Annotated in this window: 109 protein-coding genes, 5 tRNA genes and 1 riboswitch (2 of these 115 running past the window's edge); of the genes, 109 read left to right on the plus strand and 5 right to left on the minus strand. The window is 36.9% G+C overall.

Annotated features, from left to right (window positions below; translation table 11 throughout):
• The 5 genes from E7K77_RS00795 to E7K77_RS00815 all read left to right on the plus strand — a co-directional run.
• A protein-coding gene (locus tag E7K77_RS00795; protein WP_008600752.1) for a polyribonucleotide nucleotidyltransferase crosses the window boundary here: on the plus strand, window positions 1-1,686 show its 3' portion. The gene continues 384 nt to the left of window position 1, outside the view; 1,686 of the gene's 2,070 nt are visible here — the last part of the coding sequence; its start codon lies off the left edge, out of view; it ends in the stop codon at window positions 1,684-1,686.
• Between the two features lie 10 nt (window positions 1,687-1,696).
• A complete protein-coding gene (gene dut / locus E7K77_RS00800; protein ID WP_004692993.1) occupies window positions 1,697-2,146 on the plus strand; it encodes a dUTP diphosphatase in 450 nt (149 codons plus the stop codon).
• A gap of 146 nt (window positions 2,147-2,292) precedes the next feature.
• Window positions 2,293-3,918 (plus strand): class I SAM-dependent methyltransferase, encoded by a 1,626-nt coding sequence (locus E7K77_RS00805; RefSeq protein WP_325305861.1) that lies wholly within the window; start codon window positions 2,293-2,295, stop codon window positions 3,916-3,918.
• A gap of 8 nt (window positions 3,919-3,926) precedes the next feature.
• Complete coding sequence (locus E7K77_RS00810; protein WP_325305862.1) at window positions 3,927-4,460, plus strand: NUDIX hydrolase; 534 nt, start codon at window positions 3,927-3,929, stop codon at window positions 4,458-4,460.
• A 130-nt stretch (window positions 4,461-4,590) separates the two neighbouring features.
• Window positions 4,591-5,763, plus strand: a complete 1,173-nt coding sequence (locus tag E7K77_RS00815) for a phosphopentomutase (RefSeq protein WP_004697085.1) — start codon at window positions 4,591-4,593, stop codon at window positions 5,761-5,763.
• A gap of 294 nt (window positions 5,764-6,057) precedes the next feature.
• On the opposite strand, the gene E7K77_RS00820 is transcribed toward E7K77_RS00815, so the two are convergent.
• Both E7K77_RS00820 and rpsT read right to left on the minus strand, forming a co-directional pair.
• Entirely contained in the window at window positions 6,058-8,262 is a 2,205-nt protein-coding gene (locus E7K77_RS00820) for an RNA ligase (RefSeq protein ID WP_325305864.1), read from the minus strand.
• Between the two features lie 141 nt (window positions 8,263-8,403).
• Window positions 8,404-8,664 carry a 30S ribosomal protein S20 gene (rpsT, locus tag E7K77_RS00825; RefSeq protein ID WP_004692998.1) on the minus strand — a complete coding sequence of 87 codons (261 nt, stop codon included), beginning with the start codon at window positions 8,662-8,664 and terminating at the stop codon, window positions 8,404-8,406.
• Between the two features lie 267 nt (window positions 8,665-8,931).
• Between rpsT and polA the strand changes: the two genes are divergently transcribed.
• The 16 genes from polA to E7K77_RS00905 all read left to right on the plus strand — a co-directional run bounded on the left by polA (window position 8,932) and on the right by E7K77_RS00905 (window position 25,301).
• A complete protein-coding gene (gene polA, locus E7K77_RS00830) occupies window positions 8,932-11,553 on the plus strand; it encodes a DNA polymerase I (protein ID WP_325305866.1) in 2,622 nt (873 codons plus the stop codon).
• 29 nt (window positions 11,554-11,582) lie between these two features.
• Window positions 11,583-12,185, plus strand: coding sequence for a dephospho-CoA kinase (coaE, locus tag E7K77_RS00835; protein WP_325305867.1), 603 nt, complete (start codon window positions 11,583-11,585; stop codon window positions 12,183-12,185).
• Window positions 12,186-12,346: 161 nt separating this feature from the next.
• Entirely contained in the window at window positions 12,347-12,901 is a 555-nt protein-coding gene (locus E7K77_RS00840; RefSeq protein ID WP_004693001.1) for a lytic transglycosylase domain-containing protein, read from the plus strand.
• Window positions 12,885-13,580 (plus strand): hypothetical protein, encoded by a 696-nt coding sequence (locus tag E7K77_RS00845; RefSeq protein ID WP_325305868.1) that lies wholly within the window; start codon window positions 12,885-12,887, stop codon window positions 13,578-13,580. The genes E7K77_RS00840 and E7K77_RS00845 overlap by 17 nt, the downstream gene beginning before the upstream one ends.
• A gap of 264 nt (window positions 13,581-13,844) precedes the next feature.
• Window positions 13,845-14,303, plus strand: coding sequence for a ribosome maturation factor RimP (gene rimP, locus E7K77_RS00850; protein WP_012864255.1), 459 nt, complete (start codon window positions 13,845-13,847; stop codon window positions 14,301-14,303).
• 17 nt (window positions 14,304-14,320) lie between these two features.
• Complete coding sequence (nusA, locus tag E7K77_RS00855) at window positions 14,321-15,397, plus strand: transcription termination factor NusA (protein WP_118091522.1); 1,077 nt, start codon at window positions 14,321-14,323, stop codon at window positions 15,395-15,397.
• A 2-nt stretch (window positions 15,398-15,399) separates the two neighbouring features.
• Entirely contained in the window at window positions 15,400-15,669 is a 270-nt protein-coding gene (gene rnpM / locus E7K77_RS00860) for an RNase P modulator RnpM (protein ID WP_287541495.1), read from the plus strand.
• 12 nt (window positions 15,670-15,681) lie between these two features.
• On the plus strand, window positions 15,682-15,987 hold the full coding sequence (locus E7K77_RS00865) for a L7Ae/L30e/S12e/Gadd45 family ribosomal protein (RefSeq protein ID WP_287541496.1): 306 nt from the start codon (window positions 15,682-15,684) through the stop codon (window positions 15,985-15,987).
• Between the two features lie 15 nt (window positions 15,988-16,002).
• Window positions 16,003-18,471: a translation initiation factor IF-2 gene (gene infB / locus E7K77_RS00870; protein WP_325305872.1), complete on the plus strand. Its 2,469-nt coding sequence runs from the start codon at window positions 16,003-16,005 to the stop codon at window positions 18,469-18,471.
• Between the two features lie 9 nt (window positions 18,472-18,480).
• Window positions 18,481-18,837, plus strand: coding sequence for a 30S ribosome-binding factor RbfA (rbfA, locus tag E7K77_RS00875; RefSeq protein ID WP_012864260.1), 357 nt, complete (start codon window positions 18,481-18,483; stop codon window positions 18,835-18,837).
• Between the two features lie 17 nt (window positions 18,838-18,854).
• Window positions 18,855-19,796 carry a DHH family phosphoesterase gene (locus E7K77_RS00880; RefSeq protein ID WP_012864261.1) on the plus strand — a complete coding sequence of 314 codons (942 nt, stop codon included), beginning with the start codon at window positions 18,855-18,857 and terminating at the stop codon, window positions 19,794-19,796.
• A gap of 2 nt (window positions 19,797-19,798) precedes the next feature.
• Window positions 19,799-20,740: a tRNA pseudouridine synthase B gene (locus E7K77_RS00885; protein WP_325305876.1), complete on the plus strand. Its 942-nt coding sequence runs from the start codon at window positions 19,799-19,801 to the stop codon at window positions 20,738-20,740.
• A gap of 2 nt (window positions 20,741-20,742) precedes the next feature.
• Window positions 20,743-21,675: a bifunctional riboflavin kinase/FAD synthetase gene (locus tag E7K77_RS00890; protein ID WP_021148068.1), complete on the plus strand. Its 933-nt coding sequence runs from the start codon at window positions 20,743-20,745 to the stop codon at window positions 21,673-21,675.
• Window positions 21,676-21,688: 13 nt separating this feature from the next.
• A complete protein-coding gene (locus E7K77_RS00895) occupies window positions 21,689-22,453 on the plus strand; it encodes a shikimate kinase (protein WP_012864264.1) in 765 nt (254 codons plus the stop codon).
• The gene (gene recD2, locus E7K77_RS00900) at window positions 22,453-24,606 is read left to right on the plus strand and encodes an SF1B family DNA helicase RecD2 (RefSeq protein WP_325305877.1); all 2,154 of its coding nucleotides are present in this window, start codon (window positions 22,453-22,455) and stop codon (window positions 24,604-24,606) included. The genes E7K77_RS00895 and recD2 overlap by 1 nt, the downstream gene beginning before the upstream one ends.
• The gene (locus E7K77_RS00905) at window positions 24,606-25,301 is read left to right on the plus strand and encodes a ComF family protein (protein WP_325305879.1); all 696 of its coding nucleotides are present in this window, start codon (window positions 24,606-24,608) and stop codon (window positions 25,299-25,301) included. The genes recD2 and E7K77_RS00905 overlap by 1 nt, the downstream gene beginning before the upstream one ends.
• A 154-nt stretch (window positions 25,302-25,455) precedes the next feature.
• Here E7K77_RS00905 and E7K77_RS00910 read toward each other — a convergent pair whose 3' ends face one another.
• Entirely contained in the window at window positions 25,456-26,058 is a 603-nt protein-coding gene (locus E7K77_RS00910) for an HD-GYP domain-containing protein (protein ID WP_004693025.1), read from the minus strand.
• A gap of 901 nt (window positions 26,059-26,959) precedes the next feature.
• On the opposite strand from E7K77_RS00910, the gene E7K77_RS00915 reads away from it, so the two are divergent.
• The 34 genes from E7K77_RS00915 to E7K77_RS01080 all read left to right on the plus strand — a co-directional run bounded on the left by E7K77_RS00915 (window position 26,960) and on the right by E7K77_RS01080 (window position 56,362).
• Window positions 26,960-27,766: a basic amino acid ABC transporter substrate-binding protein gene (locus E7K77_RS00915; protein ID WP_024061785.1), complete on the plus strand. Its 807-nt coding sequence runs from the start codon at window positions 26,960-26,962 to the stop codon at window positions 27,764-27,766.
• Window positions 27,767-27,777: 11 nt separating this feature from the next.
• Window positions 27,778-28,434 carry an amino acid ABC transporter permease gene (locus tag E7K77_RS00920; protein WP_004693053.1) on the plus strand — a complete coding sequence of 219 codons (657 nt, stop codon included), beginning with the start codon at window positions 27,778-27,780 and terminating at the stop codon, window positions 28,432-28,434.
• Window positions 28,431-29,156 (plus strand): amino acid ABC transporter ATP-binding protein, encoded by a 726-nt coding sequence (locus tag E7K77_RS00925; protein ID WP_012864269.1) that lies wholly within the window; start codon window positions 28,431-28,433, stop codon window positions 29,154-29,156. The genes E7K77_RS00920 and E7K77_RS00925 overlap by 4 nt, the downstream gene beginning before the upstream one ends.
• 506 nt (window positions 29,157-29,662) lie before the next feature.
• Window positions 29,663-29,860: a cold shock domain-containing protein gene (locus E7K77_RS00930; protein ID WP_004693056.1), complete on the plus strand. Its 198-nt coding sequence runs from the start codon at window positions 29,663-29,665 to the stop codon at window positions 29,858-29,860.
• A gap of 242 nt (window positions 29,861-30,102) precedes the next feature.
• Complete coding sequence (hpf, locus tag E7K77_RS00935) at window positions 30,103-30,630, plus strand: ribosome hibernation-promoting factor, HPF/YfiA family (RefSeq protein ID WP_101928219.1); 528 nt, start codon at window positions 30,103-30,105, stop codon at window positions 30,628-30,630.
• Between the two features lie 218 nt (window positions 30,631-30,848).
• Window positions 30,849-33,284: a preprotein translocase subunit SecA gene (gene secA / locus E7K77_RS00940; RefSeq protein ID WP_012864271.1), complete on the plus strand. Its 2,436-nt coding sequence runs from the start codon at window positions 30,849-30,851 to the stop codon at window positions 33,282-33,284.
• Window positions 33,285-33,404: 120 nt separating this feature from the next.
• Window positions 33,405-34,512, plus strand: a protein-coding gene (gene prfB, locus E7K77_RS00945) for a peptide chain release factor 2 (protein ID WP_012864272.1) whose coding sequence is annotated in 2 segments (ribosomal slippage) — window positions 33,405-33,461 and window positions 33,463-34,512 — 1,107 coding nt in all. Because the reading frame shifts where the segments join, the coding sequence is not laid out codon by codon here.
• A gap of 8 nt (window positions 34,513-34,520) precedes the next feature.
• A complete protein-coding gene (locus E7K77_RS00950) occupies window positions 34,521-35,216 on the plus strand; it encodes an LmeA family phospholipid-binding protein (protein ID WP_012864273.1) in 696 nt (231 codons plus the stop codon).
• A 12-nt stretch (window positions 35,217-35,228) separates the two neighbouring features.
• Window positions 35,229-37,271 (plus strand): DUF5693 family protein, encoded by a 2,043-nt coding sequence (locus tag E7K77_RS00955; RefSeq protein WP_278471463.1) that lies wholly within the window; start codon window positions 35,229-35,231, stop codon window positions 37,269-37,271.
• Window positions 37,264-38,364: a polysaccharide pyruvyl transferase CsaB gene (csaB, locus tag E7K77_RS00960; protein ID WP_325305886.1), complete on the plus strand. Its 1,101-nt coding sequence runs from the start codon at window positions 37,264-37,266 to the stop codon at window positions 38,362-38,364. Before E7K77_RS00955 ends, csaB begins: the two co-directional genes overlap by 8 nt.
• A 33-nt stretch (window positions 38,365-38,397) precedes the next feature.
• A complete protein-coding gene (locus E7K77_RS00965; RefSeq protein ID WP_325305888.1) occupies window positions 38,398-39,234 on the plus strand; it encodes a transketolase in 837 nt (278 codons plus the stop codon).
• Complete coding sequence (locus E7K77_RS00970) at window positions 39,234-40,166, plus strand: transketolase family protein (protein ID WP_325305889.1); 933 nt, start codon at window positions 39,234-39,236, stop codon at window positions 40,164-40,166. The genes E7K77_RS00965 and E7K77_RS00970 overlap by 1 nt, the downstream gene beginning before the upstream one ends.
• A 14-nt stretch (window positions 40,167-40,180) precedes the next feature.
• On the plus strand, window positions 40,181-40,867 hold the full coding sequence (ftsE, locus tag E7K77_RS00975; protein ID WP_012864278.1) for a cell division ATP-binding protein FtsE: 687 nt from the start codon (window positions 40,181-40,183) through the stop codon (window positions 40,865-40,867).
• Complete coding sequence (ftsX, locus tag E7K77_RS00980; protein WP_012864279.1) at window positions 40,857-41,744, plus strand: permease-like cell division protein FtsX; 888 nt, start codon at window positions 40,857-40,859, stop codon at window positions 41,742-41,744. Before ftsE ends, ftsX begins: the two co-directional genes overlap by 11 nt.
• Before the next feature lie 5 nt (window positions 41,745-41,749).
• Entirely contained in the window at window positions 41,750-42,931 is a 1,182-nt protein-coding gene (locus tag E7K77_RS00985) for a murein hydrolase activator EnvC family protein (protein ID WP_391595538.1), read from the plus strand.
• A gap of 1 nt (window position 42,932) precedes the next feature.
• Complete coding sequence (locus tag E7K77_RS00990) at window positions 42,933-44,072, plus strand: S41 family peptidase (RefSeq protein WP_012864281.1); 1,140 nt, start codon at window positions 42,933-42,935, stop codon at window positions 44,070-44,072.
• A gap of 17 nt (window positions 44,073-44,089) precedes the next feature.
• Window positions 44,090-45,361 carry a GTPase ObgE gene (gene obgE / locus E7K77_RS00995; protein WP_004693173.1) on the plus strand — a complete coding sequence of 424 codons (1,272 nt, stop codon included), beginning with the start codon at window positions 44,090-44,092 and terminating at the stop codon, window positions 45,359-45,361.
• A gap of 8 nt (window positions 45,362-45,369) precedes the next feature.
• Window positions 45,370-45,654 (plus strand): ribosome assembly RNA-binding protein YhbY, encoded by a 285-nt coding sequence (gene yhbY / locus E7K77_RS01000; protein WP_004693176.1) that lies wholly within the window; start codon window positions 45,370-45,372, stop codon window positions 45,652-45,654.
• Window positions 45,655-45,726: 72 nt separating this feature from the next.
• Window positions 45,727-46,848: a glutamate 5-kinase gene (gene proB / locus E7K77_RS01005; RefSeq protein WP_325305895.1), complete on the plus strand. Its 1,122-nt coding sequence runs from the start codon at window positions 45,727-45,729 to the stop codon at window positions 46,846-46,848.
• A 9-nt stretch (window positions 46,849-46,857) separates the two neighbouring features.
• Entirely contained in the window at window positions 46,858-48,117 is a 1,260-nt protein-coding gene (locus tag E7K77_RS01010; protein WP_325305897.1) for a glutamate-5-semialdehyde dehydrogenase, read from the plus strand.
• A 139-nt stretch (window positions 48,118-48,256) separates the two neighbouring features.
• Entirely contained in the window at window positions 48,257-48,871 is a 615-nt protein-coding gene (gene nadD, locus E7K77_RS01015) for a nicotinate-nucleotide adenylyltransferase (RefSeq protein ID WP_325305898.1), read from the plus strand.
• Window positions 48,872-48,874: 3 nt separating this feature from the next.
• Window positions 48,875-49,444, plus strand: a complete 570-nt coding sequence (gene yqeK / locus E7K77_RS01020; protein ID WP_325306058.1) for a bis(5'-nucleosyl)-tetraphosphatase (symmetrical) YqeK — start codon at window positions 48,875-48,877, stop codon at window positions 49,442-49,444.
• Window positions 49,445-49,455: 11 nt separating this feature from the next.
• On the plus strand, window positions 49,456-50,577 hold the full coding sequence (locus E7K77_RS01025; protein ID WP_325305899.1) for an LCP family protein: 1,122 nt from the start codon (window positions 49,456-49,458) through the stop codon (window positions 50,575-50,577).
• A gap of 16 nt (window positions 50,578-50,593) precedes the next feature.
• Window positions 50,594-50,956 (plus strand): ribosome silencing factor, encoded by a 363-nt coding sequence (gene rsfS, locus E7K77_RS01030; RefSeq protein WP_039964929.1) that lies wholly within the window; start codon window positions 50,594-50,596, stop codon window positions 50,954-50,956.
• A 1-nt stretch (window position 50,957) separates the two neighbouring features.
• Window positions 50,958-51,866 (plus strand): CvfB family protein, encoded by a 909-nt coding sequence (locus E7K77_RS01035; protein ID WP_004697457.1) that lies wholly within the window; start codon window positions 50,958-50,960, stop codon window positions 51,864-51,866.
• Between the two features lie 5 nt (window positions 51,867-51,871).
• Window positions 51,872-53,212, plus strand: coding sequence for a Trk system potassium transporter TrkA (gene trkA, locus E7K77_RS01040; protein WP_008600796.1), 1,341 nt, complete (start codon window positions 51,872-51,874; stop codon window positions 53,210-53,212).
• Between the two features lie 12 nt (window positions 53,213-53,224).
• A complete protein-coding gene (locus E7K77_RS01045; RefSeq protein WP_101928227.1) occupies window positions 53,225-54,712 on the plus strand; it encodes a TrkH family potassium uptake protein in 1,488 nt (495 codons plus the stop codon).
• Window positions 54,713-54,727: 15 nt separating this feature from the next.
• The gene (locus tag E7K77_RS01050) at window positions 54,728-55,324 is read left to right on the plus strand and encodes an MBL fold metallo-hydrolase (RefSeq protein ID WP_101928228.1); all 597 of its coding nucleotides are present in this window, start codon (window positions 54,728-54,730) and stop codon (window positions 55,322-55,324) included.
• A 50-nt stretch (window positions 55,325-55,374) separates the two neighbouring features.
• Window positions 55,375-55,450, plus strand: a tRNA-Asp gene (locus tag E7K77_RS01055).
• 5 nt (window positions 55,451-55,455) lie between these two features.
• Window positions 55,456-55,531, plus strand: a tRNA-Phe gene (locus tag E7K77_RS01060).
• A gap of 7 nt (window positions 55,532-55,538) precedes the next feature.
• Window positions 55,539-55,613, plus strand: a tRNA-Gly gene (locus E7K77_RS01065).
• 9 nt (window positions 55,614-55,622) lie between these two features.
• Window positions 55,623-55,697: transfer RNA gene (locus E7K77_RS01070), tRNA-Cys, on the plus strand.
• A 14-nt stretch (window positions 55,698-55,711) separates the two neighbouring features.
• Window positions 55,712-55,800, plus strand: a tRNA-Leu gene (locus tag E7K77_RS01075).
• Between the two features lie 106 nt (window positions 55,801-55,906).
• Window positions 55,907-56,362 carry a DUF523 domain-containing protein gene (locus E7K77_RS01080; RefSeq protein WP_004697220.1) on the plus strand — a complete coding sequence of 152 codons (456 nt, stop codon included), beginning with the start codon at window positions 55,907-55,909 and terminating at the stop codon, window positions 56,360-56,362.
• A 94-nt stretch (window positions 56,363-56,456) separates the two neighbouring features.
• Here the strand turns inward: E7K77_RS01080 and E7K77_RS01085 are convergent, their stop codons facing one another.
• Window positions 56,457-58,289, minus strand: coding sequence for a phosphoethanolamine transferase (locus tag E7K77_RS01085; RefSeq protein ID WP_008600803.1), 1,833 nt, complete (start codon window positions 58,287-58,289; stop codon window positions 56,457-56,459).
• A gap of 169 nt (window positions 58,290-58,458) precedes the next feature.
• On the opposite strand from E7K77_RS01085, the gene E7K77_RS01090 reads away from it, so the two are divergent.
• The 13 genes from E7K77_RS01090 to E7K77_RS01150 all read left to right on the plus strand — a co-directional run bounded on the left by E7K77_RS01090 (window position 58,459) and on the right by E7K77_RS01150 (window position 69,514).
• Complete coding sequence (locus tag E7K77_RS01090) at window positions 58,459-59,184, plus strand: segregation and condensation protein A (protein ID WP_287525397.1); 726 nt, start codon at window positions 58,459-58,461, stop codon at window positions 59,182-59,184.
• Window positions 59,185-59,196: 12 nt separating this feature from the next.
• Entirely contained in the window at window positions 59,197-59,706 is a 510-nt protein-coding gene (gene scpB, locus E7K77_RS01095; RefSeq protein WP_012864293.1) for an SMC-Scp complex subunit ScpB, read from the plus strand.
• A gap of 1 nt (window position 59,707) precedes the next feature.
• Window positions 59,708-60,436 carry a pseudouridine synthase gene (locus E7K77_RS01100; RefSeq protein WP_004697430.1) on the plus strand — a complete coding sequence of 243 codons (729 nt, stop codon included), beginning with the start codon at window positions 59,708-59,710 and terminating at the stop codon, window positions 60,434-60,436.
• The gene (locus E7K77_RS01105; RefSeq protein WP_287525399.1) at window positions 60,433-61,680 is read left to right on the plus strand and encodes an NAD(P)/FAD-dependent oxidoreductase; all 1,248 of its coding nucleotides are present in this window, start codon (window positions 60,433-60,435) and stop codon (window positions 61,678-61,680) included. Before E7K77_RS01100 ends, E7K77_RS01105 begins: the two co-directional genes overlap by 4 nt.
• Before the next feature lie 8 nt (window positions 61,681-61,688).
• Entirely contained in the window at window positions 61,689-62,372 is a 684-nt protein-coding gene (gene cmk / locus E7K77_RS01110) for a (d)CMP kinase (RefSeq protein WP_325305909.1), read from the plus strand.
• Entirely contained in the window at window positions 62,365-62,985 is a 621-nt protein-coding gene (locus E7K77_RS01115; protein WP_004697382.1) for a lysophospholipid acyltransferase family protein, read from the plus strand. The genes cmk and E7K77_RS01115 overlap by 8 nt, the downstream gene beginning before the upstream one ends.
• A complete protein-coding gene (locus E7K77_RS01120; RefSeq protein WP_004697305.1) occupies window positions 62,976-64,874 on the plus strand; it encodes a bifunctional 4-hydroxy-3-methylbut-2-enyl diphosphate reductase/30S ribosomal protein S1 in 1,899 nt (632 codons plus the stop codon). Before E7K77_RS01115 ends, E7K77_RS01120 begins: the two co-directional genes overlap by 10 nt.
• A gap of 113 nt (window positions 64,875-64,987) precedes the next feature.
• Entirely contained in the window at window positions 64,988-66,322 is a 1,335-nt protein-coding gene (gene der, locus E7K77_RS01125) for a ribosome biogenesis GTPase Der (protein ID WP_325305911.1), read from the plus strand.
• A complete protein-coding gene (gene plsY, locus E7K77_RS01130) occupies window positions 66,322-66,918 on the plus strand; it encodes a glycerol-3-phosphate 1-O-acyltransferase PlsY (protein ID WP_195394762.1) in 597 nt (198 codons plus the stop codon). The genes der and plsY overlap by 1 nt, the downstream gene beginning before the upstream one ends.
• A 3-nt stretch (window positions 66,919-66,921) precedes the next feature.
• Window positions 66,922-67,920 (plus strand): NAD(P)H-dependent glycerol-3-phosphate dehydrogenase, encoded by a 999-nt coding sequence (locus tag E7K77_RS01135; protein ID WP_302145819.1) that lies wholly within the window; start codon window positions 66,922-66,924, stop codon window positions 67,918-67,920.
• A 67-nt stretch (window positions 67,921-67,987) separates the two neighbouring features.
• Window positions 67,988-68,539 carry a 16S rRNA (guanine(966)-N(2))-methyltransferase RsmD gene (gene rsmD, locus E7K77_RS01140; protein ID WP_278471499.1) on the plus strand — a complete coding sequence of 184 codons (552 nt, stop codon included), beginning with the start codon at window positions 67,988-67,990 and terminating at the stop codon, window positions 68,537-68,539.
• A gap of 4 nt (window positions 68,540-68,543) precedes the next feature.
• Window positions 68,544-69,035: a pantetheine-phosphate adenylyltransferase gene (gene coaD, locus E7K77_RS01145; protein WP_004693226.1), complete on the plus strand. Its 492-nt coding sequence runs from the start codon at window positions 68,544-68,546 to the stop codon at window positions 69,033-69,035.
• 11 nt (window positions 69,036-69,046) lie between these two features.
• On the plus strand, window positions 69,047-69,514 hold the full coding sequence (locus E7K77_RS01150; RefSeq protein WP_004693228.1) for a hypothetical protein: 468 nt from the start codon (window positions 69,047-69,049) through the stop codon (window positions 69,512-69,514).
• 164 nt (window positions 69,515-69,678) lie between these two features.
• Here E7K77_RS01150 and E7K77_RS01155 read toward each other — a convergent pair whose 3' ends face one another.
• Window positions 69,679-71,394, minus strand: coding sequence for an Rqc2 family fibronectin-binding protein (locus E7K77_RS01155; protein WP_325305916.1), 1,716 nt, complete (start codon window positions 71,392-71,394; stop codon window positions 69,679-69,681).
• Window positions 71,395-71,520: 126 nt separating this feature from the next.
• Here E7K77_RS01155 and E7K77_RS01160 point away from each other — a divergent pair, with 126 nt between their 5' ends.
• The 41 genes from E7K77_RS01160 to E7K77_RS01360 form a co-directional block, all read left to right on the plus strand.
• On the plus strand, window positions 71,521-72,402 hold the full coding sequence (locus E7K77_RS01160; RefSeq protein WP_287525411.1) for a YicC/YloC family endoribonuclease: 882 nt from the start codon (window positions 71,521-71,523) through the stop codon (window positions 72,400-72,402).
• A 14-nt stretch (window positions 72,403-72,416) separates the two neighbouring features.
• Window positions 72,417-72,686, plus strand: a complete 270-nt coding sequence (gene remA / locus E7K77_RS01165; protein ID WP_004695657.1) for an extracellular matrix/biofilm regulator RemA — start codon at window positions 72,417-72,419, stop codon at window positions 72,684-72,686.
• Between the two features lie 8 nt (window positions 72,687-72,694).
• On the plus strand, window positions 72,695-73,324 hold the full coding sequence (gene gmk / locus E7K77_RS01170; RefSeq protein WP_101928236.1) for a guanylate kinase: 630 nt from the start codon (window positions 72,695-72,697) through the stop codon (window positions 73,322-73,324).
• A 4-nt stretch (window positions 73,325-73,328) separates the two neighbouring features.
• Entirely contained in the window at window positions 73,329-73,544 is a 216-nt protein-coding gene (gene rpoZ, locus E7K77_RS01175; RefSeq protein WP_004695660.1) for a DNA-directed RNA polymerase subunit omega, read from the plus strand.
• Between the two features lie 52 nt (window positions 73,545-73,596).
• On the plus strand, window positions 73,597-74,802 hold the full coding sequence (gene coaBC, locus E7K77_RS01180; protein WP_004697207.1) for a bifunctional phosphopantothenoylcysteine decarboxylase/phosphopantothenate--cysteine ligase CoaBC: 1,206 nt from the start codon (window positions 73,597-73,599) through the stop codon (window positions 74,800-74,802).
• 41 nt (window positions 74,803-74,843) lie between these two features.
• Complete coding sequence (locus tag E7K77_RS01185) at window positions 74,844-76,508, plus strand: SulP family inorganic anion transporter (protein WP_325305919.1); 1,665 nt, start codon at window positions 74,844-74,846, stop codon at window positions 76,506-76,508.
• Between the two features lie 44 nt (window positions 76,509-76,552).
• Window positions 76,553-76,653: riboswitch (SAM riboswitch) on the plus strand.
• A 49-nt stretch (window positions 76,654-76,702) separates the two neighbouring features.
• Window positions 76,703-77,893 (plus strand): methionine adenosyltransferase, encoded by a 1,191-nt coding sequence (gene metK, locus E7K77_RS01190; protein WP_004695665.1) that lies wholly within the window; start codon window positions 76,703-76,705, stop codon window positions 77,891-77,893.
• Window positions 77,894-77,955: 62 nt separating this feature from the next.
• On the plus strand, window positions 77,956-80,139 hold the full coding sequence (gene priA / locus E7K77_RS01195) for a replication restart helicase PriA (RefSeq protein WP_325305921.1): 2,184 nt from the start codon (window positions 77,956-77,958) through the stop codon (window positions 80,137-80,139).
• A 13-nt stretch (window positions 80,140-80,152) separates the two neighbouring features.
• Complete coding sequence (def, locus tag E7K77_RS01200; protein ID WP_012864309.1) at window positions 80,153-80,641, plus strand: peptide deformylase; 489 nt, start codon at window positions 80,153-80,155, stop codon at window positions 80,639-80,641.
• Complete coding sequence (gene fmt, locus E7K77_RS01205; RefSeq protein WP_012864310.1) at window positions 80,634-81,644, plus strand: methionyl-tRNA formyltransferase; 1,011 nt, start codon at window positions 80,634-80,636, stop codon at window positions 81,642-81,644. The genes def and fmt overlap by 8 nt, the downstream gene beginning before the upstream one ends.
• Window positions 81,628-82,422: a DUF116 domain-containing protein gene (locus tag E7K77_RS01210; RefSeq protein WP_004695673.1), complete on the plus strand. Its 795-nt coding sequence runs from the start codon at window positions 81,628-81,630 to the stop codon at window positions 82,420-82,422. The genes fmt and E7K77_RS01210 overlap by 17 nt, the downstream gene beginning before the upstream one ends.
• A complete protein-coding gene (rsmB, locus tag E7K77_RS01215; protein ID WP_287501403.1) occupies window positions 82,403-83,758 on the plus strand; it encodes a 16S rRNA (cytosine(967)-C(5))-methyltransferase RsmB in 1,356 nt (451 codons plus the stop codon). Before E7K77_RS01210 ends, rsmB begins: the two co-directional genes overlap by 20 nt.
• 18 nt (window positions 83,759-83,776) lie before the next feature.
• Window positions 83,777-84,823 (plus strand): 23S rRNA (adenine(2503)-C(2))-methyltransferase RlmN, encoded by a 1,047-nt coding sequence (rlmN, locus tag E7K77_RS01220; RefSeq protein ID WP_287501404.1) that lies wholly within the window; start codon window positions 83,777-83,779, stop codon window positions 84,821-84,823.
• A complete protein-coding gene (locus tag E7K77_RS01225; protein WP_325305926.1) occupies window positions 84,816-85,517 on the plus strand; it encodes a Stp1/IreP family PP2C-type Ser/Thr phosphatase in 702 nt (233 codons plus the stop codon). The genes rlmN and E7K77_RS01225 overlap by 8 nt, the downstream gene beginning before the upstream one ends.
• Window positions 85,518-85,544: 27 nt before the next feature.
• Window positions 85,545-87,470, plus strand: coding sequence for a Stk1 family PASTA domain-containing Ser/Thr kinase (gene pknB / locus E7K77_RS01230; RefSeq protein WP_042466902.1), 1,926 nt, complete (start codon window positions 85,545-85,547; stop codon window positions 87,468-87,470).
• 8 nt (window positions 87,471-87,478) lie between these two features.
• Window positions 87,479-88,342 (plus strand): ribosome small subunit-dependent GTPase A, encoded by an 864-nt coding sequence (rsgA, locus tag E7K77_RS01235; protein ID WP_012864314.1) that lies wholly within the window; start codon window positions 87,479-87,481, stop codon window positions 88,340-88,342.
• A gap of 1 nt (window position 88,343) precedes the next feature.
• Complete coding sequence (gene rpe / locus E7K77_RS01240; protein ID WP_101928244.1) at window positions 88,344-88,994, plus strand: ribulose-phosphate 3-epimerase; 651 nt, start codon at window positions 88,344-88,346, stop codon at window positions 88,992-88,994.
• A gap of 253 nt (window positions 88,995-89,247) precedes the next feature.
• Entirely contained in the window at window positions 89,248-90,000 is a 753-nt protein-coding gene (gene rpsB / locus E7K77_RS01245; RefSeq protein WP_004695687.1) for a 30S ribosomal protein S2, read from the plus strand.
• Between the two features lie 98 nt (window positions 90,001-90,098).
• A complete protein-coding gene (gene tsf / locus E7K77_RS01250; RefSeq protein WP_004695689.1) occupies window positions 90,099-90,779 on the plus strand; it encodes a translation elongation factor Ts in 681 nt (226 codons plus the stop codon).
• A 62-nt stretch (window positions 90,780-90,841) separates the two neighbouring features.
• Window positions 90,842-91,567, plus strand: coding sequence for a UMP kinase (gene pyrH, locus E7K77_RS01255; protein WP_008713845.1), 726 nt, complete (start codon window positions 90,842-90,844; stop codon window positions 91,565-91,567).
• Window positions 91,568-91,572: 5 nt separating this feature from the next.
• Complete coding sequence (gene frr / locus E7K77_RS01260) at window positions 91,573-92,133, plus strand: ribosome recycling factor (protein ID WP_008713847.1); 561 nt, start codon at window positions 91,573-91,575, stop codon at window positions 92,131-92,133.
• Entirely contained in the window at window positions 92,133-92,384 is a 252-nt protein-coding gene (locus tag E7K77_RS01265) for a hypothetical protein (protein ID WP_004697100.1), read from the plus strand. Before frr ends, E7K77_RS01265 begins: the two co-directional genes overlap by 1 nt.
• On the plus strand, window positions 92,365-93,129 hold the full coding sequence (locus E7K77_RS01270) for an isoprenyl transferase (protein WP_004697327.1): 765 nt from the start codon (window positions 92,365-92,367) through the stop codon (window positions 93,127-93,129). Before E7K77_RS01265 ends, E7K77_RS01270 begins: the two co-directional genes overlap by 20 nt.
• A 3-nt stretch (window positions 93,130-93,132) precedes the next feature.
• Complete coding sequence (locus tag E7K77_RS01275) at window positions 93,133-93,957, plus strand: phosphatidate cytidylyltransferase (protein WP_004695698.1); 825 nt, start codon at window positions 93,133-93,135, stop codon at window positions 93,955-93,957.
• Between the two features lie 18 nt (window positions 93,958-93,975).
• Complete coding sequence (locus E7K77_RS01280) at window positions 93,976-95,121, plus strand: 1-deoxy-D-xylulose-5-phosphate reductoisomerase (protein WP_004697114.1); 1,146 nt, start codon at window positions 93,976-93,978, stop codon at window positions 95,119-95,121.
• Between the two features lie 8 nt (window positions 95,122-95,129).
• Window positions 95,130-96,146 carry an RIP metalloprotease RseP gene (gene rseP, locus E7K77_RS01285; RefSeq protein WP_325305934.1) on the plus strand — a complete coding sequence of 339 codons (1,017 nt, stop codon included), beginning with the start codon at window positions 95,130-95,132 and terminating at the stop codon, window positions 96,144-96,146.
• 18 nt (window positions 96,147-96,164) lie between these two features.
• Complete coding sequence (gene ispG, locus E7K77_RS01290; protein ID WP_325305936.1) at window positions 96,165-97,250, plus strand: flavodoxin-dependent (E)-4-hydroxy-3-methylbut-2-enyl-diphosphate synthase; 1,086 nt, start codon at window positions 96,165-96,167, stop codon at window positions 97,248-97,250.
• Window positions 97,244-98,962 carry a proline--tRNA ligase gene (locus E7K77_RS01295; protein ID WP_278457557.1) on the plus strand — a complete coding sequence of 573 codons (1,719 nt, stop codon included), beginning with the start codon at window positions 97,244-97,246 and terminating at the stop codon, window positions 98,960-98,962. The genes ispG and E7K77_RS01295 overlap by 7 nt, the downstream gene beginning before the upstream one ends.
• Window positions 98,963-99,078: 116 nt before the next feature.
• A complete protein-coding gene (locus tag E7K77_RS01300) occupies window positions 99,079-99,906 on the plus strand; it encodes a PHP domain-containing protein (protein ID WP_060919771.1) in 828 nt (275 codons plus the stop codon).
• Window positions 99,907-99,921: 15 nt separating this feature from the next.
• Window positions 99,922-100,797 (plus strand): Asp23/Gls24 family envelope stress response protein, encoded by an 876-nt coding sequence (locus tag E7K77_RS01305; RefSeq protein WP_004695710.1) that lies wholly within the window; start codon window positions 99,922-99,924, stop codon window positions 100,795-100,797.
• A gap of 8 nt (window positions 100,798-100,805) precedes the next feature.
• Window positions 100,806-102,119, plus strand: a complete 1,314-nt coding sequence (gene miaB / locus E7K77_RS01310) for a tRNA (N6-isopentenyl adenosine(37)-C2)-methylthiotransferase MiaB (protein ID WP_060919772.1) — start codon at window positions 100,806-100,808, stop codon at window positions 102,117-102,119.
• A 228-nt stretch (window positions 102,120-102,347) separates the two neighbouring features.
• The gene (locus E7K77_RS01315) at window positions 102,348-103,148 is read left to right on the plus strand and encodes a class I SAM-dependent methyltransferase (protein WP_060919773.1); all 801 of its coding nucleotides are present in this window, start codon (window positions 102,348-102,350) and stop codon (window positions 103,146-103,148) included.
• 26 nt (window positions 103,149-103,174) lie between these two features.
• The gene (gene mutS, locus E7K77_RS01320; protein WP_278457560.1) at window positions 103,175-105,808 is read left to right on the plus strand and encodes a DNA mismatch repair protein MutS; all 2,634 of its coding nucleotides are present in this window, start codon (window positions 103,175-103,177) and stop codon (window positions 105,806-105,808) included.
• Window positions 105,808-107,853 carry a DNA mismatch repair endonuclease MutL gene (gene mutL, locus E7K77_RS01325; protein WP_215675683.1) on the plus strand — a complete coding sequence of 682 codons (2,046 nt, stop codon included), beginning with the start codon at window positions 105,808-105,810 and terminating at the stop codon, window positions 107,851-107,853. Before mutS ends, mutL begins: the two co-directional genes overlap by 1 nt.
• 1 nt (window position 107,854) lies before the next feature.
• Window positions 107,855-108,667 (plus strand): class I SAM-dependent methyltransferase, encoded by an 813-nt coding sequence (locus E7K77_RS01330; protein WP_024061694.1) that lies wholly within the window; start codon window positions 107,855-107,857, stop codon window positions 108,665-108,667.
• Window positions 108,664-109,593 (plus strand): tRNA (adenosine(37)-N6)-dimethylallyltransferase MiaA, encoded by a 930-nt coding sequence (miaA, locus tag E7K77_RS01335; RefSeq protein WP_278457562.1) that lies wholly within the window; start codon window positions 108,664-108,666, stop codon window positions 109,591-109,593. The genes E7K77_RS01330 and miaA overlap by 4 nt, the downstream gene beginning before the upstream one ends.
• On the plus strand, window positions 109,590-110,828 hold the full coding sequence (locus E7K77_RS01340) for a methionine gamma-lyase family protein (RefSeq protein ID WP_060919777.1): 1,239 nt from the start codon (window positions 109,590-109,592) through the stop codon (window positions 110,826-110,828). The genes miaA and E7K77_RS01340 overlap by 4 nt, the downstream gene beginning before the upstream one ends.
• 198 nt (window positions 110,829-111,026) lie before the next feature.
• Window positions 111,027-112,088, plus strand: coding sequence for a tRNA 2-thiouridine(34) synthase MnmA (gene mnmA / locus E7K77_RS01345; protein ID WP_004695727.1), 1,062 nt, complete (start codon window positions 111,027-111,029; stop codon window positions 112,086-112,088).
• A 38-nt stretch (window positions 112,089-112,126) separates the two neighbouring features.
• Window positions 112,127-113,926, plus strand: coding sequence for a translation elongation factor 4 (gene lepA / locus E7K77_RS01350; RefSeq protein ID WP_004695729.1), 1,800 nt, complete (start codon window positions 112,127-112,129; stop codon window positions 113,924-113,926).
• 4 nt (window positions 113,927-113,930) lie between these two features.
• Window positions 113,931-115,115, plus strand: a complete 1,185-nt coding sequence (hemW, locus tag E7K77_RS01355) for a radical SAM family heme chaperone HemW (RefSeq protein WP_325305947.1) — start codon at window positions 113,931-113,933, stop codon at window positions 115,113-115,115.
• An 81-nt stretch (window positions 115,116-115,196) separates the two neighbouring features.
• Window positions 115,197-115,343, plus strand: the beginning of a protein-coding gene (locus E7K77_RS01360) for a nitrite and sulphite reductase 4Fe-4S domain protein (RefSeq protein WP_004697060.1). It continues 456 nt past the right edge of the window; 147 of the gene's 603 nt are visible here — the first part of the coding sequence; the start codon lies at window positions 115,197-115,199; the stop codon falls past the right edge of the window.

Consider the following 115,343-nt stretch of genomic DNA (forward strand, 5'->3'; position numbering starts at 1 on the left):
GGCGCCTCTGCGGCATTGTCTATTTCTGATGTTCCTTGGAATGGCCCTATTGCAGGCGTTCGTATGGGACGTATCAATGGTGAGTTTGTTGTAAATCCAACGAAATCACAATTAGAAGAAACAGATCTTAATATCGTTGTAGCTGGTACTAAAGATGCTATTCTCATGGTTGAAGGTGGCGCTGAAGAAGTACCGGAAGATATCATTCTTGAAGTTATCATGGCAGCTCACGAAGAAATCAAAAAAATCGTAGCATTCCAAGAAGATATGACTGCAAAAGTAGGTAAGGAAAAACGCGTATTTGAATGTAAAGATGTTCCTGCTGAAATTAGTGATGCAGTTCGTGCCTATGGTCATGATAAACTTGATGCTGCAGTTCGTTGTGCAGATAAACAACAACGTGATGCACAAGAAAATGAAGTACGTGCAGATGTATTAGCTCACTTTGAAGAAATCTACCCAGATAACTTGGCTGATGTAAATAAAGCATTTGATGCAATGACAAAAGAAATTGTGCGTCATATGATTACTGTTGAAAAAATCCGTCCAGATGGTCGCCAACTTGATGAAGTTCGTCCAATCTCTTGCCGTACAGGCGTATTACCTCGTACACATGGCTCTGGCTTGTTTACACGTGGTCAAACTCAAGTGTTGAATGTCACAACAGTGGCGCCTTTATCTGAAAAACAAACCATCGATGGTCTTGGTGTTGAAACTGAAAAACGTTATATCCATCATTATAATTTCCCATCCTTCTCTGTAGGGGAAACTCGTTCTTCCCGTGGCCCTGGGCGTCGTGAAATTGGTCATGGTGCGTTGGCCGAACGCGCATTGGTACCTGTGATTCCAAGTGAAGAAGATTTCCCATATGCTTTGCGTTTAGTATCTGAAGTATTGGAATCTAATGGTTCTAGCTCCATGGCTTCCGTATGTGGTTCTACATTATCTTTGATGGATGCTGGTGTACCTATTAAAGCACCTGTAGCTGGTATCGCTATGGGTCTTGTAACTCAAGGGGAACACTATACAATTTTAACAGATATTCAAGGCATGGAAGATGCTCTTGGAGATATGGACTTTAAAGTTGCTGGTACAGCTAAAGGCGTAACAGCAATTCAAATGGATATCAAGATTTCCGGATTATCACGAGAAATCCTTCAAGAAGCATTAGAACAAGCTCACAAAGGCCGTATGCATATCATGGGCATCATGCTTGATACAATTGCTGAACCACGTCAACAAATGTCCCAATACGCTCCACGTATTATTACAATGAAAATTGATTCCGATAAGATTCGTGACGTAATCGGTTCTGGCGGTAAAGTAATTCGCAGTATTATCGAAGAAACAGGCGCTAAAATTGACATCGAAGATGATGGTACAGTATTTATCGCTTCTGTAGAACAAGAAGGTGCTGCAAAAGCTCAAGAAATTATCACAAACCTTACTAAAGAGGTTGAAGTAGGGGAAGTATACCTTGGTAAAGTAACTCGTCTAATGGCTTTTGGCGCATTTGTAGAGGTATTACCAGGTAAGGAAGGTCTTGTACATATTTCCAAACTTGCGAAAGAACGCGTTGAAAATGTAGAAGACGTAGTAAGTGTAGGGGATGAAATCATGGTAAAAGTTATCGAAATCGATAAACAGGGCCGTGTAAACTTGTCCCGTAAAGATTGTTTAAAATAAGAGGTGTTACATGGATATTCGTGGCTTTGAAGTAGTTTCTGCTTTTGAAGAACAAGATATCAACTTACCAACACGTAAAACAACTGAAAGCGCAGGCTATGATATTGAATGTGCTGAAGCTGTTACATTAGAACCAGGCCAAGTAGTGCTCGTTCCGACAGGTATTAAAGCTTTCATGGCGTACGACGAATACCTTGCCATTCACATCCGATCTAGCATGGCTATTAAACGCCATTTAGCACTTGTGAATAGCACAGGTATCATTGATAGTGATTACTACAACAATGAGGACAACGAAGGTCATATTATGATCGCTCTCTATAATTTTGGCAAAGAACCAGTTACCCTTGAAAAAGGCGAACGCGTTGCTCAAGGTATATTCTCTAAATACCTTATTACAAATGATGATGATGCTACTGGTGTAAGAACTGGTGGCATTGGAAGCACTGGGACTATGTAAATAATATATGGTTTTGTATAAACTAGTAAAAACCGCTCAACTTTGTTGGGCGGTTTTTGTGTGTTTATTTCTCTCTTCAGCTGTAATTATTATCAATAATACTATATAATATTTATTATAGTTAGTAGAACAATTCGGGAGGCTTTATGAAACAGGAGTCAAAACAAAAAAAGAATGTAGGTACATCAGTTATGGGGAATGACATTGAGACTACACAAAATACCATGCACGTTTTGGATGAGAATAAGGTTCTTAAAAAAAGTTATGAAGATGTAGTATATATTTCTCAACCTTTTGGGGCGACCTCGTTAAATACATTAGCAGCGCGAGCTTTGTTATTTGGACTAAATCCTGTATCTTTAAAAAAGGCGCGTGTCCTTGAGCTTGGATGTTCTTTTGGCGGGAACATTATTTCTCAAGCTTTATACTATCCTGAAGCGTCTTTTACGGGTATTGATTTATCGTCTTCCCAGATTAAGATGGGAAATGAACTGATTGCGTCGATGGGACTATCTAATATACATTTGCTTGAGAAGGATATTCTAGATATTGATGATTCATTCGGTACCTTTGACTATATTATTGTACATGGTATTTGGTCCTGGGTTCCGGATGTGGTAAAAGATAAAATTCTATCTATCTGTAATAAGAATTTATCCGACAATGGTGTAGCTTATGTATCGTATAATACGTATCCTGGATGGAAACGATTAGAGCAGTATCGAGAAATCATGCAATATGCAGAGCAAAAAGAGTTAGAGCTACCGTTGATGGAGCGGACTTTATATACGAAGAATATATTGAAGCTCGTAGCGGATACAATGGGATTAGATAATCGGATAAGTCAAAAAGCGAGTTATAAAATTGATAACATCCAAAATGTGTTGAGCTCTAACGATTATTATGTGGCTCATGAATATTTAGAGCCTTTTAATGATCCTGTATATGTACATGAATTTATAAAACGTGCCAATGACCAAGGTTGTGCCTATATAGGGGATGTATTTCTTTCACGATCTTTCATAAGTTGGTTACCGGAGGATATTCACGATAATATAGTTCAATTGGCAAATGATGATTATATTGCAAAAGAGCAATATTATGATTACATTTATGATACGCAGTTTAGAATGTCCCTGTTAACGAAAAATAAACATAGTAAAAAGATTGTTCGTAATGAACGAGTTAGTATAGATGTATTATCAAAATTATATTATTGCAGCGTTGTCAATACTGGTATTCCTTCTAATATGACGGATAGTATCCATATTGCTATTAAAGAGGTTATGGATCGAGGGGATATATTTACTGTTCAGGATATAGTTGATCATATACATAGAAAGTTGCCTGGTTATACTATCGAAATGGACAGAGTTTATTCTCGTTTACTATATTTGATTATTGTAGATAATCTCGATATGTATGCCGAACCATATGAAAGAGTTGCTTTCGAAGATAATAAGGTGTATATACCTCAACGTTTTATAGATTTTATTTCTACTATAGTAGAAAAAGAAGGCAGCTCCTATATTGGTATAGGCGACATGTACAATAAAGTACAACAAGATATAGATAATGGATTTCTCTTTGTAATAAAGCAAATGGTGGAGCCTACAACAAAAGAAAAGATTCTTGCTATTATGGATGACAATATTACAGTTCAGCGTCATACGCGGGATAATATTGATTTTATTGTTCCTAATAAAGTGTACTTAGAGGAAATTTTACAATGTATAAGGATGCTCGGGTTTTTACATAAAATAAAAGATTAGAGGTATATATGGCAATTAGTAAGGAAATTCAGAAATCCAGTGAAATGAAATTTAACGGTAAGTTGATTCAAGTTACTTATGATATAGCCGATGTGAACGGAAAGGATGCATGGCGTGAGGTTGTGCATCATCCGGGTGCTACAGCGATTGTGGCAGTAACAGAGGATAATAAGATTGTTATGGAACGTCAATTTAGATATGCTTTGCAACAGACGCTACTGGAGGTACCAGCAGGAAAATTAGATCCAAATGAAGAATCGATTGTTTGTGCTAAACGGGAGCTTGCTGAGGAAACCGGCTATCGTGCAGCTCAATGGATTTCGTTAGGTACAATTGCTACGAGTCCTGGTTTCTGCAATGAAGTATTACATTTATATCTTGCGAAGGACCTTACCATGGGGGAAACCAATTGGGATCCTGATGAATATGTGGAGCTAGAATACTACACATTGACAGAACTATTGGAAGCTATCAAGAATGAGGCTATTAAGGATAGCAAATCTTTGGCGGCCCTCATGCTTGCTATGCCATATCTTAAGTAATTTTTAGAAATATTATCTCTCAATATAATATGTATTTTATTAATTCATATTGATGATTTTAACTGTAATATGTTATAAAGTATTTTTACATTATATGAGTAACTAATCTCATATAGATTTAGGAGTACATATGTATAATCGAATTATTCTACTAGTAATGGATAGTGTCGGTGTAGGGCATGCAGCCGATGCGATTAAATTTGGCGATGAAGGTTCGAATACATTAGGACATATCGAAGCGGTAGCAGGACCTATTCGCTGTCCAAATTTAAAATCTCTAGGTTTAGCTAATATTGCTGATATATCAGCGTTTGATGAGCCTGTTATTGGCGCTTATGGTCGTATGGCTGAAACGAGTACTGGCAAAGATACGACAAGTGGTCATTGGGAGATGATGGGGCATCCTGTAACGGTGCCATTTCCGACATTTTATGATGGATTTCCGAAGGAACTGATGGATGCTTTCATAAAAGAAACGGGTTATGGATTTCTTGGTAATGAGGTAGCCTCTGGAACGGAAATTATTGAACGCCTCGGAGAAGAACATATAAGAACTGGTAAGCCAATCGTATATACATCGGCGGATTCGGTTTTTCAAATTGCAGCGCATGAGGATATCATTCCCTTAGAAGATTTGTATCGCATGTGTCAAATTACACGCGATAAAGTATGTGTCGGTGATTATTATGTGGGGCGTATTATAGCTCGACCTTTTGTTGGTACACCAGGTCATTTTGTACGCACCTCAAATCGTCATGATTACAGTCGTATGCCTGAAAAGAAAATGGTGCAACAAGAGTTACAAGACGCAAACATTCCAACAGTGGCAGTTGGCAAAATCGGCGATATTTATGCTCATGTTGGCTGGGATGCATCATATCCGACAAAGTCTAACGCGCATGGTATGAACGTAGTTCCTTATCTGTTGGGCCAAAGCTTTACACGGGGGTTCATGATGGTCAACCTTGTTGAATTTGATAGTCTGTACGGTCATCGGCGCAATGTAGAAGGGTATAAGCGTGCTATTGAAGACTTTGATTACCAATTAGGCGGTTTGTTGGACTTGCTTAAAGATGATGATTTACTTCTCATCACTGCAGATCATGGGAATGATCCGACTTGGAAAGGTACAGATCATACGAGAGAAATGGTGCCTTTGCTAGCTTATAGTCCAAGTATGAGTCATTCCGTAGCTTTGGGTGATAGACATAGTTTTGCGGATATAGGCGAAACAGTATTACAAAACTTTGGATTGAAACAATGGGGGATTGGCTCTTCATTTCTTAATTCTTTGAAAGTGTAGCTTTGTATAGAAACTATTTCTTATATATAATTGAATATAATCTTATAATACTGTTATCAAAAAATTGTATGGATAATTTGTTATAATTAAATTCATTTATTTTGTTCTTTTTCATACCTACTAAATCATATACTAATGGAATGTGTACTTTGGGCCATTTTCCTTAAAAAAATACAGAAAAAATAGCTATTAGTTGATTATATATAATCAACTAATAGCTATTTTTAGTAGCAAGGGACTATTTGGTTATAGTCCCTTTTGCTTTTATCCTTGAAACAGGATGAGTTTATTTAATTATAGCAAGCCTTGATTTTCCATCATATCTTTAATATCAAGTATGGTAGATTTACATACTACATCATAATCTAATGAACCAAGGAAGTCTGCAAATTTAGTGTCATCTTCATTTTTACAGTTTCCATATGGAATTTTACCAAATTTTTGATATGGCTCTAGAATGCGATTTCGTCTGTGCTTCCACGTATTATAATAAGGACCTTTAAATTTAGTCATAAAACCATTGCTATCGACTAATACAAAGCCTTCAGATTCATGGAATGAATTTAGTTCCTCATTTATGATGGCTTGAAGCTCATCCATGGTAGAAACTTGTTGAACTGTTTTAACAATGGAAATCAAGTCAGTGTCATATTTTTGTAAAATTGTATAAAGTTCAGCTAATTTTTCTCTAGAGAAGGGTACATCTATATGCTTACCATTTACGTCTAGAGTATTTTGAATCATATCGAGTACATAGAGATGGTCTTGGTCGTATTTAATGATATGAGTATCCTCTTGGCTGATGACCTCAAATATCATAGAGCAGCTATTGCGTATTAATAAATCTTTGATTTCTTCTTGTAAGCCTTCAGGTAATCTATGGAATAGGTTTTTAAATAAATCTACATGTACACCATCTGTTGTAGATTTAGAGGCAAATACTAATTCTTCGTTGATAACGCCAAGAATAGCAAGGTAACCATTTTCTTTAGTTCTAATTTCAACTGGGAAAGAAAGGGTATTAGCTAGATTATCTAACTCTGTTTCTGGGCGTTCACCAAGATTAAAGAATTTATTATAACTACGTAATTTCACATCTCCTGTAATTCGATCCACAAATAATCCACGAGCTTGTACTGTACTTTCATTCCATAATCGTTTATGAAATACACGAGATGTAAAGTTCAAGGAATATAGGTTAGGGGAACATTGTTTTACTTTTACTAATTTTGAATTACCAATAATATTAATATCTTCATTTTGTGTGAAAATAACATGTTTTGTCATATTTTGAAATTCATGGCGCATATAATCTTTATCATATACATCGTTTTTTATTCCATTTTTTGTGAAAGTATTAGCTGTGATATCGATGTATTTTAGTTCTCCACCAAACTCAACTTCTCCTTCTAAACAGAAGGAGTATTTTCCATCTGGAACGCCACGATGACCGTGAATTTGAATGAAGTCTTGACACATGCCTTTTTCGTAATTAGTATCGTAGATATTAGCGATATTTGTTTCGTAAGCGCCAAACCCATTAATAAAGGTTGAGGTAGCTATGAAGGTCATATTAGGCACATAGGAGAGACCACCATGAGAAACTAAATATTTTTTGCCATGAAAGCTAAATGGATAACATTGACGAAGTGATTTATAAAAGAGTCGCAGTTCTCGTTGGAGCGATTCTACTTCATTTTTCGTCATATCCTTTACGATAGGTGCTACCACATCTTTCATAAAGCGTTTGGAACGGTCTAAACTTGTATTAAATGCAAAGTTTGCAATGTGTCGCTCGTGATTGCCTTCTAACATAATTGTATTGGGTAATGTGCTGAGATGCATCATTTCGTACATCATTTCTTTGTTTTCAATACCGCGTTCTAAATAGTCACCGCAGAAGATGTATAATGTCTTTTCATCCCATGGTGTAATAGCTTGTTGTAATGCGGTGTAGCAACCGTGAATATCACCAATAACACGTACTCGATCATATCTATTTGTTAGATTAACCGTGAAGTAATTGTTAATTTCATCAATAGAGTTAATTTTTTTACAAAACTTTGGTAATGTATTTGTTTTAATCGTTTTATACATACGATGAATAACTTGCTCTGGCACGCGTTTGTAATCGGCGCGAGCTGCATTACGGGCTAAGCAATCTTCTAAGGATGTATCTGGTTCATAGTAATATACAGTATATTTATATTTGTTAAGCAATTCTTTGTAAGCATTAACAGCTTTAGATGTAGTGTGGGTAGCATCTAAGACGACAAAGTCGCCATTGCTCATTCGTTTTTCTAAACAATCTAGTAGGAGCTTCCATGCTGGACCATTATCCTCTTGTGAAATATACCAGCCGTTCTCACCAAGGGAAGGGCTACGTAAAATCATACGGAAATGATCGGCTTCAAGGGTGTAAGCCTCAAGATTGTTATCACGAATCCACTGAGACTTACCACTAGCAGGAGCACCGCGCATTAATAATAGTGTTCTCATAGTAATAGTCCTCTAATCTGCCCATAGGGCGTAATAATATATCTGTATAACAAACGAAAAATATTTTATGATTAAATAGAAAAGGCCATAAAAAAACAGTCTCAACGGATATCCGAGAGACTGTCTTGCTTGCTTTTAAAATTATAAAGCGTTTACTTTAGCTGCAAGGTTAGATTTTTTGCGAGCTGCAGTGTTTTTATGAAGTACACCTTTGGAGGCTGCTTTATCAATTACGCTAGTAGCATGAACAAGTGCTTGTTTTGCTTCTTCTACTGCGCCTGCTTGAACAGCTTCAACGGTTTTACGAGCTGCTGTACGAATTTGAGATTTTACAGCGGCGTTTTTCGCACGACGTTCAGCATCCGTTTTTACGCTTCTAATACTGGATTTAATGTTTGGCAATTGAGTCACCTCCTTAAAAATCGTTTCTTATACCTGAATGATTATATCATACCAAATATTGATACGCAAGGACTTTTCAGCCCAATATTTTCCTTAATGACATGATTTGTAAAACATTTTCTACTGTTTATTAAGTAAAGCATATATGTGGTTTTTAAAATCAAATTACTTACTCATTTTCTAGTGTAACAATATATTAATTTTTATTTATGAAAGTTAAAAGGGTCCTTATGTTATAATGAAGAATAGAATTAAGTGAGGTGTATTATGAAAAAATTAATGATTATAGATGGCAGCAGTTTGTTATTCCGTGCATTTTTTGCATTACCACCATTAAAATCCGCTTTGGGAACACCAACCAATGCAGTATATGGTTTCTTGACAATGCTCATTAAATTGTATGAAGAAATTAATCCTGACTATATTGCCGTAGCTTTTGATAAAGGTCGTCAAACATTCCGTACTGAAATGTATAGTGAATACAAAGGAAATCGTCCAGATGCACCTGAGGATTTGCGTCCACAATTTAGTTTAATTCAAGATGTATTAAAAGCATTGGGTATTTGTGTCATCGAAGAAGAAGGCTTTGAAGGGGATGATATTCTTGGATCTTTAAGTAAAAAGTTTGGAGCCTCTGAAATGGCTGTCCAAATTATTACAGGTGACCGCGATAATTTACAGCTTGTAACAGAACATAGTCATGTGTTCTTAACTAAAAAAGGTATTTCTGATATGTTAGAAGTCACTCTAGATAATATGGAGGAGCTTTATGGTTATGGTCCTGATAAGGTTATCGAAATGAAGGCGCTTATGGGTGACTCTTCCGATAATATTCCAGGTGTACCAGGCGTAGGTGAGAAAACAGCGCTTAAATTAATTACCGAATATGGCAATCTTGAATCTGTATACGAACATATTGAAGACATTTCGGGTAAGAAATTAAAAGAGCGTCTCGTAGAGAATAAAGAGTTAGCCTTTTTATCTCGTGAGTTGGCAACAATAAAAACAGATATGGAGTTGTCTTATAAAGTAGAAGATTTTGTACAAAACTTCCATACCTTTGAAGTACAGCCTTTATTTGAAACTTTAGGCTTCACTAAATTAACACCTCGCATTGTTCAAGTAATGGGGGGCGAGGAAGCAGCTTTTGGAGATCCAGGCTCTTTATTTGCACCGCAAGAGGAGATTTCCTTAGATGAATTAGCGGGTGCTAAAGCATTAACAGCCGATTTCTATAAAGACAAAACGGTAGCAGTGCATGTCATATTAGATGGTAAGACTCCATTTAGAACGGTAACGAATACTTATCTATCTAATGGTGATACTATTGTAAAAACAGACGATACTAAAGCTGTTTTAGCTGTATTACAAGGTGCTAAAGTCATCGTTACAACTCAGACCAAGGAGATTATCGAAGCCTTTGGTGCAGATGTGCCAGCTGAGATTTCTTTATTTAATGCTGATAAAACTGCTCGTATTCATGATATGTCTCTCATTGCGTATTTATTAGATCCTACACGTACTAATTATGGATATCTATATCTAACTGAGCGCTTCTCTTTACCTAGCATTGCTAGCGGTAGTGTAGACGTAGAATGCGTATCCATGGTGAAAGCATTACTCGCCATGAACGAAGCAGCTTGTGAATCTGCACGTCGTGAAGAGTTATGGTCTTTATATGAAACGATTGAGTTACCTTTGATTCATACTTTAGTAGTGATGGAGAAGAATGGTATCTATATCGATACAGAGAAGTTAGCGGAAACAACAACTCGTTTTAAAGAGGAACTAGCCCAAGTACAACAAGAGATTTATGAATTAGCTGGAGAAAATTTCAATATCAATTCACCTAAACAATTGGGTGTAATCTTGTTTGAAAAGATGAACTTACCAATCATCAAGAAAACTAAAACCGGTTATTCTACAGATGCGGAAGTATTGGATATGCTTCGTCACGAAAGTCCGATTGTTGAAAAAATCTTGGCATACCGTTCTGTTGCTAAATTAGTATCTACCTATTGTGAAGGTTTGGCAGTTCTTATCAATGATAAGACTCGTCGTATTCATACGACTTTCAATCAAATGGTTACGGCTACAGGTCGACTTAGCTCATCTGATCCGAACTTGCAAAATATCCCTGTTCGTACCGAAAAAGGCCGTGAAATTCGTGCCTTATTCTATCCGGGTGCTGGATATGATACATTGGTGAGTGCCGATTACTCCCAAATTGAGTTGCGTATCTTAGCTCATTTATCTGGCGATGAAGCATTGATTAAAGCCTTCGTAGAAGGCAAGGATATTCACCGTTTTACTGCGGCAGAGGTGCTTGGTAAAGCTCAAGATGATGTAACTAGCGAAGAACGTTCCCATGCGAAGGCTATTAATTTCGGTATTATTTACGGTATTTCTGACTTTGGTTTATCTCGTGACCTTGGTATTACACGTGGTGAAGCTAAAAACTATATTGATCTTTATTTTAGCCGTTATCCTAAGGTTAAAGAGTATATGGATCGAATGGTTCAAGAGGCTCATGAAACAGGCAAGGTTCGCACTATGTTTGGTCGTCAACGTGAGTTACCTGATATTAATAGTCGTAACTTTAACCGTCGTTCCTTTGCTGAACGAACCGCAATGAATACGCCAATTCAAGGTACTGCCGCAGATATTATTAAGTTAGCCATGAACCAAGTGGAACAAAAATTAGAAGAACAAAACTTTAAGTCTCGACTTTTATTACAAGTACATGACGAACTAGTACTTGAAGTGGTGAACTCTGAATTAGAAGCTATAGAGGAATTATTACGTAATACAATGCAATCTGTTGTAGAGCTACAAGTACCTCTTATTGTAGACGTACATCATGCAGAAAACTGGGCATTAGTAAAGTAATATATATTTATAATTAATAGAAGGTATATATGTTTAAAATTGGCTTAACTGGTGGCATCGCATCGGGCAAAAGTACAGTTCTTACATATTTTAAGGATAAAGGTATACCATATATCGATGCTGATATTGTGGCTCGTGAAGTTGTTGAACCTGGTACAAAGGGTTTAGAAGCAGTTGTAGATGCATTTGGAACCGATGTATTGCGCGATGATGGGACATTAAACCGAGAAGCATTAGGAGCTATTGTCTTTCACAATGCAAAAAAGCGCCAACAATTGAATGGTTGTTTAAAGGATCATATTCAAAATCGAATTATGGAACTTACAGCTCATTATGAGGAGCTACATACACCAGTTTTACTATATGATATCCCTTTACTCATCGAGGGAGAATGGTATACCATGATGGACGAGGTGTGGCTCGTATATGTGAATGAGTCGACTCAAATTGAGCGCTTAATGATCCGCAATGGATTGACTGAGGAGGAGGCATTGGCTCGTATTAATAGTCAAATGTGTCTTGAGGATAAACGGTCTTACGCGGATGTAATCATTGACAATAATGGTACACCTCTGGATTTAAAGGAACAATTAGATATCATTTGGGATGAGTGCATCGAATCAGTTTTATAAGAACCTCAATGATAGTCATTTTATGTGTCAAAATTGGTATATAAAAATTACTATTAAATGGTATAATAAGCCCATAAAACTTCGCATAATATTAACCTAGTATTTTATTATATTTTATATCTTGGTAATTATTTATAGTTTCTATATAGAAAGGGGGATATATGAAACGTGCAACGGCAACGGCATTATCTTGTGTCGTACTAGGATGGTTTTATTTTACATATCTAGATGACCATTTGGCGCGTCAGATTGCGTATCCCTTTAACTATAAAGAGGAAGTTATAGCTGCAGCTGAGAAAGAGCAGGTACCTCCATCTTTGGTAGCTAGTGTTATCTTAGCAGAAAGCAAGTATAAAAACACAGCGGAGTCTGAAACGGGGGCTCTTGGATTGATGCAACTCATGCCAGATACGGCACGGTGGGTGGCACAGCAAGTGGGGCATGGTAACTATACAGATCGTCAACTTAAAGAGCCTACTATAAATATTGAGTTAGGTACATGGTATTTAGGTCACTTGTTAAAGGAATTTAATGGTGATCAGGTGTTAGCATTAGCTGCTTACAATGCTGGTCGTGGTCATGTGGAATCGTGGCTTCGTGAAAATAACTGGAATGGAATGGTCGATACGATTCCGTTTCCTGAGACCCGTAGCTATGTAAAGGCGGTCTTACAGTATCAAGAAAGATATGAGGCGTTATATGGAAACAATTATTGAAGCTTGTAAAGCCTTAGACTATTCTTGGTTACCTCAAACTGTTGACGGCTTTACGTTAGTTACATCTACTGAAAGTGACTATACAATATTAGCTAATCGTATTAGTGCTGGTGAAGACGTATTAAAGGTACCTATTTTCCACTATCAAAATGAATTGGGGTGGCGTTGGTCTGCCTTATATGATAAAGAGGTAGAGGACTATACAGTACATATAGAAATGCCACTATTTTCCTTTGTAGACATTTCCTTTGTGCGAGCCGATTTAGCGTCTTTTTGGAGTGGGCTACAAGAGCGATGTGTAAAAGGGTTAACCAATATGTTAATAGAACCTGCTAATAATTTTACTTTTACTTATCGTCGCCGAGGGATTCCTGAATGGGACTTTTCACAAGTTATGCCTGATGAGTTAGAAGGCTTTGTACGTGATATTGATCCAGCTCATGCGATTCGCATGATTAATGGTTCTTTTATCATCGGCGAATACCGCAAGATGGATGAGTGTACAGGCTTACTATTGTATTATAATGAATTGCGTGATGAATACTTTGCGGAACTTCGTTATAAAAGCTATCCAGAAATTGACCATCATTTAGATGCAAAACATCTAGATGATTTAGCAGTGCTATTGCGTGAGCATTTAGGTGCTATTCTAAAAGGCTTGAATGACCGCGTTGATTAAAGTTTGGATAGATTTAACTATGCTATTTTTTGTCATTTTTTGTTTTTATAGAATGACTTATGTGGGATTGGTTTCTTTAATGCCCATTAGAAAGCGTAGAATTTGTATATACACAGTAAATGTGATATACTATATATGACTTTTATATAAATCTTTTAAAAGAGTGGGCTTATGTCCACTCTTTCATTTATGATTAGCTCAATTTTAGAGTATTTTAGAATCAAGAGATATATACAAGATGTAGTAAGTAAGGAGGCGATGGCTATGAAAAGAGAAGCAGTGGAGGAGTTTGTATCCTCTGTGGTTGAAGGTATTATAGCCGGCACCGATATGGAACTCGTCGATGTAGACTATGTACGTGAACGGGATTGGTATTTACGTGTCTACCTCGATAAACCAGGTGGTGTAGATTTGGATGACTGTCAGTTGGTGAGCGAAAAATTAAGTGCTGTCCTCGACGAAAAGGATCCAATTACGGAAAACTATTTATTGGAGGTATCTTCTCCCGGTCTTGATCGAGTTCTTAAGAAAGACAAGGACTTAGTTCGCTATAATGGCCGTGATGTAGATATTCAGTTGTTTAAGGCTATTAATGGCAGTAAACAATTTACTGGTGCATTACAAGGTTTTACAGACACAACTATCGAATTTACTATCAATGGTGAAAGCATGACATTTGAACGTTCTACCATTGCACAAATTCGATTACATCTTGATTTTTAATATATGGAGGCATACGAGTGAGTCAAGAATTAATTCAAGCGGTAATGGTGCTTACAAAGCAAAAAGGTTTTGCTCCTGAGGTTATTTTTGAATCCTTAGAGGCTGCATTGTTGCAAGCATATCGCAAAGAACCAACATCTAACCCAGATGCGTACGTTGTGATTGACCGCGAAACAGGCGTTTATAAAGTAATGGCTAAAAAACAAGTTGTGGAAACTGTTGAATTACCTGAAACAGAAATCAGCTTGTTGGACGCTCGCAAAAAAGATAAACGTTTTGAGATTGGTGATGTAGTAGAAGTAGATGTAACTCCTGCCAACTTTGGCCGTAGTGCTGCCCATACTGCTAAACAAATGCTCATTCAACGTTTAAAAGAGGCTGAGCGGAGTGTAGTATACGAAGAGTATTACAGCCGTGAAGGAGACATTATCACTGGCGTTATTACTCGCGTTGAAGGTAAAAATGTATTTATCAATCTTGGTAAAACGGAAGCGATTTTGCCTCCAACTGAGCAAATTGTTACAGAAACATACCGTGAAGGAGATCGTATTAAATGCTATATCGTAGAGGTTAAGAAAACTACGAAAGGTCCTCAAATTATGATTTCTCGCACACATCCAGGTTTATTGAAACGTCTATTTGAGCTAGAGGTTCCAGAAATCTTTGAAGGCGTAGTAGAGCTTAAGTCTGTAGCTCGTGAGCCGGGGATGCGTTCTAAAATCGCCGTATATAGTCGTGATGAAAATATTGATCCTGTAGGTGCTTGCGTAGGTCCTAAAGGACAACGTGTACAACATATCGTTGATGAATTACACGATGAAAAAATTGATATTGTTAAATGGGATGAAGATCCAGCAATTTATATTGCTAACTCCCTGAGTCCTGCGAAGGTTGTATCTGTAGACGTAAGCGAAGAAGAAAAAGCTTCTTATGTAGTAGTGCCTGATTACCAATTATCTTTAGCTATTGGTAAAGCTGGTCAAAACGCTCGTTTGGCGGCTAAGTTGACTAACTGGAAAATCGATATTAAAAGTGAAACTCAAGCTGCTGAAGAGCCTTTCACAGGTTTCGGCAATGCTGAGGATGGTGAATAGTCATGAAACCAAAATCCCAACCTATGCGTACTTGCGTAGGATGTGGTGAACTTAAGGCAAAACGAGAATTGATTCGCTTAGCATTGAGTCCAGATGGCAATATCACTATTGATCGCAGCGGTAAAGCACCAGGACGTGGAGCTTATTTATGTGAATCCATGTCATGTTTTGAGCAGGCCTATAAGGCAAAACGATTAGAACGGTCCTTAAAGCATAGCGTATCTAAAGAGATATATGAAGCGTTACAACGTGATTTACAAGAGAATGAGTAATCACTGATATACATGAATGAAGATAAAATTTTAAATCTCTTAGGCTTAGCGCAACGAGCAGGAAAAGTTATTTCTGGTGATTTTATCGTAGAAAAAGCTATAAAGAGAAAGGAACCGAAATTAGTACTTCTCGCTAGTGATTGTGCAACCAATAATGAAAAGAAATATACTCAATTAGCAGAAACCCATCACATTCCACTTCACAGTATTGCCGATAAAGAGGCTTTAGGCACGGCCATTGGTAAGGAAGTTAGGGTAGTAGTCGCCGTACTAGATGATGGATTTGCAAAGGCATTACTTAAAGAGATTGATCGATAATAAGGGGGTATGTAGATGTCCAAAAAACGCGTTCATGAAATCGCCAAAGAGTTCGGCGTTGAAAGTAAGCAGGTCATTTCTATCTTGCAACAACATAATATTAATGTTACTAAAGCAGTTAATTCTGTAGATGATTCAGGTTATGAAATTGTAAAAAAACAATTAGGTAAAAAATCTGAAGCTCCTAAAGTAGCACAAAAAAAAGAAAAAAAGGTAGAATTGAAATCTGCTCCAACTGCAGCTCATAAACAAGAAGCTGCATCACATAAACAACAGCATTCAAATCGTTCTAACGAACAGAAAAAAGATAAACACAAACAAGCTGGTCAAAAACAAGACGATCAATCTAAACAAAAGGACCATAAAAAAGGCAATGTCCGTCATGTACAAATCTCTGAGCCTACACGCAAATCCGATGGTAAGCAACATGGTGGAGACCGTGCTAACAATCGCCCTAATAATACCCGCAATAATGATAACCGTAATAACGGTCGTTCTAATGATGTGCGTAACAATGACAGTCGAAACAACGATAATCGTAATAGCGACAACCGCAATAACGATAATCGCAATTCTAATAATGATCGCCGTAACAAGAAAAATAAAAAAGGTGGTAATAACCGCCCCCAATCCTTGTTATCTACATCTATGCAAAAAAAGAAAAATCGCGTAAAACATCGTAACGAGCAGTACCTACAACAAAAAGCAGAAGCTGAACGTAAAGCTGAAGCAGCAATTGCTACAGAAATTGAATTGAGCGGGCCTCTAACTGTTAAAGACTTAGCTGAAAAAATGGGTCGCGAAGTATCTGAAATCATCAAAAAATTGATGCTTTTAGGTGTTATGGCTAGCATTAACCAAGAGGTTGATGTAGATACAGCTACTATCGTGGCTGAAGAGTTCGGTGTAACTGTAACTGAAGTAGAACCTGAAGAAGACCCTACAGATGTTATTGAAATTGAAGATGCACCAGAAACATTAAAACTACGACCTCCTGTAGTAACTATCATGGGTCACGTTGACCATGGTAAAACATCCTTGTTGGACGTAATTCGTCAAACTAATGTAACAGCTGGCGAAGCTGGTGGTATCACTCAACATATTGGTGCGTACCAAGTTCGCTACAAGGATAATAAAATCACATTCCTTGATACACCAGGTCATGAAGCATTTACTGCTATGCGTCTACGCGGTGCGAAATCTACGGATATTGCAGTTCTTGTAGTCGCTGCCGACGACGGTGTAATGCCGCAAACTATCGAGGCTATTAATCATGCGAAGTCTGCAGATGTACCTATTATTGTAGCCATCAACAAAATGGATAAACCAGGTGCTAACCCAGACCATGTTAAACAACAATTGTCTGAACATGGCCTTTTACCAGAAGAATGGGGCGGCGATGTAATTATGGTTCCAGTATCTGCTAAACAAAAACAAGGTATTGATGACTTACTTGAAAATATCTTGCTCGTAGCAGAAGTTATGGAATTGAAAGCGAATCCTAACCGTAAGGCATATGGCGTAGTTATCGAGGCTCAACTTGATAAAGGTCGTGGTGCCGTATGTACTGTCTTGGTACAGAAAGGTTCTCTTCGTGTAGGTGATACAGTACTTGCTGGTACTGCATACGGTAAAGTACGTGCCATGACAAATGAGCGCGGTGAAAAAGTAAAAGTTGCTCGTCCATCTATGCCGGTAGAAATTTTGGGCTTCTCCGAAGTTCCACAAGCCGGTGAAATTATAAATGGTATGGATGACAACGAAGCACGTGCAATTGCTGAAAAACGTATTGCTAAGCAACGGGTTCAAGAATTGCAAGCTACACATAAAGTTACATTAGATGATATTTTCAACCAAATTCAACAAGGCGAGTTGAAGGATCTTAATATTATAATCAAAGCCGATGTTCAAGGTTCTGTAGAAGCATTGCGTCAATCTTTAGAAGGCATCAAAAACCCTGAGGTTCGTATTGTTATTGTTCATGCTGCAGTAGGTGCCATTAATGAATCGGATATCATGTTGGCATCTGCATCTAATGCGATTGTAATGGGCTTTAATGTACGCCCTGATGCTAATGTTCGACGTGCAGCGGAACAAGAAAAGGTTGACTTGCGTACATATCGTGTAATTTATGATGCTATCAATGACGTTGAATCTGCTATGTGCGGTATGTTGGCGCCTCAATTTAAAGAGGTTGTCGTAGGTCGTGCAGAAGTGCGTCAGGTTATTTCCACACCAAAGGCTATTGTAGCTGGCTCTTATGTAACAGAAGGTCGTATTACTAACGACTCTGAAGTTCGTTTAATTCGTGACGGCATCGTTGTATTTGAAGGTAAGGTTGATTCTTTACGTCGATTTAAAGATGAAGTTAAGGAAGTTAAAACATCCTTTGAATGTGGTATCTCCTTAGAAGGATACCGCGACATCAAGGAAGGCGACGTTATTGAAGCTTACTTGATGGAAGAAATTGCACCTCAATTATAGGAGGTTTATATGAGTGATGTTCGTGTCAGAAAATTACAAGAATTTATCAAACAAGAGGTAAGTCAAATGTTGATGCGTGGATTGAAAGATCCTCGCATCGGTTTTACCACAATTACTGATGTTCATGTAACAGGTGATTTGCGTGAAGCTACGATTTATGTTTCCTTGTTTGGTTCCGATAAGGAAAAACAAGATACCCTTATCGCATTAAAGCATGCGGCTGGACATATTCGTACCGAGCTTGGAAAGGTACTTAAATTGCGACATATTCCTTCCATTACTTTTGATAAGGATACGTCCTTGGACTATAGCATGCATATTGAATCCCTTTTGAACGAAATTAAAAAGGACGAAGAAACAAATTAAAACAGAGGATACAGAACATGAGTAAGATTACTATTAATCAATTACATATGGCTCTGTGTGAAGCTAATTCTATTATGCTAACCGTCCATGTTAGACCTGATGGCGATGCTATCGGATCCATGGTTGCCTTTTACGAAGCCCTTGTGGGGCAAGGTAAAACTGTATATATGGTAGTAGATGATGTAGTTCCTGAGAAGTACTCATTCTTACGGTATACGGACCACATCCATGATGTCGCCTATTTTGAAACTAATCAAGTTGATATTGATATGCTAATGGTTTTGGATGCTAGCACGTATGAGCGAATTGGCAAAGTAGGTGCACTCTGGAGTGCACCTATTTTTAATATAGACCACCATATTTCTAATACGGAATTTGCGGATTATCTATATTTAAAGCCTGACTTTGCTGCTACAGGTGAAATTGTTACCGACTTATGTACAAAATGGAATTGGCCTATCACTGAGTCTATGGGTATCGCGTTATATATGGCGATAGCTACGGACTGCGGTTTCTTTAAGTTTAGTAATACTACGGCGAATACCCTTGAGATGGCTGCTAAATGTGTAGCTGCAGGGGCTAGACCAAATGTTATTTCTGAAACCATAGAAGCCGTATCTGCCAGTCGCTTAGAATTAACAAAACAAGTTATGCAAACTATCGAGTTTCATAAAAATAATACAGTGGCCACTATCGAGCTAAATCGTGATGCCATGAATATTCTTGGCGATGATACAGATGGTTTTGTAGACATTATTAGAAATGTTGATACTGTAGATGTGGCAATTTTATTAAAAGCAGAAGCTGATAATAGAACACGTGTAAGTTTACGTTCTAAAGGTATTGATGTGAACGCTGTAGCAAGCCATTTTGGTGGAGGTGGTCACATTCGTGCTGCTGGGTGTACTATTAATTTGCCGTTACAAGAAGCAAAACAGGCTCTCATTGAGGTGATTTAATAATGGATGGCATTTTACCATTTTTAAAACCTCCTGGTATTACGAGCCATGATGCCGTTGCTATTTGTCGTCGTATTCTAAAGGAAAAGCGCATTGGTCATAGCGGTACATTAGATCCTATGGCTTATGGTGTATTGCCTGTGTTTCTTGGCAAGGCTACGCGCCTTATAGAATACACCGAGGATTTTGATAAAACCTATGTAGCAGAATGTAAATTGGGTACTTTTACAGATACTGAAGATAGCTCAGGACAACCTGTATTGCCAGATAATGATATGCTATTGCGAGATGGTATTGTATTGAATCGAGCTATTCAATCTACAGAAATCTCAGCAACTATGGTTAAACCAGGCTTTGAAGAATTGGTTAGTATTTTGAAAAAATTTGCTGGCGTTCAGGACCAAAGACCGTCTAAGTATTCTGCCATTAAAGTAAATGGTATTCGAGCTTATGAATATGCTCGTAAAGGTATTCCTGTGGAGCTACCATTACGCCAAATTCATATTAAAAATATTGAGCTCATTGCTTATGGATTCCCTTTTTTCACGATTCGTGTGACATGCTCAGGGGGGACTTATATTCGCTCATTATTACGCGATATTTGTATTGCTTTAGGTATACCTGGTACGATGACTTCTTTGGCACGTACTCAAGTAGGGCCTTTTGACATCGGTTCCGCTAAGATGGCTGAAGAGATAATGCTACATGGTAAAAGCCTTTTGTTACCAACGGATGCGGCGGTTTCTCATCTTTCAAAAGTGACTGTAAATAGTGTACAATTAAGGATGATGGTGCAAGGGAAGGAATTACCTATTGAAAGGGAATTTTCTTTTACCGAGCCAGATAATTTTTATAGAGCCTATGGACCTCTTGGTTTCATAGGTATTATGAGACGAACAAACCACTCATTAAAGGTGGAAAAAAATATTTTTATTGAAGGATAAGTATGAAGCAAATACATTCGTTTGATGAACTACGCCAAATCAAAGATACAAAAGTATATGCCCTTGGCACCTTTGATGGCATTCATCGAGGTCATCAACGAGTTATACGTAAGGCTGTTGAAGAGGCTACATCAGTCAATGGCGTAAGTATTATCATTACCTTTGAACATCATCCGTTGACTATATTACATCCAGAACGAGTACCTAAACGGGTGATTCAAGAAGAGATTATGGATACTGTGCTAGAAGAGCTCAAAGTTGACTATATTTTACGATTACCTATGACTGAAGCATTATTAAAAATGACTGCAGATGAATTCTTACATGATCTCTGCAATGATATGAATGTGGAAGCTATTGTAATTGGTGAAAACTTTACATTTGGTGCAAAGGGGCTTGGCAATCCAGAATATATGAAAAAAGTGGTAGCGGATAAGAATATACGAGTTCTTGTACAGCCTTTACTGCCATGTGATGGTCGTAGTACACCTATTTCTAGTACAGAAATTAGAAAGGCTATTCATGAGGGACGTTTGGAGGATGCAAATCATTGGCTAGGTAGGCCATTCCAGTTTAAAGGAACTGTGATTAAAGGTGATCAACGGGGACGCACATTAGGATTTCCAACATTAAATCTATTACTTCCTAATGAAATGGCTACACCTCCAGATGGAGTCTATGCTAATCGTGTATGTATTGGTGGTATTTGGTATGATGGGGTAGGCAATATTGGAGATAATCCAACCTTTAGAAATCAGTACCATAGATGTGAAGTACACGTTTTTAACTTTGACCAGGATATATATGGAAAAGAAGTGATTGTACAGTTCATTTCTTATATTAGAGGAGAAGTTAAATTTAATAACTTACAAGACCTTATCGATCAAATGAAGGTAGATGAAGAACAGGCTCTAGCTATTTTAGCTAATGCATAAAAAGGGGGTTCTCATGGATATTAAAGAAGCTCGAAAACAGATAGATAGTATTGATTCTGTATTAGTTACGGAGTTTGAAAAGCGACTCACATTGATTAAAGAAATTGGTAAATATAAGGATGAACATCATTTACCACTTATTGATGAAGAACGGGACGAAAGTATCATTGCTTTACATACTCAAAATTGTAAAGATAAAGTTTTAGCACCTTATGTTGAAAATTATATAAAAACCGTCGTTTCTATGAGTAATGAGTTCTTAAAAGAACACATGCATAAGCATATTTTTCTCATTGGTATGCCTGGCGCAGGTAAGACTACTGTTGGTAAGGTTCTAGCTAAAGAGTTGGGGCGAGATTTTTTTGACTTAGACCAAACGATTCAAGACAAAGTGGGTAAATCTGTTCAAAATATCTATATTTACGATGGTAAAGATGCTTTCAGTGAATATGAATATGCTACAATTAAAGAATTAATTCATAATAAACCATCTGTCATTGCTACAGGTGGCGGTACGGTTACCTATAATAAAACTGTTAAATTGATGCGCAATAATGGTCTTGTTGTATTTGTTAACCGCGATGTAAATCATATTTTAGATGATTTGGATCTAGAGATTCGTCCGCTTGTAAAAGAAAGTATCGAATATATTTTTAATGTATATGAAGAACGATATCCTTTATATGAAAAAGTAGCACATATTAAAATTGGTAACGAAGGCAGTATTACCGATGCAGTGCAAGAAATTATTGAAGCCTTGCCGAATACGGAGAAATAATGGACGCCATACGAGGATTTGTATACCGAACTATATATGAGAATACACAACGTACATATTGCGTGTTTATCCTAAAAGATTATAATGAGGAATACATTACTTGTACTGGCAAATTTGAGTCTCCTAAAGAAGGGGAAGACATCGAAGTACGGGGCCGCTATGTAGAACATGAAAAGTACGGCCGCCAATTTGATGCGAGCAGTGTTGAAAAGTTAAAACCTGATAATATGGGTGCTGCCAAGACTTATTTGTTGAATCTAGGAATAAAAGGTTTTGGTGAAAAATCCGTAGAGAAGGTACTAGAGTATTTCGGTATTCGTATTTTAGAAATTTTACGGGAAGAACGTCCAGAAGAGATTAAGGATGTTCCAGGTCTCCGAAAGAGTGTTAAGGATGAATTATTTAATACCTTACTTGGTGAAGGTATTTTATCCGATTTAAATCATTTTTTTGAAAGTCATCACATTTCATCGAAATGGAGTCGCATTGTATATACCTATTATGGTGTGCAGTCAGTTGCAGTTATAGAGGATAATCCTTATACATTATTACGTGTAGCACCGGATATGCTCTTTGGTACGGCCGATACACTAGCAGAGCATCTTGGTATTAATGGTAGTGATACACGCCGTTTAGAGGCTGGTTTAGAATGGATTCTACGTAGTTTAGATAATCAAGGTCATACATGTTTACCAGTAGACCAACTTATCGGTCGACTTGACGATTTATTACAAACTGATGTAGATGATATTGCGAACTTTATTGAAAGTTTGCTGGAACAAGGTGCACTGTATAGTACGTATTATGAAGACATCTTATATATCTATCCGCCAGAGATGTATGTTTCTGAAGTGGAAGGGGTCCACTATACTCGTGAGTTTCTATTACAAGCTGATTCAATAGCATTAGATATTTCTAGTTTTATTGAAAAGTTTGAACGAGACAACTATATTACCTTTGGTGATGCTCAAAAAGAAGCTATACAGCTCTCATTTTTTGAAAAGTTTTCTCTTATAACTGGTGGTCCTGGTACAGGTAAAACAACTATCATCAAGGCGCTAGTAAAAGGTTTCCAACTCGGTGGATTGGGGCGCATTATACTTTGTGCTCCTACGGGACGTGCTGCAAAGCGTCTGACCGAGGCCACTGAGTTTGAAGCTACTACAATTCATCGTCTATTGGTACCTGTTCAAGGTAGTGACTCCTATGACTTTACAAAGAATGAAGATGATCCTCTAGATATAGATGTCATTATCATCGATGAAGCATCTATGCTTAATGTGCGTTTATTCTATTCTTTGATGGCTGCTATTCCAAAGGAAGCCCATGTCATTATTGTGGGTGACGTAGATCAATTACCACCTATAGGTGCTGGGTTCGTATTAAAAGATTTATTAGATAGTGATTGTGTGCCCTATACACGACTTAATCAGATTTATCGTCAAAGCTCTGGTAATACTATCGTTGAAAGTGCTTACTCAATTAACCGTGGTGAAATGCCTAACCTGAAAGGTGTGAGCGAAGAGTTTTCTTTTATTCCTGTTAAATCTTATGATATGATGATGAAAGCCATCATTGATGTATATAAACGTGAACAAGAGACGATAGAGGATGAATTAGATATTCAAATTATTTCTCCTATGCGCCGTGGTGAAGCAGGTAGTACATTGATATCACAATATGTACAACAAGCTGTAAACCCTCCAGACAGCTATAAGGGAGAAGTTCGTGTCAATGGCATTACGTATCGCGTTGGGGATAAGGTTATTCAAATTCTCAATGATTATGAGTTAGAAGTGTTTAATGGCGAAATTGGCGTTATCTATGCTATTACGCGGACCGATATTTGTATTCGATTTATCCATAAAGAGGTTCGTCTACCTATCGATGAAGCACATATGATTATGCCTGCTTATGCTATTACAGTTCATAAGAGTCAAGGTAGTGAGTACGGTGTAGTTATTATTCCATTTGTTCCACGTTATGGTGGCATGTTACAACGTAATTTGTTGTATACTGCTGTTACACGGGCAAAGCGTAAAGTAATCATCGTTGGTACTACGAGCGCAGTTGAACGTGCTGTGCGTACTGTTAATGCCGATGAACGTTACACATTGTTTAAAGAACGACTACAAGGGAGATGTGATTCGTAATGAGTCTTTGGGATTTCCTATTTCCACCTGTATGCCCTCACTGTGGTGCACCTGTGGCAATACAAGGGGATTGGTGTAAAGCTTGTTTTACAGATTTATTACATATTCGTCATATACCACATAAATTTTTACACTATGTAGATGATGTATGTGTGTTGGCCGAATATCGTGGTGGTCTAAAGTCTATGATTTACGATGTAAAATTTAATGAAAAAAAGGAGCAGTCCAAAGGGGCCGCTCCTTTTTTAGTATCGTACAACTTTTACATGAAATATAATGAGTCTAACATTGTGAACAGTAATTGTAAAATTATGTATGATTATATTGTTCCCGTACCATCTAGCGAAAAGAAAAAAGCTAAGAGAGGATATAATCAAGTAGATTTATTCTTTCTTGAATGGGCTCATTCTTTATGGGAGATAGATAGAAAAAACTTTAAATGGTTAGATTGTATATACAAGTTTGATACTTCTCGAGATATGTGGGGATTAACAAATAAAGAAAGACATCAAAATATTGATGATGCTTTTGTTATACGCGCCGATTACAAGGATATTGATTTGACAAATAAGAATATTTTAATCGTAGATGATATATATACTACAGGTGCTACAATTGAAGCCGTAGCAAAAGTCTTGCAAAAGCATAACGCTTTACGCGTTGATGCCCTTACGCTAGCTAGTGGTAGTTTCTAATCTTTACTATTAAATGTAGGAATATAATATTTGATTTTATAGTAGCATTATAAAATGTATTCATATCAAATTATGGCGATAATGTTTCTAAAAGAAATAGTTAACTTAGTATATAAAAAAGCGTTCACCTGAAGGTGAACGCTTAATTAATATATTAGCCAAGTACATCAATAAATGCTTTAACAACATCTGGATCAAAGAGAGAACCGGACGCACTAAAAAGTTCTTCTTTTGCTTTAGCTTTTGTTTTAGCCCAAAATTCAGTAGAAGGATTAACTGTTGTATCATAGTAATCTGCTACAGCAATAATTCGAGCTCCTAACGGAATATTGGCACCACGTAAATGTTTGGGATAACCAGAACCATCCCATTTTTCATGATGATAACGAATATAAGGTAAAATTTGTTGGCAGCAAGGATAGTTTTCAATCATATTGGCACCACTTGCAGCATGTTGTTTATACTTAGACATTTCTTGCTTATTAAGATATGGAGATTTTTGGATTAATGCATTAGGAACCATTAATAGACCCACGTCATGAAGTAAAGCTGCGTGACGAATCTGTTCAATTTCATTTAATGGTAAACCCATTTTAGCTGCGATGCTAACAGCATAGTTTGAAACCTGAATAGAATGTGTATAGAGATGATAGCTTTTCATTTGTATCATCTGTAAAAGTTGTGCGCTTATGGCTTCTAAACTGTCTTTCTCCAGTTCATACAAACCTGATGGTTGCATCAATGATAACATAAACATAATAAACCCCTCTAACTAACAAACTGAACATATGGTACAACCCCTCGTACTTATGTTCATATCGTACAACTTTAGGCCGTTCTAATTTAACAGTATACAAATTATACACCATAAATAATTTTTTGTGTATGATACGTATGTTCTTACAAATATGTTGTATTCATATTTGGCATACAAAAACTAATTGACAATTTAAGAATCCACTAGATATGGTACTTAAAAAATGTGATTTTAGAAATATTAAAATATTATGAAGAATATTTTAGGTTTTCTATTCCAATTTTCTATACATCAACAAATAGGGGTTGCAAAATTTATTCTCATTGTTCTAAGAATTATGCGATAGTATGTTTGGTAAAAAAATATGTTTGGCTACTTAACTATATAATCAAAATTTTTTAAAATAATAGTAAAACTAGACATGAATACTGTTATTCTTTATAATACGTCTATACGGGTCTGTGGTTGAAAGTCGAGGCTAGTCGCAGGCAAAACGATCCACATAAGCAGCCCAAAGGGTTGTGAGCATGGTGCGGCTTAGGTGTAAGTCCTGCCGATAAAATCGAGAGAGGTAGTAGTGGGGAGTCTTGGACTTATGAGCGAACCTTCCAGCAGGCGAGTGTGGGGGCAAAGACCAGGTCAGCCGTATAGGGGCACATGAGGCTTTTCTCATGTGCTTTTTTTATACAGTTGTATATTATAAAATCTATAGAAAACCACTAACTATGGGAAAGTTTTTATACATAACTGTAATATTTATACAAATAATGTATAAACTTAAAATATAAATATAGCGATTTTGCGATTGTATCTAAAATTATATACAAAATTATTGACATAATTATACTTAATCTATATACTATTATAAAGTAGTAGTAAGTTAAATAATGAGGTTGATAATATGTTAAATAGCAAAGTAAAAAAAATAATTCTTGGCGGTTGTATGTTAGTGATGGCTGCTTCTTTAGTTGGTGGATGTGGTTCCTCTAATCAACCTACATCTAATAAACTTGTCGTTGGCACTAATGCTACATTTGTTCCATTTGAGTTTAAAGATGAAAAAACTCAAGATTATACAGGTTTTGATATTGAATTGATTCGTGCGATTGGTAAACGTATTAATAAAGATGTAGAGCTAAAAAATGTAGCTTTTGATGCTTTGATTCCAGCTTTGAACACACATGATATTGATGTTGCTGCATCTGGTATGACTATTACAAAAGCGAGAAGTGAAAAAGTATTATTTTCTTCTCCTTATTATGAAAATGCCTTAGCAGTAGTATATAAAGATGGAACGGCTGTGAATTCTCTTGATGACTTAAAGGGTAAAAAAATTGCAGCCCAATTAGGTACTACTGGTGCAGATTTAGCTCATAAAATTGAAGGTACTACTGTAAAAGAATTTGACCATAGTAATGAAGCTTTGTTAGAATTACAAAATGGTGGAGTAGATGCAACTGTAATCGATTTACCTGTAGCTCAATATTACAGTACTAAGCATCCTGACCAACATATTAAATTTATGGCATATCCAAATACTAAAGAATACTTGGGCTTAGCAATTAATAAGGATAACAAAGCATTGCAAGAAGAAATCAATAAAGCAATTGCTGATATGAAGGCTGATGGTGAATTTAATACATTATATAAAAAATGGTTTAATGTAGATGCACCTGCTGATATGCCAGTAGTTTTAGAATTTAAATAATAGGAGAGATTATGAGTTTTAATTGGGGGTTAATTGCGGATAATTTACCGCTCTTGCTACAAGGTGCTCTAGTGACTGTAGAAATTACAGCCATGTCTGTAGGTTGTGGCTTTTTTATCGGTCTTTTAGTATCTTTAGCAAATTTATCTAAATTTAGATTAGTTAGATTGCTTGCAAAATGTTATGTAGATATCATTCGTGGTACACCATTACTGGTGCAAATTTTCCTAATTTATTTTGCCTTGCCTATGATTACAGGTCAACGGATTGATCCATATATTGCGGCTGTTACCGCATGTAGTATTAACTCTGGTGCTTATGTATCTGAAATTTTCCGTGCTGGTATTCAATCTATTGATAAAGGTCAGATGGAGGCCGGTCGTTCTCTTGGTTTAACTTGGGGACAAACCATGCGTTACATCATTATGCCTCAAGCTTTTAAAGCAATTATTCCTCCGTTAGGGAACGAATTTATTGCCATGTTGAAAGATTCCTCTTTAGTTTCTGTTATCGGTTTCGAGGAGTTGACACGTCGTGGTCAATTAATCATTGCTAAAACCTATGCATCCTTTGAAATCTGGGGTACGGTTGCTGTGATTTACCTTATTATGACAGTGACTATCTCACAATTAGTTGGATATCTTGAAAGGAAATATAGCATTAAATGATTAAATTAGAAAATGTACATAAATCTTTTGGTAAAAATGAAGTACTAAAAGGTATTAATTTACATATTGAACAAGGTCAAGTTGTTGTAATCATCGGTCCTTCTGGTTCTGGTAAAAGTACGGTACTGCGCACTATGAACTACTTGGAGGAACCTACATCTGGTAAGGTTATCGTAGATGGCATGGATCTTTCTGATAAGAAAAAGTTAAATGACGTTCGTGCTGAAGTAGGAATGGTTTTCCAAAACTTTAATTTGTTCCCACATATGACGGTTATGGAAAACCTTACCTTAGCACAAACTAAGGTTCGTAAAACATCTATGGAAGAGGCTAAGAAGATAGGTCAAGCTTTACTTGATCGAGTAGGTTTGGCGGATAAAGCCAACGCATACCCTGATTCTTTGTCAGGCGGTCAAAAGCAGCGTGTTGCTATTGCTCGCGCTTTAGCTATGAAACCAAAAGTAATGCTTTTTGATGAACCTACTTCAGCTCTTGATCCTGAAATGGTTAGTGAAGTGCTAGATGTTATGAAGTCTTTAGCTGAGGAAGGTATGACGATGGTCATCGTTACTCATGAAATGGGCTTTGCGAAAAAGGTAGCGGATAGAGTGTTATTTGTTGATGGTGGCTTGATTTTAGAAGATAATACACCTGAACGCGTATTTGATGCACCTACCAATGAAAGAACAAAATCATTCTTAGATAAAATTTTGTTAGATTAAATAATATAATTATAGGAAGCAAATTCTAGAATTAGAAATTGCTTCCTGTTTTTTTACATTAAATTTAACCTATCTATTTATATTATATATGTATAGCTTAATATCTATTAATATATTTGATAACCTTTAGAGTGAATTTATTAATTATAAAGAGTTTGTATAAAGATTTACAGGGTAGATTAATCTGAAAAACACGATTATTGCTATAAATATTTGTGATATAACAATAATTTATACAGTCATTTTTAAAAATAATAATTTTTAATTCACATATTTTTATGATTATAAAAATATACAATTAATTTATAGAGCTTATATAATTATTTATGACATGTATAGATATAGGGATTTTTGAGATTTACAGCAAATGATATTCTTATTTCTAGTGTTTGTATATTCATTAAAAATGTAAATATTGTTGTTTGATATTTTATACATGCTGTGTTATGATACAAATATAGAGCAAGACAGTAAGACAATATATATATTTTTAGGAGGATGTTACCATGTTAGGTAAAGTAAAATGGTTCAGCGCAGAAAAAGGTTATGGTTTTATTGAACGTGAAGACGGTAGCGATGTATTTGTACACTATTCTGCAATCCAAGACGAAGGCTTCAAATCTTTGACTGAAGGTCAAAATGTAGAATTTGAGATTGTTGATGGAAACCGTGGACCTCAAGCCGCTAACGTTGTTAAAGCGTAATTACATACCAAAAAAATTATAAAAACAACATATAATTGAACCCCGATAGTATATACTATCGGGGTTTTTTGATTTTCTATATAAATTTAATTCATAATTCTACAAAAAATATAAAATTTTTACATAAAAAAGAAGGAGTTTTATAGTTGGATGTAGAAATACTAAATATAACACGAGGGATAAGGTTATATAATACCACACACTCGCATCTCGTGGATGATTTTTAGAAAGGGTGTTGACTTATGAAAGTAGCAATTAGAGGAAAAAACATTGAAGTGACAGATGCCTTAAGAGCATATATCGAAAAAAGATTGAGTAAATTGACTCGTTACTTCGATGATGAGTTAAATGCACAAGCGGTTTTATCCGTTGTAAAAGATAAATCTACAATTGAACTTACATGTTTTGTTGATAAAATCGTTCTTCGTGGTGTGGAAACTAACGATGATATGTACGCAGCTATTGATTTAGTAGTAGATAAAATTGTTCGTCAAATCCATAAATATAAAACTCGTTTAGCTAAACGTTTCAAAAAACAAGAAGCTTTCCATCCTGAAGCTTTGGCAGCTCCTGTGGAAGAAGAAACTATTGAAGTTGTAAAACGCAAACACTTTGTTGTGCGCCCTATGGATGTTGAGGAAGCGATTTTACAAATGAATCTTATTGGTCACGATTTCTTTATGTTCTTTAATGCTGAAACTGAAGCGATGAACGTTGTTTATCGTAGACATGATGGTTTCTATGGTTTGATCGAGCCAGAACTTCAATAATATATAATGTCGGCTGAACTTAATCCTAACTCCTTTCTACTTTAAATCAGCCGATTATTATATTAAGGTGGATGACTTAAAATAGTCATCCACCTTTTTTGCAAAAATAATACTATAAATAATCTTGAAATGCCTTGAATTCTTTGACTATTCAAGGCTTTTTCGTTATAATAAGTTAGATAAAATAATGTAAGATGTCCCGTAGAGGAGTGATTTGTTTGTTAAGCTTTTTACAAAGGCTATTAGGCAATAATAACGCAAAAGAAATTAAAAAAATGCGTGCTATTGCAGATCATATTAATGAAATTGAACCTAATTATATTAAATTAAGTGATGCTAACTTAGTGGCAAAAACTGATGAGTTTAAACGTCGTTTGCAAAAAGGGGAAACGTTAGACGACTTATTGCCAGAAGCATTTGCTGTAGTTCGTGAAGCATCTAAACGTGTTTTAGGTATGCGTCATTTCGATGTACAGTTAATGGGGGGCATTTGCCTACATAATGGTAATATCGCTGAGATGCGTACTGGTGAAGGTAAAACATTAGTAGCTACATTGCCTGTATATTTGAATGCATTGACCGGTAAGGGTGTACACGTTGTAACAGTAAATGATTATTTGGCTACTCGTGATAGCGAGCAAATGGGACGTTTATATAATTTCTTAGGACTTTCCACGGGCCTTATTGTGGCTAATCTTGACTTTAATCAACGTAAAGAAGCCTATGCGTGTGATATTACATATGGTACAAATAATGAGTTTGGTTTTGACTATTTACGGGATAACATGGTAACCGATGTTGTTCAAATGGTACAACGACCATTGAATTATGCCATTGTGGATGAAGTAGACTCCATTCTTATTGATGAAGCAAGAACACCATTAATTATCTCAGGCCCTGGTCAACGTTCCACTGATAATTATTATAAATTGGCTAAAATTGTTCCTCACCTTATAAAAGATGAAGACTATGTTATCGATGAAAAACAAAAAACTATTGCCCCTACAGATTCTGGTATCGCAAAGGTTGAAAAAATGCTTGGCGTTGAAAACCTATATGATGCAGAAAATATCGAGTTGAATCATTTGCTTGGTGCTTCTTTGCGTGCTTATGCTATGATGCATCGTGATACTGATTATGTGGTTAAAGATGGTGAAGTTGTTATCGTCGATGAGTTTACGGGGCGTTTGATGTTTGGACGCCGTTATTCTGATGGTTTGCATCAGGCTATTGAGGCTAAAGAAGGTTTGAAAGTTGAACGCGAAAGCCAAACTTTAGCATCTGTCACATTCCAGAACTATTTCCGTATGTATGATAAATTAGCAGGTATGACAGGTACTGCTAAAACAGAAGAAAAAGAATTTATCGATATTTATGGATTAGAGGTTATACCAATTCCACCGAATAAGCCTTTAATCCGGATGGATTTGCCAGATCAGATTTTTAAAACTAAAGCTGCTAAATATCGTGCCGTAGTACGTAATGCAGTAGAACGGCATCAAATAGGGCAACCTATTTTGATTGGTACTACATCTATTACACAGTCTGAAGAACTTTCAGATATGTTGTTGCGTGCAGGTGTACCTCATAAAGTATTGAATGCTAAACATCATGAACAAGAAGCAGAAATCGTTGCAGCTGCTGGCCAAATGGGAATGGTAACAATCGCTACTAATATGGCTGGCCGTGGTACTGATATTACTCTTGGAGAAGGTGTGCCAGAACTAGGTGGGTTAGCCATTTTGGGGACAGAACGCCATGAAAGCCGACGTATTGATAATCAATTACGCGGACGTGCTGGTCGTCAAGGGGATCCTGGTTCTTCTCAATTCTTCTTATCATTAGAAGATGACTTAATGCGTATCTTTGGTGCTGACAATATTACAGGTATCATGGATAAACTTGGTATGGAAGAGGATGAACCTATCGAGCATTCTTTGATTACTAAATCTATTGAACGTGCTCAAAAGAAAGTAGAGGATCATAACTATAATATTCGTAAATATGTACTTGAGTATGATGATGTTATGAATCAACAACGTGAAGTATTATACGAACAACGACGCCGTATTTTACGTAACGAATCCTTGCGTGAAACAATTAATGAAATGATTGACAAGCTTGTTACCGAATCTGTAGATGCTTATGCTGATGAAAAGCTCTATCCAGAAGAATGGGATTATGAAGGTCTCTATAAACATTTAAGTCAATATTTCTTAACAGAAGAGATTATGTCTTCTCAAGATATGGAAGAATATAGTCGTCAAGACTTATTAGAACGCTTATTAGAAATTGCTCATGAAGAGTATCAAGATCGCGTTGATATGCTTGGAGAGGCTATGTTTAGTCAACTTGAAAAGGCGATTATGTTGCGCGTTGTTGATAATAAATGGATGGAACATTTGGATAATATGGATATGTTACGAGAAGGTATTGGCCTTCGTGCATATGGTCAAAAGAATCCGTTGGTAGAATATAAGTTTGAAGCTTTTGATATGTTCCAAAACATGATTGCAGCTATTCAAGATGAGACAATCATGGCATTATACAAAATTCGTGCACAATTGATTCAAGAAATCGAAGAACCAGTTGATCACTTAGAAGGTGCACAATCCCATCATGAAGATGTGTTGGAGCCACAAAACATAGATTAAGATTTGTGAATGGCACGTTGCTCAAAGGGATTTCCACTGGGCAACGGCCATTTTTCTATTTTGTTAAGGTAATAGTTTATTGATGTAATAGACTAATTAACTAAAGGTGGTGAACATAAATTGTTAGAAGATCTAAAACCGATTATTTCTAATTTAGAAGAACGTATTTATGGGATGAGGGATTCACTTTAACATCGCTCAAAAGGAAGACCGAATATTTACACTTGATGTACAGATGAGTGATCCTACATTTTGGGATAATCCAGATAAAGCTCGTGAGATTTCTCAAGAGGCCACACAATTAAAAAATGCTGTAGAAAGCTATAAGCAACTTGTTAGTGATATTGAAGATGCTAATGTGATGCTTGAAATGGCTATAGATGAAGATGATCTCTCCATGGAGAGTGAAATCAAGGAATATGTTAAGCAAATAGAAGAAACCTTGGAAAAGCAAGAAGTACTTTTATTGTTAAGTGGTGAATATGATGCAAATAATGCTATTTTAACATTTCATGCCGGTGCTGGTGGGACTGAGGCACAAGATTGGTGTTCTATGTTAATTCGCATGTACTTGCGCTGGGCTGAAAAATCTGGCTTTTCCATCGAGTTAATGGATGAACAACCTGGTGATGAAGCAGGAATAAAATCTGCTACATTCCTTGTTAAAGGTGAAAATGCCTTTGGTTACTTGAAGTCTGAGAAAGGTGTACATCGTCTCGTTCGTATTTCACCATTTGATGCTGCGGCTCGACGTCACACATCATTTGCTGCTGTCGATGTAATGCCTGAAATCGATGATACTGTGGAAATTAATATCGATATGAAAGACGTTCAAGTTGATACATATCGTGCTAGTGGCGCTGGTGGTCAGCATATTAATAAAACCGATTCTGCTGTTCGCATGACACATAAGCCGACAGGTATTGTAGTACAATGCCAAACACAACGTTCTCAAATGCAGAATAGAGAACAAGCTTTACGTTTGTTACGGGCGAAACTATTTGAGTTAGAGCTCGAAAAGCAAGCTGAACTTAAAGAACAGATTGGAGGTACCTACCAAGCAATTGAGTGGGGAAGTCAAATTCGTTCCTATGTATTCCATCCATATAATCTTGTTAAGGATCATCGTACTAGTGTAGAAACTGGTAATGTTCAAGCTGTTATGGATGGCAACTTAGACCCATTTATCGAAGGTTTCTTAAAAAAAGAGGCTAACTTAACAATTTAGGAGATACTATGAAAAAGTTTTTACTATTCCTATTAGTGCTAATTATTGCTCTTGTAGTGGCATCCCAATTTTTATTACCATCTTTTATTGGCTCTCGTATTGAAAGTCAATTAAATGAAACATTGAAACCAACGGCTCAAACAGTAAATGTTGAGGCTCAACCTGCTTTCAAAATTTTATATGGTGAGGTGGATCGTGTTTATGGCACTTTGGAGAATATTAAACTGGGTAAATTGAATTTTGCTAGCTTCCGATATGATGCTAAACAAATTCTTGTTAATCCAATTTCTTTATTAGCTAGTCAACAAATTGATATCGTTAGTGTTGGGACTGCTAGTATTGATGGGACTATTAATAAAGCTGATTTAGCGACTTTCTTAAGTAATGAAGCAGGTAGTGATATTCAAGACGTACAAGTTGACATTAGTAAAGATAATATCAGCCTAACCGGTAAAATGAATGTAGGCATGGTGTTTAAAGGAGATGTTAAATTAGATGGGAATTTAGAATTAAAGGGCAATACATTATTGTTTTCACCTAAAAAGTTCACCATAAATGGTGCTACAATTCCTGGTATGACATCTAATGTGTTAGAAAGTACTCAAATTTATGACTTCAACAATTTTCCAATTCCTGTAAAAGCGGAAAGTTTGACTGTTGATAATGGTGAAATTCTCATTAAAGTTAAACCTGTACTCAACTAGAAAGGATTTGTCGTGAATCATCGGAACACACAAAAAAGTAAGTACTCATGGATTCTTATACTTTGTATTATTATAGGTCTTTTATCTTCCTTATACTTAGTATTTGAACGCCATCAGATTGAGAAATCTCAAAATCATATTGAAAATATTGTAGACTATGATGCAGTTTTACGAGCCAGCGCCTTTGAAAAGCGTAGTCAACAAGAAGCTTTTGATGCATTACGTAATGCTGGTGTGACTGCTTTTGCTATTTATGATCGCACGTTAGAAAAAGCAAAAGATGCGGGCCAAGTTAAAGTATTAAGCTCTGAAGAGATGGACTCTGTTCGTGTTAATGGCGCTGCGATTAAACCTGGGGCGACTTATGTGGCATTAATTTCAGGTAAAGAAGGTTATTATAAAGAAATTCGAGAGGATTTATACCACCGTATTGGCAAGGACAAGGTGAAAGAGCTTAATACAAGTATTGGTCCTGTTCTTGAATTGTATGGTGCAACAGCAGATAGCTATGCAAAGATGAATCTTGGTATTTCAAAGTTGCAAGCACAAGAGGTTGCAGATCGTGGTTTCAATGTTATCGTTCGTCCAACAAACTATAGAAACGTAACATCTGAAGATATTCAATATGTATTTAAACGACTTGAAGGCATTCCTCATGTAACAGGGATGATTTTTGCTGGTAAAGAAGCTCTAGGTGCACCTAATTTAACGGATGAAACATTAGCATTACTAAATAAAAATCATATTCCACTAGTTGGTATCGAAGCTGTAAATCAGTTGCAGTATGAGCCACAACAAGGTTTCTTGGAAATGGCGGCCAAAAATAATTATAGTGTAGGTCGTGTGTATACTATCGCTAAAGAGGAGTTAAAGAAAATTACCCCTGAAGAAGCGGCACAACGCTTTTACATTAGTGATATAGAACGAAATATTCGTTTTAACTTGTTTCCGATGTATGAAACAGGTATAAATAATGAAACTGTTTTACAGACTACAATCAACTATATTAATATAGCTACAGAGAAATTGGCTGTAAAAGGTTATGAATTTGGTCCAGCGGATATTTATCCTGCTTATACACCAAATCCATTATTAGTAGTTATTACAATGATCGGGGCTATCGCACTTTTTGTATATGTTCTACAAATGATGTTACCAATGTCTAAGCATACGCAACTTGTGGCCTTTTTTGGCATTTCTTTGGCATCCATTGTTGTATTTATTCTTACAAGTGGTACCTTAATTACTCAAATATGGGCTCTATCTAGTGCTATTATGGCTCCTGTAGGTGCTATGATACGCTTGATGGAAGAGTGGCGCCGTTATGATGGTGCACGTCCATTAGGTGCCATTAAGTCTACTATTCTTGCCTTATTATACCTTGTAATTGCTGCATTATTTGCTGCTATTGGCGGTATGTATATCGCATCTTTATTGGGCAATACGAAATTCTTTATGGAGTTTGCTCTCTTTAGAGGTGTTAAGTTGACCTTTGTTCTGCCAATTATTTTAGTTATTATTGCGTACCTTCAACGATTCCCATTGTGGAACGGCCGCATGATTAATTCCAAAGAAGAAGCGAAAACATTTGTAGTGGAATTCTTAACTATGGATGTTAAATTATATGTATTCTTTATAATAGCAGCACTTGGTGGCGCAGTATGGGTATTTGTTGGCCGTAGTGGACACACTGCAGGTGTTCCTGTACCAGGCTTTGAACTTATGCTACGTCGTTTTCTTGAAAATGCAATGTATGCGAGACCGCGTGAAAAAGAGTTCATTATTGGTCATCCTGCTTTAATGCTAGCTACCTTTGCGTTCATGCGTAAGTGGCCTACAGTAATTCATTTCTTATTAACTCTAGCTGGTGTTATTGGCATTGCTTCAATGGTTGAAACCTTCTGTCATCTTAGAACGCCAGTGTTCATGTCCATCATGCGTGGTTATGATGGTTTGTTAATTGGCGCCCTTTTTGGAGTGCTTCTTATCATCGCAGTACGGTTTATGATGTACGTAACACAATGGTTCCAAGCTAGGGAGGTTGACCATGAGTAATATTGTTATCTCTGGTTATTATGGCTTTGGTAATGCTGGTGATGAGGCCATGCTTTGTGCTATTATCGATGCTATTCGTAAAGAAGAGGCTGACGCACATATTACTGTAATTTCTGGTAATCCTAAAGAGACTAGTAAAAAGCATAATATTAATGCTGTAGGTACATTCTCTGCATTGGGTATCTTAAAAGCAATTGCTCATTCGGATCTTGTTATTAGTGGTGGTGGTAGTTTATTACAAGATGCTACTAGTATTCGCAATACTTACTATTACTTAAGTATTATGGCGCTAGCAAAGTTGCTTGGGAAAAAAGTAATGCTATACTCCCAAGGTATTGGTCCTTTAATTCGTTCATCAACACGTCGTGCCGTTGGATTTGTATTGCGTTTTGTAGATACTATTACAGTTAGAGATTCTATTTCAAAGGATGAACTAGTTTCTTTGGGAATTGAAGATGTAGAAGTTACTGCAGATGCGGTATTGGCCATGCAACCAGCAGATCTTTCAATTGGCTCTCATATTCTGAAAGGGTATATATCTAAAATATCTGAAGCAGATGAACAACGTAAACGAATTGGTGTGGCGGTTCGTAGTTGGAAAGAGGATACAGAGTATAGAGAATCCTTAGCTAATGTATTGAGCAGATTACAAGAACAAGATAATGTGGAAATTATCTTTATTCCTATGTCACATCCTGAGGATACAAAAGAGGCTAAGATCATTGCCAGCTATATGCCGAATGGCGCTATTGTGCTAGAAGGTCCGTTCTCTACAGAGCAACAAGTGTCATTATCTGGAAATGTGGACCTCATGATTGGTATACGTCTTCACGCTTTAGTTTTTAGTTCTTTAATGGGAAAACCAGTTATTGGTATTTCCTATGATCCTAAAATTACAAGCTTTTTACATATGATTGGTCAAGAGCCTATTGGCACAATGACTCATTTGCGTGAAGAAGCCTTATATCAATGGTGTCATAAATTGTTGAATTCTCGTGAGGAGTATCAAGCATCTTATGATCGCATTGAATCATTGCGTGTAGATTCCCAACGCAATGCAGAAATTGCTATTTCATTACTTAAAGATTATTAATATATTGGATTTTATCCAGAAAGTGAGGTCTCTATGGCTACATTAACACAAGATGTTAAACAATTAGTTCAAGAGAAGGCAAAAGCTATTCGCGTTGGTATTGTACAGTCTGTAACGGCAGCGAAATCCGGTCACCCAGGTGGTTCATTATCCATCGCCGATGTGATGGCCTTGTTGTACTATGTTGAGATGAATGTAGATCCAGCAAATCCAAAAGCTCCTAATAGAGATCGTTTTGTCCTTTCTAAAGGTCATGCAGCGCCTGCACTATACGCTACATTGACCGAAAAAGGTTATTTCCCTAAAGAAGAACTCTTGAACTTACGTAAAATTAATCATATGTTACAAGGCCATCCTGATATGAAACACACACCAGGTGTAGATATGTCTACAGGTTCTTTAGGACAAGGCATTTCTGCAGCTTGTGGTATGGCATTGGCAGGCAAAATTGATAATGCAGATTACCGTGTATACTCTATTCTTGGTGATGGTGAGCTTGAAGAAGGTCAAGTGTGGGAAGCTGCAATGTTTGCTGGTTTTTATAAACTGAATAATTTGACAGCTTTTGTCGATTTTAACGGTCTTCAAATTGATGGTGATATTACTAAAGTTCTTTCTCCATTACCAATTCCAGAAAAGTTCAAAGCTTTCAATTGGAATGTTATTGAAGTTAATGGTCATGACCTTGATGAGCTTCATAATGCTATTGAAACTGCGAAAGCTTTTACAGAAGGCCCAACATGTATTATCATGCATACTGTAAAGGGTAAAGGCGTTGAAGAGATGGAAGGTCAAGCAGGCTGGCATGGTAAAGCACCAAGTGAAGAGCAAGGTGTAGCCTTTGTTAATGAAATTATGGGGGTGCAATAATGGGTAAAGCAACACGTGAAGCATATGGTAATGCGCTAGCTCGCATTGGTAAAGAGAATACTAATATTATCGTACTAGATGCGGATTTATCCAAATCTACCAAAACAGACACATTTAAAGCTGTGTGCCCAGAACGTTTCTTTAACGTAGGTATTGCAGAGCAAAACTTGATTTCTGTTGGTGCTGGACTTGCAGCGGCAGGTAAGATACCATTTGTATCATCTTTCTCCATGTTTGCTACAGGACGTGCATTTGAACAAATCCGCAATGCTGTATGCTATCCTAAATTAAACGTGAAAGTATGTGCTACACATGCGGGCATTACTGTTGGTGAGGATGGTGCAACGCACCAAAGTTTAGAGGATATTTCCTGTATGCGTACATTGCCAAATATGACTGTAGTGGTACCTGCTGATGAGCGTGAAACAGAGGCTGTTATCGAATGGGCTGCATCTTATAACGGCCCAGTATACGTTCGTTTGGGGCGTGCTGGTGTAGATGATGTAACAACAGAAGGCTACTCATTTGTGCCAGGTAAATCTACTATTTTGGTAGATGGTTCTGATGCTACAATTATTGCTTGTGGTGCATTAGTTGGACCTGCTGTAGAGGCATCTAAAACTTTATCTGAATCTAATATATCTGCTCGCGTTATTAATATGGCATCTATTAAACCTATTGATGCTGAAGCAATTGTAAAAGCGGCTACTGAAACTGGTGCTATTGTTACAGCCGAAGAACATAATATCATTGGCGGTCTTGGTTCTGCAGTATCTGAAGTAGTAGTAGCTAATAAGTCTGTACCTATGGAATTCGTTGGTGTTCAAGATACATTTGGGGAGAGTGGAACACCAAAAGAATTGATGAAAAAATATGGCTTAACTGCAAATGACATTGTAGAAGCAGTAAAACGTGTAATCGCTCGTAAATAATCAAAGGGGATCCCATGATTGAATTTAAGAATGTTAGTAAAGTCTATGATAATGGTTCTGTTGCATTAGACGATGTGTGTTTAACTATTAACGAAGGTGAATTTGTTCTCGTTTGTGGTCACAGTGGTGCAGGGAAATCAACTTTATTTAAGTTATTAACGCATGAAGTAGTGCCAGATGCTGGTACTGTCATTGTTGATGACTTTGATGTTACGCGTATGAAGCGCAGTAAAATTCCTAAATTGCGGAGAAAGCTTGGCGTTGTATTCCAAGACTTCCGTTTATTGCCTAATAAAACAGTAGCAGAGAATATTGCTTTTGCTCTTGAAGTTATTGAAGAAAAACCAAAAATCATTAAAGAAAAGGTGAGTCATGTATTAGACCTTGTTGGTTTATCTGAGAAGGCTAATGACTTACCAGAGGATCTTTCTGGCGGGGAACAACAACGTGTTGCTATTGCGCGTGCAATTGTTAATCGCCCAACAGTATTAATTGCTGATGAACCTACTGGTAACCTTGATCCTGATACTAGTAAGGATATTGTTGAATTGTTTAAGCATATTAACAATTTCGGCACTACCGTTATTATGGTTACCCATAATATGGATCTTGTTTCATACTTGAATAAACGCGTTATTCGTTTAAAAGACGGCCGTGTTCAAAGTGATAATATGAGAGGTGCAGAAATTAATGAAGCCTAGAACGATAAAATACTATTTTAAAGAAGCACTGAAGTCTATGAAACGTAATGGACTTATGACATTAGCGTCCATTTCTACAGTGGCTTTATCCTTATTTATGCTCGGTGTATTCCTTTGTGGTGTCATTAATTTGAATAACATGGCATCCAGTCTAGAAAATCAAGTACAGTTAAGTATTTACTTAAAGGATGGTTTAACAACTGATCAAATTATGGCAGTAGGAAAGCAAATTAAGGCTATACCTAACTTAAAGCATTTAGAATTTGTTAATAAAGAGCAAGCTATGAAGGAGTTCAAAGAACGCCTTGGTGATCAGCAACAATTGGTGAATGCTTTAGGTGATGTAAATCCGTTGCCTAACTCGTATGTGTTAACCTTTGATAATCCTAGCGATGTAAAAGCAACTGCAAAATTAGCTACGACATTCCAAGGCGTAGAAAGTACACATTATGGTCAAGATATTGTAGAAGAGCTTTTCCGCATTACGCAAGTAATTCGTATTGGTGGGATTGTATTGATTGCTTTCCTAGCAGCTGCAACACTATTCATCATTTCAAATACAATTCGGTTGACTGTATTCGCACGTCGTAAGGAAATTGCAATCATGAAATATGTAGGTGCTACTAATGGATTTATTCGTTGGCCATTTTTGATTGAAGGCATGTTGTTAGGCTTAATTGGTGCTATCATTGCCGTTCTTTGCGTTGGTGAATTTTATCACTTCATCACACTGGAAGTTTCTGAATCATTAGCATTCTTCCCTTTAGTACCAATGTTCCCATTCTTCTATGATGTAGCCCTTTATATCTTAGGTGGCGGCATAGTAGTAGGTGCTATTGGTAGTACTATTTCTTTGAAACAATACATGAAGGTGTAATGTTTATGAATAATAGTATATTTAAATCTCGCTTCGTAGCGGCAATTTTGACTGGTATAGTGGTATTGGGAACACCATTATACATCGTTGCAGAGGACGAAGATTTAACAAATCAACTTGATTCAATTCAACAACAAGTTAATCAACAAAATGCTAAAAAGGCAGATGCTGAAACTGTTATAGTCAGTGTATCCGAACAGTTACGTCAAATCGAAGAACAATTACGTCAGGCTCAGCAACAATTGGATTCTATTCAACAACAACGTATATCTGTTGAAAATGATATTACAGTGAATGAAAAATTACTTGCTGAAGCACAAAAGCGACTAGAAGCGCGAGAAGTCGTATTTTATAAGCGTGTACGTGATATTTATATTAACGGTCGTTTAAGTTACTTAGATGTAGTTATTGGATCTAAAGATTTTACAGACTTTGCTAATCGTTTAGAAATTTTAAAACGAATTATTGATTCTGATATTAAATTAATTGAGGAAATCAAAAAAGAGCGCGCTGAAATAGCGGCTCGAAAGCAAGCACTAGAACAGTCTCGTGCAAAACTAGTTGAGATTGAAAAAGCAGCTGCGGCAAAACGAGCTGAAATAGAGCAAAAGAAGAAAGAACGTGAGGTAGTTCTTCAAAAGGCTCAAAATGATCGTGCTACAGCAATGCAAGCAGTAGAAGAATTAAATGCATCTTCTGCACAGATTACAGCGTTATTGAAAGCACGTCAAGCAGAGCGTGCCGCTGCTCGTGCTGCGGCAGCGGCTCAACAATCTTCACCAACTTACTCTTGGGTACAAGGGTCTGGTCAACTTGGGTGGCCTGTAAGTGGTGAAATTACCTCTCCATATGGCTATCGTACACATCCGATTTGGGGCACTACAATTTATCATTCTGGCATTGATATTGGTGTTGATGAAGGTACACCTGTTCATGCTGCAGATGGTGGTACTGTTGCTTGGTCGGGTTGGATGGGTGGCTATGGTTATGCCGTAGTTATCGATCATGGTAATGGCATGTCTACTCTTTATGGACATAATTCTGAACTTGCTGTCTCTGAAGGGCAAGATGTGGGTAAGGGTCAAGTTATTGCCTATGCTGGTAGCACAGGCAATAGTACAGGGCCACATGTACATTTTGAAGTTCGTATAAGTGGGGATCCTGTGGATCCTATGGGATATTTATAATATGAAATTTGATACACGTACGGTGTTATGGAGTCTATTGAAATATATAGGCTCTGGCATCGTTATTATGTGGCTTACATTTTGGTACCTTTCCGGTTCATTCTGGGGTCTGCCAAGATTATTTATAGCCTATTATACTGCGAGTCAAGTTTTTATGACACCTATGGCTAAAAGTACCCTTTATGATGGTATGCTAAAGGGGTTAATTGACTCTTTGGGAGAACCGCATAGTGTTTATTTAAATGCAGAAGAATATAAGTCCATGAAAATGCAAACATCTGCAACATATGCTGGTGTCGGTATGGTCCTTGGTACTGATGATAAAGGTCTATATGCTGTTAGCGTTATGGAAGACCAACCAGCTTTCAAAGCTGGAATTAAACCTGGAGACCACATTATTGCTATCGATGGACAATCTACTACTGAAATTCCGGTAGAGGAAGCATCTTCTCGTATTCGTGGCGAAGCAGGTACTACTGTAGCTCTTGATATTGAGCGTAATGGTGAAAAGTTGCATTTTGATATCACTCGTGAATCCATTGTTTTGCCTACTGTTAAAAGTAAAATGCTAACTAGCACAGTTGGGTATATTCGTATTAGTCAGTTTGCAGAAAATACCGCAGAAGATTTTGCCACTCAATATAAAGAGCTTCAATCTCAAGGTATGAAGGCCCTTGTCTTGGACTTACGAGATAATCCAGGCGGTTTATTATCTACTACTGAAAAGATATCTAACTATATTATGCCTCCAGGTACACTCGTAACAGTACAAAATCGATCAGGTAAAAAGGATACTTATAAGTCAGATGGACCTGATGTAGCTATGCCATTGGTTGTTTTAGTTAATAAGGGCTCTGCTAGTGCATCAGAAATCATAGCAGGCGCTGTTCAAGATCGTAAATTAGGCACTATCGTAGGTACTAATACATATGGTAAAGGTACCGTTCAAACTATTTTCCCTAGTTTGGATGATGAAGGAATTAAAGTAACTATTGCTAAGTACCACACGCCAAGTGATCGTGTTATTGATGGAACAGGTATTAAACCTGATGTAGAAATCGATTTACCAAAAGGTGTACATCCATCTAGTACATTAGATGATATTCAAATTAAAAAGGCATTAGAGCTATTACAGCAATAATGCATAGGAGTTAAATTATGTTTATAGATAGAGCGCGTGTCTTTGTTAAAGCTGGTGACGGTGGGGATGGTATGTCCAGCTTCCGTCGAGAAAAATACGTGCCAAATGGCGGCCCTAGTGGTGGTGATGGTGGTAAAGGTGCGGATGTTGTTTTTAAAGCTGACAAGAATATTAATACGCTTGTAGACTTTAGATATAAACGTCAGTTTAAGGCACCAGCTGGCGGTAATGGTGAAAGCTCTAATAAGCACGGTCGAGGTTCCGATCCTCTTATCATTCCAGTTCCATTGGGTACAGTAATTAAAGATGAGGAAACAGGAAAAATCTTTTGCGACCTTGTTAACGATGGCGATACCTTTGTTATTGCCAAAGGTGGTCGTGGCGGCCGTGGCAATGCTCGATTCCAAACTAGTGCTAACCGTGCACCAACCTTTGCAGAAAAGGGTGAACCTGGTGAAGAATTCTGGTTACAATTAGAGCTTAAAGTATTAGCTGATGTAGGTTTATTAGGTTATCCATCTGTTGGTAAATCTAGTATTTTGCGAAAAGTATCTAAAGCTCAACCAGAGGTGGCAGCATATCACTTTACTACACTAACACCAGTACTCGGGGTAGTTACAATTTCTGGAGATCGTAGCTTTGTTTTGGCCGATATTCCGGGCCTTATTGAAGGGGCTAGTGAAGGTGTAGGTTTAGGTCACAATTTTCTACGTCATGTTGAACGTACGAATATTTTAATTCATGTTTTAGATGTATCTGGTATGGAAGGCCGAGACCCTAAGGTCGACTTTGATGCGATTAATGAAGAGTTACGTAAATACTCTGAAAAATTGGCTAATAAGAAACAAATTGTAGCTCTCAATAAGATCGATATGGTCTTTGATGACACGACGATTCCCGAAACGAAAAAATATTTTGAAGACAAAGGCTATGAAGTATTTCTCATTAACGCCTTAAGTGGTGAAGGTTTGTCAGAGCTTATGGAACGAGCTTACTACTATGTAGAAAACTACGAACCAGAGCCTGAAGCAAATGATGATACAGTTGTATACGAAGCAAAACAAGATGTAGAATTTGTCATTACTCGCGGTGATGATGCTGCTTTCTACATTACTGGTAAACGTATTGAACGATTAGTAGCTATGACAAATCTTGACGATGATCAATCTCTTCGTAGATTCCAACGCATTTGGCGCTTTATGGAGCTTGATGCAAAATTGAAGGAAAAAGGCTGTAAAGACGGTGATGAAGTTGTAATCGGCGATCAGCGCTTTACTTTCCAAGAGTAGGAGTAATAATGACAGGAAAACAAAAACGGTATTTACGTTCATTGGCGGCTACAATACCACCAGTTGTCCAAATTGGTAAAAATGGTTTAGAGGATAGTGTTATAGATAGTGCTCGTGCAGCGATTACAGCACGTGAACTTATTAAGGTTAAATTACATAATAATAGTCCTGAAGATAAGACAATTTTTCAAGACTTAGCAGATATGCTTGGCGCTGAATTAGTTCAAGTGATTGGCTTTAATGGTGTTTTATATAAAGCTAAAAAAGAACCTAAAATCATTTTGCCAAAATAATTTTATAATCTAGTAAATCATAAAAATTTGTATACATCGTAGTTAAGAATTTCAACCTTAGGAGGTTAGTCTATGCGCAGCGCTATCGTTAATGCAAAACGAATTGTAGTCAAAGTTGGTAGCAGTACGCTTTGTTACACTAACGGACATTTAAATTTGGAGCGTATTGAAAGATTAGTGCGCCAATTATCAGATTTGGCTAACCAAGGTAAAGAGATTATTCTTGTTTCCTCTGGTGCTACTGGTGCAGGTCTTGCCCCTTTAGGCTTTAAAAAAAAGCCTAGAGATCTCGTATTAAAACAAGCAGCTGCTGCAGTAGGTCAAGGTATTCTCATTCATATGTACGAGCGCATGTTCCGAGAATATGGTCGCACCGTAGGGCAAATTCTTTTAACGAAAGAGGATAGTACTGGACGACATAGTTATCTTAACTTGCGTAATACATTACATACTTTATTGCAACTTAACGTTATTCCTATTATTAATGAAAATGACGTGGTTGCTATCGAAGAATTTAAAATCGGTGATAACGATACATTATCTGCTACTGTTGCAGGTATTGTAGATGCAGATTTACTTATCATTTTGTCAGATATTGAAGGCTTATATACAGCTAACCCAGCCACCAATCCAGATGCTACTTTGATAGAGACTGTTTCTGAAATTAACGATGAAACGTATGCTATTGCAGGTGGTGCTGGTTCTAATATGGGAACGGGGGGTATGTATACAAAAATTAAAGCTGCTCATATGGCAACAAATTCTGGTGTACCAATGGTTATCACCTCAGGTGAAGTAGAGGATTCTGTTCGTCGTGTATGTAAGGGTGAACAAATTGGGACACTCTTTGAAGCCCATGATGCAAGTTTATCTGGTAAACATCATTGGTTGGCTTTTGGTAAACGATTAAAAGGATCCATTACGATTGATGACGGATGTGCTCGCGCTGTTTTAGATAATGGTGCTAGCATTCTGCCCGCTGGTATTATTGAAGTAGAGGGGACTTTTGGACCTGGTGATACAATTTCCATTTATCATGATCATAAGGAAATTGGTCGTGGACTTATTAATTATAGTATTGATGATATGAAGGCGATTAAAGGTCACAATACAAATGATATAGCCGAGATTCTGGGTATTAATACGACCTATGATGAGGCTGTACATCGTAATAATCTAGTTTTATTACACTGAGGAAATCCTATGAACCAGTATGAAAAAATTTGTAAAGATACGGGCCAGAGAGCTAAAACGGCATCTTTTGAATTAGCCCAACTCGACCAAGAAACTTTAGATTCTGCATTGTTAGCAATTGCTGATGCTGTAGAAGCACAAACAGATGAAATTATGGCGGCTAATGAGTTAGACCTAGAAAAATCTGTTGATTATAATTTACCTCGAACTATGATAGATCGATTGACTTTGACACCTAGTCGCATTGCTCAAATGGCAGAAGGGGTGCGTCAAGTGGCTGCTCTTGAAAGTCCTGTAGGTTCCATTATAGAAACAATCACTCGGCCTAATGGTTTGATTATTGAAAAGCGATCAGTACCTTTTGGTGTTATTGGTATCATCTTTGAAGCCCGTCCAAATGTAACCATAGATGCAGGTGTTCTTTGTTTAAAGACAGCAAATGCTACAATTTTACGAGGTGGTAAGGAGGCATTTCACACGAATCAAATCATCGTGTCTATCATGCGGGATACCTTAGAGTCGTTAGGTATTAATGGTGACTCTATTCAACTCGTTGAGGTGCTTGATCGAGATCTGGTTGGAGTACTTTTACAACAACGGGAATATATTGATGTAATCATTCCACGTGGGGGTGCTGGACTTATTCGTCGTGTTGTAGAAGATAGTAGCATTCCTGTTATTGAAACTGGTAGCGGTGTATGTCATACCTTTGTTGATGAATATGCTAATCTAGAGATGGCTTTAGAAATTGCGGTAAATGCTAAAGTTCAACGTCCATCTGTGTGTAACTCTATGGAAACACTGTTAGTTCATCATGCTGTGGCTTCTGATTTTTTACCACGTCTTGATACAGCACTACAAGAATACGGTGTTCGTATTCATGGTGATGAGGCTGTAGCTCAATATATGGAGAATACAATTCCTTTAACAGAAGAGTCTTTCAGCACAGAATACAATGATATGGACTTAAATGTGCGTATCGTTGAAAATCTTGAAGAAGCTATTGAACATGTGAATCGGTATACTACACATCACTCTGAGGCTATTATTACAGATGAACCTATGCGAGCTAATGTGTTTATGAATTTAGTAGATTGTTCTACTGTATACCATAATGCATCTACACGTTTTACAGATGGCTTTGAGTTCGGTTTTGGTGCTGAAATCGGTATTAGTACACAAAAGCTTCATGCTCGAGGTCCTATGGGTTTACAAGCTTTAACATCTTATAAATATTTTGTATTTGGGGAAGGCCAAGTACGGACGTGAAGAAATTATATTATTTTATAAGAGCATATTATAGATACATTCAAACACCTAAGGGCCGATATGAATGGATATCCTATGGAAAGGCATTGCTCTTATTCATCATTATTTGTGTCATTGTCATTAAGGGAGTGACCGCATTATGGTAGAAAAACGTCGCATAGGTATCATTGGTGGAACATTTAATCCCATTCATTTAGGTCATCTCATGATCGCAGAGGTGGCTTGTGAAAGTTTTAATTTAGAAAAAGTTATCTTTGTACCTGCTCGTATTCCACCGCATAAGCAATATGATGTGATTGATAGTCATCATCGGTATGCTATGACGGCGGCCGCAGTTTCAGATAATCCAAATTTTGAAATTTCTGATGTAGAGATGCGCCGAGAAGGTCCTTCGTATACCGTAGATACGATTCAATATTTTAAAAAACTATATGGTCCTACTGTTGAATTTTATTTTATTGCGGGTACGGATACTATTCGTGCATTACCGACTTGGAAATTTATAGATGAACTTATAGATGAGGTTCATTTTATTGGAGCTACTAGGCCAGATGGATCAAGTGCTATTGATTCTACTTTGGATGAATTAGGAGCTAAAGCACAACAAAAAATCCATGTTATGGAAGTGCCTGAAATGAAATTGTCTGCTACGTATTTACGAGAGCGCTTACGGTCTGGAAAGACAGTTCGTTATATGTTGCCTAAATGTGTAGTGGATTATATAGAAGAAAACCATATATATGGGAAGGAATAAATGATGCTATCGTTTGATGAAATACAACATAGGGTAAGCCAATGGATGGGGAAAAAACGTTTTAAGCATACTCTAGGTGTTATTGAATCCGCAACTCAGTTGGCTAAACTTTATAATGTTGATGTAGAAAAAGCACGATTAGCGGCATTGCTACATGATTGTGCTAAAGAAATGCCTTTGAAAGAGATGCAAGATTTGGTGAAGGAGAATGATTACAAAGCTGATGAAGAATTATTAGCCAATGGTAATCTTTTACATGGATTAGCAGGCATGATTCGAGCTAAACTTGAGTTCTCTATAACCGATTCAGAAATTTTAGAAGCTATTCGTGTTCATACAACTGGTAAGGTAGGGATGTCTACATTAGATAAAGTTATATTCTTAGCAGATTATATTGAACCCAATCGTGATTTCCCAGGTGTTGATGAACTTCGAACGGTAGCTAAAAAAGATCTAAATAAGGCTGTATTGCTTGGTTTTGACAATACTATTAATCACCTTATTGAGCAACATCTTTCTATTTATCCTTTGACCATTCTTGGTCGTAATGATGTATTAAAATCTTGTAAATAATGGAGTTTTATATGGACGAACGTGAACGAGCAAGAGCTCGCCGACGTAGAAAAAGACGTCAACAAAAGTCATCTGTGAAGTGGCCCAGAGTTATTCTGGCTATTGTTGTAGTTTTTACTTTGCTCGGTGGGATAGGGTATGGCATATATAGTGGTGTATCTTATGCATATAGAGCAATCGTCGGAACTACTGAAGCTACTGAAGCTGTGATAGATAGTGAAAATAAACAGGACACAAATACTGTATCAGTAGAGCAAAAAGGCTTAGATAAACCTTTATATATTTTGGTTATCGGCACTGATGACAATAATCCTAGTCAAGGTGATAGTCTATTCTTATTATCTGTAAACCTTGATCAAAAAACGATGGACGTTATCGGCATTCCAAGTAATAGTAAAATCGATAATCGTGATCAAACCGATGCGACTATGTTAAATAGTATTTATGAAAAAGGAGGCATTGAACTTACTAAAGCTGTAATTGAGGATATGTTCCATATTTCAATCCCGTATTATGTAGTAGTTAATCAAACTGCTTTCAAGAAAACTAATGATGTGTTAGGAAATCAGCAAATTTATGTAGAACAACCGATGGAACATATTGATGCAGAAGGCAATATAGATATTGATTTGCGACGTGGTTACCAAACTTTAGATAGTAATAATGCCTTAGCGTATTTACGATATTCAGATCCTAAACACGATACCTTTACTCGTGTGCAACGACAAGAAAGATTTCTAAAATTGTGGATGGAACAAGAACATAATGCATTTTTCTTAACAAACGCATGGCATATTTGGCGTATTTGGGATCATTATGATAGTAATATTTCTACTTTAGATGCTATTAAGTTGGTATACAATGCGAGCAAAATTAATAAGGAAGAAATTCACTTCTATATTCTTCCTGGAGAAAAAGAGCTTATAGGTGAAACGACTTATTGGAAGATAAACCCTACGGAAGCTCAACGTTTAGTGGGTATTACAATGGGTAATTTACCAGCTAATGAAATGACGCAATTTATATCTGCACCAACAAATAGTACGTCGAAAGTTGCACCTGAATCGGAACATAATGGTGGCACTATTACAAAGCCCACAGAACCAGGTGAGGAGAGCGGTAGTAAGCGATAAGATAAGAGGCAATATAATGAAAAAGAAAGAAGATATTAAACAAATCGTATTAGAACTTGCACAAGCTGCATTTGATAAAAAGGGCAGAGATATTGAAATTCTTGATTTAGAAGGTATTTCAATGTTAGGTGATTATTTTTTGATTGCCAGTGCAAATAATAGTAAGCAATCTCAAAGCATTGCTGATGAAATGGAAGATAAAGCAGCCGAATTAGGTATAACAGTACAGCATAGAGAAGGTTATCGTGAAGGTGAATGGATCTTATTGGATTTTGGCGATATAATTTGTCATGTCTTTGGTGGTGATGAATTGCGTGAATTCTACGGTTTAGAAGAATTGTGGAATGACGCTGGTCGAGTTCCATTTGAAGGAGTATAATATGGCTACAGAATTGTTGGAAAATACAATTGCCACATTGAAAGTATTGCGTACTAGTGACCAAGGTGCTTTTCTAGATGGTCAAACAGGCAATACAAATGATGATATTTTGCTTCATAAAGATCAACAAACTTCACCAGTTACTATAGGAGATGAGGTAGAAGTATTTTTATATCGCGATCCAAAGGGGCGTTTAACTGCTTCTATGCGTTTACCAGCTATGAAGGTTGGACAAATTGGTTATGTTGAGGTCATCAATACGACAAATTTTGGTTGCTTCGTTGAGGTTGGCACAGAACGTGGTATCTTTATGCCTCATGCGGAGATGCGTGGTCGCCCTCAGGTAGGGGAAAAGGTATGGGTTCGTCTTTATACAGATAAATCTGGCCGTTTTGCGGTCTCCATGGATGTAGATGATGAAATGCGTCGTGCCTCTAAAGCTGCTACTGAAGCTACGGTTGGTCAACTTGTAAAAGGTGCTATCTATAACTTAACGAGTGATGGGGCATTTTTTATCACTCCTGAGCGTTGGATTGCCTTTTTACATCGTTCTGAAATGACGAGAAAGTTAAAAGTAGGGGAAATGATTGAAGGTCGTATTACTTTCAAACGCGATGATGGTCGTGTCAATGTATCTATGCGCCCTACAAAGGAAAAGGCTCTTGTTTCAGACGGTGATATTATTATGGAATATCTTTTAAATCGCGGTGGAAAGATGCCATATAGTGATGAGTCTTCAGCGATGTTGATTAAAGATAAGTTCAATATTAGTAAGGCTGCTTTCAAACGTGCCTTAGGGCATTTAATGAAAGAGAAAAAAATTGTTCAGGAGGATGGTTGGACATTGCTTACCGACATAGGTCGCCAATGGACACCTCTTGTTAGTGATGAGTCCCAAGATGAGGAATAAAGACGATGAAAATTGTCATTGTAGGCGCTGGTAAGGTTGGTTATTCATTAGCACAACGTCTTATTCAAGACGATCATGATGTATATGTTATCGATCGCTCACCAGAACGCATTCATAATCTTGAAAATACATTAGATGTTAGCCTAGTTTTAGGGAATGGCAGTGATGTTCAATTATTGAATGAAATAGATATGTCTGATGTTGGTATGTTTATTGCTGTTACTGATTCAGATGAGGTTAATATGCTATCCTGTTCGGTAGCTAAAATAAAAGGTGTGCCTACAACTATTGCACGCGTTCGTGATAATAGTGTGGCGGAACATATGGATGAGGAGATACGAGCTCAATTAGGTGTTGATCTTTTCATCAATCCTGAAATGGTTACAGCTCAAGAGTTACTACAAATTTTAGAAACACCATCAGCTATAGATGTTGAGGAGTTCGGTCAGGGTGCTGTGCGCCTTATGGAATTCAAATTGAATAATGAATTTCCTCTATTAGAACAGCCACTAAAAGAAATTCGCTTTCCTGAAGGTGTTCTATTAGTTGGTATTTTGCGCTATGGTGAAATGATTATTCCGCATGGTGAAAGTCGCTTACAGGCTGATGATAGTGTATTTTTCCTAGGTTTGAAAGAGTCCGTTTCTGAAGTGGAGAAACTTTGGTTCCATAATTATAATACATTCTATAAACGGGCTGTAATCATTGGGGCAGGTCTCTTAGGTCGTAACTTAACTGTATTACTAGAAAAAGCTGGTTTTTCTGTGAAGGTTATTGAAAAAGATTTTGACCGTTGTGAGAAACTGGCAAATCAAGTGGATAAAGCCATGGTTATCAATGGGGATGGTACTGATTTTGATTTGCTCGAAGCTGAGGAAATTGCTGATAGCGATGTAATTATTGCTCTAACAGATGATGATAAACTTAACTTACTTGTAGCACTTGTAGGGAAGCATATGGGCATCCCAAAAACCGTTGTTCGTGTGGGACGGCCAGAATATATTATGCTGATGGAGCAAGTAGGTATTGATGTAGTATTTTCTCCACGTTTATTAACTGCAAGTCAAATTTTGCGCTTTGTACGAAGTGGAGAAGGGGTTGTATCTATTTCCACCTTTGAAGGTGGTAAAGCCGAATCTATCGAAATTGAAATTACCAATGAATCACCTGTAGCAGGTAAACAATTGAAAGATATTCGTTTACCTGGGAAGGCCTTAGTAGGTGTAATTTTACGGGAAAATGAAGCTATCGTACCTCGTGGTAATACTCAAATTTTAGATGGTGATCATATCGTTCTCTTTACATTACCTGAATCGGTAAGCAAATTGCTTAAATATCTTACTTAGTAAGGAGGGGCTATGCGAATTCAAATCGTTATGTCCTTAGTGGGTCGACTACTCTATATATTTGGGGTTTTTACTTTAATCCCTTTTATATATAGTGTCGTATTTGAAACTGCATATTGGTCATTCCTTATAACCACAAGCCTTTCTTTAGTTTTGGGGACGCTTTTATCTTATTACGGTTGTGAAAGTCAAAGCTTTAGTATTCGTGATGGGTTCTTAGTTGTATCCTCTACTTGGATATTTACGGTTATTTTGGGGGCTTTACCTTTTTTGGGGAGTGGCATATTGACTAATGTTTTTGATGCTTTATTTGAAGCCACTTCGGGTATTACTGCAACTGGTGCAACTATTATTTATAGTGTTGATACGTTACCAAACACATTTGTATTGTGGCGTGGTCTTATGCACTGGGTTGGAGGGATGGGGATCATCGTCCTTATCTTATCATTTTTAAAGAATTTAGGAGCAGATGCAGCACATTTCTTTAATGCAGAGGCATCTGTACCAAAGCCTGGTGTTGTAATGCCGCGTATTCAATCAATGGCCACCAAGCTTTGGCAGTTGTATATTGCCTTTACTGCTCTTTGCTTTCTTATGCTGTGGGCTGGCGGCATTGAACCTTTTGATGCGTTAAACTATGCCTTTTCTATTATTGCCACGGGTGGATTTGCACCGACATCAGCAGGGGCTTTTATTTATGAACAAAGTAATTATATTTGTTTCGTATTTATATTCTTTATGTTTCTTGCTGGTGGCAATTTCTCTGTGTATTACAATGCACTTCAAAAAGGAATTCACGTTTTAATTAATGATTTTGAAACACGTATGTACTGGCTTGTAGTGTTTATTGGTATTGCCATTGTATCAATATCTCTAGCATTACAATCTAGCTATTCTAGTCCTTTAGAGATTGTTAGAAATGCTGCCTTTAATTTAGTTTCGCTTCAAACTGGTAGTGGTTTTGCTATTAGTGATTATGATTTGTGGCCTGCTGCAGCACAGATGATGTTATTTATTTGTACATTTTTTGGTGGTTGTAGTGGTTCTACAACGGGCGGTGTAAAAATTATACGACTTATTATTTTGATTAAGAGTTCTATAATTTATTTGCGAAAATCAATTCATCCTGATATGGTTCAAGTAGTACGTATTAATGGCAAACCGATGCCTACTAAATGGATCCAGATGACACATCAATTTTTATTTTTATATTTAATGATTTATGTGGTATCTGTTTTTCTAATGACTTGTACTGGTCTTAATACATATGATTCTATGCAAGTGGTCACGGCCTTTCTTAGCAATGTAGGACTAGGGTTTGGTGGCTTTGGTCCTACTGATTCCTTTAATGTTATGCCGGATACTGCTAAATGTATTGCTATTGTAGACATGTTACTAGGTCGTTTGGAGTTATTTACGATTTTAGTTATGCTTCACCCTCAGTTTTGGGAAGGGTATTTTATTAAAAAAGAGGTTCCTAAACGATATCGTATTCTATAGGAGGGCGGGAACTATATGGAAGTTATAAAACGTCCTCTAGGGCTTTATAAAGCAAATTGTTATGTGCTTATCAAAGAGGGAAAATCTATAATCATTGATCCGGGTTTTCATTGTAACCACATTATTGATATGGTTGCAGATTCTCAACCCATAGCAGTTTTATTGACACATGGTCATTGTGATCATGTGTCAGCCTTGGATGAAGTGTGTACACATTATAATATTCCCGCTTATTTACATCCTTTAGATCAAGAATTGTTACAGTTAATTCGACGGAGACCAAGTGTATATAAGAAAAAAATGTATACACATTGTAATGATTTAGTAGAGGGGCAATTACAGTTAGATCCTTTTAATATAATAGTTCATCATACACCTGGGCATAGTGCTGGATCGGTTTGTTTAGAAATTGAAGGCCATCTATTTACTGGTGATACTTTATTTAAACAAAATGTGGGAAATACAGATAATTATAACAGTAATCCAGCTGATTTGATTAAGAGTTTGAATCATCTTTTAACTTTGTCTAAGGAGTTAATTGTTGAGCCTGGACATAGGGAATCTACTATATTAAAACATGAGGAAGAATTTATTAAAAATATTGTAGTATAGTGTTGACAAAAGTCCTGATAACCGATATACTAAGCAAGTACTTTGGTTACGGCCCCGTGGTGTAGCGGTTAACATGTCGCCCTGTCACGGCGAAGATCGTCAGTTCAAATCTGATCGGGGTCGCCATTTATGCCTCGGTAGCTCAGTTGGTAGAGCAACGGACTGAAAATCCGTGTGTCGACAGTTCGATTCTGTCCTGAGGCACCATTTATATGCGGGAATAGCTCAGCGGTAGAGCACCGCCTTGCCAAGGCGGGGGTCGCGAGTTCGAATCTCGTTTCCCGCTCCAATTTTATATGGCGGCATAGCCAAGCGGTAAGGCAGAGGTCTGCAAAACCTTTATTCCCCAGTTCGATTCTGGGTGCCGCCTCCACAATCGTTACCCATGCCGGGGTGGCGGAACAGGCAGACGCAACGGACTTAAAATCCGTCGGTTGGAAACAACCGTACCGGTTCGATTCCGGTCCTCGGCACCAATTAAGACTAACTTTGGGTTAGTCTTTTTTCTTATATACAATTAAAACGATTTGTGAAAATTATTACTATAAGTTACGTATAAATATATAAGAGATAGATAAATCTATGAATAAGAAACCTAAGTTATTGATTAGTGAATGCCTATTTGGTGTACCCTGTCGATATGATGGCAAAGACAATTATATAGAAACGATAGAGGCTCTAAAGGAATATTATGAATTAGTACCAGTATGTCCGGAAGTGTTAGGGGGACTTAGTACGCCTCGTGATCCTGCGGAGCGTCAAGGTAAACGTATATGTACTGTTAATGGAGCTGATGTTACAGATGAGTTTGTAAGAGGTGCTCAATTAACAGTTGATATTGCACTAAAATATGGTTGCAAGCAAGCTTTGATGAAGGCGAAAAGTCCTAGCTGTGGATATAAGTGCATTTATGATGGAACTTTTACTAGAACATTGAAAAATGGTCATGGATGTACTGTAGAGGCTCTATTAGAAAAGAATATAAGAATTTATACGGAAAATGATATAGAGCTTTTGCTTGCAGAAAAAAAGAGATGAGTTAAACTCATCTCTTTTTGGTTATATTAAGTTGTTTTACTATTAAAATAACTTAATACAATAGAAAAATAATGGCTACAATATCAATTAAAGACTACTTGTTTGCATTAACAGGATCATTTGCTAATGGTTGTTCACCAAGTAATGTAGTTAAGTTATGTAGATTAAATCGATATTGAGCATTACTAAAATCTCGTGTTGCATCATATCGTTGACTTGGAGCATGCATGAGACCAACTAATGTATCGTATAGCAAATCATTAGTAAAGAATTGATGCTCGTGTTTTGCAAGTACCTCAGCAGTCTGTGGATAGGTTGAGCGATATTGTGGAGATAGGTATACCCAGAATGGAATATGTGTCATAACAAAATCAAATGTATCAGGGTTATGCGATTTGTCTAAACTTTCACCGTGATCGGAGAAATACACCATGGCTTGTAAGTTTAATTTGTCTTTGCCATAATTGTAAATTTGTTGTAATAACCAGTCTGTGTATAATTGGCTGTTAGCATATGCTTCTTGACCATCAGGATACGGACCTTGTTTCCACTTGCTAAATTCATGCGGGTAACGATCATTGTAGTAAATATGACTACCCATAATATGTATAACGATAAAGTTGTTCTTGGTAGGATCTACAGTTTCTAATAATGGCAATAGAGCTTCATCATATCGATCTGAGAATGCATAAGATTCATGGGCCCATTTTGTTGTGTCTGCAGTCTTAGCCATTAATGAAATAGCTGTATCATATTCACCGAATACACCTTGATTGCTAAACCAAGAAGTCGTGTATCCCGCTTTTTTAGCAATATCTAAGATATTGGCTGAATCAAGAAATGGTTTATCATCATATTGATTTCGTTCAGATAGTGCACGCTCCAAGGTTGGTACTGTTTGTACGTACGATGAATAGGCATTATCAAAGAAGACAAAGTCTTTATTGTCCGAACGCATATTGCCTTGCCATGGAGTATCGTCATATGGGAAGTTTGGATTATATACTTTCATATAATCTCGAGAACTAGATTCGCCAATGACTAGAATAATAGTACCAGGTGTTTTGTTCACCGCTGTTTCCTTTGTGTCTAAATTAAAGGAATCAAATACTAAGTGGTGATTATCATTATATTGTTGCATTTGTTTTACATAATCGCCTGCAGCAATCCAGTTCGCCACAATACAGGTTTGAGGGAACAAGAAGAATGGTACATATACTAAAAAAGCTACAAGGGATGCGATGAGCATAGCTGACCGCATAGGACGTGTAGTATTTAAGTTTACTACTGCTTTCATTCCTAAGTTAGACCAGTACAATAAATAAGTCCATAAAATAAGACCAATACTCACTGCTATAAGACCAGGTATACCAGCTGCATTCTTTAAAAAACCAAATGCTTCTTCTGGATTGGTCATATATACGGCTAGCAGACTGGCTGGCGTTAAGCAATGCCAAGTAGTCATGTAATAGCCGATCTGTAAGAATGGTATTAAGCTCAGAATCATGGAAATGATAGCCATGATTAAGGATGTTGTTTTATGGAAGCGATTTGTTTGGTTCAGTAAAAACTGAATGCCTGATAATCCCATGAAAATTAATAAGCCAAATAAAAAATCATTAGCAAATTCATAGAAGTATAATGGCTTCACATAGGACCAATGGAATAAAAGAGGAAAGGTAAGTGCCCATAAGATTCCGACTAGGCCATACCCTAAAAAAGGCCTGTGGAAAACAGTACACCCCATAAAATATTGAAATAAAAAGGTACCTACAATTGTTGGTACAGCTAAAATCGTAATATCCTCTACATCAAGCCCTAAGGTTATGGGCTCATAAATTAAAAATAAGATGATATATAAAACAATACCTATAATACCAAAGCGAAAAATTGGATTTCGCCCAATTTGCCTCACACTCGATGACATAATAAATCCTCTCTAAAAGGAATACACAATAACGTATCTTTTTTTAATATAAAATAATTACAATAATAAAGATAGCAGATGAGTGTAAAAAAAACAATTATTTGAAAGTACTACTATAAATGCTTTATAATTATATAGTTAAAAACATTTTTTCTGAGGATTGGGTTTTATGGGAGATTATAACTACAAGTTGGACGTTTTTGAAGGTCCCCTTGATCTGCTCTTGCATCTCATTGAAAAACATAAAATAGAAATTACCGATATTCCTATCGTTGAAATAACGAGTCAATACTTGGCATATCTAGACAATTGGAACCATTTTGATATTCATTATAGTAGTGAATTTCTTGTTATGGCATCTACCTTATTACAGATTAAATCACGCATGTTATTACCTAAGGCTGAACCTGAGCCCGATGAAGCAGAGGATCCACGTGACGAGTTGGTAGCAAAATTAGTAGAATTTAAGAAAATTAAGGATATTACATCTCTATTAATGGAGCGTACCGCTGTATCTGCGAATATATTTAGTCGTCCTGAAGAAACGAGTGTGCTTGGATTAGATAGTGTATATAATTTGGAACTTTCACAGTTATATCAAATTTTTTATCAAACTATAAAACGAGCTAAAGAGTTGTCAGAAAAAGAGACGATTCGTGAGGTAAAGGTTGAAAAGGATACGTATAGTTTAGAGGACATGATTATATCCTTGTCTAGTCGTATACATCGTGGCGAATGTCTATATTTTAGGGAGTTATTAGTAGCAATTGAAACGAAAAGTGGTATGGTAACCATCTTTATGGCTGTTTTAGAATTGTTAAAACAACAAGTTATGGAAATGCGTTATGAAGATGATGATATTATATTCACTGCTATCTTAGAGCGGGCCGTGTAGAAAGGGGGCTATATGAGCTTACCAACAATGCATTTAGAAGCCGTTTTGTTTTCATCGGCAAAGCCTATATCGATAGATATGTTAGCAGAAGTGTTTGGGCTTTCCACAGAGGAGACACAAAAATATATAGAAGAATTACAATGTGAACTAGAAGAACAGAATCGAGGTATTCGAATACGTATATCTGGAGCCGGTGTTGAATTAGTAAGCGCTGTTGAATGTGCTGATTATGTTGGGCATATTCGTAAAAGAGAAGATAAATTATCTAATGCGGCTATGGAAACATTAGCTGTTATCGCCTATAAGCAGCCTATTACAAAGGCTGAAATCGAAGAGGTGCGCGGTGTAAATAGCGATAAAATTATAAAACAATTATTGACTCGATCTCTTATAGCTGAATTAGGTCATAAGGATACTGTAGGTAGACCGATTCTATATGGCACGACTGATGAGTTTTTGAGAAGTGCTGGAGTAGAATCTATTGAAGCCTTACATCAAGAAGTTTCGGAAACAGAAGGATAACATGGAACGATTACAAAAATATATTGCCAGTTGTGGTATTGCATCACGGCGTAAGGCAGAAGAACTAATTACAGAAGGTAAAGTACAGGTCAATGGTCGCAAGGTAACCGAATTAGGGGTCAAAATTAATCCACAAAAAGATAAGGTTAAGGTTAATGGGCAATTATTGGCTCAAGAGAAACCAGTATATTATTTGTTAAATAAGCCAAAGGGGGTCATTACATCTGTGTCTGACCCTCAAGGTCGAGAAACGGTTTTAGATTATATAAAAAATGAAACGAAACGAATTTACCCTATTGGTCGTCTCGATTTATATACAGAAGGTTTGTTACTGCTTACGAATGATGGAGAGTTGGCACAAAATCTAACGCATCCATCTAAAGGCGTGGAAAAGACTTATGAAGTTCGTATCAAAGGTCGTGTTCGCGATGATGATTTGCAAATTATTGCAAATGGTGTAGAGCTTGAAGATGGTATAACTGCACCTGCAACAATTGTAGATTTAGGTTTTGATGATCATAATGGTGTACATGAAGTAGAAATTACAATTCATGAAGGTCGTAATCGTCAAGTTCGTCGTATGTTTGAACACTTTGGCTATCGTATTCATAATTTAAAACGCATTGCGTATGCTGGTCTTACTTTAGGTGGTGTGAAACGAGGCGCTTCTCGTCAACTAACAATTCGTGAAGTAAAAGCGCTAAAAGCATTGGGGACAGATAAGGCATGAAGCAAATCATAGTCATTGGCGGTGGTGCGGCAGGTCTAATGGCAGCTGTTATAGCAGGCCGTGAAGGAGCACGCGTCATTTTATTGGAAAAAATGAATATGGTTGGCAAGAAAATGGGCATTACCGGTAAAGGTCGCTGTAATATTACGAATAGTGCAGATATGGCCGAATTTATAAAAAATACGCCTGGTAATGGTAAGTTCTTGTACGGTGCCTATGAACGCTTTAGTAATGAAGATCTTCTGGACCTATTGCATAGCTGGGGGTTAAAAACTAAAGTAGAACGTGGGGGACGAGTGTTTCCTGAATCCGATTCTGCATTAGAAGTACGCAATATTTTTATGAAAATCCTAAAAAAGTATAATGTTCAAGTTCATTTAAATGAACCTGTTACATCGATTACTGTACAGGAAAATCGTGTAGTTGGTGTTACAACGGATAAGGAACAATATGCTTGTGATGCTGCTATTATTTGTACTGGTGGTGCATCTTATCCATTGACAGGTTCTACTGGTGATGGTTACGTTTTAGCCGAAAAAGTGGGACATACTATTACTGATATTCGTCCATCCTTAGTCCCTATCGTTACAAACGAAACGTGGGTAAAGGAAATTATGGGGCTTAGTCTTCGTAATGTTGAGGTATCCGTAATTTCTAAAAGTAAGGTACAAGCTAAACAATTTGGGGAAATGATGTTTACTCATTTTGGTCTTACGGGGCCTACAATTTTATCATTAAGTCACACGGTAGGTAAGTTGCTTCGTAAGAAAAATCCTCAAATTACCATTGAAATTAATCTTAAGCCTGCTTTAACTGCAGAAGTATTGGATAAGCGCTTGCAAAAGGATTTTGACTTATATTCTAAAAAACAATTGGCTAATGGGATGAGGGATTTACTACCTGTAAATCTTATTCCCATTGTTATAAAGCTTGCTGAGTTAAATCCGGCTAAACCAATTAATCAAATTACAAAGGAAGAGCGTTTGCGCTTATGTCATGTATTGCAACATATGACAGTAACTGTTAAGGAATTACGACCTGTAGCGGAGGCTATTGTAACAGCCGGTGGTATTTCATTAAAAGAATTTAATCCTAAAACTATGGAGTCTAAATTGATTGGTGGTTTATATGGTGCTGGTGAAGTACTAGACATAGATGCTTTTACAGGAGGCTATAATTTACAAGCTGCCTTTTCCACAGGCTATGTGGCGGCTATGCATGCCGTACACGGTGATGAAGAATAGAGGTTATTATGAACACTAAAAAAATTGCCATTGCTATTGATGGTCCTGCTGGGGCTGGTAAAAGTAGCATTTCTAAAGTAGTGGCCAATGAATTAGGGTATTTATATATCGATACAGGTTCCATGTATCGCGGTGTTACATGGGCAGTTCTTGATAGTCAAATCGATGTTAAGGATCAAGCTGCTGTAGAAGCTTTATTACCTTCTTTAAATTTGACTTTAGAGCCTACTGCAACAGCATGCAAGGTCTATATTAAAGGGAAAGATGTTACATCATTAATTCGCCAGCAGCAAATTAATGATAATGTATCGACTATAGCTTCTTATAAAGGGGTTCGAAAATATTTGGTAGAACGCCAACAAGAGATGGCCGCCGTTGGTGGAGTTATATTAGATGGACGTGATATCGGTTCTGTCGTATTACCTAATGCAGAGCTAAAAATTTATTTAACCGCTTCTGTAGATGCACGTGCAAAACGTAGATGGTTAGAAGTACAAGGTACATCAAACGAGCAAACACTAGACGAAATTAAAAAGAATGTTGTTAATCGTGATGAAATGGATAAAAATCGTGAAGAGTCTCCACTTGTATGCGTTGAAGATGCAATGGTTGTAGACTCTAGCGATATGAATTTCGATGAAACTGTGGCATATATATTGAATTTAGTGCAGGAGACAATCAATCATGAATAAATTTTCAACCTGGTTATGGCGTACCGCTTTTTGGCTTCGCTATAAGGTAGGGTATGGACTGAAAGTATATGGTCGCGATAATTTTCCAATGGAAGGACCCGTTATCGTGGTGCCTAATCATTTAAGTAATAATGATCCCCCTATCTGTGGCTATGCTTTGCCTAGACATGTACACTTTATGGCTAAACAAGAATTATTTGTGAATCCTATTTCGCGTTTTTTTTGTACATGGCTTGGTGCATTTCCGTTAAATCGCGGTGCTATTGATAAAGTTGCTATTCGTCATGCCATGGGACTACTTAAAGACAATAAGGTTTTAGGCATATTTGCAGAAGGTAACCGTCAAAAAAGTGGTAAGCTTGGTAAATTTCATGATGGTGCAGCATCAATTGCTCTTAGAACAGCGGTTAGCATAGTGCCTGTTGCTATCATTGGCTCTCACAATATGGAACGTAATAAAGTGGCTTGTATTATTGGTAAACCGATTCCAGTTGAAAAAGCTAAAGCGACTCCAGAAGCGATTCAAAAAGTAAATGATAGTGTTAAAAGTGAAATCCAACGAATGATAGATTCTTATCATAACAATTGTATAGAGGAGACTTTATGGAAATAATTTTGGCTAAAAACCATGGTTTTTGCTATGGTGTAAAACGGGCTGTTGAAATGGCAAATGAAGCTGCAAATAACGATGGTAAAAGCTATACATTAGGTCCTATTATTCATAATCCTCAAGTTGTAGGTCGTCTTGAAGACAAAGGGGTAAGCCCTGTTCAAGAAGTGTCTGATATCGCTGAAGGCACAATGATTATTCGCTCTCATGGTGTAGGACCTGCTATTTATGAAGAGGCAGAAGAAAAAGGATTACATGTTGTGGATGCCACATGTCCACATGTAAAAAAAGCACAGCAAGATGCAAAGTCTGTTATAGATGAAGGTATGACTTTGGTGATTTTGGGAGAAAAAAACCATCCTGAGGTTAAAAGCATCAATTTATGGGCAAATAACGAAGGAATAATCATCGAAGATGAAGAATCCGCCCAAAAACTACAAGTTGTGGAAAAAATGGGCGTTGTTGTACAAACAACCTTTTCACAATTCAAATTTAACAGTATAATAGACATATTAGAGAAAAAATCTAAGAATCTTAAGGTTTTCAAAACGATATGCAATGCAACGCAAGAACGACAGAATTCTGCCGTTGATTTAGCACGTAATGTAGATCTTATGATAGTGATAGGCGGTAAGAACAGCGGCAACACAAACCGATTGGCAGAGGTTTGTCGTGACGTTGGATGTACAACGTATCACATTGAAACTTCTACTGAATTACAACTGGAATGGTTTAACCGAGTACAGACGGTAGGAGTAACAGCAGGAGCATCGACTCCCGACTGGATTATTAAGGAGGTCATTGAGACAATGAAAGATTTTGCAGAATTATTAGCAGCCGAAGGTCAAGAAGAATTTAAGAAAGGGAACGTTGTAGAAGGTACAGTAGTTCAAGTCGAAGATGAACGAGCTTATGTATCTTTTGGCTACAAAACTGAAGCCATTTTGAACAGAACTGAAATTTCTTATCCAGCACCAGAATCTGCCAAAGATGTGTTAAAAAATGGTGATGAAATTAAAGCAGTTATCATGAATCACATCAAAGAAGATAATCCTATTTATCTTTCCATGACTCGCTTGGCTAAAGATGAAGATTGGCAATATGTTATCGAAGCACAAGAAAAAGATGAAGCTATCGTATGTAAAGGTATTGATGCTATCCCAGCAGGTTTAGTAGTAACAGTTAAATCCCTTCGTGGTTTCATTCCATTGTCCCAAGGTGATGTTCATTTCGTGAAATCCTTGGACAACTTGGTTGGTACAGAATTTGAAGCTAAAGTACTTGAAATCGATGAAAAGAAAAACCGTTTGGTTCTTTCTCGTCGTGCAGTATTGGAAGTGGAACGTCAAGCTAAATTAGCTGAAGCATTGAAAAATATCAACGTTGGCGAAAACTATAAAGGTATCGTTCGTAAAATCATGCCTTATGGTGCATTCGTAGATATCGGCGGTATTGAAGGTTTACTTCACATTTCCGATATTTCTTGGCAAAAAATCAAAAAAGTGGAAGATGTTCTTTCCGTTGGCCAAGAAATCGAAGTTAAATTACAATCTTTCGACGCTGAAAGCAATAAATTATCCTTGTCCTTAAAAGCTTTATCTAAGAGCCCATGGGACGTTGCTGAAGAAACATTGCATGTTGGCGATGTTATTAACGGCAAAGTCGTTCGTTTAGTAGCTTACGGTGCATTCGTAGCTGTTAATGACGACATCCAAGGTTTACTTCACATTTCTCAAATTACAAAACAACGTAATGCGAAAGTTGAAGATTACTTGAATCGTGGTCAAGAAGTTGAAGTTAAAATCATTTCTCTTAACAAAGATGAAAAGAAATTGGGTTTGGCTTTGACTGAGTTGATGGAATCAAAAGAAACTGCAGAAGACGCTGAATAATTCATTGTCTAATAAAAGGCTAGCCAAGGTTTCCTTGGTTAGCCTTTTTGCGTACTTTACTTAGAATATGATAAAATATAGTAATGTATTAGATTAGATAATGAGGTGAAACTATGGCAAAACCATTAGTGGCTGTTGTAGGCCGTCCAAATGTAGGTAAATCTACACTTTTTAATGCCATTGTTAATAAACGTATCTCTATCGTTGAAGATATTCCGGGGGTAACAAGGGACCGTATTTACTTCGATGCAGAGTGGTTAAATCGTGAGTTTACAATGATCGATACTGGTGGTATCGAGTTCATTACTGAAAATAGTCATGTTATTCCTAAGATGATGCGATTACAAGCTGAATTAGCTATTGAAGAAGCGGATGTAATTCTATTTGTCGTCGATGGTAAACAAGGTATTGTACCTGCTGATGAAGAAGTTGCAAATATTCTTAGAGCTAGTGGAAAACCTGTTGTACTCGTAGTTAATAAGATTGATAGTGTAAATCAAGAGCCGAATATTTATGAATTCTACAATCTTGGTTTGGGGGACCCCATTGGCATTTCCGCTAAAAATCTTATGAATTTAGGTGATTTGCTGGATGATACTGTTAAACATTTTCCACCAGTTGGCACTAATGTAGATGATGAAGATACTATTCATGTTGCCGTTATTGGTCGTCCAAATGTAGGTAAATCTTCTTTGACTAATGCATTATTAGGACAAGATCGTGTAATAGTATCTGATGTAGCAGGTACTACTCGAGACTCCATTGATACGTATTGGACTCATGAGGGCCAAAAATTTGTACTTATTGATACGGCGGGAATGCGTCGTAAGTCTAAAATCGAAGAAGCCGTTGAACGATATAGTATTGTCCGCTCTTTGCGATCAGTGGATCGTGCTGATATTGTAGTTCTTGTACTAGATGCTCAAGATGGTGTTACAGAACAAGATAAAAAAATTGCAGGTTATGCTTACGAAGCGGGTAAAGGTGTAGTCATTGTTGTGAATAAATGGGATCTTATTGAAAAAGATGACAAAACAACATTGCGATTTACTGAAGATATTTATGATGAATTAGGTTTTTTACAGTTTGCACCTATCCTGTTTGCTTCTGCTTTAACTAAGCAACGTATTCACCGTTTAGCTGATATGTTGAAGTTTGTATCTGAACAACAATACCGCCGTGTATCTACTGGGACGTTAAATCAATTATTACAAGATGCACAAACCGTAAATCCTGTACCATCTCGCAATGGTAGAATTCCAAAAATCTATTATATGACGCAAGCTAGTGTTAAGCCGCCTACATTTATTTTATTTGTAAATGAACCAGAGCTAATTCACTTCTCTTATATGCGTTTCTTAGAGAATCGATTGCGTGAGTCCTTTGGTTTTGAAGGAACGCCAATTTGTTTAGTATTACGTGGCAAGAAACGGGATGATGAAGACTAATGGATATTATGATTATTGTATATGCTGTATTATCATATCTTATCGGTTCGATTCCTAGTGGATTAATTATAGGTAAGTTTTTCTTTAATACAGATGTACGGCAATATGGCTCTAAAAATATTGGCGCTACTAATACATATCGAGTTATCGGTCTTAAAGCAGCCTTACCTGTATTTCTATGTGATGCTTTAAAAGGGGCCGCAGGAGTAGTGCTACTCTCACCCTATGGGCCTATGTTTATGATCTTAGGTGGTATTCTTGGGATGATGGGGCACAATTGGTCTGTTTTTCTGGGCTTTAAAGGTGGTCGTGGCGTTGCTACGGGTTTAGGTGTACTTATTGCTCTTTCACCAATAGTAGCATTGATTTGCTTTTTGGTATGGGGTGTTATCGTATATTTCACTAAACTTGTATCTTTAGGCTCTATCATTGCCGCTGCATTAGTACCAGTACTGATGTATTTCACTGGAGAATCCTTCTGGTTTGTTGGCTTTGGCGGATTAGCAGCTTTGTTTGTCATTGTACGTCACTGGGATAATATTAAGCGTCTACTTGCTGGAAACGAGTTAAAAGTAGAGCGCATTAAAAAGGATTAAAGAATGAATGTTGTTGTTGTCGGCTCTGGTAGTTGGGGGACGGCCCTTGCTATTAAATCCGTTTTAGCTGGAAATACTACAACTATATATTGTCGTCGTCCAGAATTTGCAGATAAACTTGCAAAAGACTTAGAGAATAAAGACTATTTACCAGGTGTAAAACTTCCAGAAGAATTACAATATAGTTCTGATTTAGAGGCATGTATTAGTAATGCCGAAGTGGTATTAATGGTTACTCCTTCTGTACATGTACGTACCAGTTTAGAGGCTATTAAACCGTATGCTCATAAAAATCAAGCCTATATTCTATGTTCAAAAGGTGTAGAACGAACCAGTGGCAAACTTTTGACGACTGTGATGAAAGAGGTTCTTGCTACCATAGGGTGTCATTTAGCGGTTTTGTCTGGACCTAATCATGCAGAAGAGGTTGGTCGCAACTTACCTGCTGCATCTGTGCTGAGTACTGAAAGCCTAGAGGTAGCTACAACATTGCAAAAGGCATTATGTAGTCAAAATTTTAGAATTTATGCAAATACTGATATGATTGGTGTTGAACTAGCAGGAGCCACGAAAAACATCATTGCCCTTGCAGCTGGTATTGCAGATGGTTTAGCTTTAGGGGATAATTGTAAGGCTTTACTATTAACACGTGGCCTTCATGAGATGACTCGCTTTGGGGTGGCCTTAGGGGCCCAAAAAGAAACCTATGCTGGTCTTGCTGGTATGGGGGATTTGATTGCTACTTGTATGAGCCCACATGGTCGTAACCGTGCGGCTGGTCAAAAACTAGCCGAGGGTAAGACGATGGATTTTATTGTTAATCATACTAATATGGTTGTAGAAGGATTTTTCGCAACAGAAATTATTTATAAAATGGCTTGTAAACATCAAATTGAAATGCCTATAACGAAGGCTTTATATGAGGTTTTATACGAAAAAAAATCTCCATCCATAGCATTAGCTGAGTTGATGGGGCGTGATATTAAAATTGAAGTATCATAAATAAAAGATACTTTTAATTTGGTTATTTATATACTATAATTAATGAGTATAATCTTGTGAGGGTTGTATGCGAATTATTGGCGGAACTGCTAAGGGACATGTTATAAAAGCACCTAAAGGATTAGATACTAGACCTACACTTGATCGTGTTCGTGAAAGTGTATTTAATGTATTAGCAAATAGAGGTATATTTGGTTCTGATGTACTAGATATATTTTCTGGCACTGGTGCAGTAGCAATTGAAGCCTTAAGTCGTGGTGCAGCACATGCAGTAGCAGTGGACTTTAAAACGGGAAAACTAATTTTAGAGAATGCTAAACATTGTCGTGTGGATGATCGGTTAGAAATTATTCCGAGGAAACTTTCACAATTAAAAAATTATATGGTAGGGCGACAGTTCGATTATATATTTTCTGACCCGCCATATGAAAATGGATTTATACAAGATACCATAGATTTGGTTGTAAACTATGATTTGTTAAAACCTGAAGGTGTTTTATTATTAGAACATCATAAGGATGAGGTTTTTACCTTACCAGAATTATGGGAATGTATAAAAGAACAGAAATTTGGTTATACGGTAGTTTCCTATTTTGTAAAGACAGCCGAAAGGAGCTAAACCTGTGCGTATAGGTGTATGTCCGGGTAGTTTTGACCCAGTTACTAATGGACATGTTGATATTTTTGAACGGGGCAGCCGATTGGTTGATAAATTAATCATTGCTGTCAGCTCAAATCCGAATAAAAATTCCTTATTTTCTATGGAAGAACGGGTTGAGATGATTCGAAATTCTGTCAAACATATTCCTAATGTTGAAATTGATTGTACAGGTGGCTTGCTCAATGAGTATGTTAAATCCAAGAATGCTACTATTATTATTCGAGGATTACGTGCATTAAGCGACTTTGAATATGAATTTCAGCGCGCATTATTTGCAAAATATTTGGATGATGACATTGAAACAGTATTTATTATGACAAATAACAAATACTCTTTTGTCAGCTCCACGGGTATTCGTGAACTAGCTAAATTTGGTGGTAAGCTAGATGGTCTTGTTCCGGATGATGTTAAGGAAAAACTTGAAGAACGCTTTAATACGGTCCATAATAAATAGGGGTGAATTGTATGAAAACAGAAAAATTATTAGAAGATTTAGAGGTTCTTATTGAATCTAGCAGCCGTATTCCTATGACTACAAAACGTATGGTTGAGGAAGACGAAATTATGCGTATTATTGATTCTATTCAGGAATCCTTACCTTTGGAACTTGAAGAATCTCGTCGTATTGTAGCAGATAAAGATAAAGTGTTAGCTGATGCTCAACGTCAGGCTGAAACTTTGATCGATCAAGCTAAAGACTACATTGCTAAATTGACAGCTGAAAGTGAACTTGTAAAACAAGCTCAAGAACAAGCTAATCAAATTATTAATGCAGCAAATCAATCCTCTGATGAGCTGAAAGCTAGCTCCATTCAATATGCTGGTGATGTTCTTAAATATGTTGAAAACAACTTGGAGAAAACATTGGAAAGCTTGCGTCAAAATCGTGAAAGTTTGAAACAAACCGAACAACGTACAGAAGAAAACCAATAGTTTAAACAAAGGCTAGATATCATATTATATCTAGCCTCTTTTTATATTTTAAAGTCCATAGAAAACTTAAGATAAGTAATATCAAATTTCAGATCAATATGTAAAAAATAATGTGAGCAAAATAATAAGCCAAAAATAAAAGCGAAGGGATACCTTCGCTTTTATCATTCTCTATAGTTTTCTGGTTTTTTAGGCTCCACAATCATAGTTTGATGGGTATTAAAAATAACAAATCCCAAAGGAGATCCAGGTGGCTTTTTGATATTTTTAATGTATGTATAATCTACCGGGACCTTACTAGTATCACGAGCCTTACTAAAGTAGGCTGCATATTGTGCTACTTTAGATAAAATCATATCGTCTGGCTCAATATTGAGTCTCAAAATAAGGTGGGAACCTTGGATATCTTGTGTATGGAACCAAATGTCAGTTGGCTTTGCAAATCGGTGTGTTAAATATTCGTTTTGCTGATTGTTACGACCGATGAATATTTCACCTTCATCAATTGTTAAGTGAATGTAGTTAGATTTACCTAGTTTGTAAGATAATGGTTTTTTTGATTTTTTTATAATGCCTGCATCCATACATTCTTTGCGTATTTCTTCTAAACTTTCACGAGTGGTGGCTAAAGAGATACTGTACAGAATGGATTGTAAGTATGCTAGTTTTGTAGTACTAGCATTGAGTTGGTACTCGCCGCTAACCATACGATTTTTTAGTTTTGTATAAAGCTTATAATACCATTGTGCATTTTCCACAATCGTTAAGTTTGGCTTTAAAGGAATCGTTAAGATTTCGTTTTCTTCGGAAAGAAGATTTTGCAATTCAATAGAAGGCTCATATTGCACTTGAAGGTGTGCATTTATCATTAGAAGATCACCATATAATTTATAGATTTCCATTTTCTTAGTATCTTCTAATTCATCTTTAATCTTTTGATGGCGACATTCTTCCTTTTTGATGGCTGCTGTTAAGATTTTTTCTAACTCTTTATCAGCTGTATGAATTGCTTTAGTATTATGAATGGATTTCTCTAAGGCTTCAGAAATAGTGTTATATTCTTTTAATACCTTATAGTTATGTAATAAAATACTTGCGTAAGCTTTTTTATTGTTATCGTTGACTAAAATAAACAAACCTTTGCTATTTTCGAGTTTTACCTTGAGGTCGTACAAGGCTTTAGCAAGTGTATCTAGTTGAGAAGTATCTAAATCAGTTATGATTTCTTCACCACTTAATTTGGAAATATATAAAAGTTCATCCAATAAAGGTTTACCAAAACCGTTAAAGATAGCTCGAATAGATTGCTGCACAGAACCATTACCAAAGGAAGTAAGTAGATTTTTTATTTCATTATTATCAAAGTCCATTAAACTTACGCGATTAGCATTTGGTGGTAAATCATACTGTAGCTTTGGACTAATAGAACGTTCACGGTTCATGAGTGGAGAGACGTGAATTAAAGATTCTAAAATAATACCGTCTTGTACAAAAATACAATTGGAATATTTGCCCATTAATTCAACATAAATATATGTACTCGTAATGGAACCGTCCATTTCAAGTTTATCCGTTTGGATGCACATGATTCGGTCGCCATTGATTTGTTCCACCTTTACAATGCGGCTACCTTCAATATGCTTTCGTAAGAACATACAAAGTGAGCTTGGTTCTTTTGGTAAATCTTGCAGTGGTTGACTAAGATACATTGCTGGTGTGGCACCTACGGTAATGATCAAGTTTTGGTCTTCGTTGAGTGCTCGAATTTTAAATAATAATGTAGTTTTATCTATTTGATATAGTTTTTGTATTTGACCTGTTTGTAATCGCTCGTTTATTTCTTTAGCAAGTACAGACATGGTGAGTCCGTCTAAATTCATAGTACTCCTTTCAAATATATTTAGAAGTATAGTTTAGTATACCATAGTGTACATATAATTCTTAGTATTTAACACGGATTGTGTAATTCGTGGTACAATAATAAAAACTACTAAGGAGGATGACTTATGAAAAGTATGACCGGTTTTGGTTCTGGCACAGCAACCAAAGATGGTATTACCTGTACTGTAGAAATTAAGTCCGTAAATGCACGCTTCTTGGATCTATTTATTCGTAGTCCAAAACAAATGAATCCTTTTGAAAGTATTATTCGTGGAATGATACAAGATCGCATTACTCGTGGTAAGGTTGAGGTATCAGTTTCTATTCTAGATGCAGGAGAGCGACCTAAAACTTTCACTATTAATAGTGTATTGAGAAAGCAGATACAAGAGTTATTGGTACAAGAGGAGTTCTATGATAACCCCAAGAAGGTACCTTTACAAGCTGTAAATTCGATTTCTAACGAATGGATTCAACAACAAGATACACCAATTGCTGAAGAGGTACTTTCAGATATTGTAAAAGAAGCAACTACTCAAGCATTAGATGCTTTAATAGCAATGCGAACTGCGGAAGGTCAACATATCAATCAGGATTTATTAGAACGTATCGGAACACTTGAATATATAATTACTAAAATAGACACTAATAAATCTGATGCTGTAGAAGCATATCGGGAGCATATAAAAACTAAGATTCAGGAATATTTAATTTCTTTAGAAGCGAGTATTAGTGAAGATCGTTTTATACAAGAAATTGCTTTATTAGCTGATAAGACGGATATTACGGAAGAGATTGTCCGATTTACCTCTCATGTGGTACAATTAAAAAATACACTTGCAGATACAAATTCAATCGGTCGTAAGATTGATTTTATTTTGCAAGAAATGAATCGTGAGGTAAATACAATCGGCTCCAAAGCAATGGATTCGATTATTACTGAGTTTGTGGTTCAACTTAAATGTGAGTTAGAGAAAATTAGAGAACAAGTACAGAATGTAGAGTAATAGGAGGTCTATGAATGAGTATTCAATTACTGAATATAGGCTTTGGTAATATGGTATCTGCTAACCGTGTTATGGCTATTATTAGTCCTGAATCCGCCCCTATAAAGCGGATGGTTCAAGATGCTAGAGATAAGGGATTGCTCATTGATGCCACATATGGTCGTAAGACACGTGCTGTATTAGTTATGGATAGTGGTCAAATTGTATTATCTGCAATTCAACCTGAAACCGTAGCACATCGACTTGTGCAACATGATGTGGATGTAGATACAGTGGAATCATAGGAGTGCATATGTCAGACAGAGGATTATTAATCGTTATATCCGGGCCATCTGGCGCAGGTAAAGGTACGATTTGTGCGAATATTCGTAAAGAAATGCCTAATTTAGTTTATTCCGTTTCTATGACAACCCGTGCTCCACGTGTGGGTGAAAGGGAAGGAATTAACTATTTCTTCCGCTCTAAAGAGGAATTTGAGTCTTTGCTTAGTGAAGACGCATTCTTAGAATATGCTAAGGTATATGATAATTACTATGGTACTCCAAAACAGCATGTAATGGATTTATTAGATGATGGGAAAAGTGTACTATTAGAAATCGATATTCAAGGCGCTATGCAGGTTAAGGAACGTTTTAGCGATGCTGTATTTATTTACATTGTACCGCCGTCACTATCGGAGTTATCTGAACGTTTACATAATCGTGGCACAGATGCTAAAGAAGTCATTGATAAACGATTGTCATTGGCTTGTTCAGAATTAGCCTTAGCTCATCGTTATGACTATATCGTCGTAAATGATGATTTAGCAGAGGCTTCTTTAAAGGTTGCCTCTATCTTGCGAGCTGAGTCTTGTAAGATTAGTCGTAATAAAGAGCAAATTCAATATATTTATAAACAATATCAAGAGTCTAAGGAGAAGTGATAGTATGATGGTAAAACCTCCATTAAAAAAATTGGAAAGCCAAGTAGATAGCAAATATACATTGGTGACTTTAGCGGCTAAACGCGCTCGCGAATTAACAGATGGCGAACCTTGCTTAGCAGAATCTACACATGCGACTGACAAGCCTGTATCTTTGGCATTTTATGAAATTGCTGAAGGTGAAGTGACATATAAACGCACTAAAGAAGGCATTAAATAAAAAATCAATTCCTTGTATCAATGATACAAGGAATTTTTAAAAGGAGAAGAACATGCGCGGAAAACATATCATTGTCGCAGTATCTGCAGGTATTGCAGCGTATAAGGCAATTGAAGTGGTAAGCAGACTTCGTAAAAAAGGGGCTGAAGTAAAGGTTGTAATGACACAAAATGCAACGCATATTGCGTCACCTTTAACATTTGGTGAAATTAGTGGACATCCTGTAGCTTTAGACATGTTTGAACAAGTTCATCAGTGGGATGTAGAACATATTGCACTGGCCACTTGGGCAGATGCATATGTAGTTGTGCCTGCAACAGCAAATGTGATCGGAAAAATTTATGCAGGCATTGCTGATGATATGTTAACTACAACAATTATGGCCACCACAGCACCTAAGTACCTTTGTCCTGCTATGAATACAGAAATGTATAATAATCTTATTACTCAACGCAATTTAGAAGGATTACGTTCTTTGGGCTACCATATTATGGACCCTGCAGAAGGTTGGTTAGCTTGTGGCATCACTGGTGTAGGACGTTTACCGGAGCCCGAAGCAATTGTGGATTGGCTAGAAGCTAAAATGTGCAGCACCAATGAGCTTGAAGGTACTACTATACTTGTTACAGCTGGCGGAACACAGGAGAGTATTGATCCTGTTCGGTATATTGGAAATCGTTCTAGCGGTAAGATGGGGTATGCCATTGCAGAACAGGCTGCACGCATGGGGGCTAAGGTGATATTAGTAAGTGCTCCCACATCCTTGCCTATACCAAATGGCGTAGACTTTATTTCTGTAGATTCCGCGGTATCTATGCAGGAGGCTGTTGAAGCTCGTTATAATGATGTTAATGTAGTTATTATGGCTGCCGCTGTTTCTGACTTTAGAGTCCTTCATAAAGCAGAGCAAAAAATAAAAAAAATGGAGTCTATGACCATAGAACTTGTAAAAAATCCAGATATTCTACAAGGGTTGGGCTCTAAAAAAAGTCATCAAATTCTTGTTGGTTTTGCGGCAGAAACAGAACATGTAATCAAGTATGGTCAGGATAAAGTGGCTAAAAAAAATCTAGATATGCTTGTAGCCAATGATGTAAGCAAATCGAATGCAGGTTTTAATGTAGATACGAATGAAGGCTATTTTTTATATCCTGATAAAGAGCCTAAAGAAATGCCTAATATGAAAAAATCTGACCTTGCTCGACATATCCTTAGAGAAGTTATTGATTTAGTAGCAAACAGAGCTGATATAAATTAATTCTTGTGTGTGTTGTTTTAAAAAGGGTGTGTTTTTCTTACATGTTTGCTATACAAAAAGCATATTTAGACGGCTCATTAGGAAAAGGAAAATGGAGTAATAATATTATCGCCGGATTGGTCGTAGGGGTTGTGGCTCTGCCTTTAGCAATGGCCTTTGCTATTGCTAGTGGAGTTACACCGCAGGCGGGCATTTATACGGCAATCATTGCAGGTATATTTGTATCCTTGTTTGGTGGCTCCCCTGTTCAGATTGCGGGCCCTACAGGGGCATTTATCGTTCTATTGAGCAGTATCGTTGTCAATTATGGCTTTGAAGGTTTACAAATTGCGACCATGATGGCAGGAGTTATTCTGGTTTTAATGAGTGTTGCAAAGTTAGGGACAGTCATTCGGTTTATACCCACACCTGTTATTATGGGTTTTACAGCGGGTATTGGTGTTACAATTTGGGTGGGGCAATGGCCATATTTCTTTGGATTTCCACCGTTGCCTTATATGGCTCATTTCCATGAAAAATTATGGGCTATGATTCAGTCCTTACCATACTCTGACTTACCTACATTGGGGATTGCGATCTTAAGCTTAAGTCTACTGTTAGTTTTACCTAGAATCCCACATATTAATAAAGTTCCAGCTCCCATTGTAGCTATGATTGTTGCTACGGTTATTCAAGCCATCTACCAATTTCCTACGGTTTTAACCATTGGTAGTGCATTTGGTGGCATACCTCAAGGTTTGCCAGAATTTTCTGTACCAAAATTGAGTTTTGATAAAATCTTATCCTTAATCGGGCCGGCTTTTACAATTGCCATGCTAGGCGCTATTGAATCCTTATTGTCTGCAGTTGTTGCTGATGGTATGAGTGGCACCAAGCATGAATCTAATACTGAATTATTTGGACAAGGATTAGCTAATATATTTGCGCCATTGTTTGGTGGAATTGCATCAACCGGTGCTATTGCGCGAACTGCTACAAATATTCGTCAAGGTGGTAATTCTCCGGTGGCAGGTATTGTTCATGCCATTACATTAGGTGCCATTCTTTTATTTTTAGCCCCATATGCAGTGTATATTCCGTTGGCATCTATGGCAGCCATATTATTTGTAGTAGCCTACAATATGAGTGATGTACCACGTTTTATACGAATGCTTATTCTCGCACCTCGTCCAGATCAAATAATATTATTGCTTACCTTTTTCCTGACTATTTTTACGGATTTAGTAGTAGCTGTAAATGTAGGTGTAGTACTTGCAGTGTTGCAGTTTATGCGCAAAATGGTTAATACAATTGATGTGCATGAAGCAAGTAGTGCCGAATTATCAGCACAGATTAGGCATGAGATTACAATCCATCCAGAAATAATGGTATACACTGTAGAAGGCCCATTATTCTTTGGTGCTATAAGTGCATTTGATAGAGCGTTAAACTCTATACATAAAGATCCTAAATATTTAATCATTCGTTTTGTAAAAGTACCATTTGTAGATTTAACGGGTTTACGTATTTTACGAGGTATTATTGAAGAACTTCAAAAAAGAGGCATAGAAGTTTTGCTTAGTGATGTGAGTTACGATATACGTAGAGAGATGTATAAATCTAATTTCTTGGATATTCTGGGCCGTCATCATATGTATCGTCAGTTTGAAAGTGCCCTTCATAAGGCTGAACATGATTTAGCTTTAAAAGAGGCAAGAGAGGTATAATAATGACTTGCTTTCTCACTGTAAATACACTATAATATTTCTGTAACTCATCAAGAGTAGTGGAGGGATAGGCCCTGTGAAGCTACAGCAACCATTCCAAGCGGAAAAGGTGCTAATTCCTATGACAAATGTCGTTAGATGGGAGGGTCTCTCATGAGTGCATGAGAGACTTTTTTTCGTATTAGGAGGATAAAATGGCTGAAAAACATATGTTTTTTACTTCTGAATCTGTTACTGAAGGCCATCCAGATAAAATAGCTGACCAAATTTCTGATGCTGTTTTGGATGCGATTATTGAAAAGGATCCAACTGCTCGTGTGGCTTGTGAAACTTTAGTTACTACTGGTTTAGTTCATGTAGTAGGTGAAATTTCTACTCACACATATGTAGATATTCCTCGCATCGTACGTGATACAATTCGTGAAATTGGTTATACTCGTGCAAAATTTGGTTTTGATTGTGATACTTGTGGTGTACTTGTATCCATCGATGAACAATCTGCGGATATCGCCATGGGTGTTGATGAAGCACTTGAATCAAAAGATGGCAATGGTGAAGTGCTTGATAAAATCGGTGCTGGTGACCAAGGTATGATGTTTGGCTATGCATCTAATGAAACACCTGAACTCATGCCTTTGCCAATTTCCTTGGCACATCGTTTATCTCGTCGACTTACAGAAGTTCGTAAGGATGGGACCTTAACTTACTTACGTCCAGACGGTAAGACTCAAGTTACTGTAGAATATGTTGATGGTAAACCTAAGCGCATTGATACAATTGTTATTTCTACGCAACATAGCCCTGAAGTTACCCAAGAACAAATTAAAGCCGATTTGAAGCGTTATGTAATTGACGCAGCGTTGCCTGCTGAATTCGTTGATGAAAATACTAAATACTTCATCAATCCAACTGGTCGTTTCGTAATTGGAGGACCTCATGGAGATGCTGGTTTAACTGGCCGTAAAATTATTGTAGATACATACGGTGGTATGGCCCGTCATGGTGGCGGTGCATTTTCTGGTAAGGATCCATCTAAGGTGGACCGTTCTGCAGCATACGCAGCGCGTTATGTAGCTAAAAATGTTGTAGCAGCAGGTCTTGCTGATAAATGTGAAGTGCAAGTTGCTTATGCAATTGGGGTTGCTCATCCTGTATCTATTTTAGTTGATACTTTTGGTACAGGTCGCATAGAGGAAACAAAAATTCAAGAGCTTGTTAAAAAACATTTCGACCTTCGTCCAGCAGGAATCATTGAAATGCTTGATTTGTTAAAGCCTCATTATCGCAAAACTGCAGCGTATGGTCACTTTGGTAGAACTGATGTGGATTTACCTTGGGAACGTACAGATAAAGCACAAATTCTAAAAGAAGAAGCTGGCTTATAATACAAAAGGTCTTGGTAGAATTTCTACTGAGACCTTTTATAATAAACGAAAGGAAATAATGTATGCGCGTAGCACAAGTTATAATTAACAGACCAGCCAAACAACTTCATAAACCTTTGAGCTATTTAATGCCTGAAAAGTTTGGTAATGTTTTACCTGGTACGCGCGTACTCATTCCTTTAGGACATAGTCGTGAAGAAGGCATTCTTATTGGTTACGACGAGTTAGTTGAGCCGCCAGAGTTCACTTTACGAAATATTGTGCAAGTATTAGATAGTGAACCTTGGTTTACACCGGAAATGATGGATACGGCCCGTCGTCTAAATGAGTATTATTTATTCTCTTATGGCGATGCATTGCGATTGTTTACAGTGAATAAGACATTAAAATCTTACGAGGCACCAAAGGAAGAATGGTTAGTAGTTATGCCAGAATTTTCGGTGGCACAATTTAGTGAACGGAAAAAGAAACAACGAGAATTAGCAAAATACTTACTTGAAGTGGGCGGAGCATCTAAGGCATTACTGCTAGCTAAAGGCTATTCTCGTATGGTCATTAAACAAGTGAGTGAAGCTAAAGGTATTGTCGTTGAAGCTCGTTTTAAAGCCACAAAAACAACATTTGATGAGCTTTTAACAGAAGAAGTTAATATTCCTCTTACTGAAGCTCAACAAGCTGTATATGGACCAATACAAGCTGCAATGAATAGCCATGAACATAAAACCTTTTTACTTCATGGTGTCACTGGTAGTGGTAAGACTCAATTATATTTACGTGCTACAGCAAAATGTATTAGTCAGGATAAGACGGCTATTATTTTAGTACCTGAAATTATATTGACTGATCAAATTGTGAGACGATTTGTAGAAACTTTTGGTGACGAAGTCGTAGTATTTCATAGTAAATTGACGGTACAACAACGGAATAATAATTGGGAGCGTTTGCGCCGTAAGGATAGTCACATTATTATTGGTGCTCGTTCTGCCGTATTTGCGCCAGCTGAGGATATCGGCCTTATTGTGGTCGATGAAGAACATGATCCATCTTATAAACAAGAGGATATGGTTCGATATCATGCACGTAACGTGGCATTGTGGCGTGCTGAGGCACATGGTTGTCCCGTTATTTTAGGTTCTGCTACACCATCTGTTACTTCGTATTATAAAGCTAAGCAAGGGGAGTATCATTTACTAGAGTTGCCAAATCGCATTTTTGAGCAACCTATGCCGAAGGTTACTATAGTAGATATGAAGGAAGAAATTCTTCATGGAAATTACTCCGTTTTTTCTGATGCCATGAGTCGCTTAATTCAACATACATTGGATGAGCATAATCAAATGATTATTCTGTTAAATAGACGCGGTTATAGTACTTTTGTTATGTGCCGGGATTGTGGGGAAACTATTATGTGTCCTCATTGTGATGTAGCTATGGTTTATCACCAAGCTGGTGAAGAATTGCGTTGTCATTATTGTGAACATCATGAACCAATTCCAACTGTTTGTCCCAAATGTAATAGTAAGAGGATTAAGTTTTTTGGTTCAGGCACACAAAAGGTAGAGGAAGAGTTACGTCGTCACTTTAAATCGGCCCGCATTGCTCGTCTTGATCAAGATGTGACAAAAAAAAAGCAATTAGCAGAAGATATTTTACATGACTTTGGGGCTCATAAATATGATATTTTGTTGGGAACACAAATGGTATCTAAAGGTCATGACTTTAAAGATGTAACAGCTGTTGGTATTTTAACAGCCGATTCAGTTTTGAATATTCCTGTTTATACAGCTTCAGAACGAACTTTTGATTTACTTACTCAAACCTCTGGACGTGCCGGTAGGGGTGAAAAACCGGGTAGCGTTGTAATACAAACATATAATCCTTTAAATTATGCTATAATAAAGAGTAAGGCTCATGATTATATAGGCTTTTACAATGAAGAAATTAAAAATCGTAAAGCTTTAGGATATCCTCCATTTCGCGAAATGATTCATATGGTAGTGCGTCATCAAGATATGAAAACATTAGAGTCTATAGCAAATCGTATTGTCGATGACTTGGAGTCTTATAAAGGAAATCAGGATATTTTGATTAATGGTCCTTATGAAGCGCCTATAAAAAAAGTGCGCGATATGTATCGTTTAGCTATTATGATTCGCGGTACAGATTTAACAAATTTGAAAGAATATATATATAACTCATGGATTTTCACGCAAGAAGGACTGCTGATTGACGTGGATCCCGTGTAGTGTAGGAGTATCAATGGCTGTATTAGATGTTGTGAAAGCAGGTCATCCCGTTTTAAAACAAGTGGCGGAACCTGTAGAACATGTTAATAAAAAACTTAGAGTCCTTATCGATGATATGGCTGAAACTATGTATAAGACTGAAGGAGTTGGTCTTGCAGCACCTCAAGTGGCTGTAGCTAAACGTATTATCGTTGTAGATGACCAATCTGGTAGTGGTCTTATTGCGCTAATTAACCCTGAAATCACTCATGCTGAAGGTTCTCAAGTTGGACCTGAAGGATGCTTAAGTGTGCCAGGATATTTCGGAGATGTGGAACGATTTAATAAAGTCACCGTTAAAGGTATTGATCCACATAATAAGAAGGTAACTATAAAAGCTGAAGGTTTTTTGGCGCGTATTTTCCAACATGAAATTGATCACTTGGAAGGTCATTTGTTTATTGAAAAAGCAACTAACTTACGATTAATTACTGATCATCCAGAGGAGAAAGAAATTGTCTGATAATAAACAATTACGCATCGTTTTTATGGGGACACCAGACTTTTCTGTGCCTACCTTAGAGGCTTTGATTCAAGCTGGTCATTCTATTGTCGGTGTGTATTGCCAGCCTGATAAACAAAAAGGGCGTGGTAAACAAGTTCAAATGCCCCCTGTAAAAGTAGCTGCTTTAGAGCATGACTTGCCTGTATATCAACCAGTCACTTTGCGTGATGAACAAGTGAGAGCCGAATTAGAAGCATTACAACCAGATGTAGTGATTGTTATTGCGTATGGTAAAATTTTACCTCCTTGGCTTATTCGATTGCCGCAATATGGTTGTATTAATGTTCATGCCTCTATTTTACCTAGTTATAGAGGCGCTGCGCCAATTCACTATGCAATTCTTAATGGAGACTCTAAAACGGGTGTTACCATAATGCATATGGATGATGGACTTGATACAGGTGATATCATCGACATTGTGGAGACAGATATTTTACCCGGTGAAACGACAGGACAGTTATTTGAACGTATAGCTGTACTGGGGGGTGAAACTATAGTACCTGTATTAACTCGTTGGGTTAATGGAGAAATTGTGGCTACACCACAAGATGATACAATGGCTACACATACTACTAAGATTACAAAGGAAATGGGGCAGATCGACTGGTCTAAGCCGGCTAATGAAATTGCAAACCTCATTAGAGGACTTAATCCAGCACCTGGATGTTATACATATCTCGATGGAAAACGTTTAAAAGTATGGTCTGGAGAAGTGGTTCCCAGTGATACGACTCACTGTTTGATAGATGTTCATGGTAAACATGTACCAATTGCTATATCAGCCACAACTGTGCCTGGTACAATCGTATCTAAAATAGCCGGTTTAGGTGTATTTTGTGGTGATGGAAATATAATTCTATTAACAGAAGTCCAACCAGAAAATAAAAAACGCATTTCTGCAATTGATTTTATAAATGGACATCAGATAAAGGAAGGTATCGTTTTTGGGGACTCAATATAAGCAGTACGAAACGTATCCGTTATACTTGATTTTATCAACTATTACATGTGCTTTGCTCACAGCAGTACTAGCCTTTCTAATGTATATATTAGAACCAGGACTTTTACAATTGCATCCATTTGCATCAATTATAAGTAGTGTAGTTATATCTATACTTATTGCTATTATATGGATTTTGTGCTTATCTTTAATTGTTGCTAGCACAGGTATTATACGGTTACATCCTATTGTTTTAAGACTAGCCAATCAGTTTATTTATGGATTATTTCCATTAACTTTGGCGATTGGTAAGGTGAGAGGGGTTACTAAGGATCAACTCCGCCAGTCTATGATTGATTTAATCAATCATTTAGTAATGTTAGATATGTATACGGTAGATCCAGAACGTATATTATTATTAACTCCTCACTGTTTACAAGAAAGTTCGTGTGTTCATAAGGTTACACATGATGTATATAATTGTAAGCAGTGTGGGCGATGCCAGGTTGGTAATTTGTTGCAAGTGGCTAAGGACTATGGTTGTCAATTTATAGTTGTCACTGGAGGCACCTTAGCGCGGATGAAGGTAAAGGAAGCACGCCCAAAAGCTATTGTAGCAATAGCTTGCGAACGAGATTTAGCAAGTGGAATGGCTGATGTATTTCCCATCCCAGTTATTGGGGTATTAAATGAACGTCCTAATGGGCCATGTTGTAATACAACAGTCGATTCTGAACGTGTTCGAGCAGTAGTAGAACAATTGATTGGTAGGAATAGTAATGATAGAGGTAAAGACTAATCAACAACAAAATATTCGATTGCTCGCTGTAAAAGCATTGAGTGAAATTAATCGCAATGGTGCTTATGCAAATATAAAGTTGCAAGAGTATTTACAGAAATATCATCTATCCGATTTAGATCGAAGATTCTTTACTGAACTTGTGTATGGAGTCATTCGTAGAAAAAATTACTTGGATGCTATTATTGTTTTCTTTGCAAAGCGCCCCTTAAAGAAACTATCTTCTATGGTTGTGGAAATTCTTAGACTTGGTATTTATCAAATTATCTATATGGATAAGGTTCCTGAAAGTGCGGCTGTTAATGAATCTGTTAAACTCGCCAAAAAGCTAACTAGAGGTTTATCTGGTTTTGTAAATGCTGTTTTACGTTCGGTTTTACGTGAAAGTGATAGCATTTCTATAGGTGAACTAGCTAAGTCCGAAGCTGAAGAAATTTCCTTTATCTACAATCAACCATTATGGCTTGTCAACTTATGGATAAAAGAAATGGGAAAAGATAAGACCGTAGATCTTTGTGCTTGGTTTAATGAACAACCTCGTTTGACGGCTCGCATAAATACAGTGAAAGTATCTATTGAGGATTGTTTAAAAGAATTAGAAGATTTAGATTGGATTGTAGAACAGGATACATATATTCCTGAAGTAGTTTATATTGATGGACATCAAGGTCATTTAGAAAAAGCCAAACCTGTTTTAGATGGTCATATTACTTTTATGGATAAAGCATCTATGTTAGTAGCCCATGTGGTGGATCCTCAACCAGGAGAGCGTATCTTAGACTGTTGTGCTGCACCAGGTGGCAAGTCTATGCATATGGCAAGTCTTATGAACAATACAGGAGCTATTATGAGTTGTGATATTTACGACCATAAATTAGAACTGATTAATCAAAATGCTGAGCGATTAGGTGTATCTATTATTTCTACTAAGCTTCAAGATGGTCGTTATCTACCTGATAATTGGAGAGAACAATTTGATCGCGTCTTAGTTGATGCTCCTTGTTCTGGTCTAGGTATATTACAAAAGAAATTAGATATGCGTTGGCGTAAAATAGAGTCTTTACTTATTGAGTTGCCGCCGTTACAGCTTGAAATATTAGAAAAAGCTTCTGAAATGGTTAAGGTTAATGGATATTTAGTATATTCCACATGTACTATGAATAGTGGTGAAAATGAAGCTGTTCTAAATAAATTCTTGGCAATTCATAAGAACTTTATCATCGATCCTGTATCATATAAAGGGGCACCACAAGCTATAGATGGTATGATTACAACCTATCCACCGCGAGATCATATGGATGGTTTCTTTATGGCTCGCATGAAACGCTTATCATAATATAAGAAATGGAGCACCATGATAGAATTATTGGGTAAGTCTTTAGAAGAATTACAATCTATCTTTAAGACCCATAATATACAAAAGTTTCGAGCGAAACAGTTAATTGACTATATCTATCATAGATATATTTTTGATTTTGAAGACATGACACAATTTCCGAAAGACTTGCGTCAATGGCTAAATGATAATTGTGTTATTTCTTTACCTACATTAATTACAGAGTCTATTGCCCCTGATGGAAAGACTCGCAAAATTCTTGTAGAGATGACAGATCAAAGTCGTGTGGAAGCAGTTTTGATGGAGCAACACTATGGGTATTCTGTATGTGTTTCCTCTCAAGTGGGGTGTGCTATGGGATGTGTATTCTGTGCTTCTACACAAGGTGGCTTATACAGAGATTTAACAGTCGCTGAGATTATTGGACAAGTTGTCATATTTGGGGCTCTTACTAAAGAGGAAATACGTTCTGTTGTCGTTATGGGCGCAGGGGAGCCGTTACAAAATTATGATAATGTATTACAAGCATTACAACTACTACATGATCCTATGATTTGTAATATTAGTTATCGTAAGATGACGATTTCCACTTGTGGTTGGGTTCCTAATATTTATAAATTAGCTGATGAAGGTTTGCCAATAACCTTAGCACTTTCATTACATGCTACAAATAATGAAGTTCGTCGTAGTATTATGCCCGTTGGGGCACGTTATGAATTGACGGAAGTCTTAGATGCGGTAAAATACTATTATAATACGACACAGCGTCGTGTTACCTTTGAGTATATTCTTATAGATTCTGTAAATGCATCTATGGATGAGGCTCATGCTTTGGGGAAAATCTGTAAAGATTTCCCAAATTGTCATGTTAACTTGATCCCAGTTAATGGCAATGAACATATTGAATTATATAAACCATCTATTACGAATATGAATACATTTAAAGACATCGTCAGTTCCTATGGTGTATCAGTAACGGTACGAAAGGAAATGGGCGATGCAATCCAAGCCGCATGTGGGCAGTTAAAGGCTGCTCATGGTCGGAAAAAGGAGAATCATGAATAATTTTGTTGGTTTAAGTAAAATTGGGCTTGTGCGCCAGCGTAACGAGGACCGTTTCTTCATTGATGGCCATATTTGTGCTGTTACTGATGGCATGGGTGGTTATAGCGGTGGTGAAATTGCAAGTACCTATGCTGTAGATGAAATAAAAGAATATTTGTCCTCCCTTGAAACGATAGTTCAACAAGACTTATGTGATGCTATTATTCACGCTAATCAACGTATTGTAAATCGCGTTGCTTGTGAAGAACGTCTTGCTGGTATGGGTACTACCGCTGTAGTTACAGCTATAAATGGTAATCAACTTTACTGGGCAAGTGTTGGTGATAGTCGTTTGTATGTATATAGAGATGGTCATTTACGACAAATTACTACGGATCATTCTATGGTACAAGAATTATTAACAGCTGGAGAGATTACAAAGGATGAAATGCTAAATCACCCTCAACGGAATTTATTAACTCGCGCAGTTGGTGTTGATGAAATCTTAGAGGTTGATAGTGGCGTAGAATCTATTCTTCCCGGTGATCGTATTTTACTTTGCACTGATGGATTAAGTGGCTATGTATCCGATGATGTAATTGCCTCTGCATTACAATCAACGGATGATGATATGTTGGTTATTGAATCATTGATGGAAGCTGTATATGAAGTCGGAGCAGGAGATAATGTGACCATTGTGGTGGGAACAATCTAATCTAGAAATGGAGAAATAATGAGTACTATGAATATAAAAGGTATACTTCTAGATAACCGCTACCGAATTGTTGATAAAATTGGCGTTGGTGGAATGGCTGATGTATACCTTGGAGAAGATACCTTACTAGGTAGACAAGTAGCAATAAAAGTATTGCATGCTAATTTTGCAAATGATGACGAATTTGTGACTCGATTTAAACGAGAAGCACAAGCGGCAGGTAAATTAAATCATCCAAATATTGTAAATATGTATGATGTAGGTTTTGATCAAAATCTACATTACATTGTCATGGAATATGTAGATGGTGAAACCTTAAAAAAATATATAACTCGTCATGGAAGACTGTCCATAGATGAGGCTGTTAAATTTACTATCGCCATAGCTGAAGGCTTAGAACACGCGCATACAATGGGCATTGTTCATTGTGATATAAAGCCACATAATGTTATTATTACCAATACGGGGCGCGTTAAAGTAACTGACTTTGGTATTGCTCGTGCAATAAATGCAACTAACACAGTTATGTATACGAATTCGATTTTGGGTTCAGCACACTATTTATCACCAGAGCAAGCTAGTGGTAAACCGGTAGACGGCAATACAGATATCTATTCTCTGGGTGTCGTATTGTATGAAATGCTTACAGGTCGTGTACCATTTGAAGGGGAAACGCCAATTGCGGTAGCATTAAAACATGTTCGTGAGAAGGTAGAACCTCCAACACGATATAATCCATCAATTCCTCCGCTTTTAGAAGCTGTTGTTATGAAAGCATTATCTAAAAATCCTGCTGATCGATTTGATTCTATCTCTGATATGATCAGTGATTTGCGATTATCTCAAGGTTTTACGATGGGCAAAACACAACGTCATGAACCATATGACTTTGCTACACAAATGATTCCTGCTGTTGATCCTGAAGCACTTGAAGATCTTAGTACGATTCAAGAAGAACGAAAAGAAGAGGGTAAAAAGAAGAGTATGTTAAGTAAAATTGCATCGATTCCACAAAAATACATCGTTCTAGGTGCTGCTGTCATTTTCTTAGTAGCATTTTTAGGTGCTTTCTTAAGCTACGGTAATTTCTGGAGTAATACAACAGTAGATGTACCTAATGTGGTAGGCAAACAAGTTTCTGTAGCAAAAAATATCTTAGAAGATAAACATTTGCGTGTGTCTACAAGTGAAGTCACAAATCCAGATGTGCCAGCTGGTCAAGTTATTTCTCAAACTCCTGGAGCTGGAGAGAAGGTTAAAGAGCAACGAACAATCCATCTTGTGGTTTCTAAAGGTGTAGGCGATATTACGGTGCCAGATTTAACTGATTTAACTGTGGATCAAGCCCGTCAACGACTTAAAGATTTAGGTTTAGTTGTGGGGAAAATAACACAGCAATCTGTAGATGGTAAAAAAGATGGTGTAATCATTGCTCAGAGTCCTTCCGGAGATTCTAAAGTGTCTAAAGGGACAACAATTGATCTCGTTGTAAATAAAGCGAAGGCTAAGAAAGTCAAAGTACCTAATCTTGTTGGTATGACATTAAAAGATGCTCGTGATACATTGAGTAATATTCAACTAGGTGTAAACCAAGTATCTGGATCTGTGGAAGAAAAATCTGTGGTTATAGAGCAAAGCATTAAAGCTGGCGATGAAATTGACGAAGGCTCCACATTAAATCTTACGACTGAGTTCAAAGATGATAAAAAGAAATCTGATAAAAAAGATGGAAACAGTGGTAATAAAACAACTGGTACTATAGATGTTACTGTACCAGCTGGTTCTAAAAATCAAGAACTTAAAATTGTCGTAAAAGATGATGAAGGTTCCGCAGTAATTTATGATGATACCAATAAACCTGGAGATCGTATTGTTCGAAAAGTGTCTGGTGTAGGTAATGTACGTATTGAGGTATACCTCAATGGTGCATTAGTGCAAGAAACTGCATTATAAGAGGTACTATGATTACAGGCATTGTTGTCAAAAATATGAATGGGTACTTTTATGTACAAGATGATACGGGCACCATTCATGAATGTAAGGTTCGTGGCAGACTTAAGAAAGGTCGTTATAGTTTACTTGTGGGTGACCGCGTTACGATTTCGGAGGATGGGTTCGTTGAATCCATCCATGGACGTCATAATTCGATGGTACGTCCAGCAGTAGCTAATATTGACCAAGTTGTATTAGTTGTGGCTGCCCATGAACCAGATATTAATGAGCTATTACTTAATAAAATGCTCGTTATGATTGAACATGCGGATATACCTATCGTGCTATGTATCAATAAATGTGACCTGATGGATTCAGAGACGGAAACTATGGTTGATCTTTATAAATCAATTGGTTATAAGGTTTTGATGACATCCACATATAATATGACAGGCATCGATGATTTACGTCATGTGCTTCAACATAAGGTAACAGCTTTTGCAGGTCCATCTGGTGTTGGTAAGAGTAGTCTTTTAAATGCAGTAGACCCAAAATTCGCCTTCCAGACTGGGGAGGTAAGTGATAAGATTAAACGTGGCAAACACACCACTCGTCACGCTTCTTTATATAGTTTAGATGCAGATTCTTTTATCATGGATACACCTGGATTTAGTGCTATTGAATTTAATGATGTTTCCCTTGAAAGATTGCCTACATTATTCCCAGAATTTGGTGAATATGTTGATACTTGTAAATTTAGTCCTTGCTATCATGAACATGAACCCATTTGTGGGATTAAAGCTGCTCTAGAAGCTGGTCATATTCATCAAGGACGATATGATGCTTATATGTCTATACGTAATGATATAGAAAGTCAACGAAAGAGGTTTTAATATGATAAAAATTGCACCATCTATGCTTTCCGCAAATTTTGCGGTGTTAAGCGAGGAATTAAAATCTATTGAAGCAGCGGGGGCTGATTTATTACATATCGACATCATGGATGGACACTTTGTTCCTAATCTAACCTTTGGTGCTCCCATTGTGAAAGCCATTCGTCCATATACAAAATTACCATTTGATGTGCATTTGATGGTTACTAATCCTGGTGATTATGTAGAAGAATTTGCAAAAATTGGTGTAGAATATTTTACTTTTCATCAAGAAACTGTACCTCATATGCATCGTTTGATTCAACATATCAAGCAGTGTGGGATGAAGGCTGGTGTAGCATTGAATCCTAGTACACCTGTATCTCTACTAGAAGATGTAGCTGCAGATTTAGATATGATTTTAATTATGTCTGTGAATCCAGGATTTGGAGGACAATCTTTTATTAAGAATGCCATAAAAAAAGTTAAACAAGCTAAGATATTGTTAGAAGAAGTAGACAATTCAACGGCAGTCATTGAGGTAGACGGTGGTATTAACGATATTACTTGTGTACCGATTAAAAGAGCGGGGGCTACAGTTTTAGTTGCTGGTTCTGCAGTATTTGGTGCTGAAGATCGTGCAAGTATGATTGAATCCATTCGTAATAATTAAATAAATATTTTCATAATATTCTATAATTCAAATTTGAACATAAGATCGTACATCAATAAGAAAGAGAATGTATTTAAAATAAGGAGTGAGGAATACTTAAAGAATTCCTCACTCCTTGCTTGCTTTTGCCATGATTTTTTGTTAGAATTATTAGGTATGAAAAATATGCACGTCAGTGGACTTCGGTACTGTGCCTAATTTTGGGTGACCCGAAGGATGAAGCGGCGGAGGTTAATTAACAGGAGGTGCCACAATGGCAGTAGTATCAATGAAACAATTATTAGAGGCTGGTGTACACTTTGGTCATCAGACTAGAAGATGGAACCCTAAAATGGCGAAATTCATCTTCACTGAACGCAATGGTATTTATATCATTGATTTGTCTAAAACAGTTAAAAAAGTAGAAGAAGCTTACAATTTCTTGCGTGAAGTTGCTTCCCAAGGCGAAGTAATCTTGTTCGTAGGTACTAAAAAACAAGCTCAAGAAGCTATTAAAGAAGAAGCTATCCGTGCTAACATGTTCTTCGTTAACGAACGTTGGTTGGGCGGTATGTTGACTAACTTCAAAACAATTGAAACTCGTATTAAACGTTTAAAACAATTGGAAGCTATGGCAGAAGACGGTACTTTCGAAGTATTGCCTAAAAAAGAAGTTATCGGTCTTCGTCATGAAATGGATAAATTGGAAAAATACCTTGGCGGTATCAAAGATATGCCTAAAATGCCAGGTGCTCTTTTCGTAGTAGATCCTAAAAAAGAAAAAATCGCTATTGCAGAAGCTAAAAAATTGGGTATTCCTGTAGTTGCAACAGTTGACACTAACTGCGACCCAGACGAAGTTGATTTCCCAATCCCAGCAAATGATGACGCTATTCGCGCTGTTAAATTGTTGGCTGGTAAAATGGCTGACGCTGTTCTTGAAGGTCGTCAAGGCGAATCCTTTGAAGAAGCATTAGATAACATGGTAGCTGATTCCGCAGAAATGGTTCGAGACGGTAAAGCTTAATCGTTGTCGTATTAGCATTTGAAAGATAAATCTATAACATATATAATTGGGGTAAGGACTATATCCTTACCTTAATTAATACTAGGAGGAACAAAATAATGGCAATTACTGCTGCTTTGGTAAAAGAATTGCGCGACATGACTGGCGCAGGTATGATGGACGCTAAAAAAGCATTGGTTGAAACTGACGGTAATATCGATAAAGCGGTTGACCTTCTTCGTGAAAAAGGTTTGGCTGCGGCAGCTAAAAAAGCTGGTCGTATTGCAGCTGAAGGTGTAGTACAATCCTACATTCATGCTGGTGGTCGTATCGGTGTTTTAGTGGAAGTTAACTGTGAAACTGACTTCGTTGCAAAAACTGATGATTTCCAAAATTTAGCACGCGACATCGCAATGCAAATTGCAGCTGTAAATCCTACATACTTGAACCGTGAAGAAGTTCCTACTGAAGTAATTGAACACGAAAAACAAGTATTATTGGAACAAGCTAAAGTAGAAGCTGAAGAAGACGTTAAAGCTGGTCGTAAACCAAAACCTGAAGCTGTTTTAGAAAAAATGGTTGCAGGTCGTATTGAAAAATTCTATAAAGAAAATTGCCTATTAGAACAAGTATTCATTAAAGATGGCGATAAAACTGTTACAGACATCATTAATGAAAGTATTGCAAAAATCGGTGAAAACATCAACGTACGTCGTTTTGTTCGCTATGGTTTAGGTGAAGGCATTGAAAAACGCCAAGATGACTTCGTAGCAGAAGTAATGGCATCTGTTGGTAAATAATTAATAAACAATAAGAGAACACCGTACAGTGTTCTCTTATTTTGCAATAGAGGAGTAAAAATATGGCAAAAAGAAAGTTTCGACGTATTGTTTTAAAGTTGAGTGGTGAAGCATTAGCAGGTGAACAAGGTTTTGGTATTAATCCTGATGTTGTTGAAGAATTTGCAAAAGAAATTGCTGCTTTAGCAAAATCCACTGATTTAGAAATCGCGATTGTTGTTGGTGGCGGTAACCTATGGAGAGGTTTAGCTGGTAGCAATCAAGGTATGGATCGTGCTACTGCTGACTATATGGGGATGCTAGCAACAGTGATGAACTCCTTAGCATTGCAAGATGCATTAGAGCAAGCTGGTGTAGATACACGTGTTCAAACAGCTATTGAAATGCAAGAAATTGCAGAACCTTATATTCGTCGTCGCGCTATTCGTCATTTAGAAAAAAAACGTATCGTTATCTTCGGTGCTGGCCTTGGTAAACCTTACTTCTCTACAGATACAACAGCTGCATTACGGGCCGCTGAAATTGAAGCCGATGCTATTTTAATGGCAAAGAAATTTGCAGATGGCGTATATGATTCTGACCCTAAGACAAATCCTAATGCTGTTAAATTTGATGAATTAACATATAACGAGATTATCACAAAAGAATTAAAAGTAATGGATGCTACATCTACAACTTTATGTAAAGATAACAATATTCCTATTATTGTATTTAGCATGGATATTCCTGGTAATATTACAAAAGCTGCTAAAGGTGAAGAAATAGGGACCATTGTTCGAGGAGAATAATTCATATGGAAATTAAAGAATTGTTACAACAAGCAGAAGACCGCATGAATAAGTCTATTGAGGCTTTAAAACATGAATTCGCATCTATTCGTACAGGCCGTGCTAGTGTAGCACTACTTGATAAAGTAATGGTTGATTACTATGGAAGTCCATCACCCATTAATCAAGTTGCGAATATCTCCGTGCCTGAACCTCGCATGATTGTGATTGCACCTTGGGATAAAACAATGATTGGTGCTATTGAAAAAGCAATTTTACAATCTGATTTAGGTTTGAACCCTGGTAATGATGGTGCACAAATTCGTTTAAGTATTCCTCAATTAACTGAGGAACGTCGTAAAGAAATCGTTAAAGTAGTTCATAAAAAGGCTGAAGATGCAAAAGTTGCAGTGCGCAACATTCGTCGCGATGTAAATGAAGCATTAAAAAAAGAAGAGAAAGCTAAAACGATTACTGAAGATGATGCTAAAGACGGTTTAGATCAAATCCAAAAGCTTACCGATGCTAAAGTTAAGCAAATCGATGAGTTAAAAGTAGTAAAAGAAAAGGACGTATTAGAAGTATAATGTTTGATTCTAATAGCCTTATTGGAATACCATGGCAGCTTGCAAAGTCTCGTTTGCAGGCTGCCCATATTCCTTTTAAGGTAATGATTGGTGGATCCTTTAATCGCTTCTTTGAAATTTCAGATAAAGGATTTTATGTGGCACGTATTACAAAGGTTGATGAGTGCTTACATATACTACTATATAGACCAATGATTGCCAGCGACTTCGGAAATTCTATCGAGGTAGACTATGCTAAAGAAATTATTTAACCGTAAACGTTCTGATACGCCTGTCATTGATCGTAATATAATTCCACAACATGTTGCTATTATTATGGATGGTAATGGACGATGGGCTAAACGCAGAGGCATGCCGCGCTCCATGGGGCATCGTGCTGGTGCAGATGTATTAAAAGAAATTGTTATGGCCGCAGATGAGATCGGAATTAGAGCTCTTACGGTATATGGTTTCTCCACGGAGAACTGGAAACGTCCTGAACAGGAAGTTTCTTTACTTATGTCTCTCATAAAAGAATACTTAAATAATAATGTTAAGTATATGCATGAACATAATGTACGCATTCGATTTATTGGTTTTATTGGAGGGCTTTCAGAAGACCTACAAAAAATCATTCAAGATGCAGAATTATTAACTCAGAATAATACAGGCCTCACATTACAGTTAGCGATTAACTATGGTGGGCGTGATGAAATAGTTAGAACTATTCGCGACATTGTAAAATCCGTTGCGGATGGCGTTATTACAATGAACAAAATTACTGAAGAATATGTAAGTTCTCAATTATTCACTAAAGAGTTTAGCGATGTAGATTTATTAATTCGTCCTAGTAGTGATTTTAGAATTAGTAATTTTTTGTTATGGCAACTAGCGTATGCTGAATTTTGGTTTACCGATTTGCATTGGCCAGATTTTACTAAGGAAACTTTACTTGAAGCTGTGGCGGCATATCAGAAACGAGAACGCCGATTTGGTGGCTTATGTGATGAGGAATAAAAAATGTTAAAAACACGTGTTATTACCGCTGTTATTGGTTTTATTATTGCCTTAGGGGCCATTACATTTGGTGGATTAGTGTATGATGTGCTAATTACACTTTTAGCTTTATTAGGGTGGCGTGAGTTTGTATTACTTGGTAAAGCTAAACGTGTTCGGATATCCATTATATGGGGATATATTAGCATTTTATTGCTAATGATTGCTCTTGCATGTCATCAGTATATTATAGCTATAGCTATTTTAGTATTAAGTTTATTTGCCAATTATATGTTGTGTACATTTGGTGAAACTAAGTACTCGATGTCTAGTGTATCCTTTAGTGTATTTGGTTTATTATATATTGGTATGGGTATGACTTCATTGCTCTTGATTCGTCATGATTCAATTTACATGAATTTATCAATGCCTTTTGAACTATATAACTGGGGCACTATTACACTTTGGTTATTATTGTTTACTACTTGGGCTAGTGATACCTTTGCATATTTTTCAGGTCGAGCTTTTGGTAAACGTAAAATAGTACCATCCATTAGTCCTAATAAAACACTAGAAGGTTTTATTGGTGGATTTATCGGCTGTATCCTTACAGGTGCAGTATTTTCGTATATCGTTGGCATTCCTTGGTGGATGGGAATCCATGTAGGTATGATTAGCGGTATATTAGCACCATTAGGTGATTTGTTTGAATCAAAGATTAAACGACTATGTAATGTAAAAGATTCTGGTACATTATTACCAGGTCATGGCGGTGTATTGGATCGCTTTGATAGTTTATTATTTGCGGCTCCTATTACATTAGTATATATATTACTATTTTCGTACTAATTTCACAGAGGTACACTTATGAAATACCTAAGTATTATCGGCAGTACTGGCTCAATCGGTACACAGACGCTTGATGTGGTGTCTCAACATCCAGATCAATTCAAGGTGGTTGCCTTAGTGGCACATCATAATATTGACCTCTTAGAACATCAGATTAAAGAATATAAACCTTTGGTGGCGGGTCTTGTAGATGAAGGTGCTTTTAAAGAATTACAAGCACGCTATACAGGTCCTACAAAATTGATAGGTGGTAAGGAAGCCCTCATTGCAGCAGCTACAATTCAAGAAGCAACAATGATTGTTACTGCTATTGTAGGTGCTGCGGGCATTGAGCCTACAGTGGAAGCTATAAAACAAGGTAAGACTATAGGTCTTGCTAATAAAGAAACTCTTGTTGCTGGAGGTCCATTAATTACGACTTTAGCTAAAGAACATGGCGTGCAAATCCTACCTATCGATAGTGAACATAGTGCTATATTTCAGTGCTTAGAAGGACAGAAACGTGACAATGTTGATTCTTTAATCGTCACTGCTTCTGGTGGTCCTTTACGCACATGGGATTCTAGTAAAATTCAAACTGCAACTGCTGCAGATTGTTTGCGACATCCTACTTGGAATATGGGCAATAAAATAACTATAGATTCTGCCTCTTTATTCAATAAAGGCTTAGAGGTAATAGAAGCTCATTGGTTATTTGGTTTTGATTTTGATCATATTGATGTAGTAGTACATCCTCAAAGTATTGTTCATTCTATGATACGTATGAAGGATGGTGCAATATTAGCGCAAATAGGTAATCCAGATATGCGCGAGCCCATTCAATATGCTTTGACGTATCCAAAACGTGAAGTTTTAAGTATGAATCATCTTGATTTTACTCAAGCTCTACAATTGGAGTTTTTACCTCCACGATATGACGATTTTCCTGCACTTCGACTTGCGTATGAGGTGGGACGTGCTAGTGGATTTAAACCTGCTGTATTTAATGCAGCCAATGAAACGGCAGTATATGCCTTTTTAGAAGATAAAATCGCCTTTGGTGATATTTATAAAGTCGTTACTTCTGTTCTTGAATCTATGGGAACAGAAGATGATTTTACATTAGATAATTTATTATCCATCGATAGATGGGCCCGTGAAAAGGCAACATCGTTGATGTTATAGGAGAATATATGATTACGGCATTAGCCACAATATTTGTATTTGGTTTAATCGTGTTTATTCATGAATTAGGCCATTTTATTACAGCTAAGATGTCAGGTATGCAAGTTGATGAATTTGCTATAGGTTTTGGTCCAGCCATATTTAAAGTACAAAAAGGGGAAACTTTATATTCTATTCGTATAATTCCTCTTGGAGGATTTAATCGTATTGCTGGTATGACACCTGACGAGCCTCTTAATGAGCGCTCCTTTTATAATAAACCTGCGTGGAAAAAATTTATTGTTATTTCTGCAGGGGCTGTATTTAACTTTATATTAGCCATTGTACTTTTCTTTGGCCTAAATGTGACTGTAGGAAATCTTACATATACAAATGAACCTGTAATTGGTAACATTATTGCGGGTAGTTCTGCAGAACAGGCTCATTTAGAAGCTAACGATAGAATTATTACGATTGATGGTAAAAAAATTAGTACTTGGGATGATATTCGTCCTAGCTTACAAGGCACAGCAAACCATGGTGTAACTGTTGTTGTAGAGCGTGAAGGAAAAACTATAGAGACTACGGTAATACCTAAAATGGAACAAGATAGTCCTAAGATTGGCATCTACCCTAGCTTTACTCGTGAAACTTATAGTATTGGTGAATCTTTGAGCCTTGCTGTTAGTCGGACGGGGCAAACTATTGTTGCTATGGTCAGTGGGATTTACAATATGATTCGTGGCACACAAGCAGCCGAATTATCTGGTCCAGTAGGAATTTCCCAAATGGCAGGTGCTATTGCACAATCAGGATTTGCACCACTATTAAGTTTTGCTGCATTCCTTAGTATTAACTTAGGGGTTATTAATCTTTTACCATTACCTGTTTTAGATGGTGGTCACTTGATTATTATCTTGGCGGAAGCTATAACAGGCCGTAGATTACCTGCTAAAGCTCTTATGTATATACAAATGGTTGGGGTTGCCTTAATGGTAGCATTATTCTTATATGTAACAACGCAGGATATTTTCCGTTTACTATAAGACAGATGGGAGATTACAATGATTGTACGTAAACCAACAAATGGTATCTATGTAGGTACAGTTAAAATCGGCGATTATGCACCGGTAAGTATTCAATCTATGATTACTACGGATCCAGTACATACAGAGAAGGCAATTGCAGAAATTAATCATTTAGCAGAGGCTGGTTGTGAACTGGTTCGTGTCGCCGTTCCTACAATGGCATCTGCAAAGGCTTTAAAGGCTGTTAGAGCGGGCATTTCAATTCCTTTGATCGCCGATATTCACTTTGATTATAGATTAGCTTTAGAAGCTATTGAAAATAATGTTGATGGATTGCGCATTAATCCAGGAAATATTGGTGGTGAAGATAAGGTTTTAGCCGTTATTGAAATGGCAAAACCTAAACAAATCCCAATTCGCATTGGTGTTAATGCAGGCTCTTTACCAAAGCATATTCTCGATGCTCATGGAGGACATCCTACAGCGGATGGTATGGTTGAAACAGCTTTAGAACACGTAAGAATTTTAGAAAAACTCGATTATCGTCAAATGAAATTATCCATTAAAGCAACGGAAGTACCTCTAATGGTGGAAGCATATCGTAAGTTATCTGATAAGATTCCTTATCCGTTACATTTAGGGGTAACAGAAGCTGGTACTATTAAACAAGGCACTATTAAATCTGCTATGGGGATTGGTGCATTATTGCTCGATGGCATTGGTGATACATTACGGGTATCCTTAACTGGAGATCCAATTCACGAAATTGAAGTAGGTAGAAGTATTTTAAGTAGTTTAGGATTAAGAAATTTTGGGGCCACTATGATATCTTGTCCTACATGTGGCCGTTGCCAAGTAAATTTATTTGATATGGCTGGTATTGTAGAAGAACGTCTAGCATCCATAAAAGCGCCTATTAAGGTTGCCGTTATGGGGTGTGTTGTAAATGGTCCAGGGGAAGCGCGTGAGGCCGACTTTGGTATTGCTGGTGGTGATGGTCAAGGTATTATTTTCCGTAAAGGGAAAGTTATTAAGACTGTACCAGAAGCCGAATTAGTAGATACATTGTTTAGAGAAATTGACCAATATTTAGAAAATTTAGATGAGGAGTCTTTATGTTAGCCACTAAATTATATGCACCTACATTGCGTGAGGTTCCATCTGACGCTGATGTAGTAAGCCAACAGCTTATGCTTCGCGCTGGTTTTATGCGTAAAACTGCAAATGGTTTATATAGTTTTTTACCATTGGGTTGGAGAAGTATCAAAAAGATTGAAGCCATTGTACGTGAAGAAATGGATCGTGCTAGTGCTCAAGAAATTATGATGCCAATTTTACAGCCTGCAGAAATTTGGAAAGAGTCTGGCCGTTGGAACGCATATGGCGCAGAAATGATGCGTATCAATGATCGTCATGATAATGAATTCTGTCTAGGACCAACACATGAAGAGATGATTACAACCCTCGTTAAAAATGAGATTAACTCATATCGTCAATTACCAGTTAACTTATATCAAATTCAAAGTAAATTCCGTGATGAGCGTCGTCCACGTTATGGCTTGATGCGTAGCCGAGAATTCATTATGAAAGATGCTTATTCTTTTGATGTAGATGAAGCCGGTTTAGATGGGTCCTATAAATCTATGTACGATGCATATACACGTATTTTTACACGTTGTGGTCTTACATTCCGCCCAGTAGAGGCTGATAGTGGTGCAATAGGTGGTAGTGGTACGCATGAGTTCATGGCCATTGCCGAAGCTGGTGAAGCTGATATCGTATATTGTACTAAGTGTGATTATGCAGCTAACATTGAAATCGGCAAGCCTGGTATCATGAAGCAAGACGAAGAAGTTCTTCATGAGTTATCTGTTGTGGATACACCAAATGCAAGTTCTATTGAAGCTGTGGCAGACATGTTAAATTTACCATTACATAAAACTATCAAAGCGGTAGTATTTTCTATTGATGGTAAAGTGGTATTAGCCATTGTTCGTGGTGACCATGAAGTAAATGAAGTTGCTGTACAACATGCCGTTCTTGGTGCTGTAGAGCCTGAGATGGCTACCCCTGAAGAATTAGAAAAAGTAGGTTTAACAGCTGGTTTCATCAGTCCTATTGGTTTAAAACAAACAGAAGAATTTGCTATTGTTGTTGATGAATCTGTTATGGAAACTTACAATGTTTGTGGTGGCGCTAATAAAAAAGATGCTCACTACGTTAATATTAATCCAAAACGGGACTTTAATGTAGAAGACATTATTGTTGCTCCAATTCGTTTGATCACGAAGGACGATGTGTGTCCTAAATGTGGTGGTGCTTTAGAACATGCTAAAGGCATTGAAGTAGGTCAAGTATTTAAATTGGGTACAAAATATTCTGAAGCATTACAAGCTACATTCTTAGATCAAAATGGTCGTCCTAATCCAATGATTATGGGGTGCTATGGTATCGGTGTATCTCGTACACTAGCTGCTGCTATTGAGCAATATCACGATGAAAATGGTATTATTTGGCCACGTTCTATCGCTCCATTTGAAGCAGTTATTGTTCCAATTAATGCAAAAGACGAAGCATTAATGTCTACTAGTCAAACTATTTATACTGCATTACAAAATGCTGGTGTAGATGTATTGTTAGATGATCGTAAAGATCGTGCAGGTGTTAAGTTCAAAGATGCTGATTTGATTGGTTATCCACTTCGCATTACAGTAAGTAAAAATACTCTTGAGAATAACGAAGTAGAAATTCAAATCCGTAAGTCTGGAGAAACTCTTCCATGTGCTATTGATTCTGTAGCTGATAAAGTAACAGAATTGCTTCAAAACTTATAATAGAATTGCGATTCTAGTGAATGTTCATTAGGGTCGCAATTTTTCTTTCTAAACTTGAATTAATAGATTAAATAAGTCATAATTAAATGATAGAATATTTGGAATGGAGGTGCTATATGCTTGTAGATTTTCATATGCATTCCATCTTTTCAGATGGTGTTGAAACACCTAAAGATCTATTGCAACATGCCATAGACTGTAATGTATCTATGATGGCTTTAACCGATCATGATGAAATAGACGGCATTCAAGCATTGCGTGCTGCTCAAAAAGAGTTAGATCCTAATGAATCTATTAAAATCGTAAATGGCTGTGAATTTAGTGCTGATTATAAAGATAAGTCAATTCATATTTTAGGATATTGTTTTGATGAAAATAATAAAGATTTAATCGATTTTATTACGTTTTTTAAAGGAAAACGTGAAGAACGTATCGATGAAATTATCCGTCGTTGTAACAATGAAGGATATTATATTACAAAAGAAGAGCTCATTAAACAATTTCCTGATACTAAAGCTTATGGTCGCCCACATATTGGTAAACTTTTAATTGATGGTGGTTATGCCAAGGATATTAATGATGTATTTAAAGGTATTCTTCGAAAAGATAGTCCTTGCTATGTTCCTAAGGTAAAAGTAGAGGTTCCTTATATTATTGATATTATACATAAAGCTGGAGGACTTGCTGTTATGGCTCATCCTAAATTGGTTACCAGTGATGAATATGTGTTGGAAATGTTAAATTATGATTTTGATGGTATGGAGGTATATCACTCAAAGCATAATGATGATGATGTGGAGCGATATAAAGAATTCGCTAAAAAGCATAAGCTATTTATTACTGGTGGTTCTGATTACCATGGTATTGTAGGCAAGAAACCTGATAGATTTGGTGATTACTTAGTATCTGGTAAGGATGTATCAGAATTTATTAGTTTGTTATAAATGACGAGGTAGGCTATGGAAGTCGTTGCATTTGTAGGTAGTAGTGGCACAGGTAAAAGTCATCGTGCCCTCGTAGTTGCTCATGAAAATAAAATTGAATGTATCATCGATGATGGTATTTTGATTCATGATAATAAAATTGTAGCTGGCTTTTCTGCAAAAAAAGAGTCTAGTCGTTTAAAAGCTGTTCGTCGTGCTATTTTTCAAGACGAAGTACAAGTTAAATCCGTACGAGAACAATTAGATAAGATTAAACCTAATAAGCTTATGATTATCGGCACTTCTGATAATATGGTTAAGAAGATTACTAAAGCTTTAGGCTTACAAGAACCTGATCGATATATTCGTATAGAAGATGTTGCAACACCTAAGGAAATTGAAAAGGCACAACATGCACGTCTTAAAGAGGGTAAACATATAATTCCTGTGCCGACTATGGAATTAAAGCCACACTTTAGGGGGTATTTGATTGATCCAATCAAAACCATGTGGCGCCGCAGGACTTTGAAAAAACAAGATCAAGATACCTTAGGTCAAATTGGTTCTGAAGGATTTGAACGTTCTGTTGTACGGCCTGCTTTTAGCTATTATGGTCGACTCACTTTTGACGATGAAGTAATTATTAAATTGATTAGAAATGGGTTAAAAAAAGTAGCTGGTGTCGATGAGACCAGTATAATTTCTTTTAAAAAAAGCGACAAAGGTCAAAACGGTCTTGTTGTTGATATGGCTGTAGTTATTGAACATGGATATCCTGTTAAACCGTTGATGCAACAGGTACAAAAATCTGTTCGCAATGAAATTGAATATATTACCGGCATGTCTATTGAACGCATGTCCATTAAAGTTAAGAATATTATTGAAACAAAACGTAAGATTGTTAAAGTGTAGGAGTTAGAATGAAGTCTTATTATATTTACACCTATGGTTGTCAAATGAATACCGCCGACTCTGAGCGATTATCGCATCAGCTTGAATCTGTTGGGTATATACCAACAGAGAATGTTGAAACTGCAGATTTAATTCTGCTAAATACTTGTGCAGTGCGTGAAAATGCAGAAACTAAAGTTTATGGGCGCATAGGTGAGCTAAAAAGACTAAAACGTAATAATAAAAACTTGATTATCGCCGTCACAGGATGTATGGCTCAAAAAAATCAAGCAGAAATGTTTAAACGAGCTCCTCATATTGATATTGTATTGGGTACTCATAATATTCAACATATTAACGAGATGATTGAAGAAGTACAACATGGACATACGCATCAAATCAGCGTAGATATGGATAACTCTGTATTGCCTGAATTAGAGGCAAAACCAAATGGCTCTTTTTATGCATGGGTACCTATTATGAATGGATGTAATAAATTTTGCACCTATTGTATTGTTCCCCATGTACGTGGTAGAGAGATTAGCCGTCCTGTAGAGGCCATTGTTAAAGAGGTTACAGACCTAGGGGTTAAAGGATTTAAAGAGATCACTTTATTGGGGCAAAATGTAAACTCTTATGGCCTAGATTTTAAAGATGGTACAGATTTTGGTACATTAGTTGATGCTCTTGATGGTATTCCTGGTATAGAACGTATTCGCTATATGACAAGTCATCCTCAAGATATGAGTAAGTCTATGATTGATGCTCTTGGTAGGTCATCCAATATTGTAACGCATTTACATTTACCTATTCAATCTGGTTCCAATCGTATTTTAAAGAAAATGAATCGTCATTACACGGTAGAGCATTATAAAGAATTACTTTCTTATTGCCGTGAAAAAATAAAAGATGTGGTGGTGACTACGGATATCATTGTAGGTTTCCCAGGAGAAACTGAGGAAGATTTTCAAGCTACATTACAATTATTAAAAGATGTGCGCTATGACATGGCGTATACGTTTATCTACTCTAAGCGCTCCGGAACGCCAGCAGCAACTATGGATGATCAAATTCCAGAAGAGATTAAGCGCGTTCGCTTACAAACATTGATGGATGTACAAAATGAAATCTCTTATGAATTAAATAAACCTATGGAAGGACAAGTATTTGATATTATTGTAGAGGGACCAAGTCCTCGTGATGAAGACATGTGGTTCGGTCGTACATCTGGTAATAAAATGGTTTTATTCCCTAAGGATGACTCCTTATCAATTGGTCAAACTGTACCAGCTCATATCGATAAAGCTCAAACATGGGTTTGTTATGGTAGTATTGTAAAATAAACTATTAGAATCAAAAAGAACTCGTCACTATTATGTTAACTCTAAGGTTAGATTTTTTATCTAAAATTAGTTTGCTAAACATGTGGTGGCGATGTTCTTTTTTACCATAGATGCTGATTAGAAATTATATGTGTTATAATAATAGAATAATATAAAAGTTGTATATTGAAGATATTCATAGGTATGAACACCATTTACATTTTGTATTTTTACAAAGAAGGTGTAACTATGAAACTTGATTTAAACGCTGTAGGCGAAACGGCATTATTGACACTATATGCAAGAGCGAAAGATTATGAGTCAGATCAATCTGTATTAAAGGATCAGAAATCCTGGGATATTTTAAAGCATATTGATTATGATTTTGATCAATTTAAAGATGTTAAGATGTCTTATTATGGAATTTTAGGACGAGCAAAAGTAATCGATGATGAGATACGAAAGTTTATATCTCTATATCCAGATTGTATCGTCGTATCATTAGGTGCCGGTTTAGATACTATGTTTTATCGAGTCGACAACGGTTATATTGATTGGTATAATATCGATTTTGCTGGAGTGATTGAGGCACGTACACATTTTTTTGAGCCTCATGAACGAGTCCATAATTTAGTGAGTTCTATAACTGATGAATTGTGGACTAAAAATATTGAGGTAAATGGACGAAAACTATTGCTTGTTAGTGAAGGTGTAGTTATGTATCTTACACTGGATGAAATGAAGCAGTTTTTAGGTTTACTGACAGATTCGTTTGAAGAATTTACGTTATATCTTGATATGATTTCTCCATATGTGGCGAAACGCACTAAACAACATGATATGCTTAGTAAAATGAATGTTTCTTTTCAGTGGGGAACTAAGGACGGTCATGAAATTGTAGTTATGAATCCTAAGCTTAAACAGACTGGACTGATTAATTTTACAGGAAGTATGTTATCCTTAGCACCTATTGTTTATAAATTATTATACCCGTTTATATATTTGTTTAATAATCGTATGGGAATATATGAATATAAGCGGAATCTGTGATATGACTCATAATATATGAGGTGAATATGAGTAAAAAGCAAACACCTATGATGGAGCAGTATTTAGATATTAAATCTAGATACTCTGAAGAATTATTGTTCTTTCGATTAGGTGATTTTTATGAATTATTTAATGATGATGCTTTAGTCGCATCACGTGAACTTAATATTACCTTAACAGGTCGTCCTACAGGAGATGAGGAACGCACACCGATGTGTGGCGTTCCTTTTCATGCGGCTGAAAGCTACATAGAAACGCTTGTAAAAAAAGGATATAAAGTTGCTATCTGCGAACAACTAGAAGATCCTAAAGCAGTTAAAGGCATTGTTAAGCGCGATGTCATTAAAGTTGTTACTCCTGGTACAGTGATGACAGAAAATGGCAACGATGCAAGGTCAAATAACTTTTTATCATTATTTTATATGGTAAAAGATACGTGGATTCTTGTGTTTTCTGATGTATCTACAGGGGAAGTTATTTGGCACCGCATCACTGATTGTGAAAAACGCAGTGATATGTACGATGCACTCAGCATGTATAGACCAAGTGAAATCATATTGCCTGAAGGAACGATATTACCGCAAGATATTCAGGATTTTATTGAAAATCAATTTAGTAATGTCGTATTTTCTCCTTTTTCTACATACTATACACAACGTGAAGTAGCTGAAAAAGCTGTAACTCATTTCGGTGATTTAGGCCTTATGGAAGAGGATGTATGGGAAGCATTAGGTTATATGCTTTTGTACTTAGAGGATATCATTAAATCTGAAATTTCTCATATCAACTATGTACATCAATTAAGTGTAGGTAATCGCCTTATTCTTGATACATCTTCTTTGCGGCACCTTGAAATTACTCATAATTTACGCGATGGTAGGCAAAAAGGTACTTTACTGGATGTACTAGATCGTACGTTGACACCAATGGGGGCACGCCTTTTAAAACAATGGCTTGAAAGTCCATTAACTGATATAAATCAAATACAACGTCGTCAAGCAGCCGTTTCAGAACTTATTACACGCGGTGCTGAACGTTCTCATATTCGTAACTTTTTAGATTGTATTTACGATTTTGAACGCATCGTTGGTCGTGTTGAAACCGGATCTGTGTCTCCCAGAGATTTAACGGCTCTTCGTGAGTCATTAGCAGTTCTACCTGATATTAAGAATGTATTAGGTACATGTTCAAGTCTAGCTTTAACATCTATTAATGAGCGCATGCAAAATCATAAAGATATTTATGACTTATTATGTCGAGCTATTGCAGAGCAACCAGCGTTGACATTAAAAGACGGTCGTGTTATTAAAGATGGATTTAATGCTGATTTAGATGAGCTACGTTCTTTAGCGACTAATAGCGAGCAATGGCTTGCTAAGATGGAAGCGGATATTAAAGAAGCTACAGGGCTTTCAAAAATTAAGACTGGTTATAATAAAGTGTTTGGCTACTATTTCGAGGTATCCCATAGTAAATCAGAACAAGTACCAGACTATTTCATACGAAAACAAACTCTGGCCAATGCTGAACGCTATATTACGCCTGAGTTAAAAGAGTTTGAAATTAAAATTCTCAGCGCAAAAGATAAAATCATCGCTTTAGAGCACGAACTATATCAACAATTGCGTAATGATATTAAACTCGTTATCAAAGATGTGCAAGAAACGGCTCGTGCTCTTGCAGACCTTGATGTATTATGCTCATTAGCATTAGTTGGATACGAAGAAAACTATATTTGTCCAACTATTGTGATGAATGGTCAAATCAATATTCGTGATGGTCGTCATCCAGTTATTGAAAAGTTTTTAAAACGAGAGGTATTTGTACCAAATGATATCGTTCTAAATCATGATGATGAGGAATTCTTACTCATTACAGGCCCTAATATGGCAGGTAAATCTACTTACATGCGTCAAGCGGCTATCTTAATGATTATGGCACAGATTGGTTCCTTTATCCCTGCTCGTGAGGCATCTATCTCACCTGTGGATCGTATTTTTACACGTGTCGGTGCTAGCGACGATATTTCTACTGGTCAAAGCACGTTCATGGTAGAAATGAAAGAGGTAGCGTATATTTTAGAAAATGCTACCCATAATAGTTTAATTATTCTCGATGAAATTGGTCGGGGTACGAGTACCTTTGATGGTTTGAGTATCGCACAAGCCGTAGTGGAACATATTTGTAAGCATATTCATAGCAAGACTTTATTTGCAACGCACTACCATGAATTGATTTGCTTAGAAGAAAGCTATAGTAAATTAAAAAATTATACCGTTGCAGTTAAAGAAAAAGGGAAAGATGTTGCTTTCTTGCGTCGTATCATTAAAGGTGGTGCAGATCGCAGTTATGGTATCCATGTTGCCAGACTGGCGGGCCTACCTAACTCTGTATTAAAACGAGCTGAAGTGATTTTAGAATCCTTGGAAGATCAAAGTCATGATGCAAGTGACTTAAATAATCGAGTTATGGGTGCTCAACTTACTAATGTGGCAAAACCAGCGGTTAAGCAAGTTAGTGATTCTCCACTAGGCAATTTATTTAGCCATTCCGTAGTAGATAGCTTACTGGAAGTCGATGTAATGAGCATGACTCCAATTGAAGCATTAAATAAATTATATGAACTACAAGAGGAGGCTCGTAAAGGAGGCGGGAAATAATGGCAACCATTCACGTATTGGATGAAACGACAATCAATAAGATAGCTGCCGGTGAAGTCGTTGAACGTCCCGCATCAGTTATTAAAGAGCTCATAGAAAACTCTATTGATGCGTCTGCCACTAATATTGAGGTTGAAATTGGTGAAGGCGGTGTGGCCTATATGCGGATTACTGATAATGGTATCGGTATGACGGAGGAAGATGCTCGTTTGGCGATTCTACGTCATGCAACCTCTAAAATTCAACAAGTAGAGGACCTCTTTGATATTGCGTCCCTAGGCTTCCGTGGGGAGGCTTTGGCTAGTATTGCCTCTGTATCTCATTTCTCTTTGACTACTCGTAAAGCAGACTCTGATTTGGGGACTCGTATTACTGTTGATGGCGGCACTTTTACCGATTGCATTCCTTATGGTGCGGCACCTGGTACAACTATCGAAATTAAAGATTTATTTTATAATACGCCGGCTCGTCGTAAATTCTTAAAAACGGAGCGTACAGAAGCCTCTAAAATTCAAGATATTGTAGGGAAATTAGCTCTAAGTAATCCACATATTTCTTTTAAGCTTATCATAGATGATCGGGTAGCTATTATCACACCAGGAAATGGCGATATTAGTGATACTGTAGCTGCGCTATATGGATATAAAACCAAAGATGATATTTTTACTGTTGCTTATGAAAGTGATTCTATCTATATCGATGGCGTAGTGAGTAAGCCCACACTTCTTAAAAGTACAAGGATATGGCAGACCATTATCGTCAATAATCGCGTGATTTCTGATAAAACCATAATGAAGGCTATCGATAATGCATACCATGCACTATTGCCGAAAAATGGTCATCCTTTAGTGGTACTAAATATTACTGTGCCTGCGAGAATGGTTGATATAAACGTACATCCTCGCAAGAGTGAAGTTAAATTCTCAGATGATAAGATTATATTTAAAGCCGTATATCACGGTATCTTAAATGCTTTAAATAATCCACTCCATGAGAGATACGAACGAGAGTCATCATCTTATATGACTGGTACAGTTGCTAACATATCCGATAAATATGGTAATGATATTGCTAGTAATAGTAATAGTGATATTAAGAAGTTTAGTTCTAATAGTACATCCTTAGCTGGTAATACTACTTATGATTCTTATCAAGTACCTACTGTTGTACACGATTCAATGCAGTCTGCTGAACATATAGCAACAGCTATAGATTATGATAAGGTTTTTGGTGGACGCCGTACAAAAGGCTATGAAGTCATGCGCGGTGAAACTTCGCAGTTTGTGGAAAACCTTAAAACAAAGGGGTATACACCACCTGCACCTAAGGCTACTTATGAACAATCCTCTTTTGTAGATAAAAGTTTTGAAGCTGTTCCTACTGCTTACACTAGTTATACTTCGGAAGATGTAGAGAAGTTTAAATCCTTGTCTCACGATATTCGTAACGAAGAGATAGAAGATCGTACAATTCAAAACTCGGGCTTTTTACCAATGGGTCAAGTTGCATCTTGTTATATATTAGCTAAAAAAGGTGATGATCTATATATCATAGATCAACATGCTGCACATGAGCGTGTGCGTTATGATAAGTTGTGTAAGTCTTCTGAATCGATTCCTATGCAATCTATTTTGGTTCCTCAGTATAGTGAGGCCACAGATGATGAAATGAATTTAGTAGAGGAAGAACGAGAAACATTACTTGATCTTGGATTTGATGTAGAGTTAGGTGGTCCTACTAAGATAAAATTAGTAGGGGCTCCAGTAGATTTAGTAGAGTCAAAAGCATTTGAAATTCTGCAATATATATTCTCTTACTTACATGATCATCAACAGCCTACTAAGGCCCAATTACGACATGAAATGTTAGCTTATGCATCTTGTAGAGGGGCCATCAAGGCAGGTCATAATTTAAATATGTATCAAATGACTACCTTAATTGAGGACTTATTTAGTACCGAAAAACCATATGTATGTCCTCATGGTCGTCCTACGATTATCAAATTTACACCTGATGAATTAGGTAAATTATTCTTACGGTCTTAATATGAATATATTAACTACAGCTCAAAAATCTAATGAGGCCATTCAAGAGGAAGCCAAAGCTTTGGCTTCCTCTATGCATATGGCCTATATAAAAAGAGGAAAATTATCTATACCAGCATTATTTAATGCTCATCCATGTGATTTTATTGCTGTTCTTTCTGGTAATGGCTTAACTATTCATTTTCCTGATAATCAGCAACATAGCTTTCATTTATCCATGGCTCAATTACGTATACTACGTTTGCAACGTGGAGAAGGAGATTATTTAATTAATGCTGTTCAGAAAATACTAAGTACTAATGAAATAACTGATAAAGAAGAATTTTCGTTTCTTGATTGTACAATTGGTCTTGGTAGTGACAGTATCGTCGTGAGCTATGCTTTTCTTCAGGCTAAAATAAAAGGTCTAGAAGGTTCTTTACCTATATGGCTTGCTACATCTTATGGTTTAGCTCATTATTCGCATAATGTGAAAAGTGTGACGGACGCATTACGTCGTATTGAGGTAAGTTATGATACCTTTGAAAACTATGTACCTAATCTACCAGATGAAAGTATAGATATTATTTATTTTGATCCTATGTTTGAGGTCCCTGTAGAGGATAGTCCTCAATTTAAACCACTTCGTGGACATACTGTGGAAAGTCGTATTGATGATAAAATTATGGAGGAAGCTATGCGTGTTGCCTCTTATGGTGTTATCATTAAAGAACGACCATTTAGTTCTGTCTTTCAGAAATATCCACCTCACCAATGGGTGGGGGGAAAATATAGCCGTATAGGTTATGGAGTATATATGAAGGAGTTATTGTGAATCCCTTAATAACCATCGTTGGACCTACTGCGGTAGGCAAAACAGATCTTACCTTGGACTTAGCAGAACAGCTACATGCTGAGGTTATTTCTGGTGATGCTTACCAGGTTTATAAACAATTCAATATTGGTACCGCTAAACCATCGGTGGATGAACTTAATCGGGTGAAACATTATCTCATCGATATACTGGAACCCAATGATTCATATTCGGTATCTATTTTTCAAGATCAAGCTAAAGAAATAATTGCAAGATTAAAAGATAGAAATATTCTTCCTATTCTGTCTGGTGGTACAGGACTGTATGTCCAATCATTATTGGAGAACTACAACTTTAATGATGTTAAACCTGACGAATATTTGCGAGCAGAACTTGATGAGCTCTATAGTACAAAAGGTATTGAAGGCTTACGAGACTATGCTTTCACATTAGGTAAAGAGCATAATATAGAGATACAATATAGCGACAAACATCGTTTGTATCGAGCTATTGAGATATTGCATCATGGTGATGTAGATTCGTTGCGAAATCAGACAAAAGATGGTGTATCCTATAAAGGGCCTGTCATCGGTCTCATGAGAGATCGTGATAAATTATATGAACGTATCAATTTACGCGTTGATATGATGTTTGATGTGGGTTTAATTGAAGAGGTGGAACAACTCATAAAATCTGGAGTGAATCCAGATTGCCAAGCTTTTAAAGGTATTGGCTATAAAGAGGTTGTAGACTATATAAATGGCAATATAACATTAGATGAGTGTCGTGACTTAATTAAGAAGAATACACGTCACTTTGCTAAGCGCCAAATTACATGGTATAAACGTATGCCATATATAGAATGGATACATATTGATAGCAATACATCTAAAGATTTTATATTTAATAAAGCTATGGATTTAATCCGTAGAGAAGGATTAGCATGACATTAGAAGAAATACGTAGTAAAGCCCTAGAAATGGCTGAACCAGAATTTAAGAAATTTGAACCTATTGCATTGGCCAATACAAAAAAAGTATTAGAAGCCTTTAAGGAATGCCAAGTATCTGATTATCATTTCACTGGTACTACTGGTTATGGATATAACGACGTAGGGCGTGAGAAATTAGATGAAGTATTTGCCTATGTATTTAAAGGTGAAAAGGCTATCGTTCGTCCTCATTTTGTTTCTGGTACACATGCGTTAGCTACTACATTAATTTCTTTGATGGGAAATGGCTCTAAAGGGACAGAGTTTATCTATGCCGTAGGGGCTCCTTATGATACGATGCAATCTGTTATCGGTGCCGCTCGTGAAGTACGTGGTTCTTTAGTAGAAAAAGGCTTTACCTATACTGAGGTACCATTGAAAGATAATACTTATGATGTTGAAGCTATTGCTAACGCTGTTAACGATAATACGCGGGTAGTAGTCATTCAACGGTCTCGAGGCTATAGCACACGTGAACCTTTATCTATTGCAGATATTAAGGTTATTGTTGATGCTGTAAAAGCTAAAAATTCTAAAACGATTTGTTTCGTAGATAATTGTTACGGTGAATTTACAGAGCTGCAAGAACCATTAGAAGCTGGTGCTGATATTATGGCTGGCTCTCTCATTAAAAATGCAGGTGGCGGTTTAGCACCAACTGGTGGTTATATTGTTGGTAGAGAAAACCTTGTAGAGGATGCAGCATATCAATTGACAGCTCCTGGACTTGGTGATCATATGGGTTCATATGCTCCTGGTTATCGCTTGTTCTTCCAAGGTTTATTTATGGCACCTCACGTAGTATTACAAGCTCTTAAAGGTGCTGTATATACGGCTGCTGTAGGTGAGTTACTAGGCTATGATGTATTCCCTAAGGTAAATGCTGATCGCTATGACTTGATTCAAGCCATTAATCTGAAAAATGGGGAAGAAATGGAGCATTTCTGTGTAGGTATGCAAGCCTATTCTCCTGTAGATGCTCACGTACATCCTATTCCTGGGGATATGCCTGGGTACGAAGATAAAATCATTATGGCTGGTGGTACCTTTGTACAAGGTTCCTCTATTGAACTCAGTGCCGATGGTCCTATACGTCCACCATATACAATTTTCATGCAGGGTGGCCTAGTGTTTGAACATTCCATGCTTGGTATTTTAGGAGCTGCTGAAGAACTATTAAAACATAGATAATGTTTAGAATCTCTTTCTTTTGTGAAAGGGATTCTTTTTATTTCAAATCTTTTCAATATACCTATTTCTAGGCTATAATATAAGTTGCTATAATTTTATAGCAATACTACTCGGACTTTTACACCGAACTAGTGTTTTACACGTCAGGCTTTCACCCTGATTAGTTTTATGATCAAGAGATCATTAAAAGGAGAAAGTATGGAAAAAGTTATCGCTGTAGCTATGAGTGGCGGCGTAGACAGTTCTTTAACTGCTGCAATGCTATTAAAACAAGGCTATAAAGTATTTGGTATTACCCTATGGTTATGGGTGAGTGGTACGCCTTATGATGAGGTGCCTCTTGCCGTAACTGATGCTAAGAAGATGTGTGATTTTCTTGGTATCGAGCATCATGTTATCGATGCTCGTGATGTATTCTACGAAAACGTAGTAGATTACTTTGTAAAAGAATATGCCTATGGTCGTACGCCAAATCCTTGTGTATTTTGTAACAAGAACATCAAGTTTGACTTGATGCTCAATCGTGCTCTTGAATTAGGTGCCACACATATGGTAACTGGTCATTATGCACAAGTAAATTATAATGAAGAAACAGGTCTATATGAGTTACATAAAGGTGTTGATCCTACAAAAGACCAAAGTTATGTTATGTACAATATGAACCAACGTATTTTGAGTCATCTTATGTTTCCATTAGGTGGTCAATGTAAGACTGAAACACGTAAATTAGCTGCTGAATATGATTTGCCAGTCGCTAAAAAACCAGATAGCGTAGATATTTGTTTCTTGCCTCATGGGAATTATCAAAAGCTAGTGGTAGAAGAAATGAAGGGTAAGCCAGAGTCTGGTAATATCGTTACCGAAGATGGTGAGGTATTAGGTAAGCACAACGGCTTATTTAATTATACGATTGGTCAACGTAAAGGCCTTGGTATTGCTTATAAACACCCTTTATATGTTATTGGATTTAATGGGGATCGTAATGAGGTCATCGTGGGTCCTAATGAACGTCTCTTTACAAATCGTATGATTTGTAAGTTCTATAACTTCTTAGATGATACAATTCATAAGGAATTGAAGGCAGAAGGAAAAATTCGCTATGCAGCTAACCCTTCTCCTTGCACAGCACGTATTTTAGATGACGATACAATGGAGGTTATTTTTGAAGAACCACAACGGGCTATTACCCCAGGTCAGTCTGTAGCCTTTTATAATGGCACTCAATTATTGGGAGGTGCTGTTATCGATCGCGTATGTTAGAAAGGAGAATGCAAGTTCTTTGAACTTGTTTACATAGTATGTCAACGAAAAAGATTCGAAACTTCTGTATTATAGCTCATATCGACCATGGTAAATCAACCATCGCTGATAGATTAATTGAATATACTGGTACATTACAAAAACGTGAAATGGAGGCTCAAGTTTTGGACTCCATGGACCTTGAACGTGAACGCGGCATTACTATTAAAGCGCAATCTGTTCGTATTTTGTATAAAGCGCAAGACGGTGAAGAATATATTTTGAATCTCATCGATACTCCAGGCCACGTCGATTTCAGCTATGAAGTATCTCGTTCTCTTGCAGCCTGTGAAGGGGCATTACTCGTAGTCGATGCTGCACAAGGTGTGGAAGCACAAACGTTGGCAAATGTATATCTCGCTTTAGAACATGATCTTGAAATCATTCCTGTTATTAACAAGATTGATTTGCCGTCAGCAGATCCTGATCGCGTTAAACAAGAAATTGAAGATATTATTGGTTTAGACGCATCTGATGCTGTATTATGCTCTGCCAAATCAGGTATCGGTATTCCTGATATTTTAGAAGCTATTGTAAATAAAGTTCCTGCACCACCAGATAAATCTGATGAGCCAACAAGAGCTTTGATTTTTGATAGCCGTTTTGACGCGTATAAGGGTGCTATTGCTTATGTCCGCGTAAAAGAAGGGTCTATAAAAGCAAAAGATACAATTCGCATGATGCATGATAAAAAGGACTTTGATGTTACAGAACTCGGTATTTTTACTCCCAATCTTGTACCTGTGCAAGAATTACAATGTGGCTCAGTAGGTTGTATTGCAGCTAGCATCAAAAATGTAAAAGATTGTCATGTAGGCGATACTGTAACATTAGCTAATAATCCTGCAACTGAGCCATTGCCTGGTTATCGTAAGGCTGTATCTATGGTGTACTGTGGCCTTTACCCAACAGAGTCTAAAGATTATGAAAACCTTCGGGATGCATTAGAAAAGTTACAGCTTAATGATGCTGCCTTAGAATATGAAGCAGAAACATCATTGGCATTGGGCTTTGGTTTCCGTTGTGGGTTTCTCGGTCTTTTGCATATGGACGTAATTCAAGAACGTTTAGAACGTGAATATAATTTGACCCTTATTACGACGGCTCCATCGGTAAATTACAAAGTGTACAAAACAAATGGGGAAATGCTCGAAGTCGATAATCCTGCTAAATTACCACCTCCAACAGAAATTGACTATATCGAAGAGCCTTATGTAAAGGCTACTACAATCGTACCTAAAGATTTTGTTGGTACTATTATGGAGTTGTCCCAAGATAAACGTGGTGAATATCAATCTATGGAATATTTGGATGAAACACGCGTATCTGTCGTTTATCACTTGCCATTGAGTGAAATCATTTATGATTACTTTGATAAATTAAAATCTGCTACAAAGGGGTATGCATCTCTTGACTACGAATTGATTGGATATAAACAATCTCCAATGGTTAAGATGGATATTCTCTTAAATGGTGATCCTGTAGATGCATTGTCCATTATTGTACACAAGGACCGTGCAGCTACACGTGGACGTGCATTAGCTGAGAAATTGAAAGAATTGATTCCTCGTCAAATGTTTGAAATTCCAATTCAAGCGGCGGTAGGTACAAAAATTGTGGCTCGTGAAACTGTAAAAGCTTGGCGTAAGGACGTTTTGGCAAAATGTTACGGTGGTGATATTTCTCGTAAGCGTAAATTACTTGAAAAACAAAAAGCCGGTAAGAAACGCATGAAGTCCGTCGGTTCCGTAGAGATCCCGCAAGAAGCATTCATGGCGATTCTCAAGGTTGAGGACTAATAAAATGAAAACAGATTCTGATATTCTGAATCTGTCTACACTGAGGGATATGGGGTTGTATGTCCATATCCCTTTTTGTAAACAGAAATGTATGTATTGTGATTTTCCTGCTTATCAAAATTTACAAGATTATTACGAAACCTATGTATATGCTTTAGTTCAAGAAATCGATTTATGGGTCTCTGAACATCCAGAGTCTACATCTAAAGCTATTGATACAATTTATTTTGGTGGAGGTACGCCTACAGAATTATCGATTCAACAACTACAGATGATTCTTGATAAAATTAAAAATACTTTTACAATTACTGACGATTGTCATATGACTATTGAATCGAATCCTGGGGAAGTAAATTTACATTATTTAACGAAATTAGTTAAACTTGGTTTTAATCGTATTAGCTTTGGTGTTCAAACATTTGACGATAAGGTGCTTACCATGCTTCATCGTAGTCACAACGGAAAACAGGCAAAACAAGCCGTTTATGATGCTAAAGAGGCGGGCTTTACTGATATCAATATTGATTTGATTTATGGTTTGCCACGACAAACATTAGAGGATATTCAATATAATTTAGATATTGTAAAAGACTTACCGATTAATCATATTTCAACGTATGGACTTCAAGTTGAGGTAGGAACGTATCTATATCATTTAGTACAAAAGAACCTTATTTCTATTCCTAGTGAAACCATTGATGAATCCATGTATGACATGATGATGGACGGATTAAAAGCTTTAGGCTTTGAACGATATGAGATTTCAAATTTCGCCAAGACTAATTCCTATAGCCGTCATAATTTAAAATATTGGCACTATGTAGATTATTTAGGCTTTGGTGCTGGTGCTCATTCCTTCTATGACGGAGTACGCCGTAGTAATAATCGTAATGTAATGCCCTATATACAATCCGTTGACAGATATATTATGCCTACTATTGATACGGAGACGATTACTTTAGAGCGAGCTCAAGAGGATTTTTGCTTTTTAGCTCTTCGCACTAAATGGGGCCTTGATGAGCGAAAATTTGAAGATAAATTTGGCGTATCTGTCCATAATTTATTTGGTACTACTTTAGAGGATTTAGTTAGTAAAGATCTATTAGAATATCAAAGTGGAAGTTATCATTTAACCGCTGAAGGTGCCAAGCATGGAAACTATGTATTTAGTCAATTTATTCGTGAGTAATTTCTCACAGTTTCTCAAAATCTAATATGTTAGTATAAATAGGATGATGATGAATAAGCATGCTAGATTTGAGGAGGAACGATGAAGACATCTGTAATATTACACGGTTTACATAATGAATTTACTTTAGATCAAATGAAAGCATGCATAGAACTTGCTGAAAAATATGGCGGATCCTTTCGCCATGTTGTAACAGGTATACAAATTACAGGTATTGAAAAAGATGAT

The organism is Veillonella parvula (assembly GCF_032577575.1).
Lineage (GTDB): Bacteria > Bacillota > Negativicutes > Veillonellales > Veillonellaceae > Veillonella.

Bases quoted from the DNA above. Each gene is read 5' to 3' on its own strand.
- dut (WP_004692993.1), top strand. From the start codon at position 1,697: ATGGATATTCGTGGCTTTGAAGTAGTTTCTGCTTTTGAAGAACAAGAT.
- E7K77_RS00805 (WP_325305861.1), top strand. From the start codon at position 2,293: ATGAAACAGGAGTCAAAACAAAAAAAGAATGTAGGTACATCAGTTATG.
- E7K77_RS00810 (WP_325305862.1), top strand. From the start codon at position 3,927: ATGGCAATTAGTAAGGAAATTCAGAAATCCAGTGAAATGAAATTTAAC.
- E7K77_RS00815 (WP_004697085.1), top strand. From the start codon at position 4,591: ATGTATAATCGAATTATTCTACTAGTAATGGATAGTGTCGGTGTAGGG.
- E7K77_RS00820 (WP_325305864.1), bottom strand. From the start codon at position 8,262: ATGAGAACACTATTATTAATGCGCGGTGCTCCTGCTAGTGGTAAGTCT.
- polA (WP_325305866.1), top strand. From the start codon at position 8,932: ATGAAAAAATTAATGATTATAGATGGCAGCAGTTTGTTATTCCGTGCA.
- coaE (WP_325305867.1), top strand. From the start codon at position 11,583: ATGTTTAAAATTGGCTTAACTGGTGGCATCGCATCGGGCAAAAGTACA.
- E7K77_RS00840 (WP_004693001.1), top strand. From the start codon at position 12,347: ATGAAACGTGCAACGGCAACGGCATTATCTTGTGTCGTACTAGGATGG.
- E7K77_RS00845 (WP_325305868.1), top strand. From the start codon at position 12,885: ATGGAAACAATTATTGAAGCTTGTAAAGCCTTAGACTATTCTTGGTTA.
- rimP (WP_012864255.1), top strand. From the start codon at position 13,845: ATGAAAAGAGAAGCAGTGGAGGAGTTTGTATCCTCTGTGGTTGAAGGT.
- rnpM (WP_287541495.1), top strand. From the start codon at position 15,400: ATGAAACCAAAATCCCAACCTATGCGTACTTGCGTAGGATGTGGTGAA.
- E7K77_RS00865 (WP_287541496.1), top strand. From the start codon at position 15,682: ATGAATGAAGATAAAATTTTAAATCTCTTAGGCTTAGCGCAACGAGCA.
- infB (WP_325305872.1), top strand. From the start codon at position 16,003: ATGTCCAAAAAACGCGTTCATGAAATCGCCAAAGAGTTCGGCGTTGAA.
- rbfA (WP_012864260.1), top strand. From the start codon at position 18,481: ATGAGTGATGTTCGTGTCAGAAAATTACAAGAATTTATCAAACAAGAG.
- E7K77_RS00880 (WP_012864261.1), top strand. From the start codon at position 18,855: ATGAGTAAGATTACTATTAATCAATTACATATGGCTCTGTGTGAAGCT.
- E7K77_RS00885 (WP_325305876.1), top strand. From the start codon at position 19,799: ATGGATGGCATTTTACCATTTTTAAAACCTCCTGGTATTACGAGCCAT.
- E7K77_RS00890 (WP_021148068.1), top strand. From the start codon at position 20,743: ATGAAGCAAATACATTCGTTTGATGAACTACGCCAAATCAAAGATACA.
- E7K77_RS00895 (WP_012864264.1), top strand. From the start codon at position 21,689: ATGGATATTAAAGAAGCTCGAAAACAGATAGATAGTATTGATTCTGTA.
- recD2 (WP_325305877.1), top strand. From the start codon at position 22,453: ATGGACGCCATACGAGGATTTGTATACCGAACTATATATGAGAATACA.
- E7K77_RS00905 (WP_325305879.1), top strand. From the start codon at position 24,606: ATGAGTCTTTGGGATTTCCTATTTCCACCTGTATGCCCTCACTGTGGT.
- E7K77_RS00910 (WP_004693025.1), bottom strand. From the start codon at position 26,058: ATGTTTATGTTATCATTGATGCAACCATCAGGTTTGTATGAACTGGAG.
- E7K77_RS00915 (WP_024061785.1), top strand. From the start codon at position 26,960: ATGTTAAATAGCAAAGTAAAAAAAATAATTCTTGGCGGTTGTATGTTA.
- E7K77_RS00920 (WP_004693053.1), top strand. From the start codon at position 27,778: ATGAGTTTTAATTGGGGGTTAATTGCGGATAATTTACCGCTCTTGCTA.
- E7K77_RS00925 (WP_012864269.1), top strand. From the start codon at position 28,431: ATGATTAAATTAGAAAATGTACATAAATCTTTTGGTAAAAATGAAGTA.
- E7K77_RS00930 (WP_004693056.1), top strand. From the start codon at position 29,663: ATGTTAGGTAAAGTAAAATGGTTCAGCGCAGAAAAAGGTTATGGTTTT.
- hpf (WP_101928219.1), top strand. From the start codon at position 30,103: ATGAAAGTAGCAATTAGAGGAAAAAACATTGAAGTGACAGATGCCTTA.
- E7K77_RS00950 (WP_012864273.1), top strand. From the start codon at position 34,521: ATGAAAAAGTTTTTACTATTCCTATTAGTGCTAATTATTGCTCTTGTA.
- csaB (WP_325305886.1), top strand. From the start codon at position 37,264: ATGAGTAATATTGTTATCTCTGGTTATTATGGCTTTGGTAATGCTGGT.
- E7K77_RS00965 (WP_325305888.1), top strand. From the start codon at position 38,398: ATGGCTACATTAACACAAGATGTTAAACAATTAGTTCAAGAGAAGGCA.
- E7K77_RS00970 (WP_325305889.1), top strand. From the start codon at position 39,234: ATGGGTAAAGCAACACGTGAAGCATATGGTAATGCGCTAGCTCGCATT.
- ftsE (WP_012864278.1), top strand. From the start codon at position 40,181: ATGATTGAATTTAAGAATGTTAGTAAAGTCTATGATAATGGTTCTGTT.
- ftsX (WP_012864279.1), top strand. From the start codon at position 40,857: ATGAAGCCTAGAACGATAAAATACTATTTTAAAGAAGCACTGAAGTCT.
- E7K77_RS00985 (WP_391595538.1), top strand. From the start codon at position 41,750: ATGAATAATAGTATATTTAAATCTCGCTTCGTAGCGGCAATTTTGACT.
- E7K77_RS00990 (WP_012864281.1), top strand. From the start codon at position 42,933: ATGAAATTTGATACACGTACGGTGTTATGGAGTCTATTGAAATATATA.
- obgE (WP_004693173.1), top strand. From the start codon at position 44,090: ATGTTTATAGATAGAGCGCGTGTCTTTGTTAAAGCTGGTGACGGTGGG.
- yhbY (WP_004693176.1), top strand. From the start codon at position 45,370: ATGACAGGAAAACAAAAACGGTATTTACGTTCATTGGCGGCTACAATA.
- proB (WP_325305895.1), top strand. From the start codon at position 45,727: ATGCGCAGCGCTATCGTTAATGCAAAACGAATTGTAGTCAAAGTTGGT.
- E7K77_RS01010 (WP_325305897.1), top strand. From the start codon at position 46,858: ATGAACCAGTATGAAAAAATTTGTAAAGATACGGGCCAGAGAGCTAAA.
- nadD (WP_325305898.1), top strand. From the start codon at position 48,257: ATGGTAGAAAAACGTCGCATAGGTATCATTGGTGGAACATTTAATCCC.
- yqeK (WP_325306058.1), top strand. From the start codon at position 48,875: ATGCTATCGTTTGATGAAATACAACATAGGGTAAGCCAATGGATGGGG.
- E7K77_RS01025 (WP_325305899.1), top strand. From the start codon at position 49,456: ATGGACGAACGTGAACGAGCAAGAGCTCGCCGACGTAGAAAAAGACGT.
- rsfS (WP_039964929.1), top strand. From the start codon at position 50,594: ATGAAAAAGAAAGAAGATATTAAACAAATCGTATTAGAACTTGCACAA.
- E7K77_RS01035 (WP_004697457.1), top strand. From the start codon at position 50,958: ATGGCTACAGAATTGTTGGAAAATACAATTGCCACATTGAAAGTATTG.
- trkA (WP_008600796.1), top strand. From the start codon at position 51,872: ATGAAAATTGTCATTGTAGGCGCTGGTAAGGTTGGTTATTCATTAGCA.
- E7K77_RS01045 (WP_101928227.1), top strand. From the start codon at position 53,225: ATGCGAATTCAAATCGTTATGTCCTTAGTGGGTCGACTACTCTATATA.
- E7K77_RS01050 (WP_101928228.1), top strand. From the start codon at position 54,728: ATGGAAGTTATAAAACGTCCTCTAGGGCTTTATAAAGCAAATTGTTAT.
- E7K77_RS01080 (WP_004697220.1), top strand. From the start codon at position 55,907: ATGAATAAGAAACCTAAGTTATTGATTAGTGAATGCCTATTTGGTGTA.
- E7K77_RS01085 (WP_008600803.1), bottom strand. From the start codon at position 58,289: ATGTCATCGAGTGTGAGGCAAATTGGGCGAAATCCAATTTTTCGCTTT.
- E7K77_RS01090 (WP_287525397.1), top strand. From the start codon at position 58,459: ATGGGAGATTATAACTACAAGTTGGACGTTTTTGAAGGTCCCCTTGAT.
- scpB (WP_012864293.1), top strand. From the start codon at position 59,197: ATGAGCTTACCAACAATGCATTTAGAAGCCGTTTTGTTTTCATCGGCA.
- E7K77_RS01100 (WP_004697430.1), top strand. From the start codon at position 59,708: ATGGAACGATTACAAAAATATATTGCCAGTTGTGGTATTGCATCACGG.
- E7K77_RS01105 (WP_287525399.1), top strand. From the start codon at position 60,433: ATGAAGCAAATCATAGTCATTGGCGGTGGTGCGGCAGGTCTAATGGCA.
- cmk (WP_325305909.1), top strand. From the start codon at position 61,689: ATGAACACTAAAAAAATTGCCATTGCTATTGATGGTCCTGCTGGGGCT.
- E7K77_RS01115 (WP_004697382.1), top strand. From the start codon at position 62,365: ATGAATAAATTTTCAACCTGGTTATGGCGTACCGCTTTTTGGCTTCGC.
- E7K77_RS01120 (WP_004697305.1), top strand. From the start codon at position 62,976: ATGGAAATAATTTTGGCTAAAAACCATGGTTTTTGCTATGGTGTAAAA.
- der (WP_325305911.1), top strand. From the start codon at position 64,988: ATGGCAAAACCATTAGTGGCTGTTGTAGGCCGTCCAAATGTAGGTAAA.
- plsY (WP_195394762.1), top strand. From the start codon at position 66,322: ATGGATATTATGATTATTGTATATGCTGTATTATCATATCTTATCGGT.
- E7K77_RS01135 (WP_302145819.1), top strand. From the start codon at position 66,922: ATGAATGTTGTTGTTGTCGGCTCTGGTAGTTGGGGGACGGCCCTTGCT.
- rsmD (WP_278471499.1), top strand. From the start codon at position 67,988: ATGCGAATTATTGGCGGAACTGCTAAGGGACATGTTATAAAAGCACCT.
- E7K77_RS01150 (WP_004693228.1), top strand. From the start codon at position 69,047: ATGAAAACAGAAAAATTATTAGAAGATTTAGAGGTTCTTATTGAATCT.
- E7K77_RS01155 (WP_325305916.1), bottom strand. From the start codon at position 71,394: ATGAATTTAGACGGACTCACCATGTCTGTACTTGCTAAAGAAATAAAC.
- E7K77_RS01160 (WP_287525411.1), top strand. From the start codon at position 71,521: ATGAAAAGTATGACCGGTTTTGGTTCTGGCACAGCAACCAAAGATGGT.
- remA (WP_004695657.1), top strand. From the start codon at position 72,417: ATGAGTATTCAATTACTGAATATAGGCTTTGGTAATATGGTATCTGCT.
- gmk (WP_101928236.1), top strand. From the start codon at position 72,695: ATGTCAGACAGAGGATTATTAATCGTTATATCCGGGCCATCTGGCGCA.
- rpoZ (WP_004695660.1), top strand. From the start codon at position 73,329: ATGATGGTAAAACCTCCATTAAAAAAATTGGAAAGCCAAGTAGATAGC.
- coaBC (WP_004697207.1), top strand. From the start codon at position 73,597: ATGCGCGGAAAACATATCATTGTCGCAGTATCTGCAGGTATTGCAGCG.
- E7K77_RS01185 (WP_325305919.1), top strand. From the start codon at position 74,844: ATGTTTGCTATACAAAAAGCATATTTAGACGGCTCATTAGGAAAAGGA.
- metK (WP_004695665.1), top strand. From the start codon at position 76,703: ATGGCTGAAAAACATATGTTTTTTACTTCTGAATCTGTTACTGAAGGC.
- priA (WP_325305921.1), top strand. From the start codon at position 77,956: ATGCGCGTAGCACAAGTTATAATTAACAGACCAGCCAAACAACTTCAT.
- def (WP_012864309.1), top strand. From the start codon at position 80,153: ATGGCTGTATTAGATGTTGTGAAAGCAGGTCATCCCGTTTTAAAACAA.
- rsmB (WP_287501403.1), top strand. From the start codon at position 82,403: ATGATAGAGGTAAAGACTAATCAACAACAAAATATTCGATTGCTCGCT.
- rlmN (WP_287501404.1), top strand. From the start codon at position 83,777: ATGATAGAATTATTGGGTAAGTCTTTAGAAGAATTACAATCTATCTTT.
- E7K77_RS01225 (WP_325305926.1), top strand. From the start codon at position 84,816: ATGAATAATTTTGTTGGTTTAAGTAAAATTGGGCTTGTGCGCCAGCGT.
- pknB (WP_042466902.1), top strand. From the start codon at position 85,545: ATGAATATAAAAGGTATACTTCTAGATAACCGCTACCGAATTGTTGAT.
- rsgA (WP_012864314.1), top strand. From the start codon at position 87,479: ATGATTACAGGCATTGTTGTCAAAAATATGAATGGGTACTTTTATGTA.
- rpe (WP_101928244.1), top strand. From the start codon at position 88,344: ATGATAAAAATTGCACCATCTATGCTTTCCGCAAATTTTGCGGTGTTA.
- rpsB (WP_004695687.1), top strand. From the start codon at position 89,248: ATGGCAGTAGTATCAATGAAACAATTATTAGAGGCTGGTGTACACTTT.
- tsf (WP_004695689.1), top strand. From the start codon at position 90,099: ATGGCAATTACTGCTGCTTTGGTAAAAGAATTGCGCGACATGACTGGC.
- pyrH (WP_008713845.1), top strand. From the start codon at position 90,842: ATGGCAAAAAGAAAGTTTCGACGTATTGTTTTAAAGTTGAGTGGTGAA.
- frr (WP_008713847.1), top strand. From the start codon at position 91,573: ATGGAAATTAAAGAATTGTTACAACAAGCAGAAGACCGCATGAATAAG.
- E7K77_RS01265 (WP_004697100.1), top strand. From the start codon at position 92,133: ATGTTTGATTCTAATAGCCTTATTGGAATACCATGGCAGCTTGCAAAG.
- E7K77_RS01270 (WP_004697327.1), top strand. From the start codon at position 92,365: ATGCTAAAGAAATTATTTAACCGTAAACGTTCTGATACGCCTGTCATT.
- E7K77_RS01275 (WP_004695698.1), top strand. From the start codon at position 93,133: ATGTTAAAAACACGTGTTATTACCGCTGTTATTGGTTTTATTATTGCC.
- E7K77_RS01280 (WP_004697114.1), top strand. From the start codon at position 93,976: ATGAAATACCTAAGTATTATCGGCAGTACTGGCTCAATCGGTACACAG.
- rseP (WP_325305934.1), top strand. From the start codon at position 95,130: ATGATTACGGCATTAGCCACAATATTTGTATTTGGTTTAATCGTGTTT.
- ispG (WP_325305936.1), top strand. From the start codon at position 96,165: ATGATTGTACGTAAACCAACAAATGGTATCTATGTAGGTACAGTTAAA.
- E7K77_RS01295 (WP_278457557.1), top strand. From the start codon at position 97,244: ATGTTAGCCACTAAATTATATGCACCTACATTGCGTGAGGTTCCATCT.
- E7K77_RS01300 (WP_060919771.1), top strand. From the start codon at position 99,079: ATGCTTGTAGATTTTCATATGCATTCCATCTTTTCAGATGGTGTTGAA.
- E7K77_RS01305 (WP_004695710.1), top strand. From the start codon at position 99,922: ATGGAAGTCGTTGCATTTGTAGGTAGTAGTGGCACAGGTAAAAGTCAT.
- miaB (WP_060919772.1), top strand. From the start codon at position 100,806: ATGAAGTCTTATTATATTTACACCTATGGTTGTCAAATGAATACCGCC.
- E7K77_RS01315 (WP_060919773.1), top strand. From the start codon at position 102,348: ATGAAACTTGATTTAAACGCTGTAGGCGAAACGGCATTATTGACACTA.
- mutS (WP_278457560.1), top strand. From the start codon at position 103,175: ATGAGTAAAAAGCAAACACCTATGATGGAGCAGTATTTAGATATTAAA.
- mutL (WP_215675683.1), top strand. From the start codon at position 105,808: ATGGCAACCATTCACGTATTGGATGAAACGACAATCAATAAGATAGCT.
- E7K77_RS01330 (WP_024061694.1), top strand. From the start codon at position 107,855: ATGAATATATTAACTACAGCTCAAAAATCTAATGAGGCCATTCAAGAG.
- E7K77_RS01340 (WP_060919777.1), top strand. From the start codon at position 109,590: ATGACATTAGAAGAAATACGTAGTAAAGCCCTAGAAATGGCTGAACCA.
- mnmA (WP_004695727.1), top strand. From the start codon at position 111,027: ATGGAAAAAGTTATCGCTGTAGCTATGAGTGGCGGCGTAGACAGTTCT.
- lepA (WP_004695729.1), top strand. From the start codon at position 112,127: ATGTCAACGAAAAAGATTCGAAACTTCTGTATTATAGCTCATATCGAC.
- hemW (WP_325305947.1), top strand. From the start codon at position 113,931: ATGAAAACAGATTCTGATATTCTGAATCTGTCTACACTGAGGGATATG.